This window comes from Sphingobium herbicidovorans, assembly GCF_002080435.1.
Lineage (GTDB): Bacteria > Pseudomonadota > Alphaproteobacteria > Sphingomonadales > Sphingomonadaceae > Sphingobium > Sphingobium herbicidovorans.
In genome coordinates, this window is the sequence record NZ_CP020538.1 from 688389 (window position 1) to 799529 (window position 111141).

Consider the following 111141-nt stretch of genomic DNA (forward strand, 5'->3'; position numbering starts at 1 on the left):
CGCCCTTGCGCTGTTCCAGATCCTTGATGCGGTTCGCGCGATTGCCTGCGCCAAGCACGACCAGTCGCCGTTTGAACGCCTCGCCCCCCAGCATCGATCCCAGGAGAAGCCGCACCGCCAGCAGCAGCGCGATGGCAAGGCCCATGGCATAGAGCGAATTGGACCGCCAAAGCGTCAGGTCGGGCAGGACGAAATGCATGACCGACAAAAATATGACGCCCAGCGAAATAGCGACCAGCAGTCGGGCGAAGGCGAAGCGAAGCGACTGGAGCGCCTCGGTGCCATAAACGCCAACCGCGATCATCCCTGTCTGGATCGACAAGGCAAAGCTCAGCAACGGCAGGGCGCGTGTCATGATCGGATCAACATTCATGCCGATCTGCTGTGCGCGCAATATCCACCCTGCTTCCGCCGCCCCGACCAGCAGGATAAAGTCGAGCAGTCCCAACAGCAGCACGGCGTGTGGCACATAATGTTTGAAAAGTCTGATCATCAGTCGCGCGCATTTCCGATGCTGCCTCGCCAAAGGGCAGCCTGGTGACATCGGATCAGCTTACAACCGGTGTAAGAAAATCCGACAGTGCGCACAGCGTGAACGAAAATCCCAAAGATTTTCTGAAGATGAGGGATTTTGGGAGAGCGCTTAAGCCGTTCAGCAGTGGGTCGGCAGGATCAGTTTTGCCGCCGGACATCCCGTACCGCTTCATGGGCGGCGTCTCCAACCAGCCGAGCCGCGCTGTCATCGGATTCGGCGGCTTCGGTGATCGCCCGGCTTTCCTTCACCTCACTTTCCCTGGTGAGATAAAAGAAGGCTATGGCAAGAATGAGGGCAATCGCTACCAGTGCGAAAATTACGCCGGTGCCGCGAGATTGCCCAGCCTGCGTCATGTCATCGGGCTGGCGCCACTCTGGAGGCAACACCCTGCCTCGTCCTCTCTTGACCATCGCGTACCTCCCAAACGCCTTCCCGCAGGGAAAGGATCGCTGGAGCCGCCGTTATACATCATCGGCGTCCTGTTCAGAACCCTGCTGTACCTCCCGCCCGCGGCTCAAGCGATCAACGTCGTCCATGATTTCGTCAAGGACGGCGGTATCCCTGGTCTCCTGGCTCCGCCGGGAAGGCAGGTCGCCGCTATCGAGTATCTGTTCCAGGGCAGCGCGGCCGCGCGCCACGCGGCTTTTGATGGTGCCTACAGCGACGCCGCAAATCTCCGCCGCCTCTTCATAGGCAAAGCCTCCCGCGCCGACCAGGATCAGCGCCTCGCGCTGCGGCTGGGGCAGCTGAAGCAAGGCACGCTGCATGTCGGAAAGCTCGACATGCTTGTCCTGCCCGGCGGGCGCGGCCAACAGCCGATCGGCCGTCAAATCGTCCCAGTCGCCGCGAAAGCGTGAACGCCGCATCTGCGAGAGATAATGGTTGCGCAGGATGATGAAGGTCCAGGCCCGCATGTTGGTGCCGGCCTGAAATCGCCCACGCGCCGCCCAGGCTTTCAGGAGAGTTTCCTGAACCAGATCGTCTGCGACGTCCCGATTGCCCGAAAGCGACCGCCCAAAGGCGCGCAGGTGCGGGATGACCGCGGCCAGCTCGCGCTTGAAATCATCGTCGGACAGCGATTCTCGCTTGTCCTCCTGGTGCTCCGCCGGTTGGCCAAGCCCTTCGCTCATGGGAACAACCCTCTCACTGGCTGTCGCCCTCGCCGCATGAACCGAAGCCGTCAAAGCCATATGTGCGTCCGCATCCTATATACCCGTTGTTGTACGGAACCAATGTGATTACCCGTAATAGCTCCACAGCACGATCAGCATGCCAATGACGACCAAAGGCAGTGATATGCCGAGAATGTAGCGGACTATGTGTGGCGTGGAACCTGACCGGGCGTCTTCGGTAGCAACGTGCTTTTCCTCTTCCGCCATATTTTACCTCCCGATCGTTACGGCTGAATAACGCGGCGGGATGGTCAGGGTTCCGATACCTGCCAGTCTTTTCTGAAAACCCGGGCGATCGACTCAGGCCGGCGCCGTCGCCTCGTCAAAGAACAGAGCCTGGGAAATCGCCGCCTTTACCGTCGATCGCTGGAAAGGCTTGGTGATCAGGAAAGTGGGTTCCGGGCGTTCGCCGGTCAGCAGCCGCTCAGGGAATGCGGTGATGAAAATGACGGGAACCGAAAACTCGGCCAATATGTCCTTCACCGCATCGATGCCGCTGGAATCGTCGGCCAACTGGATGTCGGCCAGCACCAGGCCGGGACGTTCGGCCATGGCTTCACGCACGGCGTCTTCGCGCGTTACGGCGATGGCGGTCACCTCATGCCCCAGATCGCGCACGATCGTTTCGATATCCATCGCGATGATCGGCTCATCCTCGATGATCAGCACCTTGGCGCGGGTCTGCGCCTCGATCTCGCTCAGCGCTTCTTCGACCAGCGCCTCGACGTCCGCCGCATCCAATCCGATCAGATAACCGACATCATCGATAGTGAAGCCTTCCAGAGCGGTCAGCAGCAACGCCTGTCGCGGCAATGGCGTCAATCGCGCCAGCCGGGCCTGCGCCACGGCTTCCTGTCCGTCACCGGCCGACAGCATGGGGCTGTCTTCCAGATGCGACGAGGACCAGATGGCATGGAACGTCTTGTAAAGGCCCAGCCGCGGATCGACGTCGGCGGGAAATTCTTCGGGCGCCGCCACGATCGCTTCCAGCGTCGCGCGGACATAGGCGTCCCCATGCGCCTGACTGCCCGTCAGGGCGCGGGCGTAGCGGCGCAGAAAAGGAAGATGAGGGTGCAATTGCTGTCCAAGCGACATCGGTAAATCTTCTCCCAGCCCATAGGGCGCGTTGTCATGAAACACTCGCCGAGCAGAAGGATGGATTGGCAATGCCGATGTGGCAAGCCCCCCGCCCCTTTACAGCTGCCGTCGGGTAAACGGCAAAAAATGCTTCGGCGAACGGAACCAACGACAAAGAGATTTGTTTCACAGCCGTTCGTTTTTTACTGATATCGAATTTGGTGCCGTAAGCCACGGGCGGTCGATTGACGCCGCGTGGGAAAGTCGCAAAAGAAAAGCTGGGTGCTATGCTAGCGTTGCAGAGGGGCGTATTTTGGTTGCTTCAACGACGGAACGGGCTGTGAAAGGAGGGGACAGGAAAGATGTCGGCGCCAACACCCCGGCCTCGGGCGTGAGTGGCAGTGCCCCGCGCAAACGCCGCGCTTCTGCCGCCAAGGATGAAGGGCAGGTCGCAAATGCCCTGCGCTCGGTCTACAAGAGCGCGGTGGATGAAGACATCCCGTCCGAAATGCTCGACCTTCTTCGAAAGCTGGATTAGCGTGAATCACGGTCAACGCCGTTGACCGGACCGGCGGAGGTCATGTTGGTGCTTTTCGATATTGGCAGATTGACGGAGCGGCTCGCCGCCGCCGCGATCGGGCTGGTGGGCGCTGCGCCTCTGATCCTGGCCATGAAATCTTGACCACCGCATGACCGGGGCACTCCCCGTCCCCTATAGTTGATTGCTCATGCGCAGCCTGAACAGCCTCATCCATTCCACCGGCATCAAGATGTTCCTCATCCTGACGCTCGCGTTGTTGCCGCTGGGCCTGATTGCGCTTGTCGCTTCCCTTCAGGCGATCCGGACCGCCGATCTGGAAAAGGAAGCGCTGCTCCGGGTGTCCGTGACGCAAAGCGCGCGTAAACTGACGGCTGATCTGGCGTCGGACAGGATGGCCTTGATGCTGACCGCCAATGCGCTGTCCACGGGCGGCGAAGGCACCGAAATGTGCCAGAGGCTCTCGACTTTCCTGAAATCGCACGATCGCGAAGGCGGTCGATATTATATCTACGATCGCAGCGGACGGCGCTTATGCGGGGCGTCGCGCCCCGAACCGGGGGGATCACCCCCGCCGCGCGGTTCGACAAGGCGCCCGCGCAGCTGCTTCCTGGTTCGGGCTATCTGGCCAGTCGCATCATCAGCGGCAACGGCCAGATCGTCGCGCTTGCCTATTATTCACGCGCCTATCTGGAAGCGATTACCAGCCCTACGACCGCGCTGCAAAATCGCCAGTTGAGCTTGCAGCAGGGCGATCGGCTGCTCATCGTCAGTAGTCCGATGGACGATCCTGAAGCGCACAGCACCAGCTTGTCCGCGCGGCTCGACCCGCCCGACATCCTGCTCACAATGACGCTGCGTGATCCGCCGGTCACGCTGGCGCGCATGCTTTCGCTGTTCCTGCCGCTGGTGATGTGGTTTGCGGCCGCAGCGATCGGATGGTTCGTCGTCAACCGCCTGCTCATCCGTCCGCTGGTGGTTCTTCGCCGTACGGTCGCCGCCTATCATCCGGGCGAAGTGCTCGAACCGATGCGCCGGATCCGCACCCCCGCGCAGGAGATCGTCGCTCTTGGCGATACCTTTCGCGCGATCAGCGAGGATGTGGCCACTCATGAGGCGGAAATGGCGGAAGGGCTGGAAACCCAGCGCAAACTGACGCGGGAGGTTCATCATCGCGTCAAGAACAACCTTCAGATCATCGCCAGCCTCATCAGCTTGCATGCCCGCGCGGCGCATGAACCCGAAGCGGTCGAAGCCTATGCCTCCATCCAGCGCCGCGTCGATGCGCTGTCGGTCGTCCATCGCAATCACTATGCGGAACTGGAGGAGCATCGCGGCGTCGGCGTCCGGTCGCTGGTCAGCGAATTGTCCGCCAGCCTGCGCAGCACCGCACCTGCGGAAGCGCGCCGTTTCGGTATCCAGATCGACAGCGACAATCTGCATATCAGCCAGGACGTCGCCGTGCCGGTCGCCTTCCTGCTGACCGAGCTGGTGGAATTGGCAATGTTGTCGGACCCGCAGACCGGGATGCGGATTTCAGTGCAACTGGAACCGGGGCGGCAGGACCGCGCGATCCTTCAGGTCAGCTCCCCCGCACTGCGCGGATCGGACGCCATCAGGGACCGCATTGCGGACCGCTACGGCAGGGTGCTCACCGGCCTTTCACGCCAATTGCGCGCGCCGCTGGAGCATGATGAGACAGCGGGCGATTATTCCATCGCCATCACCGTCGTTCCCTGACCGTCAGACCCGCTGATAATCGCGCCGGAAATCCGCCGCGAAGGCAGCGAAGCGCCCTTGCGCGATGCTGTCGCGGATCGCCTGCATCATCGACTGGTAGAAATGGATATTATGCTGCGTCATCAGCATCGCGCCCAGCATTTCGCCGGACTTCACCAGATGATGCAGATAGGCGCGGCTCCATGTTCCGCAGACAGGACAGGTGCAGCGGGGGTCCAGCGGCGACATATCCTCGGCAAAGCGCGCATTTCGGATATTCAACGGCCCTGCCCAGGTGAACGCCTGACCATTGCGCCCGCTGCGGGTCGGCAGGACGCAATCGAACATGTCGATCCCCCGCTCAACCGCGCCGACGATGTCATCCGGCTTACCAACGCCCATCAGGTAACGTGGCTTGTCCTGCGGCAGCATATCGGGCGCATAGTCGAGGCAACCGAACATCGCCTCCTGCCCCTCGCCCACCGCCAGGCCGCCCACCGCGTAGCCATCGAACCCGATTTCGATCAGCTTCTCCGCCGACACGCGTCGCAGATCTTCGTTCAACGACCCTTGCTGAATACCGAAAAGCGCCGCCCGCTCGGCATGCTCGCCGCCCCCGTCGAAGCCGTCGCGCGAACGCTTCGCCCAGCGCATCGACCGCTCCATGCTGTGCGCCGCCTCGTCATGGGTGCAGCCATTTTTCGTGCATTCGTCGAACGCCATGACGATGTCGCTGTCCAGCAGCCGCTGTATCTCCATCGACCGTTCGGGCGTCAGCATGTGGCGCGATCCGTCGATATGACTGGCGAAGGCCACGCCTTCCTCGCTCAATTTGGTAAGGGCGGACAGGCTCATCACCTGATAGCCGCCGCTGTCCGTCAATATGGGCCGATCCCAGCCCATGAAACTATGCAGGCCCCCCAACCGCGCAACACGCTCCGCGCCGGGGCGCAGCATCAGATGATAGGTGTTGCCAAGGATGATGTCCGCCCCCGTCGCGCGCACTTCGGCGGGACGCATGGCCTTGACCGTGGCGGCGGTGCCGACCGGCATGAAGGCGGGTGTTCGTATCTCGCCCCGGCGCATCTGGATCGTGCCGGTGCGAGCCTTGCCGTCGGTAGCGGCAATAGCGAAGGAAAAGCGGGATTGAGTCACGCTGCGCGCCTTAGAGCATCGCGCGGACAAGTGAGAACCGCTTTTTTGATAAAGCCGCGCGACGGCTTCCCCGCTCTACAGCAGATGCGATCGGATCAGCCGGCCTTGCGCACGCCATCGAAAGCGACGACGGCGTCAATGTCAAAACCCTCCACGCGGCGGTAATTGCCGATGAAGCAAAGGCAGTCGGCCGCCAGATGCAGGCGCCAGCTTTCCCCCTCTTCGTCATGAAGCAGCAGCGTCACAATCTGGGGATCGGTGCGATGTCTATCCATGCAGGGCAACGTAATTAATAAAGGTTAACAAAGCCCTGCGACCCCTCGCTCAGGTTTTTAGGTTAAGAGCGTTTGTTGCATTAATGCAACGTTAACCATAGATTTCGTGATTTTGCGGCGACTTAGCAGCAACACTATGGGATAAAAAGGGTTAATATGCCCGCTTTCGTCCAGCGCCGGTTGCATCCGCGAGCTAATCTTGTTTTGCTCGACACCGATCAAAATGCGGGGGCACAGATGACTGATTCCGGACGGTTTAATCCGGCGCATGACGAAGTGGAGGACGTTTCGTCAGTGCATTTGCCTGATGACGACATCCATGGCTTCACCGTTAGGGAAAGCCCGCCGCAGGGGCGCGACAACAACCAGTCGATGCTGTTCGATCTTGGACAGATCGACGTCAGCTGGGATGAATCCATCGATACGCTGTGGGCGTTCATGACCCCGGCGAATCGGCCCAACTATAATTTGCCCATGCTGCGAGACATCCGGCTATGGCAAACAGAGTCCAAGCGCCTGTTTGACGACGGCGCCTTGCCACTCAAATATATGGTGCTGGGGTCACGCTTTCCGGGCGTTTTCAACCTGGGCGGCGATCTTGAACTTTTCGCGGCCTGCATCGAAAGAGGCGACCTGCCCGGCCTCGTCAAATATGGCCACGCCTGCATCGATGTCGTGCATCGCGCCTGGCGCAACGCCGACATGCCGCTCATTTCCATCGCGCTGGCGCAGGGCGATGCTCTGGGCGGCGGGTTTGAGGCGCTGCTCTGCTTCGACGTGGTGGTGGCGGAGCGGAGCGCTCGCTTTGGCTTGCCCGAAATGCTCTTCGGCCTGTTTCCGGGCATGGGCGCCTATTCGATCCTCGCCCGCAAGCTGGGACGTCGCATGGCGGAGCGCATGATCCTTTCCGGCAAGGTTTATACCGCCGAGGAAATGTACGACATGGGCGTCGTCACCATTCTTGCCGAAGATGGCGAGGGTGAGCAGGCCGTTCGCGACTATATTCGCGGCAACCGCCCGCACCATGCGGGCCATGTCGGTGTGTTCGAAGCCGGCCGCCGGGTCGATCCGCTCGACTATGCCGAGTTGAAGGACATCGTGGAAAACTGGGCGGCGACCGCGCTCAAGCTGGATCCCAAGGATCTGCGCCTGATGCGAAGGCTGGCATCCGCTCAAACCCGCCTGACCAAATAGGCGTCCGTTCAGGCGCGGCGTCGGTCCTTCATCAAGGTCACGACGTCGCTTCTTTCCCGCTTCATCTTGCCCATCATTTCAAGCAGGTCGTCGGCGGTCATGGGCTTGCTCAGCACGAAACCCTGGACATTGCTGAAGCCCATTTCGCGGGCGTAGCGCAGCTGTTCTTCAGTTTCGATGCCTTCCGCCACCGTTTCGACGTCCAGCGAGTGCGCCAGATAGGCGACCGACTGCGCAATCGCCCGGTCCCGCCCGCTTTCCCCCACCCCGCGCATGAAGCTCTGATCGACCTTGAGCGTGTCGAAAGCATAGTCGCGCAGATAGCCGAGCGAGGAATAGCCGGTCCCGAAATCATCCAGCGCCAGCCGCAGTCCGATCCGCTGCAATTCCGACAGGATCAGGCTGGTCCGGCCGCTATCTTCCAGGAAGATGGATTCGGTGACTTCCAGTTCCAGTCGGCGCGCCTTCAAGCCCGATCCCAGCAACGCCGCGATGACGGCGCGGGGCAACCCGTCGCTCTTGATAAGCGCGGGTGAGATGTTGACGGCGACCCGGACATGATCTTCCCAATGCATGGCGTCGCGGCAGGCTTGCTCCAGCGCCCATGCCGTAATCGACTCGATCAGCGAACTGCTTTCGGCGATCGGTATGAACTCAGCGGGCGAAATGCGTCCCATCACCGGATGGTCCCACCGCATCAACGCTTCGCAAATCGCGATCTTCCCCGTCACTGTGTCGAAGATGGGCTGATAATGCAGCAGCAATTCGCCGTTGGCCATGGCCGTGCGCAGGCCCATTTCCAGTTCATACGTCCGGTTCTGCCGCTCCTTCATCGACCAACTGAACCTGGCATGGCGGTTCCGGCCATCATGCTTGGCCTTGTAAAGCGCCATGTCGGCATGTTGCAGCAACTCTTCGCTGCCACGCCCGTCATCAGGCGCAACGGCAATGCCCATCGAAGCGGTGACAGTCAGGTGATAGCCGCTGACGTCGAAATCATGGACGAATTCGGCCATGATGTCGGCCGCAATCTGCTCGGCAACGGCGCTGTCGGCCCCTGGGCAGATCAGGATGAATTCATCGCCGCCAAAGCGCGCGACATAGCCGCGGTCATCCACGGCATGCGAAAGCCGCGCGGCGACCGAGCAGAGTAGCTGGTCGCCGATGATATGGCCCAGGGAGTCATTGATCTCCTTGAACCTGTCCAGGTCCATCCAGAAAACCGCCATTGCGTCCTGGTCGGAACGCCGCCTGTCGAACAGGTCGCGCAGGCGCATCTGCATCGCCATGCGATTCTCGACCCCCGTCAGGCTGTCGAATCGCGCCAGCCGTTCGAACTTGGTCGCCAGCTGGGACTTCTCATATTTGCCCTGCAACGCTTCAACGACGATTCGGTGGGTCGTCCGCGTAATCTCCGCCATGGCGAAGATCATCAGGAACAGCATGGTCGCCAGCACCCAATAGCCAAGCCCGCCTGCAATGCAGAGGCCGAGAGTGGTAGGCAGCAGGGCAAAGCAGGTCTGGCCGATGGCGATATGAACCCGGCCCGCATTACGCCCTGCAATGCCGCCGGAATAGGCCGCGACAAGACACACGCTCAATATGTGCAGCGACGCATCCTCGGTCAGCGTCAGCGTCGCGAAGGCAAGCAGGCCAAGCAGCGCCGCATATCCCCAGGCGCCCAGTTCATAGGCTAGTCCCCAGATCGGCCGGGTTGGACCATCCTGGTGCGCCAACTCTCGCTGGAAATAGACCGCCGACACCGAACGGCTGAGCGCGACCAGGAAGATCAACGCCGCAATCGCGCTGATTTCGACGCGCTGCGCGTGATGGGCGACCACGTAGCTGAGCGCTCCGCCAGCCACCGCGCCGATCATCAAAGAGGCGGGCGACGCGTAAAGCGATCTGACAAGACTATCCTGCACCTCAGCGCTCTGCTGAGTATCCGGCGCGAGGCGCGCGCGCAATTTTGCGCTCCAATGGCGGAAGAGGGATGACACGTCCTCGCCATCCTTGGCGAAACATGATTTCCATTTGGTAAATTCGCGCCCACAAAGATATCCGAAATGGACTCTTATAATCGGCTCGCAGGGGGTCTGGCGCCTTCCCCTAACGCTTCAACGTACGGACAAGAAAAGGGCCGGTGGATCGCTCCACCGGCCCATATTCTTTCGACTGAGCGAAGGACTTAGAAGTCCATGCCGCCCATGCCGCCCATGCCGCCGCCGGGCATGCCCATCGGCGCCTTGTCGTCGGCGGGCAGTTCGGCAATGGTCGCCTCGGTCGTGATCAGCAGGCCGGCCACCGAAGCGGCGTCCTGCAGAGCAGCGCGCACGACCTTGGTCGGGTCGATGACGCCAGCAGCGACGAGGTTCTCATAGGTGTCGGTCGCGGCGTTGAAGCCCTGGGTCTCATCATTCTCGCGCAGCAGGTTGCCGGCGACAACGGCGCCATCGACGCCCGCATTCTGGGCGATCTGGCGCAGCGGCGCTTCGATTGCCTTGCGGATGATGTCGATGCCACGGGTCTGGTCGTCGTTCACGCCCTTCAGGCCTGCCAGGGCCTTGGTTGCGTAGAGGAGGGCCGTGCCGCCACCGGGGACAATGCCTTCTTCAACGGCTGCGCGGGTTGCGTGCAGCGCGTCATCGACGCGGTCCTTGCGCTCCTTGACTTCAACTTCAGAAGCACCGCCAACCTTGATGACGGCCACGCCGCCAGCCAGCTTGGCCAGACGCTCCTGCAGCTTTTCACGATCATAGTCGGACGTCGTCGTCTCGATCTGCGAGCGGATCTGCTCGGTGCGGCCCTTGATCGCGTCGGCGTCACCGGCGCCATCGACGATGGTGGTGTTGTCCTTGTCGATGGTGATGCGCTTGGCGGTGCCGAGCATGCCGAGCGTGACGTTCTCCAGCTTGATGCCGAGGTCTTCGGAAATCACCTCGCCCTTGGTCAGGACGGCGATGTCTTCCAGCATGGCCTTGCGGCGGTCGCCGAAGCCCGGAGCCTTGACCGCAGCGACCTTCAGGCCACCGCGCAGCTTGTTGACGACCAGGGTCGCCAGCGCTTCGCCTTCGATGTCCTCAGCGATGATCAGCAGGGGACGGCCCGACTGAACGACGGCTTCAAGGATCGGCAGGATCGACTGCAGGTTCGACAGCTTCTTTTCGTGGATCAGGATGTAGGGGTCAGCCAGTTCGACTGCCATCTTTTCCGGATTGGTCACGAAATAGGGCGACAGGTAGCCGCGGTCGAACTGCATGCCTTCAACGACGTCCAGCTCGAATTCAAGCCCCTTGGCTTCCTCGACGGTGATCACGCCTTCCTTGCCGACGCGCTCCATCGCTTCGGCGATCTTCTCGCCGACGACGGTGTCGCCATTGGCCGAAATGATGCCGACCTGGGCGATTTCCTTCGTGCCGGCAACCGGCTTGGAACGGGCCTTGAGGTCTTCGACAACCTTGGTCACGGCGAGGTCGATGCCGCGCTTCAGGTCCATCGGGTTCATGCCGGCAGCAACCGACTTCATGCCTTCGCGAACGATCGCCTGGGCAAGAACGGTGGCGGTGGTGGTGCCGTCACCGGCGATGTCGTTGGTCTTCGAAGCAACTTCGCGGACCATCTGGGCGCCCATATTCTCGAACTTGTCCTTCAGTTCGATTTCCTTGGCGACCGAAACACCGTCCTTGGTGATGCGGGGCGCGCCAAAGCTCTTGTCGATGACGACGTTGCGGCCCTTGGGGCCCAGGGTCACCTTGACCGCGTCGGCCAGGATATCGACGCCGCGCAGGATGCGCTCACGAGCGTCGCGGGAGAATTTTACTTCTTTTGCAGCCATGTCTTCTATTCCTTTTCCGTCATCCCGGCGAAAACCGGGATCTGGTGCGGCTTGACGCCGCGCTTAAAGGCCTGAAACCCCAGCATTCGCTGGGATGACATCAGTGATCGGCTTAGGCGACAACGCCCAGAATGTCCGATTCCTTCATGATCAGCAGGTCTTCACCATCGACCTTGACCTCGGTGCCCGACCATTTGCCGAACAGGATGCGGTCGCCAGCCTTGACGTCCAGCGGCGTCACCTTGCCGTCTTCGGCCTTTGAGCCGGTGCCGACAGCGACGATCTCGCCTTCCTGCGGCTTTTCCTTGGCGGTGTCGGGGATGATGATGCCACCCGCGGTCTTCTCTTCTGCCTCTACGCGGCGGACGAGAACGCGGTCATGCAACGGACGAAATGCCATGTTGATTGCCTTTCCCTCTGTTTGGGATGGGGCTGACGCGCGACCGCCGGGTTTCCCGAACGAATCCGCAACGCCTAGTCCTTCTCCCTAATGAACCATGCGCTGTTAGCACTCTCTTTCGAAGAGTGCCAGCGTGGCGAAATATGGAACTGCAAATTTATCGGTCAAGGGATGGAATGCAGAAATATTTCCCGCACCCGCCTTCCGCTGTGGAAGGGCCCGGCGGCTTGTGCGCGCCCCGACGGCATTTGTCACCATGGCAGCGCCAGCTTGCAGTTTTGTTGCGACCAGCGCTTTCGCCGGCGAGCACGCGGCTCTTCACGGCCAACGGTTGCGGCATCCTCCTGCGCGCCTTACTTGCAAGGCGATCTCAACATGGGAGCCTTTGCCGAATGACCGACAGCTACACTCCGCCCCGCGTCTGGGCATGGGACAAGGACAATGGCGGCGCCTTCGCCAATATCAACCGGCCGATCGCGGGACCGACACATGACAAGGAACTGCCTGTCGGCCAGCATCCCCTGCAACTCTATTCCCTTGGCACGCCCAATGGCCAGAAAGTCACCATCCTGCTGGAGGAATTGCTGGCCGCCGGACATCGGGGCGCGGAATATGACGCGTGGCTGATCAACATCGGATCGGGCGATCAGTTCGGCAGCGGTTTCGTATCCGTCAATCCGAACAGCAAGATCCCCGCCCTGATGGATCACAGCGTTTCGCCGCCCCAGCGCGTGTTCGAATCGGGCGCGATCCTGGTCTATCTTGCGGAGAAATTCGGCGCTTTCCTGCCCACCGATCCGGCCGAGCGCACCGCCACATTGTCATGGCTGTTCTGGCAAATGGGCAGCGCGCCGCTATTGGGCGGCGGCTTTGGTCATTTCTTCGCCTATGCGCCTGAAAAGTTCGAATATCCCATCAACCGCTATGCGATGGAGGTAAAGCGGCAACTGGACGTGCTGGACCGCCAGCTGGCCGATCATGAATATGTGGCGGGCGATGACTATAGCATCGCCGACATCGCGATCTGGCCCTGGTATGGCGGGGTTGCGCTGGACCGGACCTATGCCGGCGCCGCAGAATTTCTGGATGTCCAAAGCTATTCCAATGTGATGCGCTGGGCAAAGCAGATCGACGCCCGCCCTGCCGTCAGGCGCGGCCGGATCGTCAACCGCGCGAACGGTCCGCTCAATGAACAACTGCATGAGCGCCACGACGCCAGCGATTTCGATACGCGGACGCAGGACAAGCTGGAAAACGCCGAGTGACAGCAACATGCCATGCTCCCTCGGGGAGCATGGCGTCAACGCTGGTTCCCTACCCTGCCGCTTTCACGATCTCCGCCCATGCGGCCTCGTCGATCACCTCTATGCCCAGGGCAGCCGCCTGTTTCAGCTTTGACCCCGCGCCCGGCCCCGCCACCACCAGGTCGGTCTTGGCGCTGACCGATCCGGCCGCCTTCGCGCCCAACCGTTCCGCCTGCGCCTTGGCCTCGTCGCGGCTCATCGTCTCCAGCTTGCCGGTAAAGACCACCGTCTTGCCAGTCACCGCGCTGGCGGTTGTTTCCACCACATAATCGGGCGGCGCGACTTGGGACAGCAGGTCATCCCACGCATCGCAATTGTGCGGCTCATGGAAGAAATCGGCGAGCGCGTGCCCGACCGCCGACCCGACATTTTCTACCCCGATCATCTCGGCAATCGCCTTGTCCAGCCGGTTGCGGAAACGCGCCTCCTCCTCGCCTTCAGCCCGAACCGTCGCATCACGCAGGGCGATGATCTGCTCCGCCAGCGCCCTGATGCCGGGCAGGTTCGTATAGCGCTTCAACAGGTCGCGCGCCGTCACCGCGCCAACATGGCGGATGCCCACGCCAAAGAGCAGTCGGGCTGCGTCAGGCTCCCGCTTCGCCTCGATCGCGGCGAACAGGTTATCGACCGACTTCTCCTTCCACCCCTCACGCTCCAGCAACGCGGCGCGATGGGCCTTCAGCCGGAAGATGTCAGCCGGTTCGGTGATCCAGCCCAGATCCAGAAACTCCTGGATCGTCTTTTCGCCAAGCCCTTCGATATCCAGCGCGCCACGGCTGACAAAGTGCCGCAACCGCTCGAACCGCTGCGCCCCGCAGATGAGGCCGCCGGTGCAACGGATATCGACCTCGCCCTCCTCGCGCACGGCTTCCGACCCGCAAACAGGGCAATGATCGGGGAAATCGAACGCCGCCCGCGCCTCATCCCGCGTCAGGTTATCGACAACCTGCGGGATGACGTCGCCTGCGCGCTGCACCACGATGCGGTCGCCCGGCCGCACACCCAGCCGCGCAATCTCGTCGGCATTGTGAAGCGTCACATTGGACACCACCACGCCGCCGACCGTCACCGGCGTCAACCGCCCCACCGGCGTCAGCTTGCCGGTGCGCCCGACCTGAATGTCAATCGCCTCCAGCGTCGTCTGCGCCCGTTCGGCCGGAAATTTATGCGCGATGGCCCAGCGCGGAGCCTTGGCGACGAAGCCCAGCCGCTGCTGCCAATCGAGCCGATCGACCTTGTAAACCACCCCGTCAATGTCGAAGGGCAGATCGGCGCGCGCGGCTTCGATGGCGCGATAATGGGCGATCAGCGCGTCCAGCGTTTCAACCCGCGTCAGGCGGTCGGACACCGGCAGGCCCCATCCGCCTATCGCCTCCATGACGCCAAGCTGCGTCTCCGCGGGCAGGCCGCTCGCCTCCCCCCAACCATGCGCCAGGAAACGCAGCGGGCGGCTGGCGGTGACGGCGGCGTCCTTCTGCCGCAGCGATCCCGCCGCCGCATTGCGTGGATTGGCGAACTGGCGCGCCTTTTCCGGGTCGTCCGCCTCGCTCAGCAGCCGCGCATTCAGCGCCACGAAGTCGGCCTTCGCCATATAGACTTCGCCCCGTACTTCGAACAGGTCGGGGATATTGGAGCCGGTCAGGCGTTCAGGAATATCGGCGATGGTACGGACGTTAGCGGTCACATCCTCGCCGGTCGCCCCGTCGCCCCGCGTGGCTGCAAGGCGCAATTCGCCCTTTTCGTACCGCAGGGAGCAGGAAAGCCCGTCAATCTTCGGCTCCGCCGTCAACGCCACAGGCACATCCTCGGCCAACGCCAGAAACCGCCGCACCCGCGCGACGAACTCGGCGATGTCCTCGTCCGAAAAGCCGTTGTCGAGGCTCATCATGCGGACTGCATGCTGGACCTTCTTCAGTCCCGAAGTAGGGGCCGCGCCGACCTGCGCGTTGGGCGAATCCGGGCGCATCAGATGCGGAAAAGCCACCTCCAGCGCATTATTTTCGCGGATCAGCGCGTCATAGGCCGCGTCGGTGATCTCCGGCTGGTCCTGGTCATGATAAAGCCGGTTGTGCCGCGCGATCTCTTTGGCGAGACGCATCAGGCGATTGGCCGCTTCGGCTTCGGTCATGGGCTTGGGATCAGTCATCCGCCCTCCATAGCCTTGGCCCCCGCGCGGACGAAAGCGATTCGCGCGCCCGTCCTCATCCACACGCCTATGCGTCGAGCAACCGCTCCGCCTGCGCCCGCGCTTCCGCCGTGATTTCCGCGCCCGACAGCATGCGCGCAATCTCCTCGCGCCGTTCGCCGTCATTCAACGCATGGACGCCGGTGCGCGTCACCATGCCGTCGCTCGCCTTGGCGATCAGCATATGCCCTGCCCCGCGCGCCGCCACCTGCGGGCTGTGGGTGACGACCAATATCTGGTTGCTCTGCGATAGCCGGGCCAGCCGGTCGCCGATGGCAGACGCCACCGCGCCGCCGACGCCCCGGTCGATTTCGTCGAAGATCAGCGTATCCGCCCCGCCCCGTTCCGCCAGCGCGACTTTCAGCGCCAGGATGAAGCGCGACAATTCGCCGCCGCTGGCGATCTTCACCAGCGGCGCGAAAGGTGCGCCGGGATTGGTAGAAATCTCGAACTCCACCCGGTCCATGCCCTGCGCGCTCCATTGCCCTTCATCTAGCGGGGCGACCACGGTGCGGAAGCGCGCTGCGTCGAGCTTGAGCGGCGCCAGTTCGGCCGCGACGGCGGCATCCAGCCGCGCAGCCGCTTCCCTTCGTTGGTCCGACAGCAATTGCGCAGCCTGACGATAGGCCTGCGCACTCGCGGCAACTTCCGCATCCAGCGCCGCGAGATGCTCATCCCCGCCTTCAATCGCGGCCAGCTTCGCCGCCATATCGTCCCGCAGGCCAGCCAGTTCGTCAGCCGCCACCTGATGCTTGCGCGCCAGCCCGCGCAGGTCGAACAGCCGCGTTTCGATGGCGTCGAGCCGCGCGGGGTCAAAGCTCAACGCCTCGGCCGCGCCCGCCAGCCTTTCCTCTGCCTCATCCGCTTCGATGACTGCGCGATCCAGCGCCGCCAGCACCTCGGCAAGCGGGTCATATTCGCCGACGATCCGGTCGAGCCGCCGCGCCGCCTGCCGCAACTGGGCAACGCCCCCGTCCGACCCGGTCAGGCAATCCGTCACCGCAGAAAGGTCGTCCGCCAGGCGCGCGCCCTTCTGCATGGTCGCCCGTTCCTCGGCCAGCGCCGCCTCTTCGCCCGGCTCCGGCGCGAACCGGGAAAGCTCATCGACGGCATGGGACAGGTAATCGCGATCGCGCGCCGCGACTTCCACCGCCGCACGACTCTCCGCCAGCCGCTCGGCCGCCGCGCGCCACGCCAGATAGGCCCTGCCCACTGCGCCATTATCGCAACGGCCATAGGCGTCGAGCAGCGCCCGGTGGCCGCGCGGGTTCAGCAGGCCGCGATCGTCATGCTGCCCGTGAATCTCAACCAGCGTGCCGCCAAGATCGCGCAGCAGCGCCGCCGAGCAGGCCTGATCGTTGATGAAGGCGCGGCTGCCGCCATCGGCCTTGAGCGTGCGCCGGATAATCAGCGGTTCGCCCGTTTCCAGTTCGATGCCGTTATCGGCGAGCAGGTCCACTGCGCGATGATCCGCCCGCGCAATGTCGAAGGTTGCGGTGACGCTGGCCTGCGGCTCCCCGCTGCGCACCAGCCCGCTGTCCGCCCGCGCGCCCAGCGCCAGTCCCAGCGAATCCAGCAGGATCGACTTGCCCGCCCCCGTTTCCCCCGTCAGCACGCCCAATCCAGCGCCGAACTCAAGGTCCAGCGCTTCGATCAGCACGACATTGCGGATGGATAGGTTAGTCAGCAAGCTGTCGGACCCCAATGGACGTCGCCCCAGCGGACGCCGGGCCTCGTGCCGCTAGGTCGTGCCCGATGGCCTGCGACCCCAGCGTCCGCTGGCGCAACGAATTTGGGCGCTTACGCCTTTCCGCCATGTTCCCGCATGAGCTTGTAGGACCGCTCATACCATTTGGAGCCGGGATAATTCCGGCCCAGCACGGCGGCGGCCTTCTGCGCTTCCTCGGGAATGCCGAGCGAGAGATAGCTTTCGACCAGACGCTCCAGCGCTTCGGGCGTGTGGGTCGTCGTCTGATATTTATCGACCACCGTGCGGAAGCGCAGCGCCGCCGCCAGCCACTGCCCACGACGCTGGTAGAAACGACCGACTTCCATTTCCTTGCCAGCCAGATGGTCGTTGACCAGATCCAGCTTGAGCCGGGCGTCGGCGGCGTAGCGCGTTTCGGGATAGCGGCGGATCAGCTCGCCCAGCGCGTCAAGCGACTGTTGCGTGATCTTCTGGTCGCGCGTGACGTCCGCAATCTGTTCATAATAGCAGAGCGCGATCAGATAATAGGCGTAGGGCGCATCCTTGTTGCCCGTATGGATCGCCAGGAAACGCTGCGACGCCGCGATCGATTCATTATAATCGCGGTTCATATAATAGCTGAACGCCGACATCAGCTGCGCGCGGCGCGCCCAGGGCGAATAGGGATGCTGACGCTCCACCTCGTCAAACAGGGCCGCCGCCAGTTTATACTGGCCGCGATCCAGCCGATATTTACCCGCATTGTACAGCGTGGACACGTCCCGCGCGACATATTGCGTGTCGGTCTTGTTCTTCGATGTGGCGCACCCGGCAAGCAGGGCGGCGAGCAGAACCGGGGTGGCAGCCGCGCCGATGCGCGTCATGGTTTTCGTCAGCATGGCCGGGTCATAGCGGAGCGAATGGCACTCGCCAAGCGGCAGAATGGCGGTCGCGCGTTTGATCCTGTCAATGCGCCTGCGCGGGCAGGTCCAACCGGACGATCGCGCCCCCTTCCGGCCTGGGGTGCAGGGCGAATTGCCCGCTGAGCTGCGCGGCCAGCGCCTGCGCTATCCGAAGGCCCAGCGAACTGCCCTTGTCGATTTCAAAGTCCGGCGAAATCCCTTTCCCGTCGTCGGCGATCTCCAAAGAAAGCGTGCCGCTCATATCCTCCAGCGTAACGGTAATCGATCCGCCCCGGTTCGGCAGCCCATGCTCGATTGCGTTGCTGACCGCCTCGGCGACGATCAGGGCCAATGGCACTGCGACATGCGATTCCAGCGTCAGGCCGGGCGGCGCGACGACCGTGACGCTGATATCCTCGCGCCCGCTCGCTTCCACGACGTCCGCGGTCAGCCTGGTCAGGAAGGCGTTAAGATCCTGTCCTTCCTCCGATGGATCGTAAAGCGCGCGGCTGATCCGCCCGACCAGCGCCAGACGGCTGGCGGCATCGTCCAGCGCGCGGGCCGCCACTTCATGATCCACATGACGCCGTTGCAGTGACAACATCGCTGCCACGACCTGCAGGTTGTTGGACACGCGATGCTGCAATTCGCGAAACAGCAGCTCCCGATTTTCCGCCAGGGCGCGGCTGCGTTCGCGCTCCACCGCCAGGTTGAAATTGGCGCGCTGCATAAAGTGGATGAGCGCGATTTCGATCCCCACCACCAGCCCGTAGAAAATGAGGGCCAGGGCGACGCCGCCGTCAAATATGCCGTCGGGCGGCAATGGAATGAAGAATTGCCAGGACAGGAAACCGCAAAATATCGCTGCGAAAATCCCGGGGCCAAGGCCGAACAGGAAAGTTGACAGGATGACTGCGGGAAAAAATGAAACGAAGGGATAGCCGATGGGCAGGACATTCGACGCCATCAGCCGAAGCGCAAGGCTGGCGCCGCAAATAAGAGCCGTCAAAAAATAGGCATAGGCAGGCCGCGGAAGCACGAGCGGCAAGCGCTCCACGAACCTCTCATTGGTGCGTTGCATGGCATCCCCTGAACATCCTCGGCGGCGGACAGTAACAGATGTTTGCCCAACGCCAACTGATCGAGATCAGGAAAAGCCAACTTCACGGAAAAGGGGCGCCCGAACCACGGACGCCCCCTTTTCTTCAAGCCTGTCAGGCGGGACTATCAGTCCTGCGTCAGGAAGTCGGGCAGACCGGCGTTGGAGCCGTCATCGTCGCCGCCCTTGTCGCTGCGCGGACCACGGTCGCGGCGCGGGCCGCGATCGCCGCCACGGTCGCCACCGCGACCGCCACGATCACCGCCGTCACGACGCGGGCCACGGCCACGATCGCCACGATCGCCGCGATCACCACGGGGCTCGCGCGGTTCGCGGGCAGGACGGGTGTCCTCCAGCTCTTCGCCGGTTTCCTGGTCAACGACGCGCATCGACAGGCGAACCTTGCCGCGCGGGTCGATCTCCAGGACCTTGACCTTCACTTCCTGGCCTTCCGACACGACGTCGGTCGGCTTTTCGACGCGCTCATTCTTCATTTCGGACACATGGACGAGACCGTCCTTGCCACCCATGAAGTTCACGAACGCACCGAAATCGACGATGTTGACGACCTTGCCGTCGTAGATCTTGCCGACTTCCGCTTCCTGCGTGATGCCGAGGATCCACTTGCGGGCGGCTTCGATCTGCGCCGGGTCGGACGAGCTGATCTTGATCAGGCCTTCGTCGTCGATGTCGACCTTCGCGCCGGTTTCGGCGACGATTTCGCGGATCACCTTGCCGCCGGTGCCGATGACTTCGCGGATCTTCGACTTGTCGATCTGGATCGTCTCGATGCGGGGAGCGTGCGCCGACAGCTCGGTGCGGGTCGACGACAGCGCCTTGTTCATCTCACCCAGAATGTGGGCGCGGCCTTCCTTCGCCTGACGCAGCGCGACCTCGAAGATTTCCTGCGTGATGCCGGCGACCTTGATATCCATCTGCATGGTGGTGATGCCCGCTTCCGTGCCCGCCACCTTGAAGTCCATGTCGCCCAGATGATCTTCGTCGCCCAGGATGTCGCTCAGAACAGCGAAATCCTTGCCGTCGAGGATCAGGCCCATGGCGATGCCCGACACCGGACGCTTCAGCGGAACGCCCGCATCCATCATCGACAGCGAACCGCCGCAGACCGTCGCCATCGAGGACGAACCGTTGGACTCGGTGATGTCCGACAATACGCGGATGGTGTAGGGGAACTCGTCCTTGCTCGGCAGCACGGGGTGCAGCGCACGCCATGCCAGCTTCCCATGGCCGACTTCACGACGGCCCGGCGCGCCGAAGCGGCCGACTTCACCGACCGAATAGGGCGGGAAGTTATAGTGCAGCATGAAGTTTTCATAATAGACGCCGTTCAGGCCGTCGATCATCTGCTCGGCGTCCTTGGTGCCCAGCGTGGTGGTGCAGATCGCCTGCGTTTCACCGCGGGTGAACAGCGCCGAACCATGGGTGCGCGGCAGGAAGCCGACCATCGCTTCGATCGGACGGATCTGCGTGGTGGTGCGGCCGTCGATGCGCTTGCCATCCTTGATGATGGCGCCGCGCACGATTTCCGATTCCAGCTTCTTGGTGACCTTGATGCCGGCCATCACGGACTGCGCGTCCAGACCTTCTTCGGCGAACCAGGCCTTCGCCTTGTCCCGCGCGGCATTGATCGCGTTCGAACGCGCCGACTTGTCGGTCAGCTTGTAAGCGGCGGCGATGTCCTTGCCGATCAGCTTCTTCAGCTTCTTCTTCAGATCCTCGACGTCATCGCCCTTGGCGACTTCCCACGGATCCTTCGCGGCCTTTTCGGCCAGCTGGATGATCGCGTCGACCACCTTCTTGCTCGCTTCATGCGCGAACAGGACAGCGCCGAGCATCACGTCTTCCGACAGCTCCTTGGCTTCGGATTCGACCATCATCACCGCATTGCCGGTGGCGGCGACGACCAGGTCGAGTTCGCCTTCCTTCACCTCGTCCATCGACGGGTTCAGTTGATATTCGCCATCCTTGTAACCGACGCGAGCAGCGCCGATCGGACCCATGAAGGGCACGCCCGACAGGGTCAGCGCAGCCGAAGCGGCGATCATCGCGACGATATCGGGCTCGCTCTCGCCATCGAACGACAGCACCTGGGCGATGACGTTGATTTCGTTGTAGAAGCCCTCGGGGAAGAGCGGACGGATCGGGCGGTCGATCAGGCGGCTGGTCAGCGTTTCCTTCTCGGTCGCGCCACGCTCACGCTTGAAGAAGCCACCGGGGATGCGGCCGGCCGCAGAATATTTTTCCTGATAATGGACGGTCAGCGGGAAGAAGTCCTGCCCTTCCTTCACCGACTTGGCGGCCGTCACGGCGCACAGCACCACGGTCTCGCCATAGGTCGCCAGCACGGCTGCGTCGGCCTGACGCGCAATACGGCCGGTTTCGAGCGTGAGGGTCTTGCCGCCCAGCTCGATTGATACCTTCTTTACATCGAACATAGATTTTTCCTTCGCCCGCCTGGCCCTATTGCCGGGCGGGGCCTGTCATGCGGGCTAAACCGGCCCGCTACGGTTTTGGAGCATCGTCTGGCCCCTTGGTCGGAACATCCTGCCGAATTGCTGGAGTCCCGGAATCGGAAACGGCCCCGCTGGGGGGCCGTCCCTTCTATAGCAGGCTTACTTGCGCAGGCCCAGCTTGGCGATGAGGTCGGTGTAACGCGCCCCATCTTTTTTCTTCAGATAGTCCAGCAGCGAACGGCGCTTGTTGACCAGCATCAGCAGGCCGCGACGGCTGTGGTTATCCTTGTGGTGACCCTTGAAATGCTCGGTCAGGTTGGAAATACGTTCCGTAAGGATCGCAACCTGAACTTCCGGCGAACCGGTGTCGCCTTCGGCGCGGGCATGTTCCTTGATCAGCGCTTCCTTGCGCTCTGCAGTAATCGACATCGGCTTCCTTTCATTTTAGAGATTAAAGCCGCGCACCACCCGTATTTCCGGGCCACTGGCTTCGACCAGCGCGACGGGCGTTTGCCCATCCATCGCCAGCATCAGGCCGGTATGCGGTTTCCCCACGAGCACCTTCCCCTGTCGGAGAGCCAGCGCGTCGTCGGGAGAGACTGCAAGAGCCGGGATGTCGTCCAGCCCTGCGGTCAACGGCAGCATGCACTGCGCGATGCCGCCGCCCCTAGCAGCTTCATCCAATTTGTCCAGTGAAATCGCGGTTTCCAGGGTGAACGGGCCTGCCTTCACCCGGCGCAGCATGGTGACATGGCCGACCGTGCCGAGGGCCAGCGCAATGTCGCGGGCAAGCGAGCGGATATAGGTGCCCTTGGACACATGGGCGCGAAGCGTCACCTCTTCCAGCGCGCCGACCGGTTCACGCGGAGGCGCGGAGACGCGGAGAGAATATATCGTGACCGCCCGCAGCTTCATCTCCACCTCCTGCCCGGCGCGGGCGAGGTCATAGGCGCGCTGGCCGTCGATCAATATCGCGGAATAGGCTGGCGGCGCTTGCTCGATAGCGCCCGTGAAGATCGGCAGCACAGCTTCCAGCGCCGTCATCGTCGGCCGCACATCGCTCTGCGTGATCACCGCCCCTTCCAGGTCCAGCGTGTCCGTCTGCGCACCGAAGCGGATCGTGAAATCATAGATCTTGTCGCTGTCGAGCATACGCCCGGCCAGCTTCGTCGCTTCCCCCACCGCGATCGGCAGCACGCCGGTCGCCAGCGGGTCCAGCGTGCCGCCATGCCCCACCTTCCACTTGCCCGCCCCGCTGATCCGCAGCGCGCGCTTCACCGCGCTCACAGCCTGCGTCGAACCAAGGCCATGGGGTTTGTCGAGGATGATCCAGCCGTGCATGGCCGCGCCCCTACCCGGCGCCAGCCTTGCTGTCAGCCTTCTTCGTCTGGTTCGGCCAGATCCTGCGCCACCTTGGGATCGCGCAGCAGCTTGTCGATATGGCTGCCTTCGTCGAAACTCTCATCGCTCAGGAATTTCAGCTTCGCCGCATATTTCAGCCGGATGCGGGTCGCCACCTCGCGCTGGAGGTACGCGGTGTTGGTGCGCAGGGCCTTCAGCACCGCTTCCTCATCCTGCCCCAGCAGCGATTTCACGAACACCGTCGCGTGGCGCAGGTCAGGCGACATGCGCACTTCCGTCACGCTGACGACATGCTTGGTCAGCACATCGTCATGCACATCGCCGCGCTGGAGAATTTCGGACAGGACATGACGCACCTGCTCGCCCACGCGGAGCAATCGGACGGAAGGACCTTCGGGTTGTTGGGCCATGATCAATCCTCGTCATCCCGGCGATGGCCGGGATCTCAGGCGGCTATAGACGCCCCGGAAGCGCGCGGCCCCGGCCTTCGCCGGGGCGACGCACTTCCCGATTACAGCGTCCGGGCGCGCTCTTCGACCTCGAACAGTTCCAGCGTATCGCCGACCTTGATGTCGTTCGTGTCCTGCAGCACCGCGCCGCACTCCATGCCCGCACGGACTTCGGAAACGTCGTCCTTGAAGCGGCGGAGCGAGGCGATGTTGGTGCGCGACACGATGACATCGTCGCGGGTAAGACGCGCGGACAGACCCTTGCGAATGATGCCGTCGAGGACGAGCAGACCAGCCGCCTTGTCCTTCTTGCCCGCCGGGAACACCTGAAGCACCTCGGCCCGGCCGACGATGGTTTCGATGCGCTCGGGAGCCAGCTGGCCCGCCATTTCGCCGCGTACTTCCTCCAGCAGGTCGTAGATCACGTCATAATAGCGCAGCGAAATCTTCTCGCGCTCCGCCAGCTGACGCGCCTTGGCGTTGGGACGGACGTTGAAGCCGATCAGCGGAGCGCGGCTGGCAGCGGCCAGCGTAACGTCGCTCTCGGTGATCGCGCCGACGCCCGAATGCAGGATGCGGACCTTGATCTCGTCGGTCGAGATACGGTTGAGCGACGAAACAATCGCTTCGACCGAACCCTGCACATCGCCCTTCACGACCACCGGATATTCGATGACCGTGGTATTGAGCGCCGAGAACATATGCTCGAAGCTGGTCGGAGCCGAAGTGGTCCGCTTCTTCGTCACCTGTTCCTGACGATAGGCGGCGACTTCACGGGCGCGCGCCTCATTCTCCACGACGGTCATCTGATCGCCGGCCAGCGGAACGCCCGACAGGCCCAGCACCTCGACCGGGGTCGAAGGTCCTGCGACCTTCACATTCTGCCCCTTGTCGTTGATCAGCGCACGCACCTTGCCGCTTTCCGCGCCGATGACGAACGTGTCGCCGACCTTCAGCGTGCCCTTGCGGACCAGCACGGTCGCGACCGCGCCACGGCCCTTGTCCAGCTGCGCCTCGACCACATTGCCTTCGGCGGGGCGGTCGGGATTGGCGGTCAGTTCGAGCAGTTCGGACTGAAGCAGGATCTTTTCGATCAGCGTGTCCAGGCCAGTGCCCTTCAACGCAGACACTTCGACATCCTGCGTTTCGCCGCCCATATCCTCGACGACAACCTCATGCTCCAGCAGGCGCTCGCGCACGCGCTGGGGGTTGGCTTCGGGCTTGTCGATCTTGTTGATCGCCACGATCATCGGCACGCCGGCGGCCTTGGTATGGTTGATCGCCTCGATCGTCTGCGGCATCAAACCGTCGTCGGCCGCCACCACCAGGATGACGATGTCGGTGACGTTCGCGCCGCGTGCCCGCATTTCCGAAAAGGCTTCATGGCCCGGCGTATCAAGGAAGGTGATCGTGTCGCCGCCCTTGGTCTTGATCTGATAGGCGCCGATATGCTGCGTGATGCCCCCGCTTTCGCCCGACACCACACTGGTGCCGCGCAGCGCGTCGAGCAGCGACGTCTTGCCATGATCGACATGGCCCATGATCGTCACGACCGGCGGACGGGTTTTCAGCGTTTCAGGCGCATCATCATCGCCTTCAATGCCAATTTCGACGTCGGCGTCGGACACGCGCTGGATGCGATGGCCAAATTCTTCGACCAGCAGCTCCGCCGTATCCTGATCGATCGGCTGATTGAGCGTGACGGCGGTGCCCATCTTGAACAGGGACTTCACCAGGTCCGCGCCCTTTTCGGCCATGCGGTTGGCGAGTTCCTGCACGGTGATGCTTTCCGGCACCACGACGTCGCGGACCTGCTTTTCACGCTGCTGCGCGCCACCCGAATAATGGGCGCGGCGTTCCTTCTCACGAGCACGCTTGAGCGCTGCGAGCGAGCGGGCGCGGGCACTGTCATCATCGGCCAGAGCGCGGGTTACGGTCAGCTTGCCGGACTGGCGGCGATTGTCATCGCCACGCTTGGCGCGTTCTGGCTTGGCGGGCTCAGGCCGCTTGACGGGCGTTACCGGCGTAAAGCGGCGCGGCGGCGGCGCAGCAGATGCAGGCGCCGCGGACTGACGTTCCTCGGCCGCTTGCGGCGCGGGCTGTTCCTCTACCGCGGCGGGTGCCGGCTCGGTGGCCGGAGCGGCAGGAGCGGCAGGAGCCTTCGCCTCTTCCTCAACCTGGCTCGTAGCCGCGGCATCGGCGGTCTCGGCGGCGGCGCGATTTTCCTCTGCCCGGCGCTTTTCCTCTTCGACGGCGGCCAGACGCTGTGCATCCTCACGGCGGCGCGCATCTTCCAGCGCGGTCATGCGGGCTTCCTCGGCCTCACGCAGCAGCTTTGCCTGCAATTCCTGACGCGACATCAGGCTCTGCTGCGGCGCCGGGCGAGCCGGAGCGGCTGGCTGCGGGGCACGCGGCGGCTGCGGGGCTGGCGTGGCGGCGACAGGCGCCGGGGTCGGATCAGCCTGCGGCGCAGATGCGGGCGCGCCACCGGCTTCGCCGGGCTTGCCCAGGATGCGGCGCCGCTTCACCTCAACGACGACCGTATTCTTGCGGCCATGGCTGAACTGCTGCTGCACCTGGCCGGATTCCACGGTCCGCTTGATGCCCAGCGGCTTGCGGCCCAGAACCGGCTTGTCTTCCTTGCTGTCACTCATACGACTGAACTGTACCCTTCGCTTCGTTCCGACCGGCAAGGCCCGTCGGCGCCTTATTCAAACTGGCCATCCACAGGCTACTTCAAGCGCCCAATGCACCGGCGGAGTCCTGCTCCCCATGCACTGGCGCCCCGGTAGCGCAACCCAGATAGCTTTCCAAGCGGCCTATGGCCGCACGCAGACGCGACGCCGCACGCGAGTCGGTCACTGCGATATGGACGACATTGTCGCGCCCCATTGCCATAGATAGGGCATGTCGGTCCACAGGCAAGACGACACCTGCCAAATCACTGCCTTCCGCTTCTTGCCCGACGCGCAGCGCCTGGTCCAGCTTGCGGTTGCCATCGGCGGCCGCATCGCTGGCATGGAGCAGCAGGCGAACGTCGCCCTTGCGGCAGGCCACATCTATCTTTTCAGAGCCGGTCAGCAGCATCGACGCGCGCGATTCCAGCCCCAGCCGGTCAAGCAGCACCCTGCGAAGGCCCTCCTCGATCAGGTCGGGCAGATTGTCCGGGATCTGCAACTCGCCGGTCTTGAATGCTCGCGCCAGCGCGCCCTTCAGCTTGCCCTTGGCGAGCGCCTGCTCCAGTTCGGCGCGCGAAACCCCAATCCACGCGCCCCGGCCCGGAGCCTTGGCCCGGACGTCCGGCAACACTTGGCCCTCAGGCCCGACCGCCAGCCGGATCAGAGCATCGGGATCATCCCTTTCGCTCGACAAAATGCATTTGCGTTCGGTCATCGCCGCTTCTCCCTATGGGGAGAGTTGTTGGCGATTGCTGCCAAATCGCGCCCGTCCCCTGCCCCTTCCCGTGGCGGGAGGGGCGTTGACGGAGCAGCACTGAATGTAGGCGTCAGCCTCTCATCGGGAAGTGACCGCAGCATTGGCGTCCTCCCCGCTTTGCGGCGGCGCCGCGCGATCGGCGACCAGCAGGCCGCCAGACCCATAATTTTCCGTCGAAACTTCGGAAATCACCACCTGCACGGCAGCAGGCGACTTCCCCAGCCGCTCGACAAGCGACTGGGTGACGTCGGCGACAATGGCCGCCTTCTGCTCACGGGTGGCGTTTCCGGCCAGACGGATGTCGACAAAGGGCATGTTGCTTCAGGCTTCCTCGCCCTCGAACCAATGGGCGCGCGCGGCCATGATGATCTCATTGCCCTGCTCTTCGCTCAGGCCATATTCGGCCAGCACGCCACCCTTGTCTTCGGTGGTTTCGCTGCGGCGGCGGCGCTGATCGACGCGCTTTTTCGCGACCAGTTCGTCGGTCGCAAGGTCGGCCAGATCGTCCAGCGTCTTGATGCCCGCCTTGCCCAGCGTCACCAGCATGGCTTCGTTAAGGTGCGGCATGTCGGCCAGCGCATCCTCGACGCCCAGCGCGCGGCGTTCCTCGCGGGCGGCAGCCTCGCGACGGTCCAGCGCTTCCTGTGCGCGGCTTTGCAGCTCGGCGGCCAGATCCTCGTCGAACCCTTCGATGGCGGCCAGTTCCTCGACGCCGACATAGGCGACTTCTTCCAGCTCGCCAAAGCCTTCGGCGACCAGCAGCTGGGAGAGGGTTTCGTCCACGTCCAGCTCGTTCTGGAACAGTTCGGAACGGGCGACGAATTCCTTCTGCCGCTTTTCGGACGCGTCGGCCTCGGTCATGATGTCGATTGCCTTGCCGGTCAGCTGGCTGGCGAGGCGGACATTCTGGCCGCGACGGCCAATGGCAAGCGACAGCTGATCGTCGGGGACGACGACTTCGATGCGTTCTTCCTCCTCGTCGATGACGACGCGAGCGACCTGCGCGGGCTGCAGCGCGTTGACGACGAAGGTGGCCGTGTCTTCCGACCAGGGGATGATGTCGATCTTCTCGCCCTGCATTTCCTGCACGACGGCCTGCACGCGGCTGCCCTTCATGCCGACGCAGGCGCCGACCGGGTCGATGCTCGAATCGCGGCTGATGACGCCGATCTTGGCGCGGGAACCCGGATCGCGGGCGGCGGCCTTGATCTCGATCACGCCGTCATAGATTTCGGGCACTTCCTGCGCGAACAGCTTCTTCATGAATTCGGGGTGCGCGCGGGAAAGGAAAATCTGCGGCCCACGATTTTCGCGGCGTACGTTCAGGATCACCGAGCGGATGCGGTCGCCGACGCGGACGACTTCGCGCGGGATCTGCTGGTCGCGGCGGATGACGCCTTCGGCGCGGCCCAGGTTCACGACGACATGGCCGAACTCGACGGATTTCACGACGCCGGTGATGATCTCACCCACGCGGTCCTTGAATTCCTCATGCTGGCGCTCGCGCTCGGCGTCGCGGACCTTCTGGAAGATCACCTGCTTTGCCGACTGGGCGTCGATGCGCCCCAGGTCGATGGGAGGCAGCGGATCGACGATGAAGTCGCCGACAACGGCGTCCTTCTTCAGCTTCTGCGCCTGCTTGAGGTCCACCTGCTTGAAATAATCGTCAACCGCCTCGACCACTTCGACGACACGCCACAGGCGCAGGTCGCCGCTTTCGGGGTCCAGCTTCGCGCGGATGTCGTTTTCAGCGCCGTAGCGCGCACGGGCGGCGCGCTGGATCGCGTCTTCCATCGCCTCGATGACGATCGCCTTGTCGATCATCTTTTCGCTGGCGACGCTGTTCGCGATGGCGAGCAGCTCGGCCTTGTTGGCGGAAATGGCGTTGGCCATGGCAGTCGAACCCTTATTCTTCGGTGTCAAACTCGTCCGCACCCTCGGAAGAGAGCGGCATGGTAGCAGAAATGAGAGCGTCGGTCAGCACGAGCTTGGCCTCGCCCACCGCCGCGAAGGGGATCAAAACCTCCCCGGCCTTATTGTCCTTGAACTGGATATCGTCGCCCTCAACGCCCTTCAGCGTTCCGCGAAAACTCTTGCGACCCGCCACCGTTTCGGTCGTGGCGATCTTTGCTTCATGCCCGGCCCATTCCATGAAATCGTGCAGCCGGGTCAGCGGCCTGTCGATCCCCGGCGAGCTGACTTCCAGACGATAGGCTTCCTCGATCGGATCAGCCTCATCCAGCACATCGGACAGCCGGCGCGAGATCGCGGCGCAATCTTCGATGACCAGCTGCTTGGTCACCGGATTTTCCGCCATGATCTGAAGCGTATGTTCGTCACCCGACCCGAACAGCTTGATGCGCACAAGCTCGAATCCCAGGGCCTTCACCTCCGGTTCGATCAGCGCAGTCAGTTCGGCGATGTCCGCCATGCAATCTCCAGCAATCAATAAGCAGCTTCCGCGCCGCAGGCGTTCCCGCCCGCGACCCCGACATGTTTGACGATGTAAGGAAGCAAGCGCGCTATATGCGCGGTTGAGCAAAGCTGCAACATTATTCGTCAGTAGCTATTGTAGGACAGAGTCAAATGGATGGGGCCGCCCCTGTCCGCCCCGGATGGAGGATAGAATGCGTACTATGGTCGCCACCGTCTTCGGCCTCGCTCTGGCCGCCTGCTCCGTCGATGATGCGGAAAGCCAGAACGCCGCCGCCCCCGGCGACCGGCCCTTCAAAACATCCGTCATCGCGGATTTCGATTCGCCCTGGGCCATGACTTTCCTGCCCGATGGCCGCGCGCTCATCACGGAAAAAGCGGGCGAGATGATCCTTTTCGACCCAAAGAACGGGACAAAAATCCCGGTCGGCAACATGCCCAAGGTTGATAGCGCGGGCCAGGGCGCGCTCATGGACGTGGTTCTCGACCCACAATTCGCGCAGAATAAAACCGTCTATTTCAGCTTTTCGGAAAGCGGCCCCGGCGGCAAGGGGGTCGCCCTCGCCAAAGGCGTCTTCAACCAGACCAGCAATGGCGAAACGAAGCTGGACGGCGTGACCACCATCTTCCGCGCCACCCCCTATGTCGATGGCAACGGCCATTATTCCGGCCGCATCGCCTTCTCGCCCGACGGCCAATATCTGTTCTTCACCAATGGCGAACGGCAGAAATTCGATCCTGCTCAGGACCCGAAGGCGACCCTGGGCAAGGTGCTCCGCCTCAACCTCGACGGCACGCCCGCCGCAGGAAACCCGCTCGCGGCAAAGGGCTTCCATCCCGCCGTCTGGTCCTATGGCCACCGCAATCTGCTGGGCATCGCCTTCGACAAGGATGGGCGCCTCTGGGAGCAGGAGATGGGGCCAAAGGGCGGGGACGAAATCAACCTCATCAAGCCCGGCCTCAACTATGGCTATCCCAAGGCGTCGAACGGCGACCATTATGACGGCAAGCCCATCCCCGACCATAATGGCCATGACGGGTTTGAAGCGCCCAAGGTCTGGTGGAACCCGGCCATATCTCCGGCGGGCCTGCTCTATTATTCGGGCGACCTGTTTCCGCAGTGGAAGGATTCGCTGTTCCTCGGCGGACTATCGAGCCAGTCGCTGGTCCGCGTAAAGCTGAACGGCGATACGGCATCCAAGGCCGACCAATGGGATATGGACGCCCGCATTCGCGAAGTAGAGCAAGGCCCGGACGGCGCGCTGTGGCTGCTGGAAGATGGCGGGCGCGGGTCGCAAGGGCGGCTGCTGAAATTGACGCCTGCTGGATAGGCTCACCCTGCTGACAGGGACGCGCCGTATCAGCCGTTGACCAGCGCCCTGACAATCGACACGATAGTGTCCGATAATGAGGGGGAGGATGGCCATGTTAGACGCGGCATTGTTGCGGCGCGACTTGCTGAAGGGCGCAGTTTGCCTCGGGCTAATAGGCGCTGCGCCCGGATATGCGCGAGCAAGTGCAAGGCGCTTTCCCGCCATCCGCGCGATGGTGGATCGCGTCATAAGTGAAAGAGCCGCACCCGGCGCCATCGTCGCGGTCGGCGAAGGCGTAGGTCGGCCGGATTATATCAGCAGCGGCACGATCGCGCTCGAAAGCCCCCTCCCCGTAAATGAACAGACCTTGTTTCGTATCTATTCGATGACAAAGCCCGTCACCGGAATGGCGGCGATGCTGCTGATCGCCGAGGGCCGGATGAAGCTGGACCAGCCAGTTGCTGACTTTATCCCCGGCTTTGCCAATATGCGCGTTCTCACCAACCCTAGCCAAGGCGTGGAAACGCGTCCTGCAACATCGGTGATGACAATCCGACACCTTCTGACACACACCGCCGGCCTGGGTGGCGGACCTGCGGTCAAAGGTCCGCTCAAGGACATATATGAAAAGACGGGGCTAAGGCAGAATCTGGTCAGTGCGGGGGAACGGCTGGAGCACGCCCCACCTGCGAACCTGAAGGACTTTGCAGATCGGCTGGCGGCGGCTCCGCTTCTTTCAGACCCGGGCACTGCCTGGAGCTATTCGGTTGGACTGGATTTGCTGGGGCGGATCATCGAGATCGTGGCGGGCGTCCCATTCGAGCAGTTCCTGGAGCGGCGGTTTTTCGCGCCTCTTGGCATGCGCGACACCTTCTTCACTGTGCCCGAGAGCAAGAAAGCGCGTCTCGTCACGAACTATACGGGTCAGGGAGCCAAGTTGACGGAGGTCGATGCAGGCCCGGCTTCGATATTCCTGAACAAGCCCGCTTTCCCTTCGGGCGGAGGCGGCCTCATATCCACGGCGCACGATTATGATCGTTTCCTGGCCATGCTGGCGAACGAGGGCCGCATGGGTCGCGCAGAGATCATGCCCCCTGACGCCGTGAAGGCGGGAACGTCGAACCTCCTGCCGCAGCGCGTGAGCATGCGCGACTATATCGGCATCCCTGGGGTCGTGGGCTTTGGCGCGGGTGGCTGCATTGCCAATCATGGCGGGCTCAAAGGCCTGTTCGGCTGGCTCGGCGCTGCCGGGACCATCGGTGTCATCGCGCCCGATCAGCGGCTGCGGGTGACAGGTCTGATCAACAATATGTCGGTCTTCAGCTTCGCCATGAATCTGCCCAAGGCGGTGCATGACGATTTAGGCTCAGCCAAGGCAGCCTGAACCCTGACGGGAGTAGCAGTCCCATGCCGGCAGCAGAGCGTCACCCCGGACCAAAGCCCGGGACGACGCAGGCAAAGACAGCCTATGGAAACCCAGGGAATTAGGCGATCAGACCAGCCGGCTCTGCTTGACCGCCGCCTCGATAAAGCTCGCAAACAACGGATGGGGGTCGAACGGCTTGGACTTCAATTCCGGGTGGAACTGCACGCCTACGAACCATGGATGGTCCGGCCGCTCGACAATCTCCGGCAGCGTGCCGTCCGGCGACATGCCTGAAAAGATCAGGCCGCCTTTTTCCAACGGCTCGCGATAGCCCGCATTGACTTCATAGCGGTGGCGGTGGCGTTCGCTGATCTCGCCCGTGCCATAGATGCCAGCAACGACGCTGTTGCCGGTCAGCTTGGCCGGATAGGCGCCCAGCCGCATCGTGCCGCCCAGGTCCGTTTCAGCCGTGCGCTTCTGCAAGCCTTCCTTGCTCATCCATTCGGTGATCAGGCCAACGACAGGCTCCGACGTCTCGCCAAATTCGGTCGTTGACGCCTCGGCAATCCCCGCCGTGTTCCGCGCGCCCTCGATGCAGGCCATCTGCATGCCCAGGCAGATGCCAAAGAAAGGCACATTGCGTTCGCGCGCGAACTTGACGCTTGCGATCTTGCCTTCCGAACCGCGCACGCCGAACCCGCCGGGGACCAGAATGCCGTGCATCGGCTCCAGGCTGGCGGCGACGTCATCATCGCCTTTTTCAAACAGCTCGGCGTCGATCCACTTGACGTTCACCTTCACCCGGTTGGCGAAACCGCCATGGGCCAGCGCTTCGTACAGCGACTTGTAGGCGTCGGGCAGGCCGACATATTTGCCCACGACGCCGATCGTCACTTCGCCTTCCGGGTTCTGCTGGCGATCCATGATGTCGATCCAGCGGTCGAGCGAGGGCGTCGGCGCGTCATGAATGCCAAAGGCGCGCAACACCTCGTCGTCCAGCCCCTCGGCATGATATTGCGCGGGCACGGCATAGATGCTGCTGGCGTCCAGGGCCGGGATGACCGCTTCGGGGCGCACGTTGCAAAATAGCGCGATCTTCTTGCGCTCGCTTTCCGGCAGCGGATGTTCGCATCGGCACAGCAATATGTCCGGCTGAATGCCAAGCGACGTCAATTCCCGCACGCTATGCTGGGTCGGCTTGGTCTTCAGCTCGCCCGCCGCCGCGATGTAGGGGACCAGCGTCACATGGACGAAGATCGACTGGCCGCGGCCCAGATCATTATGCAGCTGCCGGATCGCTTCCATGAAGGGCAGCGATTCGATGTCGCCGACGGTCCCGCCAATTTCGCACAGCACGAAATCCAGATCATCCGATTCGGCCATGGCGAACGCCTTGATCTCATCGGTGACGTGCGGGATGACCTGCACCGTCGCGCCCAGATAATCGCCGCGCCGCTCGCGATGGATGATCGTCTGATAGACGCGGCCCTGCGTCACATTGTCCGACTGACGCGCCGAAACGCCCGTGAAACGCTCATAATGGCCAAGATCCAGGTCGGTTTCCGCCCCGTCGTCGGTCACATAGACTTCGCCATGCTGATACGGGCTCATCGTGCCCGGATCGACGTTGAGATAGGGATCGAACTTCCGAATGCGCACACGGAAACCTCGCGCCTGCAACAAAGCTGCAAGCGAAGCGGCCATCAGGCCCTTGCCAAGCGAGGAGACCACGCCGCCGGTGATGAAAATATACCGCGCCATGGGAGGAGAGGCTTAGCCTTTTACAAACGAGTTGGGCAAGCGCGCGAATCCACGCGCGAGCAAAAAAGATTCGGAAATTTTAAAAAGGACGATCAGTTGGCGAGCGGAACCGCGCCGTTCGCTGCCTGTCCGTTGCTCGCCGCGCCAGCCGCACCGGCCAGCGGGTCGGCGCTGCCAGCGGCCGGAGCCGGGGCAACGGGGGCGGCAGGCGCCTGATTCACCAGCGAAGTATCGATATCGCTAGGCGCATGCTGGACCGACGCGATCACCGCCAGCACGATCGACAGCGACACGAAGATGACCGCCAGAACGCTGGTCGAACGGGTCAGGAAATCCGCCGCGCCACGCGCCGACATCAGCCCCGCCGGGCTGCCACCCACGCCCAGACCGCCGCCTTCCGACTTCTGCATCAGGATGACGGTGACAAGCAGGGCCGCAACAATGGCCTGCACGACGAGGATGAAAGTGAACATGCGAGGAATCTGTCCGAATGGGGATCGTTGGGGTGCCCATAGCGGCGATAGGCGGCGGGGGCAACCGGCGAGCGGTCGAGTGGCGCAGTCCGTTCCGGCTGAGCCTATGGTCCCTTCGAGCTGAACCCACGGTCCGCTCAGGCTGAGCCTGTGGCCTGTTAGCGTTCAGCCCAAAGTCCGTTCGGGCTGAGCCTGTAGTCAGTTCGGACAAACCCAAGGCCCGTTCGGGCAAACCCACGATCCGTTCGGGCTGAGCCTGTCGAAGCCCCCTTCCCCTTTCGGCAGAAGCAAGCCCCAGCGCAGCCCGAACGGTGGAAAAAGCTAGCCCGCAGCCGCAATGACGGGCGCGAACTTTGCGGCAGTCAGGCTCGCGCCGCCCACCAGTCCGCCGTCCACATCCTCGATCGCCATCAATTCGGCCGCATTGTCGCCGTTCATCGACCCGCCATAGAGGATTCGCATGCCCCCCGCATCAGCCGCGCCGATCCGTCCGCCCAGCGCCGTCCGCAGCGCCCGGTGCATCGCCTCCACCGCTTCCATCGTCGGAATGCGGCCGGTCCCGATCGCCCAGATCGGTTCATAGGCGATCGCCAGCCAGTCCGCCGCCGCGCCGTCGGGCAACGAAGCCAGCAGTTGCGCAGACACGACCGCTTCCGCGTTACCCGCGTCCCGCACGTCCAGGCTTTCGCCGACGCACAATATCACCTTCAGGCCCGCAGCTTTCGCCGCCAGCGCCTTGGCCGCCACATCGGCGTCGCTTTCGCCCTGGTCCTGCCGCCGTTCGCTATGGCCGACGATGGTCCAGCTCGCGCCCGCCTCGGCCAGCATCGCCGCCGACAGACAGCCGGTATGCGCGCCGCTGTCCTTCATATGGCAGTCCTGCGCGCCGACGAAGGCCGCGCCGCTCACCGCCTGCGCCGATGCGATCAGGGTGGCGGGCAGGCAAAGCCCTACCTCGACGGATGGGTGCGCTGCTGCTGCGGCGCCGATCGCCTCGACCTCGCCCAGCTGGGCGCGAAGGCCGTTCATCTTCCAGTTGCCGACCACCAGCTTGCGCCTGCCCATCGATCCATACCTCTTCAGTTATCAATCCGTGCCGCCAGCCGCGCAGGCCAGCCTCGCCAAGGCGGATGGACAAGAGCCAGCCATTTGTCCAGCCATGCCACACTTGCCGCCGCGACGATCCGCCCCTAAAGCGGGCCACCGTAAAAAGTCTTTCAATTCTGGACTTCATTCATGCTTTCCAACTTCCGCCGCTTCATCCGTTCGAAATTCGGCGCGCTGTTCGCGCTCCTTTTCCTAGGCGTCATCGCGGCGGCGTTCATCCTGGGCGACCTTAGCAGCGGGCAGTTTGGATCCTCGCTCGGCGGCGGCGGCGAAACGGTAGCGAAGGCAGGCGGCACTCGCCTGACGCAGACGCAGCTCCAGGAACGGGTGCAACGCGTCTTTGAAAACGCCCGTCGCGCCAATCCCGGATTGCAGATCAACGAATTCCTGGCCCAGGGCGCCGCTGGTCAGATTTACGACCAGCTGGTCGCCGCGATGACGTTGAAGGAATATGCCGAAGACCAGGACGTTCATATCTCGAAACGCCTTGTCGATGCCCAGATCGCCCGGATCCCGGCGTTCCAGGATGCAGCGGGTGCGTTCAGCCAGGAAAATTTCCGCCAGCTGCTGCAGCGCGAACGCATCACCGAGCAGGCGCTGCGCGAGGATATCACCCGCGAGATATTGGAACGGCACATGCTCGCGCCGCTGGGCCTGGGGGTAAAGCTGCCCGACAGCGTCATCCTCCCCTATGCCTCGCTTCTGCTTGAAGCGCGCCAAGGTACGATCGCAGCCATCCCCGCCACCGCGTTCAAGGACATCAAGGATCCCACCGACGCCCAGTTGAGTGAGTATTACCGGAGCAATGCGGCGCGCTTCACCATCCCGGAACAGCGCCGCATCCGCTACGCGGTGATCGACAGCGAACGCTTTGCGCAGGCCGCCCAGCCGACCGATGCCGAAATCGCAGCGGCCTACAATCAGAACAAGGCGAGCTACGCAGCGAAGGAAAGCCGCAGCTTTGAACAGCTCATCCTGCCCACAGAGGCTGCCGCCAAGGCGGTCGCCGGTCAGGTGAAGGGTGGAAAGTCACTCGCCGCCGCCGCGCAGGACGCAGGCCTTGCCGTATCGACGCTGGCGGATCAGAGCCGAGAGAGCCTGACCACATCTTCCTCAGCCGCAGTTGCCAATGCCGGGTTCGCCGCCCAGCAGGGGGAAATCGTCGGCCCGGTGCGCGGGTCGCTCGGATGGGTCATCCTGCGTGTGTCCAATATCAAGACGACACCAGCGCGTGCCCTCCCGGCCGTTCGGGACGAAATCGCAGCGACGCTTCGCACCCAGAAGCAGAAGCGGCTGCTCAATGAATTCACCGGCAGGATCGAGGACCAGATCGCGGATGGCGGCAGCTTCGAGGAAGTGGTCAAGGACAATGGGCTGAAGCTGGAAACCACTCCGTTTCTGCTCTCCACCGGTCAACAGGCCGAAGATGAGGTCTATCAGGCTCCCGCTGACGTCCAGCCTTTGCTGGCGCCAGTGTTCCAGATGAGCCAGGACGACGACGCACAGCTTATCCCCATCAAGGAAGACCAGCGCTATGCTCTGGCCGCGCCCGCCGAAATACGCGCAGCTGCGCCGCCACCGCTGGCGAAGGTAAAGCCGGTGATCGTGGCCCAGTATAAGCTGACGCAGGGCAATGCGAAGGCGAAGGCCCTGGCCGAACAGATTCGCACGAAAGTCGCCAAGGGCATGAAGCTGGCCGATGCGGTCGCGCAGGCGGGCATCCCCCTGCCCGCGCCACAAACGGTTGGCGGCCGCCGGGCCGACATCATGCGCGAAGGCCAGCGTCCGCCAGCCGAAGTCGCCATCCTCTTTTCCATGGCCGCTAACAGCGTGAAGACGCTGCCTGTCGGTCAGGACCGCGGCTATTTCGTCGTGCAGCTGAACGGCATCAAACGTGGCGACGCAGGCGGCCAGACCGCCTTGCTCGATCAGGTTCGCGGCCAGTTGAGCGACGTCGTCGGCCAGGAATATGGACATCAGTTCGAGCGCGCCGTGGAAAAGCAGCTTGGCGTCAAGCGCACCCCCTCGGCTGTGGCGAACGTCGAACGCGCGCTCACCAGCACTAACAGCGGCGCTCAATAATATGGGCGCCGGCGTCGCCCGTGGGGGCAATGACGGAATCGCCGCTGCTCGCGATGCCCTTGATGCTGGCAGGTCGGCGCTGGTCTGGCGTCGCCAGATCGCGGACACCGACACGCCAATCTCCGCGGCGCTCAAGCTGTTCGAGCCCGACCGCGGTGATTTCCTGCTGGAATCGGTGGAAGGCGGCGCCGTTCGCGGCCGCTACAGCCTGATCGGCCTGGCGCCCGACCTGGTTTTTCGGGCGCAAGGGCAATCGGCCGAGATCAACCGCAACTGGGCGCACGACCGGGATAGCTTCGTTCCCGAAGCGGCTGGCGCACTGGATGCCTTGCGGGCGCTGGTCGCTGAATGCCGGACAGAGCTTGACCCCGCGCTGCCCCCCGCGCTTGCATGTCTCGTAGGCTATTTCGGATATGAGACTGTCGGTCTGGTGGAAAAGTTGCCCCGCCCCGCCGCCAATCCGCTCCAGCTGCCCGACATGCTGTTTGTGCGGCCAACGATCATCCTTGTTTTCGATCGGCTGGCCGACGCGCTCTATCTGGTTGCACCCGTGTGGAAGGGCAGTTTCAGCGATGTTGATGCAGCGATCACGCAGGCGCTTGAGCGCATCGACGCGACGGCCGCCCGCTTGGCTGCGCCTCTCCCCTCCCTGCCGCCGCCTGCCGACATCGCGGATATAGAGGTCACGCCCGTGCTGGAACCCGGCCGCTATAAGACGATGGTGGAGCGGGCGAAGGACTATATCGTCGCCGGTGACATATTTCAGGTGGTCCTCGCGCAGCGTTTCACCAGTCCCTTCACCCTGCCTCCGATCGCGCTATATCGCGCTCTCCGCCGCATCAATCCCTCGCCCTTCCTCTATTATCTGGACCTGCCTGGCTTCGCGCTGATCGGATCAAGCCCGGAGATATTGGTGCGCGCGCGTGATGGTGAGGTCACGATCCGGCCAATCGCGGGCACCCGGCCCCGGGGCAAGACCGCCGTCGAGGATGCGGCCAATCGCGAAAGCCTGTTGGCCGACCCGAAGGAGCGCGCCGAACATCTGATGCTGCTGGACCTTGGCCGCAATGATGTCGGCCGTGTCGCCAGCGCGGGATCCGTGACCGTGACTGACAGCTACACGGTCGAATTTTACAGCCACGTGATGCACATTGTATCGAATGTGGTCGGTCGGCTGGCTCCGGACAAGGATGCGCTCGACGCCCTCTTTGCCGGTTTTCCCGCAGGCACTGTTTCGGGTGCGCCCAAGGTGCGCGCCTGCGAGATTATCGCCGAACTGGAACCGGAAACCCGCGGCGCCTATGCAGGTGGCGTCGGCTATTTCGGCCCGGACGGCAATATGGACAGCTGCATCGTCCTGCGCACGGCGGTGCTCAAGGACGGCGTAATGCATGTTCAGGCCGGCGCTGGCATCGTCGCTGACTCCACGCCCGAATATGAACAGCGGGAGTGCGAAGCAAAAAGCGGCGCGCTTCTCGCAGCGGCGCGCGAAGCGGTAGAGCTCGCCCGGCAAGCCGGGTTCGGGCAGTAAACTGCTCCGCCCTCGTCCGGTCGATCCTCACACATGCCTCGCCAGCCGATTCCATAAGAACCGCTAACGGCATCCGCGCCAGCCGAAAGCTCCCCTTTCCGCCTGATCCAGATGGAAATGATCATGATGCGCCGCGTTATAGTCCGGCGACAGGACGGTCGCGAAAAACTCGCATGCCCCCTTGCGAACAATCCGAAGGAAATCCACGTCCTTTCCCTCACCGTTCCAGTCGCCCGCCACGCTAATCCTCCGCCCATCCTCGAGGGTGAAGCCGCTGATGTCTATCGCGTCAGCCGTCGCATGTTCGCTGAAATCGCCATCCGCGCGCCCGTATAGCCGCCTGCAACTGTAAGAGCCAAAATGGCTGATGGACTTTACCGCCTGTCCAAATGTCTCTTGCGCCGCAGGCTGCACCACATGCCATTCCCAAAGCTTGAGCGCAGCGACAACCGGACAGGAAGGCGCTACCGAGGCAGGAGACAGAAGGACGCTTCCCTCCTGAGGTTTCAGCCTCACCGCATCACTATAACGGCATTGGCCGCTTCCCCCGGGGGGCATGGCCGCATAAGGCACGCCCGCCCTGTCCAGCAAGGCACGGCAACGGTCCGGCTCATCGGTGAGGGCGGCTAGCTTGCGACCAGTGAACATGCCCACAGGCTGCGCGAGGTCGAGTTCGGTCCAGGGCAGGTCCTGAGGTCGTTGCCGAACAAAAGCATAGGCCATCAGCGCACAGGCGAGGAGGGCGGCGAGCAGGACAAGCCTGCGCAAAATGAAATGGACTCGGCGCATGGCCTAACCACGCCGCACGCTGCCCATCGGTTCCGAAGTTATGGGATAGCCAAGGTGATCGGGTATACAAAGGTGCCGCTCTCCGTCCCGCTCTTCCACCCAGGGACAAACCTTTTCGACGGGGAACGAGGCGGCGTGCGCCACGATCGCCTCATAGCTGTCGAACAGCGCAAGCCGTTCAAGATTGCGGCGCGTGGGGTAGATGATCTGGCCATGCCCCGCCTCGCACAGGTCGATCGTAGCCTGGGCGCCTTTCCAGAAAAGGCGGACATTTTCAGTGGAATCCACGCACGCCACCTGACCTTCCGGAGCGCGCACGACATAAAAACGCGTGTCGTAGACGCGGCGGATGGCTCGTTCCGCGCCAGACGGGTGCCAGCGGCTGAACGGCACCAATTGATCCAATGCGAGTTCCAGCCCGTGCGACTGGATGATGGTTGAGAAGGGATTGCCCTGCGTCAGCGCATCCCGCAGTTTACTCACCTGCGCCAGATTCGGTGGCGATGCGAAGCCTATGGCAAGACCGCTTTCCTCCAGCGTTTCGCGAATAGCAGCGATACGCGCAGCAGTTTCTTCAAGCGGTTCCGACCAGTCGATCGCCCTCGCCAGATCACGATCCGCCTGATCGACTGCGCCGCCTGGAAAGACCAGCGCTCCCGCGGCGAAGTCCATTCTTCCGGAACGCTCCATCATCAGGATATCCGGCGGGCCATCCGACATGTCGCGAACGATTACCGCTGTCGCAGCGGAACGGCCTTCAGTGGTAGGAGGTGCCATTCCACCGCCATAAGCAGGGATGACGGCAACGGTAAAGCCCTTACGGATCACCCCATGTTTGAAGGGGGTGGTGGAGCCGAGGGGGATCGAACCCCTGACCTCGTCATTGCGAACGACGCGCTCTCCCAGCTGAGCTACGGCCCCGAAGGAGCGCTGCCTATAAGCGAGGCCCGATCCCCTTGCAACGGTCTTTTTGCGCTGATCCGGCCACTTGCGGGAGCCGCTTGCCGTGGTCGGTAGACCGGCTCAAAGCAGGGACGTTTCCCTCGCGTAATAGCCGGAACGATGCGCCCCCACGCTCATTGGAGATGCAACGGCCTAAAGGCCGGAACAACCCTTGGTCAAGGAGAAGGACGATGGGCTATCAAGGCGGACGTCACTACGGTGGCTATGACAGGAATCGCGGCGATTGGGATCGTGGATCGGATCGCCATCGCGGGCAGCGTGACTGGCGGGACGACCGCAGTTATCGTTATGGAACCCGTGGCCAGTTCAGTGGACCGGATGCTCGGCGCACGCCTGAGGATTACGACCCCGATGAGCGCGGCTTCTTCGATCGCGCCGGAGATGAAATTCGCAGCTGGTTCGGAGACGAGGAGGCTGAACGCAGGCGCGAATATGACGATTATTATAATCGTCCATATGGCGACCCACGGGATGAAAGCAGCCGCATCGGATTTGCGTCGGCGTCGCGCACCAACCAATATCTGCCCAATCGGGGCTACGCGCCATTCACCGGGGAACGCAGCGGCTATGGCAGCGAGGACCATGGCAACCGCATCCGCTCCTTTGGGCCCGCCCATGATTATAGCGAACACCATGATGCAAATTACTACGCCTGGCGCCAGCAACGGATCGAAGAGCTGGATCGCGACTATGCCGAATATCAGCGGGAAAATCGCGACCGGTTCAACAATGAGTTTGGCAGCTGGCGCAGCCGTCGCACAGAGCAGCGCCAGGCAGTCCAGCAGGTGCGGGAGCATATGGAGGTCGTCGGCAGCGATGGCGAGCATGTCGGCACAGTGGACCATCTGAAGGGCGACCGCATCATCCTGACGAAGACCGATCAGGATGCGGGCGGCGTTCATCATTCGGTGCCGTCGTCATGGATCAAGTCGGTCGATGCGCAGCGGGTGACGCTGGAAAAGACCGCAGACCAAGCGCATGCGGCGTGGCGAACTGAAGGTGAGCAGAATGCCTTGTTCGGCGAGCGGCGCGAAGATGGAAGTGGTACTGGCGCGAGCGGAAGCGGAAGCCTGACTAACCCCGCTTCTGGAAATAATCGTTATCGGTGATACATGCCGTGATTAGCAGGGGCTCAGCACGAGCCCCTGCTCTTTTATCCGTTTTGTGACTCAAAAGCAGAGCGCCGACGGACGCCTGCGTGCCTGTATAACGGCGATTTTCAGTCACGACCCCATCGAAAGACGCTGACAGCCATGCGCCATTTTCATGGGCCGATGGCGCTGGCTTCGGCTTGTAGCATGGCGCCGTATTGACCCTCCCCCAGATAGCCGGGTGTCACCGGCACACCGGCATCGATCATCAGGCGCTTGGCCGCATCCTTCATCCCCATCGCCGCAATGCTCGCCGGGCTTCGTCCCACCCAGATCGGTCCAGCGTCAATTATGGTCGGCAAGAAGCCATAACCGGAGGTGAATGGCCTCTGCGGCGGCGGATCGGCCAAGCTTGGCGGCACTCATATGCTTGCGCTCCATGGCTCGCTAATGCGAGAGCGCTGGCCATACCGCTATTTGAGGCCTGTCATGCCCACCGTCCTGCTCCTCATCGTCTCGAACCTGTTCATGACAGTAGCCTGGTACTGGCACCTCAAAGGCGGGATGGAAAAACCGCTCCTGCTGGTGATCCTCATCAGCTGGGGCATCGCGCTCGTCGAATATTGTTTTGCGGTTCCCGCCAACCGTTTTGGTTTTGCAAGCGGCTGGAGCGCGGGGCAGCTCAAGATCACGCAAGAGGCCATCGCCCTGATCATCTTCGGTGGTTTCATGGTCACGGTGTTGGGCGAACCGCTGCACTGGCGCCATCTCGCCGCATTCCTGTGCATTATGGCGGCCGTCGGCTTTCTGTTTGTGGGCCGCACCTGATTCTCGCGCCGGCAGCCAGAGGGAATTACTGGGGCGGCTGGACAATGGCAGGATCGATTTGGCGCGGCCTCTGTTACGGGAAGGGCATGGCTCTGGCTTTCGGTCAGCAGAGGAGCATCGACTTTCTCCAAGGACCGGGCATCGAAGAAAAGGAGGAATGCGCCGCAAAGATCATGACAGCGATCAAGCACGCCTTGCGCCATGCCACCTTCGAAGATCAGGGCAAAAGGAGCGAGGAGTCGCCATAGGAATAGAAGCGGTAGCCTGTCGCAATGGCATGGGCATATGCGGCCTGCATGCGATCACGACCCATCAAGGCGCTTACCAGCATGAACAGGGTCGAGCGCGGCAGATGGAAGTTGGTCATCAATCCGTCGATCGCGCGGAAGCGATAGCCTGGCGTGATGAAGATACGCGTCTCGTCAGCGAACGGCCGTACCAAGCCGTCCGCGTCACACGCGCTTTCCAACAGACGCAGGCTGGTCGTGCCGACAGCTATCAGGCGACATCCCTTTTGCCGTGCAGCGTTCAGACGGTCGGCGGTGGCCTGATCGATCCGGCCCCACTCCGCATGCATGCGATGGTCGTCCGTGTCATCCGCCTTCACCGGCAGGAATGTTCCCGCCCCGACATGAAGGGTCAGCGTTTCTGAGGCGACGCCCGCATCAGCCAATGCCGCCATGAGTTCGGGCGTAAAGTGCAGCGCCGCAGTCGGGGCCGCAACCGCTCCGTCTTCCCGAGCGAACATGGTTTGATAGTCGCTGCGGTCACGAGCATCGGTAGGCCGTTTGCTGGCGATATAGGGTGGCAAGGGCATACGGCCAGCCCGCTCCAGCAGCAGCTCGACAGGTTCCTCCCCTTCGAAAGTGAGAGTGACGCCGCCTTCGTCGTCCCGCGGACCGGCAATCGCGGTGACGCCCCCGCCGAAGTCGATCCGGTCGCCCTCGCGCACGCGCTTGGCGTTGCGCAGAAAAGCTTGCCATTGCCGCAAGCCAAGCCGCTTGTGCAGCGTCGCGCCAACCTTCGCCTGGCCGCGCATGCCCTCAAGCTGGGCGGGAATGACTTTGGTGTCGTTGAATACCAGCACATCCCCGGCGCGGAGCAGCGAAGGGAGATCGCGAACGCAATGATCGCGCAATGACGCATCGCCCGAAACCAGCAGGAGCCGCGCAGAATCGCGCGGCGACGCCGGCCTCAGCGCAATATTCTCGGGGGGCAGATCAAAATCGAAAAGGTCTACGCGCATGCGGCCGCCGTTCACAAAAGCCGAGCATCATGTCGTTGGTGGCCCATTCCGCAGGACGCAGAAACAGGTTGCAAGCAATAAATAGAATCCAGCCTATCTCTTCTTCGGCGCGACCGACTTCCTTGCGGTGGCGGGGGCCACAATCGATGGCACAGCAGGCGCAGGCAGCGCCATCACCGGCGCCTTGCCGTCACTTTCGATCGAAGCCTGAAGAATCGTCGTCGGATTGGCCGGCGGCTCTCCCGGCGCGATCGTGTCGACATATTGCATACCTTCGATCACGCGGCCGAAAACCGTATATTTCTTGTCCAGCTGCATGCGTGGCAGGAAGAGGATGAAGAATTGGCTGTTGGCGCTATTGTCATCCTGGGCGCGCGCCATCGACACCGTGCCGCGCAGGTGGGGCATGGGATTGAACTCGGCCTGAAGGTCCGGCAGCGAAGACCCGCCCGTGCCGTCGCCTTTCGGATCACCGCCCTGCGCCATGAAGCCGGGGATAACCCGGTGAAATTTCAGGCCATCATAAAAGCCCTGACGCGTCAGTTGCTTGACGCGCTCAACATGCTGCGGCGCGATGTCGGGCCGCAACTGGATGCGCACGCGGCCGCCAGTCGATAGATCGAGATCCCAGACATTCTGCGGATCGACCGGCACGGTCGCGGGAGGCAACTGAGCTGCCGGATCCTGCCCCAGCGACTTGGCATTTTGTTCGGCGCGCGCTGCGGCCTCCGCCTTCTTCATCTCTTCGCCCTTGGCGCCGCCGCCCTGAGCCAGCGCCACGCCGCCGGTCGCGTAGAGGGCGACGGTTATCGCCACGGTTTTGAACGCCGAACTGAACCGCATGGATGAGCTTTCCCTGATATCTGAAGCCTGGTGGCGAAGCTGCCCTGATAGCGCGCTCTTGGCGATTGGCAACTGAACGAAGGCTGAGCGCTTTTATTCCCCGCCCTTCTGCCCCACTTCCTGAACGCGCTTAACGACTTCTTGGCATATCGTGGAGCTGACGAACTTGTGGATCGGGCCGCCATACAGCGCGATTTCCTTAACCAGGCGGGACGCGATTGGCTGAAGCGACACGTCCGCCATAAGGAATACGGTTTCCACGCGTGGATTGATCTGCTGGTTCATCCCCGCCATCTGATATTCATATTCGAAGTCAGCAACAGCACGCAGGCCCCGGATGATGACGCTGGCGCCCTGCGATTCGGCAAAATCCATCAACAGCGAGTTGAAACCGGTGACGACGATTTCCGTATCGATCCCGGCGCATTCGCGGCGCACCATCTCCAGTCGTTCGTCATCCGAGAACATGGGCGACTTGGCGATGTTGGTCGTGACCCCGATCACCAGCTTGTCCACCAGCTTCGCGCCGCGGCGGATGATGTCCATGTGCCCCAAAGTGATCGGGTCGAACGTACCGGGATAGACCCCCACCCTCTGATTGCTCATGCCCTACCGGTCCCTTTCCACGATATAGTCAGCGATCGCCCGCAGCAGGTCAGCCTCCCCGCCGAACGCATGGAGATGCGCCTTGGCCTGCTCGACCAGCAAGCACGCCTGTTCGCGCGCGCGCTCGACCCCCAGCAGCGAAACGAAGGTTTCCTTCCCCGCCGCCGCATCCTTACCCAATGCCTTGCCGGCGAGCGCTGCGTCGCCTTCCACATCCAGTAGATCGTCGGCAATCTGGAAAGCGAGGCCTATGTCGCGCGCATAGCCATGCAGACTGACGCGAGCTTCTGGCGGGATACGCGCCATGATGGCGGCAGCGTCCACGCAAAACCCGATGAGTGCGCCGGTCTTGAGCTGTTGAAGCCGGGTGACGGTGGCAAGGTCGAAGCTCGCCCCTTCCGCCTGCAGGTCCATCATCTGCCCGCCCGCCATTCCGGCAGGCCCGCTGGACAAGGCGAGCGCCTTCACCAATTCGATCCGAACGAAGGGATCGGCATGCGTTTGCTCATCGGCAAGCACTTCAAATGCCAGGTCATGCAGACAATCACCCGCAAGTATGGCGGTCGCTTCGTCAAAAGCCTTGTGAATCGTCGGCCTGCCCCGGCGCATATCGTCATCGTCCATCGCAGGCAGGTCGTCATGCACCAACGAATAAACATGGATACATTCGACGGCGAGCCCGACGCGCAACGCCGATTCGCGGGATATATTGAACAGATCACCCGCCGCCTGGACCAGCAGCGGCCGCAATCTTTTGCCGCCGCCGATCGCGGCGTGGCGCATCGCCTCATACAGGCGGGCGCGCGGATCGCCCGGAACGGATAGCAGCAGATCGAACGCGTGATCCACATCGGCCGCAACTGCAACCGCGCGGGTGGCGATTAGCGCCTTCCGGGAGGTTCCCCCCTCCATGACCGCCCCGCTCAATCGGCGCCGAACGGTTCGGCGCCCGTCACGGCGCCGGTCGGATCAATCGTCAACTTCTGAATGCGTGCCTCCGCCGCCTGCAGCCTTTCCAGGCAGCGTTTGCGCAATTCCTCGCCCTGCGCATAGAGAGAGATCGATTCATCTAGCGGAACATCGCCGCTTTCCAAACGGCGTACGATCGTCTCAAGCGCACGCAGCGCATCCTCAAATGACAATTGGGACAAATCGCCCTGCTCAGTCTTGCTGTCCTCGGCCATGATGTCTGCATTGGCGAGGCCTGCCAGCCGGGTCAAGTCCGCACCGTCCGAGGGTAGCGATTCCATTCCCTTCAGTCATGAAAACGTCATGAAAGACGCCAAGAGGCTGGCGGAATTTAGGCACTTTTGCGTTGACGCTTACGTCGCCAAGTGCACATAGAAGGATCGCTATGAAATATTATATCCCCCTAATTTCCGCCATGGCCCTCAGCCTGCTGTCCGCCTGCAACAACAATGACGAACCAGAAGTAGTCGGGGGGCCGGCCGATCCGATGGCCGAACGGCTTGCAAACGCTGCGCCCGTGGAGTTGCCGCCTTCGGTGAAGGAAAGCCATCAGTATCGCTGCAAGGATAACAGCCTGATCTTTGTCGATTTCATGAGTGACGACAAGACGGTCAACCTGCGCACCGAAAAGGACGGTTCACCCACCAAGCTGGTCGCTGCCGCGCCGGGCGAGCCCTTCACCGCTGAAGGCGGCTATTCAATCGAAGGCACCGGCAAACAGATCACCGCGACACTGCCAGGCAAGAGCGCGCTTAGCTGCAAGGCCTGAGCCTCTTACCTATTCGTTTCCGGTCGGGCCCCATCGGAGCCCGGCCATTTCATCTGCTTCAGAAACGAACGAATGCTATCCAGCGCCTGTAAGTAGAGCATGTTTTTCCGACTTGTGCTGGCCAAGGATTGTCTATCAGACGCGCCCCGGCTAAAGGCGCGCTCATGTCAACCGCAGCTCCTCAGATCACCCCGGAAATCATCGCCGAACACGGCCTGTCGCCGGAAGAATATGATCGCGTTCTGAACGCTCTCGGCCGCGAGCCGAATCTGACCGAACTCGGCATCTTTTCGGTCATGTGGTCCGAACATTGCAGCTACAAATCGAGCCGCATCCATCTTAAGAAATTGCCCACGGAAGGGCCCCAGGTCATTTGCGGACCAGGCGAGAATGCGGGCGTCGTCGAAATCGGCGACGGGCAAGCGGCGATCTTCAAGATGGAGAGCCACAACCACCCCAGCTACATCGAACCCTATCAGGGCGCGGCGACGGGCGTGGGCGGCATCCTGCGCGACGTCTTCACGATGGGGGCACGGCCGGTGGCGAACATGAACGCACTGCGTTTTGGCCGCCCCGACCATCCGAAAATGAAACATCTCATCAGCGGCGTGGTTCATGGCATCGGCGGCTACGGCAATTGCGTGGGCGTGCCGACCGTTGGCGGCGAGGTGAATTTTCATCCCGCCTACGACGGCAATATCCTGGTCAACGCGATGACCGTGGGCGTGGCGGACACCGACAAGATTTTCTATTCGGCGGCATCGGGCATTGGCAATCCGATTGTCTATGTGGGGTCGAAGACCGGGCGTGACGGCATCCATGGCGCGACCATGGCATCGGCCGATTTCGGCGACGACGCCGACGCCAAGCGTCCGACGGTTCAGGTGGGCGACCCCTTCACCGAAAAACTGCTGATCGAAGCCTGCCTGGAGTTGATGGAGTCAGACGCCATTGTCGCCATTCAGGACATGGGCGCAGCGGGTCTGACTTCCTCCTCCGTGGAAATGGCGTCCAAGGGCGGCGTCGGCATCCAGCTCAACATGGACGATGTACCGCAGCGCGAAACGGGCATGACGGCCTATGAGATGATGCTGTCGGAAAGCCAGGAGCGCATGCTCATGGTGCTTAAGCCCGGCAAGGAAGCCTTCGCCGAAGCGATCTTCAGCAAATGGGAACTGGATTTCGCCGTAATCGGCCATGTGACCGACACGGGCCGCATGGTGCTTGTCCATCATGGCGAAACCGTTTGCGACATCCCGCTGGCACCATTGGCCGATGATGCGCCGCTCTACGACCGCCCAGCCATGCCGAAGGAAGAATACAAGGTGTGGGCAGGCGTGAAGCCCTTGGGTGAGATCGCCGAGAGCACGGACATCGGAGCCGACCTCGTCAAGCTCATGGGATCGCCAGACATCGCTTCGCGTCGTTGGATCTGGGAGCAGTATGACCATATGGTTGGCGCCGATACGGTGCAGCGCCCCGGCGGCGACGCAGCCGTCGTGCGCGTACATGGCTCTCAGAAGGGCATCGCGATCAGCACCGATTGCACCCCGCGCTATTGCTATGCCGACCCTTATGAGGGCGGCAAGCAGGCTATCGCGGAATGCTATCGCAACATCAGCGCGGTCGGCGCACTGCCGCTGGCCGTCACCAACTGCCTGAATTTCGCAAATCCGCAGCGGCCCGAAATCATGGCTCAGTTCACCGGCTGCCTTGACGGCATGGGCGACGCTTGCCGGGCGCTCGACTTCCCGATCGTGTCGGGCAATGTCTCGCTTTACAATGAATCGAAGGCGACGGGCGGTGGCTCGGCCATCCTCCCTACCCCCGCGATTGGCGGCATCGGCCTCCTCAAGGATATCGACATCATGGCAACCATCGCCTTCAAAAGAGACGGTGAGGCCATCTGGCTGATTGGCGGTGAAGGCGCCCACCTTGGCCAGTCGATCTGGTTGCGTGAGATCGCCGGGCGCGAAGCGGGCGATGCGCCCAAGGTTGATCTGGCCGCCGAGCGCGCCAACGCCGAATCCGTTCGCGCGTTGATAGCTGCGGGCAAGGCAAGCGCAGTGCATGACATTTCGGATGGCGGTTTGCTGGTCGCCGTGGCGGAGATGGCCTTGGCCGGCGGAATCGGCGCTGAATTGGACATCGACCTCACCACGGCCACTGCGTTCGGCGAAGATCAGGGCCGCTATCTCGTGACCACGGCTTCCGACATAGTTGTATCCGGCGCGGTACGGATCGGCACGACCGGCGGCGACAAGGTGGCCGATGTCACGCTGGACGCCCTTCGCACCTCCCATGAAGGCTTTTTCCCGAACCTGATGGATGCCGAACTCTGATTGCGCGCTTGATCTGAACTCGCGCTCTCATAGTGAAAAATGTTGGGCATGAGGCCGGTCGCTAGAGCGGCGAGCGAGTAATTCGGCCGAACAGGACCTGATAGCTGTCTTCGCCGCCAGCTTCGTCAAATGCCGCCATCGTCCGACGCAATTCCTGGGGCGAGAGCGGCTTTCGGCCGTCATTGGGCACGACTGCGCCAATGCCCTTGAGGTGCGCGATCAGCCCGCGAGCGCCATCGCATCCCAACGGATAGATTTCATCGAAAGCGAAGGCATCCTCGTAACTGCTCAGAACAGAGCGCAGGTCAGCCAGGCTTGGATATGCAGGCACGCCCGCGATCAGCCCACAATCCACATGCGCCTCTCGCCAATTGCAGAAACTCCCCTCTCCCATGGTCGAAAAGATGAGGCTGCCGCCAGGCCGCAATAGGCTGGCGAGCCGACCCAGAGCATCTGGCAGGTCATCGAACCATTGAAAGGCCAGGCTGGAAAGAATGAGGTCGAACCACTCTCCCTCGAACGGCGGAGACTCCCCATCCATTGCGAGGAAGGTGCCAGCGACGAAGGCGTGCCTGGCTGTCCTGGCCAGCATCTCGGGCGAAAGATCGGTGACAATCAATTCTGCGACAGGCCAGCGGGCCTGAATGTCCCGAGTCAGAAATCCCGTGCCGCAGCCTATCTCCAGAATGCGTTGCACTCCGCCCGGCTTCTGCCGCTGCGCAAGTTCCGCGACCAATGCCGCGGCGGCCCGCTGGGGTCCGGCATGATCGTCATAATGATTCGCCGCCGCGCCGAAGGCATCGCTTATCCGTTGCTTGCGACCGCTTTCCATGGCTAGTCGCATGGCAGAGCGAGGCCCGCTTTGCCAGTGCCTTTAAGGGAACAACCACCACATGACCGCCTGTTCATCCCGCATCGCCGCCATGGATGTTTTGCGGGGATTCGCCGTGATGGGCATATTGTGGATGAACATCAGCGCCTTCGCGCTGCCCGAACCCGCATATATCAATCCCGCGGCGGTGGGACCGCTGTCATGGGGAGACCGGCTTTTCTGGCTGGTGAGCTTTCTCTTCTTCGATGGCAAGATGCGCGCCCTTTTTTCCATGCTGTTCGGCGCCTCCATGCTGCTTTTGATCGACAGGGAAGAGTTGGCGGGGCGCAATGGACGCCGCGCTCAACTTCTCCGGACGGGATGGCTGTTCGTATTTGGTCTCGCCCATTATCTGCTGCTCTGGTCGGGCGACATCCTGATGAACTATGCGCTCGTCGGACTGGGAGCGATGCTGTTTATCCGCAGGGAGCCGTTGTCTCTTCTGAAATGGGCCTTTCTCTGCTTTTTCACGCATTTTCTGATCTGTGCAACTTTCGTGCTCAGCCTCTACGGTTGGGCTCATGCCGCAATGGCTCCCGGCGCCCCCATCCACATCCGGGAGGGTTTTGATCAATTTGCCGGTCCTTTTATCAACCCGAATGATCCCGCCATCCGGCAGGAGATTGCGACCTATCGCAGCAGCTTCGGAACGATCCTCGCGCACCACTTCCACATGTATACCCGAAACTGGTGGTGGACATTTCTATTCACCGCTTTCGATACCCTTGGTTTCATGTTGATGGGCATGGCAATGCTGAAGGGCAGGTTTCTCACCGGCCGCTGGCAAGAAGGACAATATTGGCGCACCGCCCGCCACTGTTTTCTTATCGGCATGCCACCCATGACGGCTTTGGCCGCTTGGCTCGCGTTGCGCGACTTTCCCGCGCTACCGACACTAGGGACCGCGCTTGCCTGGTCCTTTCCGTTTCGAATCCCCCTGGCGGTCGGCTGGGCAGCGCTGATTCTATGGCTATTCTCGCGATACGAGAATCATCGGCTGATGACCGCTATCGCGCGGACGGGGAGGTTGGCGCTGAGCAACTATCTCGGCACCAGCCTCATCATGTGCGCCGTCTTCTATGGATGGGGGCTTGGCCTTTTCGCTCAGATCCGCCCCGCAGAGCTACCAATGCTGGTATTCTGCGCCTGGTTGGTGATGCTGGTCTGGTCGACTGCGTGGCTGTCGCGATTCGCGATCGGTCCGATGGAGTGGCTTTGGCGCAGTTTGGCACGAAGGCGACCACAAAGGATTCGCAACAGCAGCTAGAATACTATTGCGACCCATTATCACTTACGCTATCTCTCGATTCTAGGGAGAGCGCCATGGTTGTGTGTATTTGCAATGCCATTCGGGAAAAAGATCTGAAGGAAGCCGTACGTGGCGGCGCAGATACTCCCTGCAGTGCATATGCCCGACTGGGCCGTCGTCCAAAATGTGGGCAATGCGTCTCCTTTGCACGCACGCTGATCGCCGCTGAGCGCGCGACTGCATGACACTATTGAGGATCAGCCTCAATTTGATGGAGCCACCAGTCGCGAAGCCGACGCAATAGCGTGTTCTAAATGCATCGATTTTCCAAGGCTTTCCGGTTAACATAAGGCCAAAATCTGCCTATAGTTACGGCTTCATTCCAATAAGCCGGAGCAACCGCCATGAAGGGCGACGCCAAAGTCATCGATTATCTGAACGAGGTCCTCAAGAATGAGTTGACCGCGATCAACCAATATTTCTTGCACTACCGCATGCTGGACCATTGGGGCGTCGAAAAGCTCGCGAAGTTCGAATATGAAGAGTCGATCGACGAGATGAAGCACGCCGACAAGGTAGCGGAGCGGATCCTTTTCCTGGATGGCCTACCTAATTTTCAGCTGCTCGGTCGGTTGAAGATCGGCGAAACGGTGGAAGAGGTGCTAAAAGCCGATCTTGAGTTGGAATATGAAGCGCTTCCCGTCCTCAAGGATGCAATCGCTTATTGTGAAACGGTTCGCGATTATGTGAGTCGTGACCTATTCCAGTCGATCCTCGAAAGCGAGGAAGAGCATGTCGATAGCCTAGAAACCCAGTTCGAAATGATCGAACGCATGGGAATCCAGAACTACATACAGCTGCAGAGCAAGGCCGCCGAGGACTGAAACTGGTGGGCGGGCCACGCATCCGGCAGCCCCGCCCTCAACATTTCAAATCAGCGAATCAAGCAGTCCGATCAGCGGTAGATCGGCCGGCGGCATTTCAAGAGCGAACATCTGGCTGGGCTTGACCCATTTCAGTTCCGTGGCATGCCGCGCTTCGGGCAAGCCCTCCCACTTCCGGCACACATAGAGCAAAAGCAACAGATGCCGCTCGCCGAGCGCTTCGCTCGCAAAGCTCGCGGGCGCGAGACAGCTGGCATGGGTTCGGATACCGAGTTCTTCCTCCAGTTCACGAATCAGCGCGGTTTCGGGTGTTTCGCCGATCTCCACCTTCCCGCCAGGGAATTCCCAAAGGCCGGCCATCGCTTTTCCCGGCGGACGTTGTTGGAGCAGCACGCGGCCGTCGGCATCGACTAGTGCAGCAGCGACCACGAGCAGCGGGAAAATCATCGTCATATTCGCCCAGAAAAGGAGTTTGTTAACCCCGGCTCTTTTACAAGGCGAAGCGGGCCTGTCTGCAAGAAACGGTGGTGAAATGCGCGTTTTAATCGAAAGCATATCCCGATCGGGACTGTGGCAGTGTCAAAGAGGCGCCACGGCGGTTGAATATGGCCTTATCCTGGCACTGGTCTGCCTGGCCATGATTAGCGCTCTGTCCAACGTGGCCGATAAGACGATCGGCATGTGGAACAATGTCGCGACAGAAGTTCTCGCGCATTAACCATCAATATCTGACACTTCTTTCGATCCATTAAATCTTTGTCAACCTAACGCGCATAAACCGTCCATTGCTGACCTAATTCCAAGCGGGGCGGCCGGGAAGTTAACGGGAATTCAAGTCAAGGAGACTTAAAATGCAGTTCGTGCGTAAGATGCTGAAGAATGAAAAGGGCGCAACGGCCATCGAATATGGCCTGATCGCAGCCCTGATCGCCGTCGCCGCCATCGGCGCGATGACCAGCCTCGGCGGCAAGCTGGGCAACACCTTCAACAATGTTTCGGGCAATCTGAACTAAGCTCGACTCTATTGTGAAATAATGGGCGGCGGGAGCGATCCTGCCGCCCTTTCTCTATGTGCAACGGGCGTCCTCAACGGTCAGACGATGATCTTCACTCGCTGCCCCGGCCGCAGCACACTTTGCGCAGTCAGAGCGTTTAGCGTGAGAAAGCGTTCGAGCTGATAATCCGAATAAGCCATGCGTCGGCTGATCGACTGGACCGTTTCGCCTGTCTTAACGGTCACGATGCTGACGCGCCGGGACTTGATCGTCGCAGTTTCCTGAGCCGTGAGGCGCTGCACGGACTGAACCATTGATGTGAAGGGGCCTATGCCTTGCCCCGCGGCTGTCAGCAGGAGGAAATGATAGACTTTCCCGCTACCAAAATCATAAGCAAAAACGGTCGCGTCAACCTGGCTGGATTGGGTGCTGGCACGAATGGTTCGCCAAGCAGCAGGGACGCCGTTCACAGTCGTACGGCGCACTTCTCCTGCAGGAACCTGGGCGTTGCTTCCGGCTAGTTGCGCGAAGACCGAGTCGATATAGGCCGGAAGGTTCCCGGAATAGGCCCCTCCCGAGAATTGGGCCTGGCCACCCGAGCCCGTGACTGACACAGCGTCGGCAGCATTTTCCATGCCGAATCCAGAAGGGGCAGTGAATGCGAGGCGCAGGTCAGGGTGCCGAAAAATGCGTCCATCAATAACGCCTTGCCGCGGATCGTCGCCGTAGAGGAGGCCGTCCACCATATTAATGAACGCATCCTTGTTACGTGCATCGGGGTGGACCTTCGGTCCAGATGCGTTCCGGGCTGCACGCCCTACGCGCGAGGCTGGATCGGGATGAGTGCTGGCCCATTCTGGTAAGGACCGGACGTTACCAGATATGCGGGTATCCAGATTGCTCTGAGCCGCGAGGGAGGCCAGCATGGTCGACAGCGCGCGCGGATCATAACCGCCCGCCGCAAGGTAACGGATGCCCAGATCATCCGCCTCATATTCTTGCGAACGGGAAAATTTGAGAGTCAGCAACTGGCTACCTTTGCCGATCCCCTGTTGCAGCAAGCCCGCAAAACCTGAATCGCCAAGCAAGGCTCCGGTAAGCACCTGCAGCAGTGTGCCACCGATAGCATTCCGCTGCGCCGCCTGTTGCCGCCGCTGGCCATGACGGGCCGCGACATGGCCTACTTCATGGCCCAGCACCGCCGCCAGTTCAGCTTCGTCGTTCATCAGTGCGACGAGTTGGCGGGTGACGTAGACATAACCGCCCGGTATCGCAAAGGCATTATTTACCGGTGAGTTTACCAGCGTAACTGTAAAGTCGCTTTGCGCATTTGACAGACCGGACTGTACCGCTATGCGGCGGCCGACGGTTTCAACATATTTTGCCTGAGGTCCGGCATAGGCGCCGCCAAATTCATTGAGCAATTGCGGATGCTGTTTCGCTCCACTCGCCTTGTCTTGTGCGCTGATCGATGAAACCGTCTGGATCGCGCGTTGCTGGCCCAGCACCGATGGCGTGGCGAAAGCGGCAACCAATCCGGTCGCACCGCATATGTACGCTATTCCCCTTTTCACGACTCCTCCCACATGCTCACCCTGTTACTGCTACGCAACGAGATTGGCGACAGCATGTTCCGAAATCGAGAAAATCAGGCCCCGATCGCCAGGAATTTGTCGGCGCGATCGGTTCGCAAATCCTGCGGGCTGAGGCTCGAGAGCGAGTCCAGTTCTTCACCGATCGCCGCCCCCAAGCTGGCGATCGCCTGCACTGGTTCCCGGTGCGCGCCGCCGACAGGCTCGGGGACGATGCGATCGATGACGCCCAGTTCCTTCAGATGCTGCGCCGTCACCTGCATTGCCGTCGCCGCATCGCTGGCTCTATTGGCAGTACGCCAGAGGATCGATGCGCAGCCCTCTGGAGAGATGACCGAATAGACCGCATGTTCTAACATCAGTACGCGGTTGGCCGCTGCGAGCGCCACTGCTCCGCCCGAGCCACCTTCACCCACCACGGCGGCGACCATTGGCACTCCAAGAGCCAGGCACTGTTCGGTTGAACGGGCAATCGCTTCGGCTTGTCCACGCTCTTCCGCCTGAACGCCTGGGAAAGCGCCCGACGTATCGACTAGCGTCACCACCGGCAGTCTGAAACGATCAGCCAATTGCATCAGGCGGATAGCCTTCCGATAGCCTTCCGGCTTCGCCATGCCGAAATTGTGACGAACGCGGCTGGCCGTGTCATCCCCCTTCTCGTGACCGATCACCATGACGCGCCGTTCGCCCAACGTCGCCAAGCCTCCAATGATCGCCTGGTCATCAGAAAAAGCGCGGTCCCCGGCCAGCGGCATGAAATTGTCGAACATGCCCGCGACATAGTCCTTGAAATGCGGGCGGTCGGGATGACGCGCGACTTGCGTCTTTTGCCACGGCGTCAGCTTGGCATAGGTATCGACCAACATCTTCGAAGCGCGCTGTTCGAGCTTGTCGATCTCGCCGCTGATGTCGATATCTCCGGCGCTGGCGGTCGCGCGCAGTTCAATGACACGCGCCTCAAGCTCGGCGATAGGCTTTTCAAATTCCAGAAAACTAACCATGGCCGACGGCGTTAGGGCGCAGATGCTCCGTCGTCAACGGAACGATCGCGTATCGTCGCCAGTGGATGGCGGCTATTGACCAGTTCGACGAGACGGCGGCTATCGACATGTGTGTAGATTTGCGTCGTTCCGATGTCGGCATGGCCCAGCATAGACTGAAGCGCGCGCAGATCCGCCCCGCCCTCCAGCAAGTGCGTGGCGAAGGCGTGACGCAGGACATGAGGACTCACTCGCTCCGGCGCGATGCCCGCAGCAGCCGCGAGTTCCTTCACCAACTGATAAAGACGGATGCGACTGACATGGCTTATGCGCGATGGAAAGAGCCAAGGACTGTCGGCAGGCACATGGACAAGCCAGGCGGCTACGGCCCCGCGAGCCCGATCGGAAATCGGCACCAACCTCTCCCGCCCGCCTTTGCCCTTCAGGATCAGGAATGGCCGGTCAGCGGCAAGCGCCCGACGCGGGAGGGACACCAGCTCCGTTGCCCGCAGACCCGAACCATAGAGCAGTTCGATGAGGGCGGAAAGGCGCAGGTCTAGAGGCGCGGGATGCTCGACAGCCAGTTTCTGGGCGATCAGGGTAAAAAGAGATTCGACCTCTTGCCCGGACAATATCTTGGGCAAAGGTCGTCGCGTGACGGGACGCGGCAATGCAGAGGATGGATTGTCGGCACGCAGCCCCTCCTCTTCAAGAAATGCATAGAAGGCACGGAGCGCCGAAGCCTTTCGCGCGACGGAGGAAGCTGCGAGGCTCGCCCATGAACTGGCTAATCCGGCGATGCCTCCCTTTGCAGCGCCAGAAAGGCCGTTCAGCAGGACCGCGGCCCCCTCAAGATCGGCCCGATACGCAAGCAAGGTGTTGCGCGAAGCGCCACGCTCAGCCGCCATCATCTCCAGAAAGCGGTCGATGAGGGCGCTGTCCTCTCCCACAGCGTCAAGACCGGCTGATCGCCTCCGCCGCGATCATGCGTGCTTCAGGATCGAGCCCGACCTGATGCAGAGCCGCGACGATATGATATAAATGAGCCGGCGGCAAACGGCTCCAATCAGCCGTCTGCATACCCGTCGCCGCCAGCAGCGCGACGGTAGCTTTTTCTCCTCGCACCGCAGCCTGACCGATTGCCCTCGCCCACCGGCTGTTTGCTGTCAAATTCAGCCCGTTATCCTGAGCCAAGGACGCGCTCGCCTGCGAATTGACGCGCGCAAGTCCTGCGAGGCCCGCGATCAGCATCTGACCCTTGCGGCCGCCCGATCCCTCCACGAAGGATGCTATGCGGCTTTCGCTTATATCGACGACGCTGCTCGGCGCACCCACGGCCAGCAGCGCCCAAAGATCCCCAGCGCCATCCCCCTCGGCCTGGCGCGCCACTCCGCTCCAGCGGGCAGCGTTACGGTCGTAACCGGCCGTCAGCATAGCGGCCACCAAATTGGCCGCATCCCGCGTTTCGACCGAACCGATCGGTAAAGCGGCCGCGGCGCGGGCGGTAGCGATCAATCCGACATAATCGGGCTGAGCATTGTCGCGCCATAATGTCCGCATCGCCTGAAGCCGTTCATCGGCCGACGCGCCGCGATAGGCGGTCCGCAGGGCTTCAATGCGGTCCGCCACATCAGAAGCGGCGTCACCATCAGCACCCAGTTGACTGTAGAATCCTACCAACGCCTTGTTCGAAAACACGCCCAACCGAGCTGCGACCTCGACACCCGGCAAGCGGCGAACAGCGCTCAATGCAGGCGCGCGCGCCTCCCACGCCCGAACATGCTGCCCTGCGGTGGCGTACAGCTGATCGGGAATTTCGACATTGAGGGCTGTCGCGAGTCCGAACCGCCACGCTGTCAGCCGATCAACCTCGTCCCATTCGATCTTGACCGACCGCCGCGCATTGAAGCCCGTGCCCACGACCTTTTCCGCAAGGCGATAATCGATCCCGCGCACCACGCCTCGCCGCTGCGCCTGATTGAGCGTGGCGCTTGCCGTTCCCTGATCACCAGATAAAGCCGCGCAGATCGGACGAGTCATGTCCCATCCCGGCTCTTCGCTATAGCGGAGAGCGCCAGCCGAAAGCGGGCAAAGTCCGGCGGGATCGGCCGTCGCCAGATAGGTCTGCATCGCCACCGCATAAAGCCGTGGCGTGAACTGATCCGAATCGACGCTTTGCACCAGCAGCCGTGCACTGTCGGCCTCTCCCATCCGCAACAGCAACCAGGCACGCTCGGCTACCCAATCCGCGCCATTAATATCGCGCGGCGTGTCAGTGGCGGACAAAAGGGCGCGGCGCAGCAGGATGGAGGCCCAGCGTGACGTGATCGGCGCCCGCGTCTCTTTCATCAATGTTGCAAGAAAAAGGCCGGAGCGTCTGCCAAAAGCATCCGCCGCAAGCCCAAGCTGCGCTGAAGTCAGTGGTCCGACACGATCCAGCGACCGACGCGCGCCTTCGGGCAGGTCATATTTCTGCTTCTGCGCCGCCAGTTCTTCCTCGGTCAGCGCATCCTCGGAAGCATTGCTGAGGGCGTCATCGGCGGGCGCAACATCGGCGAAGGGCAAGGGCTGAACCATGGGCGCCGGAACAGCCGGCGTTGCGGGGCGAGCAGGCTGGGCCCCTGATGGCGCCGGAGCGGCCGGTGCTTCGCCAAAGCCGGGCGGCAGGAGCGATTCAGGAGCGTCCTGCGCGATCACCGGCAGCGCGAGAGCGAGCGCAAGCGTACCCAGCGCGCATTTCGCATTCACCCGGCTATGGCGCATGATCTTATTTGCCCAGCTTTTCGGCGGGAATGGCCTTTTCCACGCGCTGCTGCGGCTGCTCCCCGCCGCGCGACCAGAGCAGCGCGACCAAGCCGACCAGCAGGACGATCAGGACAATGGGAATGATAGGCAGGCGTGACCCCCGACGGCGTGAGCTGCTTTCGAAGGTACTGAAGGAACGGTTGCTTCTCATGGATCCTTGTGCGGCCTAGCCGTAAAGTTGAGGAAAGATGCGATTTGCCTCTGCGACGGGTGGATGTATAGCCCCCTCGGCCATGCAGCGAAACAGCAAATCCGTGTCCCCGCAGTCGAAGCGCGGTTCAATCGTCCTCATAGGTATGATGGGCGTTGGAAAATCGACGGTCGGCCGCAGGCTCGCCGCGCGCCTCGGCCTGGCGTTCGTGGACGCCGACGAGGAAATCGAAAAGGCGGCCGGCATGACGATCAGCGAGATGTTCTCGCGCTACGGCGAGTCCTATTTTCGTGATGGCGAACGGCGGGTAATCGCCCGGCTGCTGGATGACGAGCCCAAGGTCATCGCGACCGGCGGCGGCGCCTTCATGCAGGACGAGACGCGCGCGCTAATTCTCGATCAGGCAACAGCGGTGTGGTTGGATGCCGATATCGACACATTGGTTGATCGCGTCTCCCGCCGCGAGGGCCGCCCCCTGCTGGCGGGGAAGGATCCGCGCGTCGTGCTGACCGAACTCGCCACGGTGCGCAATCCTGTCTACGCACTCGCCCCCATTCATGTGAAGAGCATCGCCGCGCCCCATGAAGTGGCGGTCGAACGCATCCTGGAGAAATTGACCGAATGGCATTAGTCCGTGTCGCGCTGGGCGCGCGCAGCTATGATATCGTGATTGAGCAGGGCGCTTTGGATCGGTCTGGCGAACACCTCGCCAGATACACGCGTAACGGGCGTTTGGTGGTCATAACCGACATCAACGTGGCAGAAGCCCAGTTACAACGGCTTGAAACCGCCCTGAACGCCTCCGGAATCGCGGTCGAACCGATCGTCCTTCCCGCAGGCGAGCAGACAAAGAGCTGGCGGCATCTGGAACAACTGCTCGACCAGTTGCTGACGCTGGAAGTGGAGCGTGGCGATCATGTCATCGCGCTGGGCGGTGGCGTAATCGGAGACCTTGTGGGGTTTGCCGCCTCGGTGCTGAAACGCGGCTGCCATTTCATACAGGTGCCGACCACATTGCTTGCGCAGGTGGACAGTTCTGTGGGTGGCAAGACGGCAATCAATACCAGCGCGGGCAAGAATCTGATCGGCAGCTTCTATCAGCCCAGCCTGGTCCTGATCGACCCTTCCACGCTCGACAGTCTGCCGCTGCGCGAAACGCGGGCGGGCTATGCAGAGGTCGTCAAATATGGGCTGATTGACGATCCCGATTTCTTCGCGTGGTGCGAGACCGAGGGGCATCGCTTGCTGGAAGGCGATGCCAAGGCCCGCGAATTCGCGATTGAGCGCAGCGTTCAGGCAAAAGCCGCAATTGTCGCGGATGACGAGCGCGAAACCTCGGGGCGGCGCGCGCTGCTCAACCTTGGCCACACCTTCGGCCACGCGCTGGAGGCGGACACAGGCTTTTCCGACAAGCTGTTGCATGGAGAAGGCGTTGCTGCGGGGATGGCCCTCGCCTTCCGCTATTCGGCACGGCTTGGGCTATGCCCGCCCGCTGATGCGGAGCGCGTGACTGCGCATTTAAAAGCTGTTGGGCTACCCCACGATCTCTCCAGCGCTCATGTCAAAGGCGATGGCGCATCGCTGGTCGCGCACATGCTGCACGACAAGAAAATGGCCGCAGGCGCCCTGCCCTTCTTGTTGGCCCGTGGTATCGGGCAGACGTTCTTGTCGAAAGACGTGTCACTGCAGGATGTATCCGCGTTTCTCGATGAGGACCGGACCGGCTGACCAAGCTGTGCGCCTGAAGCAAACTTGGGAAGCCGAAGGCGCTCACATTGCCTTCGACTTTGCACAGGCTACCAGCCATCCCCCGGAAACAAAAAGGGCGCCTGACGGGCGCCCTTTTCATTCGTCTGTAAAACGAAGCGATTACTTCTTCAGTGTAAGACCGCCGAAACGCTTGTTGAAGCGCGCCACCTGGCCGCCCTGCTCCAGCTGGCGTTGGCCGCCGGTCCATGCCGGGTGCGACTTGGGATCAATGTCGAGTGCCAGCGTATCGCCTTCCTTGCCCCACGTCGAACGTGTGCGGAAAGTGGTGCCGTCGGTCATCTGGACGGTGATGAAGTGGTAATCGGGGTGCGTATCGGCCTTCATGGATTTGCTCCGTCGATGGGCCGGTTTCCGACCGGCCATGGATGCGTAAAATAGCGAAGGCGCGCGGTTACATGGGATTGCCGCTGAACGCAACCCTTCTCGTAAGCCGCACGGGCCGTGTTTGACGATACGAGCGCGACGGTAGAAACCGCGGACGCGGTAGGCCGATACGGACGTCAGATCCCAAGGTACGCCGGGATGAAACCTAATCCTCTGGTGGATCGGCGATCATCGCGACGAAATTCGCCTCGGCGCACAGCTTACCATCCACCGACGCCTTGCCGATAAATTTGCAAACGCGACCTCGAATCTGAAGCAGTTCGACATGCATGTCGAGCAGACAGCCGGGCTCCACAGGATTCCGGAACTTCGCTCCATCAATGCTCATGAAATAGACGAGTTTGCCCGAACCGCGAAGCTCGAGCGTTTCTACCGTCAGCACGCCCGCAGCCTGCGCCATTGCCTCGACGATCAATACGCCGGGCATGATGGGCCGACCAGGGAAATGCCCCTGGAAAAAAGACTCGTTTATCGACACGGCCTTAACCGCGTGGATTCTCTCATTGGGTACGAGAGCGGCCACGCGATCGACGAGCAGCATCGGATAGCGGTGCGGCAGCGCCGCCATGATCCCACGAATATCAATGGAACCAATGGCGGCGGAGGCCGCGTGAACTTCCCCCGTCATCGACCAGGGTCAGCGCGAACTGGGCTGCTGCGACGGATTGGCGGGGGCCGCTGCGGCAGGCGTCTGCGCCTGGCCACGCGCGCCGCCGGGCTGCCAGCCTGCGGGCGGTGTAATGCCGACGCTGGGCACCAGCGCGTTCAGCTCGGTCACAACCTGCTGCGTGATATCGACCGTTGGCTGATAGGACACGGTCGCGTCGGGAGCGAGGATCAGGTCAACTTTTGCCTTGGTCATCGCAGACTTGAGCGCATCAGACAACTTGGCCGAAATCTGTTCTTCGACATAGGCGTTCGCCAGCGCGATCGGCTGACCCATCCGCTGCAACTCGGCCTGACCGTTCTGACCGGCCTTCTGATAGGCTTCATACTGGGTCTGGATCGCCGGGGTCGGCTTGTTGCCTGCCGCCTTCATCGCGGTTTCCAGAGCGGCGCCCTTTGCCTTGAGATCAGCGTCGATCGCATTCTTGCGCGCGGTGAAGCTGTCGATCTGCGCCTTGTACGTGGTCTGGATCTGGGTACGCGCGGTCGTGTAGGCGGAGCTGGTCGCAACGGCCCGCTGCAGGTCGGCAACTGCAATGCCCGTCTTTGATTGAGCGGCAGCCGGCGCACTGGTCAGCACGATGGCAGTCATGGGCGCAAGAGCGAGCGCCGCAGCTTTGATGATCGTCTTCATTAGAATTGAGTCCCTACGTTGAAGCTGATGAGCTGAGTGTCGTCCCCTGGTTCCTTGAGCAGGGCCTTGGCGATGTCGATGCGGAATGGCCCAAAGGGCGAGTTCCAATTGATCCCGAAGCCCACTGCAACGCGCGGCTTGAGCGTGTCGCCAAGATATTGCTCTTCGAAACCGGTGCCGCTCAGGTGCGTTCCACCGGTGGGACAGGTCGGAGCCTGTGGCGATCCACCCGCGCGGACTGTCGTCGCGGTTGTACCGCTGCCAACAGAACAATAGCCGGCAAAAGGCGTCGTCAAAGGATCACGCAAGCCGGCAACGGCACCAGCATCGACAAAAACTGAAGGCCGCAATCCCATTTCGCGTGCGCCAGAACCCAACGGAATCTCGATTTCAGCACGAGTCAGGTAATAAATCTTGCCGCCAAGCGCATCGTCCCGACGATTATTGTTATCGGTGGACAAAGCCCCGGTAATCGCGCCGGTGGTCGTATCGGTCGTGGTCGAGTAGTACCGCCTTACGACGCGCGGACCAATACCGCGAATGTCGAAACCACGAATTTGCGGATTGCCCAGGAAAAAGCGGTCGGTGAGACGAATAGGATCAACCAAGGCGCCCGATGCGTCCCGACGGTCACCCTCAAGGCTATGAATGTAACCGCCTTCTCCTGAAAGCGAGAAAATGAAACCGCTACCCAACGGCCAGAATTTCGAGCCGTTAAGGCGGGTGCGCACATATTTGACGCTGCCACCTAGCCCGGCGAAATCTTGGCTGACGACGACATTATGCCCACGCGTCGGCCGAATACGATTATCGCGATTGTCATAGATCAGCGAGTAGCCGAGCGAAGAGGTCGTCCGCTTACCGATCGCGTCGCACAGATAGCGCCCGGCCAGAATCGGGTCACATTCCCTTACACCATCACCGTTAGTGTCGGAATAATAGGTGTCCTCGTCCAGGCTCACATCGTCCAAGTTGAGGCTGTAGCGCAGGGCAAGCGACATATATTCAGTGATCGGCACGCCCGCCCGGATCTGAAAACCGGTCGTGGTCTGCTGGTACGTCGTGTCGCGATCATTGTTGTTGGTAAAGCGGAAGCTGTTGAGATCACGCCGGTAGATATCGCCGCCAAGCGCGATATTCTTGTCCATGAAATAGGGTTCGGTAAAACCGACTTCGACCGATTTGGAATAGCTGGAGTAATTGACGCTCGTCCGCAGTTCCTGCCCCTTGCCCCGGAAATTGCGCTGGGTGATCGAGGCAGCGACGATGAAACGCTCAAGCGACGAGAAGCCTGCCGACAGCGACAGTTCGCCGGTCGATTTTTCCTGTACGTTGGTTTCCAGAATGATCCGGTCCGGCGCAGATCCCGGTTTCTGCTCGATTTCCAGCCTTTCCTGGAAGAAGCCAAGCGAGTTGATCCGGTCTTTGGAGCGCTTGACGAGGAAGCTGTTGAACGCATCGCCTTCCGCCAAGCGAAATTCGCGGCGTACGACCTTGTCCTGCGTTAGCGTATTGCCATTGATGTCAACCCGTTCGACATAGACGCGCGGCGCGTTAGCGATGCGGAAATTGATCCCCATCGTAAGGCTGTCCTTGTCGCGATTGAAGTCCGGCTGAACCTCGGCGAAGGCATAGCCAAACAGACCGGCAGTTTCACTTAGCGTATCGACCGTGTCTTCGACCTGCTTGGCGTTGTACCAGTCACCCTTCTTCATCGGCAACGTCTTGGTGAGTGACGTGCCGGACAAATCGCGAATGTCGGATTCGACCTTCACATCGCCAAACCTGTAGCGCTGCCCTTCCTCGACCACATAGGTGATGATGAAGTCCTGCTTGTCAGGCGTCAGTTCGGCAACAGCGGAAATCACGCGGAAATCGGCATAGCCTTCGGTCAGATAGAATTGGCGCAGCTTCTGCTGGTCATAGGCCAGACGATCGGGATCATAGCTGGTGCCCGATGAGAATATGCGGAACCAGCGCGACTGCTTCGTCACCATCTGGCTGCGCAGTTCGCCGTCGCTGAATTTGTCATTACCGATCACGTTGATCTGGCGAACCTTGGATTTTGGTCCTTCGGAAATTTCGAAAACGATATCGACTCGGTTCTGGTCGAGCTGCACCATCTTGGGCTCAACCGTCGCGGCGAAACGGCCTTGGCGCCGATACAGCTCTATGATGCGGGCAACGTCCGCGCGCACCTTCGACCGGGTATAGATTTGACGCGGCGCGAGCTTGATTTCCGGCCGGATCTTGTCTTCCTTCAGCCGCTTATTGCCTTCCAGCACAATGCGGTTGATGACCGGATTTTCCTTTATCTCGACCGTCAGCGCACCACTGTCGTTGCGGATCTGGACGTCAGCGAACAGTTCGGTTTCGTAAAGGTCGCGCAGGGCCTGATCGAGCGATTCCTGGTTGAAGGGCTGACCAATACGCAGCTTAGTGTATGATAAAACCGTGTCGGGTTCCAGGCGCTGCTGGCCAACGACATTAATGCTGCGGACGGTGCCCATGACCGGCTGGGCGGCTGGCACAACCGCAGTCGGCGCAGCAGCCTCCTGCGCCAGCGCGGGAACGGCATACAGGCCGCCGAACATCGTCGTTGCCAGAAGGGCCGCGACAACCGGGCGCTGTCTCTTGCTGCTCATCTTCGCTGTCACCCGCTCTACCCTTTTACAAAAAAGCAATGTTCGTTCACGCCGGGAAAGATGGCGCTAAATCGCGCCTCCCTGCCCGATACAGCTTATCCGATCAAGCCGGACAGGCGTTCCCAGAGCCCGAAAGAAGATAAATCGTTGAAAGTCACCAGCATCATCATCGCCAGGAGCATAGCCAAGCCCGACCGGTAAGCCCATTCCTGAACGCGCGGACTGACCGGCCTGCGCTGTATCGCCTCCACCCCGTAGAAAAGCAGATGCCCGCCATCCAGCATGGGAATTGGCAACAAGTTGATGAACCCCAAGTTAATCGAGATCAGCGCCATGAAGAAGACGAAGCTTTCCAGACCCAACGTAGCCGCCTGACCCGAAACTTCCGCAATCTTGAGAGGGCCACCCAACTCCTTCACAGATCGGCCGCCGCCCAATATCTGGCCCAGTGTTTCCAACATCGTGCGGATGATCTGGCCCGTCTGCTTGATAGCAACAATCGGTGCACGCCAAAGCGCGACGGGCTCGATTACCGGCTCGCCCGGCGCGATGCCCAATCGTCCGATCCGGAAACTGTTACCGAAGCCGTCACGTTCCTGCACGGCGCCAACCCGGCCTTGCCGTTCGATGTTCTGGCCCGCCCTCTCAATCAGGATCGTCACCGGTTCATCGGGACGGATCTGCGCGTAGAGGCGAATATCGTCGAAGGTCGCCATTTCCCGCCCATTGAGCGAGACGATACGGTCCCCCGGCTGGATTCCGGCGGCAGCAGCTGCGCTACCTGGTTGGACCTGACCGGCAACGGCTGGCGTCCGGCTCTCACCATGAACGACGGCAAAGGTAGCAAGGACAAGGATAGCGAAAAGGAAGTTGATCAGCGGTCCGGCCGCCACGATCGCAGCTCTTTGCCAAAGTGGTTTAGCGGGGAAGCTTTCCGCACGTTCAGCCGAGGGAAGTTGCAGCCAGGCGGGATCAGCCTGGCTGGCGGCGTTCATATCACCCTTGAAGCGGACATAACCGCCCAGCGGTAGCGCACCGATCCGCCAGCGGGTGCCACGCCGGTCCACCCAGGCGGCGATTTCCGGGCCGAAGCCGATCGAGAACGCCTCGGCTTTGACCCCGCACCAGCGGCCGACCAGATAATGACCCAGTTCATGCACGAAAACGAGCGGTCCGATGACCGCTACAAATGCAAGGACGGTCAGCAGAAAACCGGGATTCTGGATCAAGCAGTCAATCTTTCCATCACATGTCGAGCTTGGGTTCGCGCCTGCGCATCCGCTTCCAGCACATCGTCGATACCGCTTGGCACAGGCGCGCTATAGCGGTTCAGAACATCCTCCACAATCATGGCGATATCAAGGAAGCCGATGGCGCCTTTAAGGAAGGCCGCCACGGCCACCTCATTGGCCGCGTTCAAAATGGCGGGCGCCGCCCCGCCCTCCTGCGCTACTTGCCGAGCCAGGCGGAGCGCAGGAAAGCGCTCCTCATCAGGAGCCTCGAAATCGAGCCGCCCTACAGTTGCGAGGTCCAGGGGCTGGCATGGCGTTTCCATCCGGGTAGGCCAGGCAAGCGCGCTTGCGATCGGAATGCGCATATCCGGCGATCCAAGCTGCGCCAGCGTGGAGCGGTCCCGATATTCGACCATGCTGTGGACGATTGATTGGGGATGGACCAGTATCTCGATCCGGTCGAGGCCGACAGGAAATAGGTGGACCGCCTCGATCAGTTCCAGCCCCTTATTCATCATCGTCGCGCTATCGACGCTGATCTTCGCCCCCATCGACCAGTTGGGATGCGCGACCGCCTGCGACGGGGTGATGGCGCGCATCTCGTCCCGGCTGCGGGTGCGGAACGGACCGCCGCTCGCAGTCAGGATGATCCTTGCTACATCACTCAAGCTACTCCCGGCAAGGCATTGAAATATCGCATTATGCTCACTGTCCACCGGCAGCAGCGTCGCGCCCGAATGCTCCACCGCATCCATCATCAGAGCGCCTGCGGATACCAACGACTCCTTGTTGGCCAGCGCAACAGTTCCACCTGCCTTCACCGCCGCCATGGTAGGGCGCAGGCCTGCACAGCCCACAATCGCCGCCATGCTCCAGTCAGCCCCTGCCTCGGCTGCCTCTACCAGGGCTGTTTCGCCTGCGGCAGCCTCTACTTCCGATCCCTGTAGCGCCGTCCTTAGTGCATTATAGCGTGCAGCGTCTCCGATCACCGCCATCCGCGCGTTGCATCGGCGCGCTATCGCTGCAAGACCATCGACATCACTATGCGCGGTCAGAGCTACGATTTCAAAAGCATCTGGATCGCGCTCGATGAGGTCGAGCGTCGACATGCCGACCGAACCTGTCGCACCAAAAATGGAAATTTTTTTACGCATCAGGCAAATACCAGAAAGAGGTAAATCAACGCAGCCAGCGGAGCCGCAGTGGCAACGCCATCGAGCCTGTCCATCACACCCCCATGGCCGGGCAGCAGATTACCACTGTCTTTCACGCCTGCGTGCCGCTTCATCGCGCTTTCGAGCAGGTCGCCCAGCTGCGCGGCTACTGCCAGCAAACCGCTGGCGGCCGCAAGCTGGCTCGGCAGGCCGGCAAAGCGATGCAGCACGAAGCCCAGCGCCAACGCTGCAATCACGCCGCCGCCCAGCCCCGCCCACGTCTTGGATGGGCTGATCCGGGGCGCAAGCTTGGGGCCGCCGATTGCGCGTCCCGCAAAATAGGCGCCGATATCCGTCGCCCAGACGAGCGCGAGCGCCCAGAAAGCCAATAGAAGGCCGAAGCCTTCCGGCTGCTGCTGCCGTAGAAAGATAAGGGCCATCACCGGAACGCAGACGTAGAAGATGCCCAACGCCAAACGAACAGAGCGGGTAGTCAGCATCACGAAGAAAAAAGCAGCCACGATCAGCGTGAACGCCGTCCATGAAACGCCGGCCGCAAGGGGGCAAAGAAGCGCCAGCGGAACCGACACCGCAAACATCGACATCCGCCGATGTTCAGGCGCGGCGCCCGTCAGGTCTGCCCATTCGCCCTGCATAAGGACGCCGGCGATCACGAGAAGAAGCCAGAAGAAGAACCCGCCGAAATAGAGCGCTACCGAAGCCAGAAGCACAAGAAAGAGGCCAACGATGGTACGAATGCGAAGTTCGCTTGACATGGATTACAGGCCGCCGAAACGGCGGTCCCTCAGTCGAAAGGCATCGATGGCCTCGGCAAGCGCGGACCCGTCAAAATCAGGCCACAGCGTGTCGGTGAAATAGAGTTCGGCATATGCCGCCTGCCACAGCATGAAATTGCTGAGCCGCTGTTCACCGGACGTACGGATCAGCAGGTCGAGTGGCGGCAAGCCCGCGGTATCGAGGCCTGCCTCCACATCGTCGATGCCTATGGCCTCCGGGTCGAGCTGCCCGGATTGAACCCGCCGCACGATGCTTTGCGCCGCGCGTACCAATTCATCCTGTGCGCCATAGTTCAGCGCGATGGCGATGATCGGGCCGGTGTTGGCGGACGTCCGCTCCACTGCCTGCTCGATAAGGTCGACCAGCGCAGGATCAAGCGCCCGGTAATGGCCTATGACACGTAGTCGGACGCCATTTGCGTGAAATTCGTCCAGGTCCGATTCGATGAAATGCCGCAGCAGCCGCATGAGGTCGGCCACTTCGTTGGCGGGCCGCTTCCAGTTTTCGGAGGAGAATGCGTAGAGCGTGAGACACTCCAACCCCAATTCGCGCGCTGCCCGCGCGACCCGGCGCACGGCTTCCACACCGGCACGGTGTCCGGCAATCCGAGGAAGAAAGCGCTTCTTAGCCCAACGGCCATTGCCATCCATAATGATGGCGACGTGACGCGCACCATGACCGGACGCACCGCCATGAGCGAGGTCGGACTGGGCTTGGCTGGCCATCAGTATGTTGCGCGAGCGGTGGACACGGGCGGAGCGTCCCGGCTCAGTGGCCGAGAATTTCCTTTTCCTTGGCGGCAGAGGTGGCGTCGATATCAGCGATGGTGCTGTCGGTCAGCTTCTGCACCTCTGTTTCCAGCCGCTTGCGCTCATCCTCGCTGATCTCGCCCTTTTTCTCATCCGCCTTGAGGCTGTCCATGCCGTCACGGCGCACGTTACGGACGGCAATGCGCGCGCCCTCAGCATATTTGCTAGCGAGCTTGGCCAGTTCCTTGCGCCGCTCCTCGGTCAGGTCAGGGATCGGCAGTCGCAGCGTCTGGCCATCCACGATCGGGTTGAGGCCCAGACCCGCCGATCGAATAGCCTTATCCGCCGGCCCCACATTGCTCTTATCCCACACCTGCACGGACAGCATGCGCGGCTCGGGCGCGGAGACGGTCGCAATCTGGTTGAGCGGCATATGCGCGCCATAAACTTCGACCGTAACCGGATCGAGCAGTTGGATGTTAGCGCGGCCAGTGCGCAGGCCCGCCAGATCGCCCTTCAACGATTCGATGGCGCCGTGCATGCGGCGTTCGAGGTCGGGTTTGTCATATTGAGCCATGGTCTTTCAGCGCTCCTGATTTTGCACGATCGTCGCGACACCGTCACCGGCCAGCACCTTGGCCAGATTACCCGTTTCGCGGATGTTGAATACGACGATGGGAATATTGTTTTCGCGGCAGAGTGCAATGGCGCTCGCATCCATGACCTTAAGATTATCCGTCAACACGCGGTCAAAGCTGATTTCGTCATAGCGAACGGCATCCGGCGCCTTCTTTGGATCGGCGTTGTAGATACCGTCAACGCTGGTCCCCTTGAACAGCGCATCGCAATTCATTTCCGCAGCGCGCAGAGCCGCCGTGGTATCGGTGGTGAAGAAAGGACTGCCCGTACCGGCCGCAAAGATCACAATGCGGCCCTTTTCCATGTGCCGCACCGCCTTGCGCCGGATGTACGGCTCGCAAACCGTCGCCATCGGAATCGCGGACTGAACCCTTGTATCGTATCCCAACTGTTCCAGCGCATTCTGCACCGCAAGCGCGTTCATGACGGTCGCGAGCATGCCCATATAATCAGCGCTCGCGCGATCAAAGCCTTTGGCGGCGCCCGCCAGGCCACGGAAAATGTTTCCGCCGCCTACTACGACACAGAGTTCAAACCCGGCGTCTTTCGCCGCAGCAATCTCGCTCGCGACGCGATTCACAGTCTCTGGCTCGATACCGAACTGCCCCTGCCCCATCAGCACTTCGCCCGAGAGTTTCAGCAATATGCGCTTGAACGGCGGACGAGTCATGCGGGGCAAGATTCCATCAATGAAGCAGACAAGGAAATGGCGCGCACCTTAGGCAGCACGCGCCACTCTGTGAAGTCCTTAGCATCCTCGGCCGACTTGTCGAGAAGCCTTGCCTCCCGCACGCCGCCCGAACCGAACGCTCTGTCAGGTCAGACCGGGATCAGGCGCCCGCAGCCGCAGCCACTTCCGCGGCAAAATCACTGACTTCCTTCTCAATGCCTTCGCCCAGCTGGAAACGGACATAGGATTTGAGGGTGATCGACTTGCCGGATTCCTTGGCCGCCGCAGCGACAACGTCCTGCACCGGGGTCTTGCCGTCCATCACAAAAGCCTGCGTCAGAAGAGCATTGTCCTTGCGGAACTTTTCAACCGGACCATTGATGATCTTGGCAGCGATTTCTTCGGACTTGCCCGCGATTTTGTCGGCGTTCTTCTCCCGCGCAATGGCTGCTTCCCGCTCGATGATCGCAGGATCGATGTCATCCGCCGACAGCGCCAACGGGAAGGCGGCAGCGATGTGCATCGCAATCTGCTTGCCCAGCGGCTCCAGCACATCAGCAGGCGCATCACCTTCCAGAGCGACGAGCACGCCAATCTTGCCCAGGCCCGGCGCAGCGGCGTTATGGACATAAGCCACGACCGCGCCCTGGCTCACTTCGACCTGACCAACCCGACGCAGATTCTGGTTCTCGCCGATGGTCGCGATGTTGGCGACCAGCTTTTCGGCTACCGTACCACCCGCGGGATAGGCCGCGTTCGCGAGCATTTCGGCATCGCCCGTGCCCTGCTCCAGCGCAATCTGCGCAACGGTGCGGACGAAATCCTGAAACTGGTCGTTCTTGGCGACGAAGTCGGTCTCGCTGTTCACTTCAACGGCAACACCCTTCGTGCCGGCGACGGCAACGCCAACCAGGCCTTCAGCAGCAGTGCGGCTTGACTTCTTCTGCGCAGCGGCAAGACCCTTGGCGCGCAGCCAATCGACAGCGGCTTCCATGTCACCATTGGCTTCGGAGAGCGCTTTTTTGCAGTCCATCATGCCGGCGCCCGAACGGTCGCGCAGTTCCTTGACGGCGGCAGCGGTAATCTCAGCCATGTTTCGGCTCCTAAATGTTCGATGGGGTTCAAATATAGACTAGGGCGCGGTCCAGTGGAGCGCGCCCTAGCCTGTCAATCTTGCAGTTCGAAGACCGCGGGATCAGGCCTGCGCGACGACCTCTTCAACCTCGGGCTCATCCAGAGCGCCAAGGTCAACGCCAGAAGCCTGCTGCGCACCACGGTTGCCCTTGGTGGCGGCTGCGGCGACCGCGTCGCAGTAGAGGCGGATCGCGCGGCTGGCGTCGTCATTCGCCGGGACCGGGAAAGCGATGCCATCGGGCGAGACGTTCGAATCGAGAATCGCGACGACCGGGATACCCAGCGTGTTGGCTTCCTTGATCGCCAGCTCTTCCTTGTTGGCGTCGATCACGAACATGACATCGGGAATGCCGTTCATGTCGCGGATGCCGCCCAGCGACAGTTCGAGCTTCTCGCGCTCGCGGGTCATCTGGAGGACTTCCTTCTTGGTGAAGCCATGGGTGTCGCCCGACAGCTTTTCCTCAAGGGTCTTCAGGCGCTTGATCGAGCCCGAAATTGTCTTCCAGTTGGTGAGCATGCCGCCCAGCCAGCGATGGTTGACGAAATGCTGGCCCGACTTGCGAGCGGCTTCAGCGATCGGGTCCTGCGCCTGGCGCTTGGTGCCGACGAACAGAACCTTGCCACCGGCAGCGACGGTTGCCGACACGAAGTCGAGCGCGCGGCCGAACAGCGGCACGGTCTGCGACAGGTCGAGGATGTGGATGCCGTTGCGCTCGCCGAAGATGTACGGCTTCATGCGCGGGTTCCAGCGGTGGGTCTGGTGGCCGAAGTGGGCGCCAGCCTCAATCAATTGGTGCATGGTGACGACAGGAGCCGCCATGGTCTTTCTCCTTCCGGTTAATGCCTCTGGGAATCAGGAACTAAAGCGCGAGCGCAACAGCACCGGATATGTGCGATTCCCATGTGGAATGGCGTGGCCCTTAGCCCGGCCAACACAAGGATGCAAGGGGTTGACTCAACCTATGAATTAGAACATATAGAGAACATCGGGAACAAACAGGCAGTTCAGCCGGTTTGCTGCCTTAAAAATGGGACCTCGGTTCCTAGCACAGAAAAGCGAGCGGCCTCATGTTCACCCTTGTTGCAGCTATTGTTTTCCTCGTTGCGTTTTTACTCGCCGCTGGCACCATCCTGAGCATGTTCGCGCTCTATCGCGACAAAATGATTGCTGCGCTGGTATTTGAACCGATACCGCACGAGCCGCCGGTATATCGCCTTCGGGTCAGCCCCCGCCGGGCGGAGCCGTGTCGCGCTGCGGTAGTCGGCCCGATAGCTAGCGGCATTCTCGCCGCTTGAGCACTGATTATGCGCTATCCGTCGCCTGCTGACGGCGCACTTTCGCATAGGACATGATACCAAAGGGAATAGTCATTAGATAGATAACGCAGATGCACAGCAGCGTTAGCCAGGGATCTGTAATGAGCAGAGCGCCCAGTAGACCCGCCACTGCGATCGCTTCCAGCCGGATCCGCTTGCGTAACCGAAGGGCGGACCAGCTATAAGTCGCAATATTGGATATCATCAGGAACGCCGTAAAGGCGGTCCATGGCGCTACGACATACCAGGCCCGGAATATTTCCTGCCCCGTCACCAACCACAGGTATAGCGGCACAAAGGCCAGCCCTGCTCCCGCCGGAGCGGGCACGCCGGTCAGGAAACCGGCCGATTTGTGCGGCTGCTCATCCGCATCGATATTGGCGTTGAACCGCGCCAGCCGCAGCGCACATGACAAGGCATGAGCGAGTGCGAAGATCCAGCCAAACTTCGGCATCGCATGCAGCGACCAGAGATAGAGGGTAAGCGCAGGCGCCACGCCGAAAGCGATCGAATCGGAGAGCGAGTCCAACTCAGCGCCAAAGCGGCTTTCCCCGCGCAACAGGCGGGCGATTCGTCCGTCCAGTCCATCCAGCACACCCGCGATCAAGATGGACAGCACTGCACGCTCCCACTCGCCGGATATGCCGTAGCGTACGCCTGTCAGACCAAAGCAGAGCGCCATCGCCGTCACGGCATTGGGGGCGACCATCCGCAACGTGATGCCCCGACGAAGCCCTCGCGGGATGGCGCGCCGCTGCCTCATTGCTGGATGCCTGAAATGACGCGCATGTCGCCGATCTGGCCCAGAATGGTTTCTCCCGCGACGGTCCGCTGGCCCAGCACCACGCGCGGCGCAGTCCCGGCTGGCAGATAGACGTCCACGCGGCTGCCGAAGCGGATCAGGCCGATGCGTTGCCCTGCCGCGATCATATCGCCCGGTTTGACGAAGGGTACGATCCGCCGCGCGACCAGGCCCGCGATCTGGGTGAAGCCCACCCGCAAGCCATCATGCCGCTCAATCAGAATATGCTGCCGCTCGTTATCTTCGCTCGCCTTGTCCAGATCGGCGTTCAGGAACTTGCCGGAAATATAGACAACGGATTTCACCGTTCCGCCAATTGGCGTGCGGTTGATATGAACATCAAACACACTCATGAAAATGGACACGCGGATCATGGGTTGATCGCCCAGCCCGTCCACTCCCGCCATTTCCCGCGGCGGCGGCACCCGCTGGATCAGCGTGACGAGACCATCGGCGGGCGCCACTATCGCGCGTTCATCCTGCGGCACGGCGCGTACTGGATCGCGGAAGAAGGCGAAAACCCAAATCGTCACCATAACCATCAACCAGCCGGGAATTTCCCAGCCGACCAGGAACAGTACAGCCGTAATCGCAGCTGAAATCAGGCCAAACTTTATCCCTTCGGCATGCACCGATGGGAAGCGCCACTTTACATTGCCGCCCAGAGCGACGGTCAGTTCGTCATTTTCCATGGCATCCGTCTTTAGGCACAGTCCCATGCGGTGACAACGGCCGATACGGACGATGGTGCCGCGCGCCGCGCACGCTTTGAAAAAGCATTGCGCAGTTGAACATTGCCGCCGCTTTCCCTAGGGCGTGTCCCAAATTCAAACCGAACGAAAAAGGCGAAGAGGCGCATGGCGAAGATCAAGGTCAAAAACCCTGTCGTGGAAATCGACGGCGACGAAATGACGCGGATCATCTGGCAATGGATCCGCGAGCGCCTCATCCTCCCCTATCTCGACATCGATCTGAAATATTACGATCTGAGCGTCGAGAAGCGAGACGAGACTAACGATCAGATCACCGTCGATTGCGCCAACGCGATCAAGGAATATGGCGTTGGGGTGAAATGCGCCACCATCACGCCGGACGAACAGCGCGTCGAGGAATTCAACCTCAAGCAGATGTGGAAGTCGCCCAACGGCACCATCCGCAACATTCTGGGCGGCGTTGTCTTCCGTGAACCCATCGTCATCAAGAATGTGCCCCGCCTTGTTCCAGGCTGGACAGACCCGATCGTCATCGGCCGCCATGCCTTTGGCGATCAGTATCGGGCGACCGACTTCCTCGTCCCCGGCCCCGGCAAGCTGCGCATGGTGTGGGACGGTGAAAATGGCGAGAAGATCGAAAAGGACGTCTTCAACTTCCCCAGCGCCGGGGTCGCCATGGGCATGTACAATCTGGACGATTCGATCCGCGACTTCGCCCGCGCCAGCATGAACTATGCCCTCGACCGCGGTTGGCCGCTGTACCTTTCGACCAAGAACACCATCCTCAAGGCCTATGACGGCCGCTTCAAAGATCTGTTCCAGGAAGTGTTCGACGCCGAATTCGCCGATCAGTTCAAGGCGAAGAACATCGTCTATGAACACCGCTTGATCGACGACATGGTCGCGTCCGCGCTCAAGTGGAGCGGCAAGTTCGTCTGGGCATGCAAGAATTACGACGGCGACGTCCAGTCCGACACCGTGGCGCAGGGCTTCGGCTCGCTTGGCCTCATGACCTCGGTCCTGCTCTCGCCGGACGGCAAGACGGTCGAGGCGGAAGCCGCGCATGGCACCGTCACCCGCCACTATCGCCAGCATCAGCAGGGCAAGGCGACCTCCACCAACCCGATTGCGTCGATCTTCGCCTGGACCCAGGGCCTGTCCTTCCGCGGCAAGTTCGACGGCACGCCGGAAGTCACCAAGTTCGCCGAAACGCTGGAAAAGGTCTGCATCGACACCGTGGAAAGCGGCGCGATGACCAAGGATCTGGCGCTGCTGATTGGCCCGGATCAGGCGTGGATGACAACGGAACAGTTCTTCGAACAGATCCGCGTCAACCTGGAAGCTGAAATGGCCAAGTGGAACTGATACGCTTCCGAGGGCTTTCAATACGGTAACGGAATGAAGGCGGCGCCACGCAGAGGCGCCGCCTTTTCCATGGCGGGAGATCAGCGATGACCACCACGACTCGGAAACGCCTGGAGGTCCGCACTGCGGTTCCATCCGACGTGCGCGGCATTCAACGGCTGATCGCGCGCGTCTACCCCGGCATGGCCAATTATTCGCTCGCGACGCTGCGTGGCCAGATCAACAATTTCCCCGATGGCTGCTTCGTCGCGCTCTACGACAACAAGGTCGTCGGCTATTGCGCGACGATGCGCGTCAGCAAGACGATGGCCTTTTCCTTCCATGACTGGGAAGAAATCACCGCCAACGGCTTCGGCACACGGCATAGCGCAGCCGGTGAGTGGCTCTATGGCTATGAAATGGCCGTCGATCCCAAGCTGCGCGGCCTGCGCATCGGCCAGCGCCTTTATGACGAACGTAAGGAACTGGCCGAGCAACTCGACCTTCATGGCATCGTCATCGCCGGCCGCATGCCCGGCTACGCCCGTGCCCGACGCAGGGTTGAAGGACCCGCCGACTATCTGGACAAGGTCGTCCAAGGCAGGCTGCGTGACCAGGTCATCAGCTTCCAGCTCAAGAACCAATTTGAGCCGCTGGGCGTCCTGGAAAACTACCTGCCCGAGGACAAGCAGTCGGACGGCCACGCCGCCCATCTGGTCTGGCGCAACCCCTATGTCGATCCTGACGAAGCCCCCGAAATGCGCGTCCCGCGCGGGGTGGAAAGCGTTCGATTGGCGACCTGCCAGCTACAGGCTCGCGCCGTCGAGAATTTCGAAGCATTCATTCGTAACATCGAATATTTCGTTGATGTCGCAGCGGATTACCGGTCCGACTTCATCGTCTTCCCGGAGCTGTTCACCCTGCCCCTGCTATCCTTCGAAACGAAGAAGCTCTCCCCGATCGAAGCAATCGACAAGCTGACAGGATACACCCCGCGCCTGACGAAGGAACTGACGCGGATGGCGCTGGAATATAATATCAACATCATCGGCGGCTCGCATCCAACGCGAGCCGATGATGGCGACATCCAGAACATAGCCTATGTCGCCTTGCGCGATGGATCGGTGCATACGCAGGAAAAGATCCACCCGACGCCAAATGAAGCCTTTTGGTGGAACATAAAGGGCGGCGACGCGCTCGACGTGATCCAGACAGATTGTGGCCCGATCGGCGTACTGATCTGCTACGATAGCGAATTTCCGGAACTGGCGCGGCGGCTGGTCGATCAGGGTGCGCGCATCATCTTCGTGCCATTCTGCACCGATTCGCGTCTGGGCTATATGCGCGTGCGTTACTGCGCGCAGGCGCGAGCGATCGAAAACCAGTGCTATGTCGTCATGTCCGGCAATGTCGGCAACTTGCCCAATGTCGATAATATGGACATCCAATATGCCCAGAGCGCGATTCTGACGCCTTGCGACCTGCCCTTCGCCCGTGACGGCATAGCCGCGGAATCGACCGAGAATGTTGAAACCTTGACTATGGCGGACGTCAACCTAGCCGACCTTAGTTGGGCACGCGCCGAAGGCACAGTGCGCAACCTGCGCGACCGACGCTTTGACCTATATCATATCGACTGGGACAGCAGCCCCGACCATGCGCATGCGCCAAGCGGCGGCCCCGTGCCAGCGGGCGGCCATAATGCTCCGGGTGGGGGCTAAACCGACTCCCCATTCTTGTCAGGTACGGTCGAGATACCGGGAGATCGGCTTCTCGACTACACTCGAAGCGAACGGGAATAGCAGCCTAACGCCTTAAACCAGCATCCGGCGACCGGATATGCTCCCGCCGGAACCCAGCCCCAACAGCCGCGCGGGTATCCCGCGAGCATTGCGTATCGATCCAGCAGCTTCACCAGCCAAGGCTGCCCCGTCAGCCGCACACCGGGACCGAAGAGCGCTCCTATGATCCGGTCGTGCGCCAGATTCTGCATCCCTTGGGTCATCCGCGCCGGCAGCCACCGCCGCTGCTGGACCAAAGGGGCGATAGGGTCCCATCTCCCCCCTCCGCCATGGCCGCCGACGATCACCAGATGCACGGCCATCGCTCCTCCTGCCTTCAATCAGGAAACATCCATCCTGGCGAACGAGTTATAGCCTGCATGCCTTCCACCGTCATCCGCCGCTTCGACTATGATGCCGCAGATCACCGGCTGGACGTCGAGTTCGTCAGCGGCAGGCGCTACAGCTATCGCGACGTGCCGGAAAAGCTGGTGGCGGATATGCAGAAGGCGACATCCAAGGGCGGCTTCTTCAACCGCCGGATTCGCGATCATTTCAGCTTCACGCGGCTGGATTAGATCCAGCCGGTACTCACTCCACCGTGACCGACTTGGCCAAATTCCTCGGCTGATCGACATCCGTGCCCTTCGCCACCGCCACATGATAGGCGAGCAGCTGTACCGGCACCGCATAGATCATCGGTGCGATCAGCGGATGGACCTTGGGCATGGTGATGGTCGCGATGCAGCCCTCGCCTGCCGCCTGAACACCATCATAGTCGGAGATCAGCACCACCTTGCCGCCGCGCGCCTGCACTTCCTGCATGTTGCTCACGGTCTTTTCGAACAGCGGTCCGCTGGGGGCGAGCACGATGACCGGCACCTTGTCGTCGATGAGGGCGATCGGACCGTGCTTCATTTCGCCAGCGGCATAGCCCTCGGCATGGATATAGCTGATTTCCTTGAGCTTGAGCGCTCCTTCCAGCGCCAGCGGATAATCAGGCCCGCGCCCCAGATAGAGCACATCGCGTGCTCCGGCGATCAGGTGCGCCATCCCCTCAATCGATTCGTCGTAGGCAAGGGCGCCATTGAGCGCGGCAGGCGCTTCAGCGAGGTGGCGCACCAGCTCCTTTTCCGCCCGCTCATCCAGCCGTCCCTTGGCTCGCGCCAGATTAGCGGCCAGTGCGGCCAGCACGGCCAGCTGACAGGTGAAAGCCTTGGTTGACGCCACGCCGATCTCTGGCCCCGCATGCGTAGGCAGCAACAGGTCAGCCTCGCGCGCCATGGTACTGGTCGGCACATTAACTACGGCAGCGATCTTCTGCCCCTCGGCACGAGCATGGCGCAGAGCGGCCAGCGTGTCGGCGGTCTCGCCAGACTGGCTGATGACGATCATCAGCCCGCCCTCCTCCAGCACCGGCGCGCGGTAACGGAACTCGCTCGCCACATCGACATCCGCGGGCACGCGGGCAAACTGCTCGAACCAATATTTGGCAACCATCCCAGCATAATAGCTGGTTCCGCAGGCGACGATCGTCACGCGGCGGATCGCGCCCAGGTCGAAATCCGGGATCGGCAACGACACCCGATCCTCCATCCGCTGGAGATAGGATTTAAGGGTCTGCGCTACGACTACCGGCTGCTCATAGATCTCCTTAAGCATATAGTGGCGGTGATTGCCCTTGGAGATCAGCTCGCCAGTCACGCCGGATATAGTGACAGGGCGCTCGACAGAAACATTGTCCTTGTCGAATATTTCCGCGCCCTCTCTCGTAATGACGACCCAGTCGCCTTCCTCAAGATAGGCGATACGCTGCGTCAGCGGCGCCAGCGCCAGCGCGTCCGAACCAAGATAGGTCTCCCCTTCGCCATAGCCCACGACCAGCGGCGATCCCAGGCGCGCCCCGATCAGCATATCGGGGTGGCTGCGGAACAGGATAGCGAGCGCAAAGGCCCCGTGCAGACGCGGCAGTATCTGCGCCACCGCGTCGCGCGGTGAAGCACCGGCTTCGACCAGTTCGCTTACCAGATGGGCGACGACTTCGGTGTCCGTTTCGCTGTTGAACGTCCGTCCTCGCGCCTGTAATTCCTCACGCAGCGGCTTGAAATTCTCGATAATTCCATTGTGCACCAGCGCCACTTCCTTCGTGGCATGCGGATGCGCGTTATTGGTGGTTGGAGCGCCGTGGGTTGCCCAGCGGGTATGCGCGATGCCGATCATGCCGGGAAGCGGGCAATCCCCCAATTCCTTCACCAGGTTGACCAGCTTTCCCTCAGCCCGGCGGCGATCGATCGCGCCTTCATGGACGGTCGCGACCCCTGCGCTGTCATAACCGCGATATTCCAGCCGCCTCAGCCCATCGACCAGCCGCTCCGCCACATCGTCCTTGCCGACAATACCGATAATACCACACATGAATCCTGAGCCCCAGAGCCATGAGAAATGATCCTCGCCTGCCTATGGCACGATCGACAATCCAGCGACAGGGGCCAGTATCATTCTGGACGAATTGTCACGAGCCATACATCGGGCGGTGACAGCATACGGATCGGCAACCCGCTGGTGCCGATCCCTGCGGACACGATCATCGATTTCGCACCCTCACGAAACGTGCCGCAGGCATAGCGCGTACCGTAGCGGGACGGCACATAGACGATGCCTGCAAAGGGGAACGCAACCTGCCCGCAATGGGTATGCCCCACCAACGCCAGCAAAGGCCTGTCGGGCAGAGCCGGGAATACATCAGGCCCATGAGACAGAACTATCGGCGCTCCGCCCAACGCCTGCATAGCCTGCAAAGTGCCAGGAATATCCGGGCGTCCGGTGTAGATGTCGCGCAACCCGCCGATTACCAGCGGCCCTCGGCGGACAGCCTGGTCCATCAACAACTGAATACCGATGCGATCGAACAGCTGGCGCCATTGTTTACGGCCGATCCTAGCGTGACGCCGGGCATCATGATTGCCCAACACCGCCAGGACCCCCATCGGCGCCCGCAAAGCCGCGAAGGGCGCTATGCTTGCGGCCGGGCCATAGGTCGCGCCGCCTTTGCTATCACCGATATAATCACCGCCCAACAGGATGAGATCCGGCTTCAGGCCGTTCACCTGCTGCACGATGCGCCCCATTCTTTCAGGGTTGTTGTCCGGTCCGGACAAATGGCTGTCGGTTATCAACGCCACGGTCACTGACCGCCGCTCCGCATCGGCGGGATAAGGAAGCGTTATCTCCGCGCGCCGCACGACTGGTATCGCACGTGCATTGTTTAACAGCCACAGGGCAAAGCCCAACGGCAGCAGCACGGGAATGAGTAATGCCCAGAAGCAGCCTGGGCGCCGGAGCAGATGAGTCACTTGGCCGCTTTTCGTGCCTGCATACGGGCGCGGAAACGCGCCGCCCAGCCCGGCTTTGCCTCCTGCGCGGGGCGCACGAGGCAAAGGGCGTCAGCGTCCACCGCCTTCGTCACGACGCTCCCCGCGGCGACAATAGCGCCGTCACCGATTGTAACGGGTGCAACCAGCGCGCTGTTGGAGCCGATGAAGGCCCCTGCGCCGATCTCTGTCCGATATTTGAAGAACCCATCATAGTTGCAGGTGATCGTGCCCGCGCCGACATTTGCGCGCGCACCGATGTTGGCATCACCTATATAGGACAGGTGATTGACCTTCGCGCCTTCACCCAATTCCGCCTTCTTCACTTCGACGAAGTTGCCGACCTTCGCATTGGGTCCGATCTTTGCGCCAGGACGCAGCCGCGCATAGGGACCAATCTCCGCCCCCGTATCAATGGTCGCCCCTTCAAGGTGGGAAAAGGCATGGATCACCACATTGTCGGCGACCGTAACCCCCGGCCCAAACACGACATTCGGCTCGACCAGCACATCGCGCCCAAGCACCGTATCATAGGCGAAAAAGACCGTTTCCGGGGCTATCAGCGTGGCCCCTTCACGCATTGCCTCGCTGCGGCGCCGGTCCTGCCAGGCGGCCTCGACCACCGCCTGCTCCACGCGGCTGTTGACCCCCGCGACCTCCCATGCCTCAGCTTCTATCACCGCGCTCTGGGCACCAGGCAGCATGACGATGTCGGGCAGATAATATTCGCCAGCCGCATTATCGTTGCCAATCTGGTCGAGCAGCACGAACAAGTCGGTCGATCGCACAGCCATCAGGCCCGAATTGCACAGCGTAACGGCGCGCTCATTGGCGTCGGCATCCTTATATTCGACCATCTTGCTGATGACGCCCTGACCAGAGGTGATGATCCGTCCATAGGCAGCAGCATCCTCAGGACGAAACCCCAGGACTACGGCACGCATATCATCACCCTGATTAAGCCGGTCCAACATCGCCCGCATGGTTTCAGGCCGCACCAGAGGCACGTCTCCATAAAGGATTAATATGTCACCGGCGAAACCGGCGAGCGCGTCATGCGCCTGCGCCACGGCATGGCCCGTCCCCAATTGCTGCTCCTGTACCGCGATCACGGCGCCAGTGCCGTACACCGCCGCCTCGACCTGCTCTCGGCCGGCGCCGACCACCACGACCTGTCGCTCCGGCTTGAGTTCAGCGATGCTGCTCAGCAGGTGCAAAAGCATTGGCCGGCCAGCCACCGGATGCAGCACCTTGTGCTTGGCGGACTTCATGCGCGTGCCCTGTCCTGCGGCAAGGATGATAACGGCGAGTGGGCGGGTGGCGGTCACGGCGGAACGCGTCCTCTTCTTCCTGTGAAAGATCGACAAATCTCGCCGCTATCTGCCACGTTTGGCTTGCCTTTGCCACCGCCCAGACGGCATGAGCCGCCAATGACCAGCATCCCTTTTGATATCGTCGGCTTCGACCTTGACGGCACTTTGCTTGATACCAGCGGCGATCTGGCGGCTGCGGTAAATTATGCGATCGCCATTGATGGACGCCCCCCCTTTGGTGTTGATGCGATCCGGCCATTTGTTGGCAAGGGCGCGAAGGTCATGCTGGAACGCGCACTAGTTGCGTCGGGCGGCTATGACGACGCCTTGCTGGCAAAATTGCTGCCCGTTTTGCTGGATTATTACGAGCAAAATCTGGCTGTTCACTCCGTCCCCTATCCGGGCCTGCTAGCGGCGATGGACGCGCTGGAACGGGCAGGTGCCAAGCTTGCCATCTGCACAAACAAGGCGGAACGCTTCACGATCCCGCTGCTTCATCAGATCGGTCTGTCGGACCGCTTTGCCAGCGTCGTCGGAGGCGACACTCTGGGTGTATCGAAGCCTGACCCCGCCCCTATTCATGAAATGATCGCGCGCGCTGGTGGTGGCCGCGCCATTTTCCTGGGCGATACGATCAACGATATCGCGGGCGCGCGCAACGCCCGCATCCCCAGCATAGCGGTCAGCTTCGGATTCCTTGATGGGCCCGTCCAGGAACTGCAGGCAGATGCGGTCATCCATCATTTCGATGAGTTGACGCCGCTCCTGCAAAACTGGCCGCGCTGATCTCGACATGCGCCTTTTGTCCATAACGGATCAATATCTGGTCGATTCTGGAAGTATTTGTTAACGCAGGACTTATACCGCGCTCTCGACGGCGGGCCTGCGCCTGCTCCACTCGCAACAGCAGATGAAAGTCAGCCAGCATGGGCGAGAATTTCGCTTTCTTCCTGCCGGTCATGATGGCGAGCTTCGGCGTCATGTTCCTGATCGTCGGGGGATGGAGTGCGCGCGCAGCAGGCTGGTGGAGCGCCGCTTTTTTTTGCGTGGCGGGTGGCTTTTCGGCACCGATGGGATTTGCGGCGATGCCCATGCCTCTCTGGGGTATTATCGCGGATATTCTCTTTGCCACTGGTTTTCTGCTGTTCAGCCAGGCGCTGCTCCAACGCTGGCGGCCTTCCTGGCTTTTGACGGCGCGGTTGGCGATCTGGGGCGGCTCGATACTGCTTTGCCTTCTAGCCAATATTTTTGGCAATTTGCCCCTGGAGCTTGTTGCATCCGACTTCGGCTGCTTCCTTCTGATCGCCATACCCCTCATCGCGGCAAAGGGTCATTTGCACAGCGGTGCTGATCGCACTCTGTTCGCGGCGGCGGCGCTTACCGCCTTGGACAATTTCCTACGCGGCAGCACGATACCGCTCACAATCGCCGCTAATGGAGATTTTTTTACGAGCTCCTACGCCTATCTGATGCAGGCGCTTGCATGCATATTCGGTCTATTTCTCGCGCTATCCGCGTTGGCGACGCAAATGATCGATCTGCTTCGCCGCTATCAACGCGAAGCGATGGTCGATCCCCTGTCTGGCTTGTTGAACCGCCGGGGCTTCGATGATGCGACATCCAAAATCCAGGCCGCAGGACAGCCTGGGGGTAGCCTGGTCGTCTGCGACATTGATCACTTCAAGCGAGTCAACGATAAATATGGACACGCGATCGGGGACACCGTGATCAGCGCACTCGCACGTTTGCTGACTCTAAACGCTTCTGCAGGAGCGATCTCAGCCCGCTTTGGCGGCGAGGAGTTTGTCCTGTTCCTCCCTGGCGTCGATGCCGCTCACGCTGCGGAGATCGCCAACGATATACGCATCGGCTTTACGCGGACAGTTGCGGCAAAGCTGCAAATCGATCAGGCGCTGACCGCCAGCTTTGGGCTTTCCACGGTGCAGCGCAGTGATAGTTCGATCCACGACGCCATCGCCCGCGCGGACGAAGCGCTTTATGAAGCGAAGTCGCGCGGTCGCAACCGTGTCTGCGTTCGGCGCTCCCTTTCAAGGCCCTCGCCCGCTCGCTCAGCCCCCGTCCAAACAGCCTGCGCGTGAAACAGAAAGGGCCGCCCTGAAGCGACCCTTTCATCTCGACCAAGCAGCCGATCAACGATCACATATGGATCGGCTTACCCATCACCGCCATGGCGGCTTCCTTGATCGCTTCGCTATGCGTGGGATGGGCGTGGCAGGTATAGGCGATGTCCTCGCTGGATGCACCGAACTCCATCGCCTGCGCCGCCTGCGCGATCATGGTGCCCGCAACCTTCGCGATCACCCAGACGCCCAGCACCTTGTCCGTCTCGGCATCGGCAATCACCTTCACGAAACCATCAGGTTCATGGTTGGTCTTGGCGCGGCTATTCGCCAACATGGGGAACTTGCCTACCTTGACCGGTCCGCGCTCCTTGGCGGCTTCTTCCGTCAGGCCAACACCCGCGATTTCGGGGCTGGTGTAAACTACCGACGGAATCACGTCGTGGTTCACGATCCCAGTCAGGCCTGCGATATTCTCCGCAACGGCGATGCCTTCATCTTCAGCCTTGTGCGCCAGCATGGGGCCGGGGATTACGTCACCGACGGCCCAGACGCCGGGAACCTTCGTGGCGAAGTCATGATCAGTTTCGATCTGGCCCCGTCCATTCAACTCCAGGCCGATCTTTTCAAGGCCCAGACCGTCCGTATTGGGACGGCGGCCGATCGACACCAGCACCACGTCTGCTTCGATCGTTTCAGAAGCGCCCCCGGCGGCGGGTTCGACGGTCAGCGTGACGCCCTTCTTATGCGCTTCCGCCCCCGTGACCTTGGTGCCGAGCCTATATTCGAAGCCCTGCTTCTTGAAGATCTTGTTCGCTTCCTTGCGGACTTCGCCATCCATACCAGGCAAAATCTGGTCAAGGAACTCTACGACCGTTACCTTCGCGCCCAACCGGCGCCAGACCGACCCCAGCTCCAGCCCAATGACGCCGCCGCCTATAACGACGAGGTGGCCTGGCACCTTGTCCAGTTCAAGAGCGCCGGTAGAATCGACGATCACGCCCTTCTTGTTGTCCACCTCAACGCCGGGAAGTGGCGTCACCGAGGATCCAGTGGCGATGACGATGTTCTTGGCAGTGACGGACTTGCCCGCGACTTCGACCGTGTTAGGACCAGTAAAGTTGGCAAGGCCTTTCAGCCAATCGACCTTGTTCTTCTTTAACAAAAATTCGATGCCACCGGTCAACCCCTTCACCGCATCCTTGCGCTGCCCTTGCATCGTGTCGAGATCGAGACTCATCTTGTCGATCTTGACGCCCAGCTTCGCGAGAGCGCCTCCAGCGGCTTCCTCATAAAGTTCTGAGGCATGCAGAAGCGCCTTGGACGGAATGCAGCCGACATTGAGGCAGGTGCCGCCCAACGTCTCACGGCTTTCGGCGCAGGCGGTCTTGAGCCCCAGCTGCGCGGCACGGATCGCCGCGACATAGCCGCCCGGCCCAGCGCCGATCACCAGGACGTCATAATCGAAGTCTGCCATAACAATCTCCGTCCGCCCTGAGCCTGTCAAAGGGCTTGCTTCTTGTTTGTCCCTCACACGGAAAGGACGGGGCTACGACAGACTCAGCCCGAACGGGAAGACAGGGCGGCCTTACAGGTCGATCAGCAGGCGGGTCGGATCTTCGATCGCATTCTTCACTGCGACAAGGAATGTCACCGCTTCACGACCGTCAATCAGGCGATGGTCATAGCTGAGCGCCAGATACATCATCGGACGGATGACGATCTCACCATTGCGGACGACTGGGCGGTCCTCGATCCGGTGGAGGCCCAGAACAGCCGACTGCGGCGGATTGATGATCGGGCTCGACAGCAGCGAGCCAAACACACCGCCGTTGGAGATGGTGAAGGTTCCGCCCTTCATATCTTCCATCGTCAACGTGCCTTCCTTGGCCTTCTTGCCAAAGCCGCCGATCGTCTTTTCGATATCGGCAACGCTCAGGCTCTCCGCATTGCGGATTACCGGCACGACGAGCCCGTTGGGCGCCGACACCGCGACCGAGATGTCGGCGAAGTCGTTATAGACTATCTCATCGCCCTCGATCTGCGCGTTGACACCGGGGATATCCCGAAGCGCCATACAGACCGCCTTGGTAAAGAAGCCCATGAAGCCGAGCCGAACGCCATGCTTCTTTTCAAACAAGTCCTTGTATTTGGCGCGCGCCTCAATGACGTTGGTCATATCGACGTCATTATAGGTGGTGAGCAGCGCTGCGTTGTTCTGCGCCTCCTTGAGGCGTTTGGCGACGGTCTGGCGCAAGCGGGTCATCTTGACGCGCTCCTGCTTGCGGCTGGGTCCCGCTGCCGGTGCTTCGGCGGCAGGTGCAGCCGCAGCAGCCGACGCGCTCGCCTTTGCCGTACCCGCAGCGACGGCAGCCATGACATCGTCCTTGGTCAGGCGGCCGTCCTTGCCGGTGCCCCTGATCTTGCTCGGATCAAGCCCATGCTCCAGCACCAGACGCCGCACAGCGGGCGAAAGGGTCAGATTGCCACCTTCTTCCTCATCGACAGGGGCCGATGCGACCGGTGCTGGCGCCGCTACCTCTGCCTTTGCGGCCGGAGCCGGGGCCGCCGCCGGCGTTGCTGCGGTGGCCGCGCCTTCGTTGATCATTGCCAGCAGCGCGCCGACGTTTACCGTGTCGCCTTCCTTGGCAATGATGTCGCCCAGCGTGCCCGCGACCGGCGCTGGCACATCGACAGCGACCTTGTCGGTTTCAAGGCTTACGATCGGCTCGTCTGCCTTCACCGCCTCGCCAGGCTTCTTGAGCCACTGGCCAACAGTTGCTTCGGTGACGGATTCGCCCAGGGTGGGGACTTTGACTTCGGTTGCCATGAGCTGTCTCAGCCTTTCTTCTGGCGGCGGATTTCTTCACGAACGCTGTGCCCCAGCGCATCGGCGACGAGGGCGCCCTGCTCGGCGACATGGCGCTTCGCCAGACCCGTAGCAGGCGACGCAGCAGCCTTTCGACCGGCATAGCGGGCGCGCATGGGCGCTTTGCCAGCTTGCGCCAGCGCTTCCTCGATATAGGGTTCGACGAAGAACCAGGCGCCGTTGTTGCGCGGCTCTTCCTGACACCAAACTATGTCCTCAAGATTGGTCATCCGCTTGATACGGGTGGCCAGCGCATCAGTGGCGAAGGGATAGATCTGCTCGATACGAACGATCTGAACATCCTTGTCACCCGCCGCGTCGCGCGCTTCGAGTAGATCGTAGAATACCTTGCCCGAACAGAGGACCAGACGCCGGGTTTCGCGATCGTCCGCCGCGTTGGGATCCGACAAGATACGCTTGAAGTGGGTATCTCCCTGGAAATCCTCCGCCTTGCTGACCGCCAGCTTGTGGCGCAGAAGCGACTTGGGCGTCATGATGATCAGCGGCTTACGGAAAGACCGCAGCATCTGACGGCGCAGAACATGGAAATAATTGGCGGGCGTCGTGATGTTCGCGACCTGGATATTTCCCTCCGCACAAAGCTGGAGAAAGCGTTCCAGGCGGGCCGAGCTATGTTCCGGCCCTTGCCCTTCATAGCCATGCGGCAACAGGCAGACGAGGCCGTTGGACCGCAACCACTTCGTTTCGGAGGATGCAATATACTGATCGAACACAATCTGAGCCCCGTTGGCGAAATCGCCAAACTGGGCTTCCCAGAGCACGAGGCTCTTGGGATCCGCGAGCGCGAAGCCATATTCGAAACCAAGCACGCCATATTCGGAGAGCGGCGAGTCCAGCACCTCAAAACGGCCGTGCGGAACGGTGGAGAGCGGGATATATTTATTCTCGCTGTCCTGATCGACCCAAACGGCATGACGCTGGCTGAACGTGCCGCGGCCTGAGTCCTGACCCGAAAGGCGGACGCCGTAGCCTTCCGACAGGAGCGAGCCGAATGCCAGCGCCTCGCCGGTCGCCCAGTCGAAGTTCACACCGTTCTTGAACATCTCGGCCTTGGCTTCGATCACGCGCTTCAACGTCTTGTGGACGTTCAGTCCCTCAGGAACCGTGGTCAGCGTCTTGCCGAGGCTGTCGAACAGCTTCGGACTGATCGCGGACTCAACATTCTGGCGTGCCGTTTCGGCATCAGCGGGCTTATGCAGGCCCGACCAGCGGCCAGCGAACCAGTCGGCCTTGTTGGCCTTGTAGCTCTTCGCCGCTTCGAACTCTTCTTCCAGATGATTGACGAAGTCGCCGGTCACCTTGTTCACGAAATCATCGTCAACCACGCCTTCCGCCTTGAGCCGCGCTGAATAGACGTCGCTGACAGGGGGATGCTGGCGGATCTTCGCGTACATCTGCGGTTGGGTGAAGCTGGGTTCGTCACCCTCATTGTGGCCGAAGCGGCGATAACACCACATGTCGATCACGATATCGCGATGGAAGGTCTGGCGATATTCGATCGCCAGTTTGCATGCGAAGGTGACAGCCTCGGGATCGTCACCATTGACGTGCAGGATCGGCGCCTGAACGCCCTTCGCCACATCGCTGGGGTAAGGCGACCCGCGCGAAAACTGCGGCGAGGTCGTGAAGCCGATCTGGTTGTTGACGATGAAATGAATACAACCACCGGTATTGTAGCCGGACACACCCGAAAAGCCGAGGCATTCCCACACGATGCCTTGGCCTGCAAAGGCGGCGTCGCCGTGGATCAGCACAGGCAGGACCTGCTCATGCTTGTTCAGATCGTCACGGAAGGTCTGCTGCGCACGCACTTTACCCAGGACAACCGGATCGACTGTTTCCAGGTGCGACGGGTTGGGCACCAGCGACATGTGGACCTTGATGCCGTCGAACTCGCGATCGGTGGAGGTGCCAAGATGATATTTGACGTCACCTGAACCGCCGACATCCTCAGGGTTTGCAGTGCCGCCAGAGAATTCATGGAAGATAACGCGGAAGCCCTTGGCCATTACATTAGCCAGGACATTGAGACGGCCGCGATGGGCCATGCCATATACGATCTCGCGGACACCCAGTGCGCCGCCATGCTTGATGATCGCTTCGAGCGCGGGAATCATGGACTCGCCGCCATCCAGGCCGAAACGCTTGGTGCCGACATATTTGCGGCCCAGGAATTTTTCGTACTGCTCGCCCTGGATCACCTTGGACAGGATCGCCTTCTTGCCCTCTGGCGTGAAGTGAATCTCCTTGTCCTTGCCCTCCAGCCGGTCCTGCAGGAAACGGCGTTCCTCGACATCGGCAATGTGCATATATTCGAGGCCGACATTGCCGCAATAATTGGCACGCAGGATCGCCACAATCTCGCGCACGGTCGCATATTGCAGGCCAAGGGCGCCGCCGAGATAGATTTTTTTCTCAAGGTCATGCAGACCATGATATTCTGCCGTCAGGTCGGCGGGCAGATCACGATGCGTGAGGCTTAAGGGATCAAGATTCGCCGCCAGATGCCCGCGCACGCGATAGGTGCGAATAAGCAGTTGCGCGCGGATCGCATCATCAGCGGCGCTGACGGCGTCCGCATCTGAAACCGCTTTGCCCGACGCCTTGGCAGCCGCCTTCACAGCCACCTGCATCTGCGTAGGATCAAGGGCGCCGGTCAGGTCATCCGTGTCCGTCAGCGGCCAGTTGGAGCGTGCCCAGCTAGGTCCGCGCTCAGCCTCAAAATCCTGGTTTTCGTAACCCATTTAATGCGTCCCATGCCAACCGCGTGCAGTCGCGGAGCGGGGTAACAAGCGACCGGGGTGCAGCCCGGTCGCCTTGTCTGCTCTGGCTTAGCCCTTCAGCACTTCCACCAGGGTCGAGCCAAGCTCAGATGGGCTGGCGGCAACCTTGATGCCGGCAGCTTCCATCGCCGCGATCTTGCTTTCCGCGTCGCCCTTGCCGCCCGACACGATCGCGCCGGCATGACCCATGCGGCGGCCCGGAGGCGCCGTGCGGCCAGCGATGAAGCCAGCCATCGGCTTCTTGCGGCCACGCTTGGCTTCGTCGATCAGGAACTGGGCGGCCTGCTCTTCCGCGTCGCCACCGATTTCACCGATCATGATGATCGATTCGGTCGCGTCATCGGCCAGGAACAGCTCCAGCACGTCGATGAAGTTGGTGCCGTTGACCGGATCGCCGCCAATGCCGACCGCGGTGGTCTGGCCCAGGCCCGCATTGGTGGTCTGGAACACCGCTTCGTAGGTCAGGGTGCCGGAGCGCGAGACGACGCCCACAGAGCCCTTGGAGAAGATCGAACCGGGCATGATGCCGATCTTGCATTCGTTCGGCGTCAGGACGCCGGGGCAGTTCGGGCCGATCAGGCGCGACTTGCTGCCGGACAGAGCGCGCTTTACGCGTACCATGTCGAGCACCGGAATACCTTCGGTGATGCAGACGATCAGCGGGATTTCGGCATCGATCGCTTCAAGGATCGAGTCGGCCGCGAACGGCGGCGGAACATAGATGACCGACGCGTCGGCACCCGTCTTCGACTTGGCTTCGGCAACAGTATCGTACATCGGCAGGCCAATGTGGCTGGTGCCACCCTTACCCGGCGTCACGCCCGCAACCATCTGCGTGCCATAGGCCAGCGCCTGTTCGGTGTGGAAGGTACCGGTGGCGCCGGTCAGACCCTGGGTAATGACCTTGGTGTTCTTGTTCACCAGAATGGACATGTCAGTCCCTTTACATTCTGTGGACGTGGCACTTCAGGTTAAAGGCAGCATGCCCCAGGCTGCTCACTCACCTGGGACGCACTGGTGCAGCTCTTGGGCTCAGGCGAGCGAGGGATCGATGCCCTTGCAGGCTTCCAGCAATTCCTTGACGGCATCGACAGAAACCTGAAGGTTTGCCTTGGCTTCGTCATTGAGGTCGATCTCAACGACCTGCTCAACGCCATCCTTGCCGATGATCACGGGCACGCCGACATAGAGGTTGTCGATGCCATACTGGCCGGTCAGGTTCGCGGCGCAGGGCAGCAGGCGCTTCTGGTCGAACAGATAAGCTTCGGCCATGGCGATGCCGCTGGTGGCGGGCGCATAGAAGGCCGAGCCAGTTTTGAGCAGGGCAACGATTTCGCCGCCGCCCGAACGGGTGCGCTGGACGATCGCGTCGATGCGCTCCTTGGTGGAGCGGCCCTGCTTGATGAGGTCGGGGATCGGGATACCGGCGACGGTCGAATATTCGACGACCGGCACCATGGTGTCGCCATGACCGCCCAGCACGAAGCTGTTCACTTCCTTCACCGATACCTGGAACTCTTCGGCCAGGAAGTGGCTGAAGCGTGCGGAGTCGAGGACGCCCGCCATGCCGACGACCTTGTTGTGCGGCAGGCCGGAAAATTCGCGCAGCGCCCACACCATCGCGTCGAGCGGATTGGTGATGCAGATGACGAAAGCATTGGGAGCGTTGTTCTTGATGCCCTCGCCCACGGCCTTCATGACCTTGAGGTTGATGCCCAGAAGATCGTCGCGGCTCATGCCCGGCTTGCGAGCGACACCGGCAGTGACGATGATAACGTCGGCATCCTTGATGTCGGCATAGTCATTGGTGCCGGTGATCTTTGCGTCAAAGCCTTCCACTGGGCCGCACTGCGACAGATCCAGCGCCTTGCCCTGCGGCACGCCTTCGACCACGTCGAAGAGGACGACATCGCCCAGGCCCTTGAGAGCAGCGAGATGCGCGAGCGTACCGCCGATGTTACCAGCGCCGATAAGCGCGATCTTCTTACGGGCCATATGCAATCATCCTCCAAGCACGGATATATGGAATTGCCGCCCGCTTAAGCCCTTATCCCTGCCGTTTCAACCTACGAAACACGCTTCGGCCAATTTATCTTTGCAATTCATTCGCAGTTGCATTAGTGGTTGTTTCGCCCCTGTTCGCATGCGCTCCTACCCTGGCGCATTGCCCTTCCCGCAGCGGCCACCTGCCGGACGCTTCCCATCGGGGGGAGCGTCCGGGCTATTTCCAAGCAGACTGGCAACGCATGGACATGCGACCAGATGATGAAAGAATGGCTATTTCGGGCCGTGGCCGAGGGCCAGATAATCATCCGACTGCATTTCCATCAGCCGGGACACTGTGCGCTCGAATTCAAATGCGCCATCACCTTCCGGATAGAGCCGTGCCGGCTCAGCATCAGCCGCCGCAAGCAGCTTCACCTTATACTCGTAAAGCGCGTCGATCAGCGTCACGAAACGCGCGGCTTCATTGCGGTTTTCCGGTCCCAGGACGGGTATGCCAACGATAATGACGGTATGAAAGCGCCGCGCGATCGCGAGATAGTCAGGCGCGCCGCGCGCTTCGGCGCATAAACGCTTGAAGGAAAAAACCGCCACGCCCTTGAGGCTCTTTGGCACATGCAAGCGGCGCCCGCCCTGGACGTCTATGTCCTCCGCAGGCACCTTCGCCCGATCTTCCACCGGATAGTCGGTGAGGCGGAAAAAGGCGTCGGAGAGCGCCCTGGTTGCTTCCGGGCCATTGGGTGAATGCCAAAGCTGCGCATCCCCCAGACGATCCAGCCGGTAGTCGGTGGGCCCGTCAAGGGTCATGACATCCAGCCGATCCTTTATGAGGTCGATGAACGGCAGGAAAAGCTGTCGGTTGAGGCCGTCCTTATAAAGTTCGTCCGGAGCGCGGTTGGATGTCGTGACGACCGTCACCCGCTTGTTCAGCAGCCCGGCAAACAGCCGCGACATGATCGCAGCGTCGGCCATGTTGTTCACGACCATCTCGTCAAAGCAGAGCAGCCGCGCTTCTTCGGCCAGTGCGTCCACCACCGGAGGAATGGGATCGCCCTCCTCCGCCTTGCGGACCTCCGCAAGTCGCGAATGCACGTCGAGCATGAATTCGTGGAAATGGGCGCGCTTCTTGCGTGGAATCCGCACGCTGTCGAAGAACAGGTCCATCAGCATCGACTTGCCCCGGCCGACACCGCCCCACATGTAGAGCCCGCGTGGCGGCTCGGGCGCCTTCCGAAGCAATTTCCACAAGGTCGAACCGCGCGGAGGAGCCGCTTCCAATTCCTGCTGAAGCACGTTCAGCCGCGCTGCGGCCGCTTGCTGATCCGGATCGGGGCGCAATTCCCCGGCCGCGACGAGCGCGCGATATCGCTCGATCACGCCGCTCATTTGGGAACCGGCACCTTTCGCACGGTGGCTGTGGAGGACGCGACCAGCGCATCATCCTGATGGAGCGTCAGGCGCATGAAGAATAGCCGCCCGGTTTCCTGCAAGACCTCGACATCGGCGCGCAGCGGCTGGCCCACCTGGCCCGAGCCGCAATATTGCATGGAAAGATCAACCGTGACGGCAGCCGCCTGCTCGGGGCGGCCCATCGCGGCCAGCGCCGCGAAATAGGCATGGTCGGCAAAGGCGGCGAGGAAACCGCCATGCAATGCGCCGTTGCGATTGGCGTGCGACTGGCGGGTTTCCAGCATCACGGTGGCGCGGCGATCGCCGGCACCCCGCGAATAGCTGGGACCCACGGACGTGCCGAGGAAGGTATCCGGTACTGGATCACTCCAGCGCAGCCAGTCAGCCCAAGGACCTTCCAGCACCAGGCTTACAGGACCAGCACCTTCACTCACTGCATCAAAGCTGCCGTTCGACCATCATCTTCTTGGTTTCCGCGATCGCCTTTGCAGGGCTCAGCCCCTTGGGGCAGACGTTCGCGCAGTTCATGATGGTGTGACAACGGTAGAGGCGGAAGGGATCTTCCAGCTCATCCAAGCGCTCGCCAGTATATTCGTCGCGGCTGTCAGCCAGCCAGCGATAGGCCTGGAGCAGAATGGCCGGACCGAGGAACTTGTCCGAATTCCACCAATAGCTGGGGCAGCTGGTCGAGCAGCAGGCGCACAGGATGCACTCGTACAGGCCGTCAAGCTTCTCGCGGTCTGCGGGCGACTGCAGCCGCTCCTTGCCGCTCGGCGGGGGGCTGACGGTTTGCAGCCACGGCTTGATCGAATTATACTGCGCATAGAAATGCGTAAAGTCGGGGACGAGGTCCTTGATGACATCCATATGCGGCAGCGGCGTGATGCGCACTTCCTTGCCCGCGCATTCCTCGATCGAGGTGGTGCATGCCAGGCCATTCTTGCCGTTCATGTTCATCGAACAGGAACCGCATATGCCTTCGCGGCAGGAACGGCGGAAGGTCAGCGTCGGATCATATTCATTCTTGATCTTCAGCAGCGCGTCCAGAACCATGGGACCGCAGTTGTCGAGATCAATCTCGAACGTGTCATAGCGCGGATTCTGACCCGAGTCGGGGTCGTAGCGATAGACCTTGAAGCTCTTGACGTTGCTTGCCCCGTCAGGCGCCTTATGGGCCACGCCCTTACCGGAAATCTTGCTGTTCTTGGGCAGTGCGAATTCGGCCATGGGTTAAGATGTCCTCCGTCCGCGCCGATAATCGTTCGGGGCGCGCGACGGAAGCCCTTAGCGCCTCGTCCAGCCATTTGCTACCCCATCAAGACGCAAAAGCAAAAGGCTGGCACCGCGCGCTTTCCGATTCTATGAGCAACCGTCCTGAAGCTCGAGCCGCATTTGCAGTATAACAATCGCATCATTGCCATCGGCAATTACGACTTTCGTCCCAGCGGAACAGTCGTGAAATCCATTGAGATCGCCACGGCCTGTGCGCAGGCGGGTTTACCGGTCGAACTGTGGGTTGTCCGGGACGAAGGCGCCCTGCGCGCACGCGTGCCCGCGGACGTGCCCATTTTTGCCGTGGGGTCAGCGGCCCGCCTGCGGAACCGGGGGGGTGATCTGGCCCTGAACATTCCCGCCTTGGCCGCGGCGCTACGCCGTCGCCAGCCGGCGCTGTTCCTCAGCGGCGGCAATCATCTCCATCTCGCCGGCCGGATAGCCCTTCGCTTGAGTGGCCAGAGACATTCGATTCAATTTGGCGCACGCGCCAGCAACTCAGCGCATCATGGCAAGGTTACCCACTGGCGGTCTGTGATCGGCAGATGGAACAACCGACTGAAATTCGGCGGCGCCGATTTCACCGTGGCTGTTTCCCACGCTCTCGCCCAAGAAATCCAAGAGGCGCTGCCCAGGAGCAAATTGGCGGTCATCGCCAATGGCGTTGATCTCGCGAAGGTCGATCGGCTTGCTTCCGCGCCCTTCGATCATCCGTTTCTGGATAAGCGTCGAAACGGTGGGCCGGTGCTGGTCACCATGGGCAGGATCACGCGTCAGAAGGGCTTCGACCTGCTCATTTCAGCTCTGGGTCGCCTTCACGATACCGGCGCTCGACTGATGATCATAGGCGATGGCGCGCACGATCAGGTCGTCGCGCTTAGGGACTTGGCTGAGAAGGAAGGCGTGAGCGATCGAGTTGCGCTGCTCGGCTATCAGGATAATCCCTTCGCTATCCTTTCCCACGCAGATCTGTTCGTCAGCGCTTCACGCTGGGAAGGCGCCAGCAACGCATTGATCGAAGCGCTCGCTTGTGGGATGCCTATCGTTGCTACGGACTGCCCCACTGGCAACCGGGAAGTGATCGAAGCCGGAGACTGCGGCACGCTGGCCCCGGTAGAGGATGCAATAGGCTTGGCCGTCGCCATCCGGAAGGAACTTCAAACAAAACGAACTGAAATCAGTCAGTTCGCCGAGGCCCGTAAATGGTCGCTCGATCACTGCTTGGACAACTGGGTGAATTTGCTTAGCGACTGCCTTGAACGGGGCTCAGGCCAGACTGTTAGGCAGGTCGCCGACGTGCGCAAGCATCTTTCGGGTAGATGAGCTTGCTAGCCACCCCCCCTCCCCGTAAGGCGCATATATTATCCGCGCCTCCCAGACGCCCGAACCGTCCGAGTGATATTATGGCATGAAGATCGCGTTTGTAACCTATGGCTTTGGACTTGGCGGCACCGATCGGGTGTGCTGCCATCTTGCCCGGGGCTTTCACGACCTAGGCGATGAAGTATCGATCCTGGCTTGCGCTGGGAGGGAGGAGGGCGAGTCAGCTCTGAAGGATATCATTGCGGGCGGCCCGCACACCGTATTCCTCACTCGTAGCCGGTGGGGACATCGCCAAGTGCAAAAATTGATGTCGATGCTACCCTACATTCACTGGCTCAAGCAAGAACGCCCGGACTTCGTGGTTGCCACCGGGAACAATATCTGCCGGTTTACAGCACTTGGTTTTAGGCTCGCAGGCGTAAGGAATACCAGCCGACTGATCATCAAAACCACTAATCCGGTAATCCGGCCAAAAAAAGGTCTGGGGGAACGGCTAAGACGCAGAGCATTCGAACGAGCCTTTCGCGATGCGTCAGCCGTACTTACGCTAAGCGACGAGGAGTCGTCCCAGCTCGCGCAATCTTTCCCGAGAGCCGCCAGCCGATTCCGAGCGGTATACAACCCTTATCTTACAGCTACCTTTGAACAAGCTTCCGCTGAAAGCCATGCGGAGAGAGAAGCATGTGCCCGGGATGATAACAAGGTCATAATGCTCGCAGTGGGCCGCCTTCATCACCAGAAAAATTATCCCCGCATGCTCCGTGCTTTCGCAGCACTTGTCCGAGCAGGTAGAACCAACCTGTTACTTCGCATAGCAGGAGATGGACCTGATCGAGCAGCCATAGTTGAGCTTATCAATGAGCTGAATATCGCCGACTATGTCGAATTATTAGGTTACACGGGGGAGGTTCCTAAACTCCTGACAACAGCTGACGTTCTATTGTTATCATCCGACTATGAAGGTCTGCCAGCCGTTGTCATTGAGGCGCTCGCTTGCAATTGCCCGGTGATTTCCACCGACTGCTTCCCGATGGCCAAGGCTCTTTTGGGGCCCTTGCCCGAATGCCTTGTCGTCGAACAGAACAACAGTGATGCCTTCGCAACCGCATTAAATCAGTGGCTGGAAGATTCTTGGGAGCGGCCGCCACTGCGACCTCACGCTCTACGCTATTCCACCGCCAGTGCGATACAGAGCCATCGCGCGGCCATATTAGAGAGTTCGTCTTTGTGAAAGTCGCACATACAGACATCAATCGTCTTACTCTGCTTGGCGCCAACCAGACTTTGATATGGGGCATGACAAACGCCGAGCGTGTGCAGCGCATGGCGAACGAAGCTGCTGGCAAAGGGCGGCATATCGCCCCGGGCAATAGTTTGGCCGTAAATCTCCAGTATGTGTTTGATCCTATATTGTTACGTGAAGTTTTGCGAAAGCCAAACTGCGCTTTTGTTCTAAATGGCGAGCTGCTGATAGGGCAAATAGATCCTGACATCGTCGATATTCACCCTCGTCAACAAGACGGACTTGAAATAATCGAACTCGGTGGCGGGTATCGCATTTACAACGAGCAGCTTCGCAAGCTCGAAACACCCTATGCAGAACGCCTGACTCCACAGACCCGTCGATCCATTGAGCGACGCAGTTATTATGGCGCCTACAAGGGCGTAACGGACCTTTTGACCAAATATCTTTGGCCTGAATTGGCGCTCTGGCTTACCCGTGGCGCCGCGCAGGTTGGAATGACTCCCAACATGATCACCGCAATTGGAGCCATCTTGTGCATAACTGCGACGTTCCTGTTCTCTCAAGGGCATTACTGGACAGGAATGCTGGCCGGCTTTGGCTTCATGGTGCTTGACACCGTTGATGGCAAGCTAGCGCGTTGCACGATCACCTCATCAAAATGGGGCAATATATTTGATCACGGCATTGACCTGATCCACCCGCCCTTCTGGTGGTATGCTTGGGGCCTAGGCTTGAGAACATGGGATCGAGAACTATCCCCTTCTGTTTTCTGGGTGATAATGGGCGTGATCTTTGCAGGATATGTGCTTCAGCGCCTCATAGAAGGCGTTTTCATGCGAGCCTTCGATGGCATGCACATACATGTATGGCAGCGGTTCGATACCTGGTTCCGGCTGATAACGGCACGGCGCAATCCCAATATGGTGATCCTCTTCGTGGCGCTGATTGCGGGGCGTCCCGACATTGGGCTGATCGCACTCGCATGGTGGACGGCGATCTCGCTGATCGTGCATGCGGTGCGGTTGTTGCAGGCCTATGGTGAAAGGCGTGCGGGGCGGGCGATCGTCAGCTGGATGGAGGCGAATGCGTGAATGAAACCATTGAAAGATTCGGTTTTCCCGGGACGCTGGTGGCTGAGTATGATCATTGGGTCGTGCTGCTGCGTCCGGCGCAGGTGACGCTGGGGTCGCTGGTGCTGGCGGCGAAGTCTGACGCTACGGCTTTCGGGGATCTGGAGGCCGAAGCCCATGCCGAGCTGGCCCAGGTGACCAAGGCGATCGAGGGCGCGCTTTCAGAACTGGTTGGTTATGAAAAGATCAATTATCTGATGCTGATGATGGTCGACCCCCATGTCCATTTCCACGTCCTGCCCCGTTATGAGGGCAGCAGGGAGCATGCGGGGCTTAGAATCACCGACGCGGGCTGGCCGGGCCAGCCGGACCTTGGCAGCGCGGTCAAGCTGGACAGCGCGCAGATCGCCACGCTGACCGGCTGGCTGAAACCCTATTTCGCGTAGCGTCCTTCGGCCAGCCAGCGGGCGGTAAGCGCGTTGGCGGCGTCGACATCCTGCGGGAAATCGACCTCCTGCCAGTCCAGCCCCTGGATGGACACGGTGCCCACCCGGTTGCCCTTTGCGATCAGGTCGATGGCGCGCAGATACCAGCGTTCAACGCCTTCGGGCGTGCGCATCATCTGGTCGATCTGGCTGCGGAAGATCGCAGGCCCCTCCCCCCGGAACGCCAGCATGCCGATCGATTCGGCGTTAGTGTCAGGCGGCAGCAGCCGCTTGCCGATGGCGTGCAGACGGCCTTCCGCATCGCGGTTCACCTTCATGTCGTCATCGTCATAATCGGCCTTCACATCGACCGTGACGGTGATGGCGTCCTGCGCCCCCGCAATCAGCTTCGCCACGATTTCGTCCGATACGATGGTGTCGCCGTTCAGGATGATGAAGTCGCGGTCCATCTCCTCCCGCGCGATCCAGCAGGTGCCCAGATTGTCGGCGACCTGGAAGAAGGGGTTGAACAGCGTGCGGATGCGCGCGCCCGTTTCCCGATAGAGCTGGAGCGCATGATCCTCCACCCGTTCCGTCCGAAAGCCCGTGACGACGACGATGTCCGTCACGCCATTGGCGACCAGCGCCGCGACCTGCCAGCTGATGAGGCTGCGTCCGTTGAAATCGATCATGCACTTGGGCACGTCGCGGGTCAGCGGCAACAGGCGCGAACCCTGGCCCGCGGAAAGGATGATGGCTTTGCTGATGCTCATGGCAAGGGGCCATAATGGCTTTGCCCCGGCGAGGGAAGCCGAGGAGATATTTGCCCTTCGCGCCGCATATCCCTAGATAGCCGGGCAAGAGGCGACGAGCGAAAGGCCCGAAAAAGGTGGACAGCATGGACGGGTCGAGCGAGGCCAAGGCAGGCTTTGCCCGCATCCTGGCAAATACCGGCTGGCTGCTGGGCGGCAAGGGCGTGGGCGCGGTACTGAGCCTTGCCTATCTGGCGATCATCACGCGGACGCTGGGCGTTGCAGATTTCGGCCGCTTTGCGCTGATCCTGAGCGCGGCGACTATCGTCAAGACGCTGGTGAGCTTCGAAAGCTGGCAGATCGTGGTGCGCTATGGCCAGCCGCACCTGATGACCGCCAGTCATGATGCGCTGAACCGGGTGCTGCGTTTCTGCATCCTGATCGACCTGGCGTCGGCTGCGGCCGGCGGCATTATCGCAGCGATCATACTGGTCGCGTTCGGGCCGATGATGGAACTGTCGCCTGCGATGGCGTGGCAGACATGGCTGTTCTGCATGGTCATGATGATCACCATCCGATCGTCCCCGACGGGCGTGCTGCGCCTGTTCGACCGATTCGATCTGGCGGCTGGCGCGGAAACCATGGTGCCGATAGGCCGCATGATCGGCGCGCTTGTCGCATGGGCGTTGATGCCCGACATCACCGGCTATCTGATCGCCTGGAGCGTGGCGGAGCTGCTGTGCGCGGCGGCATACTGGCGGCTGGCGCTGCGCGTGGGCGGCGACCGGCTGGGCAGCTGGCGCGCGGGTCGGGCGATGGACGCGCGGGTGGAAAATCCCGGCATCGTCGGATTTCTGACGGCGACCAACCTGCAAACCACGCTAGTCTCGACGGGGCAGCAGCTGGCGGTGCTGGTCGTGGGGCTGTTCGTTGGACCTGCGGGCGCGGGATTTTATCGGCTGGCCAATCAGCTTGCCCAGTCGTTGACGAAGATTTCCGGCCTGCTGTCCCGCAGCATCTTCGTGGAATTGAGCCGGACAAATTCCACCCACGGGCAGGACGAGTTGCGGACGCTGTTTCGGCGCAGCAACCGGCTGGCCTATGTTTCCGGGGCGGTGATCATCGCGCTGATCCTGACGCTGGGGCGCCCGCTGCTGGACCTGATTGCGGGCGATGCTTTCCTGCCCGCCTATCCGTTGCTGGTGCTGCTGGGCATTGCGGCCTGCATTGAACTGCTGGGCGTCAGCTATCGCCCGCTACTGATGGCGACCGACCGGGCGTCGCTGTCGCTGCGCATCACGCTGGTGACGACGGTGTTGCTGCTTGGCTTGCAGGCAGTGCTGCTATCGACGCATGGGACCATCGGCGCGGCGAGCGCGAATGTGATCGCTTCGTTGGCGGGGTTTGTGATGATGGGGCTGGCTAGCCGGAAGGCGGTAAAGCGGGGAGCCCAGAGCGAAGCTTAGCGCGGCCCATTGACTATGCTACGATATCGACGACCTTCCCAGTGGGGAGAAGGGATATGGACGATTCGAACGTCTGGAGCATGGACAGGCTGGCGGCGGCGAACCTGCTGGCAGACCTGCGGCTGGAGCCGAACGACGCCAATCTGGAGCGCGTCGAGCAGCATTTCGCGCAACACAGGCTGACCGCGATGGAATGGGCGGCGAAGCGGGTACAGGCGAACATCATCGCACGCGTTGAGGCAGCATCCACGGAATATTTCCCGCGTCATGGCGAGGAATGGGCGGCGGGCTTCTGCTGCGCCGAACAGCAGATCGCCACGGTGAGCAGCGCCGAGATGCTCCAGATCGAGACCGGAAAGGCGGCGAGCAAAGGGCAGATATTGCGACGGATGGTGCGTCAGGCGCGCGAGGGTTAAAGTGACGGGATGAGCGGGCCAAGCCAGGGGACGGGCCTGCACAAGGTTGCGACAGCCCGCCCCGCCGCGGCTAAATTCGCGCCGCTCATCAAGTCTCGCTACCCCTCCCGCAAGCGGGCGGGAGTGGGTAAGCTGCCGGTCCGCAATTCACCCGGCATGCTTGCTACTTGCCGAGCTTTCTTTCCGGATGCTCGCGACGGGGCTCGGCTGTCTTGATGCCGGTATCAAGTTTCGGTTTCAGCCCGGTGTCCCCGCCGGTTTTCACACCTGAATCGCGTGGCCTGCCACCGCCGCCGCCGCCAGCCGACGCGGCGATGGCTTGCGACGTGAGCGAGGTGGAAAGCATGATCGTCATGGCTGGCGGGACCGTCGCGGCGAATTTGCCGCAGGTCTTCAGAAAGTTGCGCCGGTCTTCTCCCGCCGATATTTGATTGTCATCCATGTCGATACCCTCTCTATTTAACAAGTAGAGTAACGCATGACCCGCACTGTCCGCTTCTGCCAAAAAGTAGTATACACTTAAGCATAGGCCGTCAGATCGAGCCTGTCGCCGACCCATCGGCACCCGGCCTCCCGCGCAATATCTCTTCGATCAGCGTCACATCCTCGACCTTGTCGGCGTCGATGCAGGCTTCGGCCTTGTGCATGGCGACGAGCCTTGCGTTGAGGCCGAAACGGCGGCCGATGCGGGCTATGCCGCTGCGCAGGCCCAGCAGGCGGAGAAGCGCGCCCAGCAGCACCAGCGGGCCGAAGGAGGCGATGATCTTCCATCCCTTCTTCCGGTCCTGCTCGACTTCCTGCCAGAGCGCGATCACGGCGCGGGCCTTTGCGCTGCCGAACCAGAAGAGGTTGGCGCCCGACCACCAGCCGTCGCGGAATTTGAGCCAGGTGCGGCGGGACGAGGGGTAACGGGCAAGCAGCGTGGCGCGTTCGACCATGGCGACGGCGATGTCCGCCCCCTGCCCTTCGGCGACGAACTGGTCGAGCATGGCTGTATCGAGCAGGACATGGTCAGCCGTGGTGACGAGCAGCGGGAATGGCAGGTCGGGGCGGTCAAGCAGGCCGAGCAGCGTGGAGGCGATGCCGCTGTCGCTGGTTTCGAAGCGCACCTGCGGATGGCTGGCGAGCCATGCGGTGGCGGGGTTGGCGGCGTACAGGTCCGGCGTCTGCGTCAGGATGATGAGTTGGCCGATGGTCGGGTGGGCGAGCAGAGCGCGCGCGGGATAGTTGATCATCGGATCGCCCGCGACCGGCGCGAGCGGCTTGACAGGGACGCCCGCCGCCTGCGCCAGGGGATCGGAACCGGGGCGCGATCCGGCGAGCAGCAGGGCGGTGATCTTCGTCATGGGCGGGGGTTAGCGAAGCCGCTGCGTGACGGAAAGCGGCTAATTGAGGGCCTGCGCCGGGGTGGATGGCGACGCGCTGTTCTGCGCGACCTCAACAGGGAGGCCCGCACGCAGGCTTTTCAGCTGGCGCAGACGGTCACGGAAGGCGGCGAGTTCGCGACCGGCGAGCTGCGCGGTGGTGGTGAATTTGACAGACAGCGGATTGATCGTCCGCCCGCTGCGATACAGTTCATAATGGAGGTGCGGGCCGGTCGACAGGCCGCTGGAGCCGACATAGCCGATCACCTGCCCCTGCCGGACGCGCTGGCCGTAGCGGGCGGCGGTGCGGCTCATATGCGCATAGCCGGTGGCAAGGCCGTTGCCATGTTCCAGGCGGACATAATTGCCGTGGCCGCCATGCCGCCCCGAATAGGACACGACGCCATCGGTCGCCGCATAGATGGGCGATCCATAAGCGGCGGCGAAGTCTATGCCCGCGTGCATCCGCCTGTAACCCAGGATCGGATGGCGGCGCATGCCAAAGCCCGACGACATCCGGCCGCGGACCGGCGCGGCGAGGACGCCACGCCGCTCGCCCACGCCCGATGCTTCGAACCACTGGCTGCGGCCTTCGCTCGTCCATTTGAGCATATCGACGCCGCGTCCATTGGGTCGGCGCAGTCCGGCGTAGAGCAGGTCGCCCACCTCCACATCGCCGGTTTCGGCGCGGCGATATTCGGTGATGATGTCGTAGCGGTCCCCGGCGTGGATGGAGCCAAGATCGACCTGTTGCGCGATGACGCGCAGGAATGCCTGGATCGCCTTGGGCGGGGCTCCGGCGGCGCGCGCGGACTGGTAGATGCTGTCGCCAATGACGCCCTGGATACGCAGCGGCGTGTCATCCACATGGATCGGCGTGCGCTTTACCTGCAGGACGCCGCCGACGCGGTTGACCTCCAGCGCCAGGTCGAGCCGGGGGCGGAAGGAGAGATGATCGAGCGGCCGGGGCATGTCGCGGCTGGCGCGGCGGCCAAGGATGATGTCGAGCGGGGTGCCGGGCTTCATGCCCTTGCCGATGTCGCCGCCTGCAAGCGACATGACCTGCCCGATGTCGCCGCTGCTGACGCCAGCGCGGGACAGGGCGCGGGCGAGCGAATCGCCGCCGCCGATCTGGGCGCGCAGTTCGATCTGAGGACGTTCGGGCGTTTCGCGCAGGGGCTGCACGGCGTCGGTCGGCCCCATGCGCCGCCCGCTGTCGGCGCCCATGGCGAGCGGGGTGATCATCTGGCTGCGCACTTCGTCGAACTGCGCCTGTTCGAGCAGGGGCTGCGGCGCGCCGGGCAGCGGGTGGAAGCCGGGGGAGAGGTAGAGGGCGGAGGCGCAAAGGCCAAGACAGGTGGCGAGGCCGCGGAACCATGTGCGGCTGCCGACACGCTGGCCCAAGTCGGGGACCAGTTCCACATCTTCCGCCCAGTCCCGCAGGCGGGTGCGCCAGTCGCGCGCATCGGCGGGCGTCATGGCGCCCTTCGCGATGGCGTCCGTCAGCCAGAAGGACGCGGAGGCGCCCCCCTGTTGAGGATTGAACTGGCTGCCATGAAACACGCTGAAACGGCCCCCCGCGGGCAAAATACGCCCGACCCCCGCCGTGCGTTCGCGTGCATTGTTGTGAATGCATAGGGTTAAAGTCAAATAAAGACGGAATTTTTAACCCTTTTTGCGCGACGAAACGTGCCCTTCCGCCGTTGAGCAACCGCCACTTTCCTGGCTTGAGGAGATTCCGGCCCACTTCCCCTTGCCCTCGCCGCATCCATCCCCGACATAGAGAGGATCATGGCCCAGTTCGCACGTTCGCCCGTCACCGCCGTGCTGGGTCCCACCAACACCGGCAAGACGCACCTGGCCGTCGAGCGCATGTGCGGCCATTCCAGCGGCATGATGGGCTTCCCGCTGCGCCTGCTGGCGCGCGAGGTGTATGAGCGCGTGGTCGCGATCAAGGGACCGGGGCAGGTCGCGCTGATCACCGGGGAAGAGAAGATCGTGCCGCCGGGCGCGCTCTATTATCTGTGCACCGCCGAATCGATGCCGGTCGACGGAGATTATGCCTTTGTGGCGCTGGACGAGGCGCAACTTGGGTCCGACCCGGAGCGCGGGCATGTGTTCACCGATCGTCTGCTGCGCGCGCGGGGCCGGGAAGAAACGATGATCCTCGGCTCCGCCAGCATCAGCCGGGTCGTCAAGGCGCTGGTGCCGGAGGCGGAGATCATCAGCCGCCCGCGCTTTTCCACATTATCCTATGCGGGCGCGAAGAAGCTGTCGCGCCTGCCCAAACGGTCGGCCGTCGTCGCCTTCTCAGCCGAGGAAGTCTATGCCGTGGCGGAAATGCTGCGGCGTTTCCGGGGCGGCGCGGCCGTGGTGATGGGCGCGCTGTCGCCACGCACCCGCAACGCACAGGTGCAGATGTTCCTGAACGGCGAGGTGGATTATCTGGTGGCGACCGACGCGATCGGCATGGGCCTCAACCTGGACGTCGCACATGTCGCCTTCGCTTCGCTGCGGAAATTCGACGGCAGGCGGACGCGACGGCTGACGGTGGCGGAAATGGCGCAGATCGCGGGGCGCGCCGGACGGCATCACAAGGATGGCACGTTCGGGAGCCTGGGCCATGAGGATGGCGACGCGGCCTTCACCCCCGAAGAGATCGAGGCGATAGAGGCGCATCGCTTCCCGCCGGTCGATCAGCTTTTCTGGCGCGAAGGGAAACCGCGCATGGACAGCGTCAACCGGCTGATCCTGGAGCTGGAAACCCGGCCAGACCTGGACCAATTGCGCGCCGCGCCCGAAGCGGTGGACCTGGCGGTGCTGAGAAGGCTGGCCGATGATCCGCTGGTGATCGACCGGGCAAAGGGCAAAAAGCAGGTCGAACGGCTATGGGCGGCATGCGGCCTTCCCGATTTCCAGAAAGTGGGCGCGGAACATCATGCCCGCACCGTGAGCCGCATCTGGCGCTTCCTGTCCGAGGGCCAGGGCCATATTCCGCGAGACTGGTTCGCCCAGCAACTGGCGCGACTCGATTCGGTGCAGGGCGACATCGACACATTGTCGGCGCGGATCGCGGCGGCGCGCACATGGTCCTACATCGCGCATCGCGCCGATTGGCTGGCGCATCCGGCGGAAATGGCGGAGCGCACCCGCGCGCTGGAAGAACGGCTGTCCGACGCGCTCCATACGGCGCTGACTCAACGCTTTGTGGATCGCAGGACCACCGTCCTGTTGCGCGACATGGGGCAGGATGCGGGCAATCTGCCGGTCGATCTGGAACAGGACGGGACGGTCTGCGTCGATGGTGAGACGATCGGGCGACTTGACGGATTTCGTTTCTCGGTCGATCCGGCTACGCGGCATCAGGACAGAAAGATGCTGCTGGCGGCGGCGGAACGTCGCCTTGGAAGGATATTGCGAGTGAAGGCTGACGAATTGCTGGGTGCGCCCGACACCGATTTCGTGCTCATGGACGAAGCCGGGCAGGCGCCGGGGATTAGCTGGAAGGGCGACGCCGTGGCGGCGCTGCTGACCGGCCCGTCCCTGCTGACGCCGGAGATCCGGCTGGATCGCGGCCTGCTGGCGCTGGGCCAGGATGTGCAGAAGCAGGTGGCCGGTCGCCTGACCGCATGGTTCGAGGCGCAGAAGGAAAAGCATCTGCTGCCGCTGACCAAGATGGTCGCCAGCGCGTCCGACCCGGAAGTGCCCGCCGTGGTCCGCGCCGTATTCGCGCAACTGGCCGATGCTGGCGGCGTGATCGCACGAACGGAGCTTGATTCGGCGCTGGGCCATCTGGACAAGGACCAGCGGCACCTGCTGCGGCGTGCAGGGATAGATATCGGCGTGCTGGACATCTATCACCCCGGCCTGCTGAAACCGGGCGCTGCCCGTTGGCGGGCTGCGCTGCTGGCGGCGCGCATCGCCAAGCCGTGCCTGCCCCTGCCCCAACCGGGCCTGACGTTGATCCCGGCGGGGGAAAAGCCGGAACAGATGGGCGCGCGCATTGCCGGTTTCCGGGGCTTTGGCGAGCAGATGCTGCGCATCGACATGGCCGAACGCATGGCCCGCACCGCGCATGAAGCAATCGCAAAGGGCGAGGCGTTCACGGCGCTCAGCCCACAGATCGTGTCGCTGGGCCTTAGCGAGGCGGCGTTCCTGCAATTAATGCGGCTTGCCGGGTTCCGGCCGGTCGAAACGGCTGAAGAAGGTGGCGTGAACTGGGCATTCCGCGGACGGCAGAAAGCGCGGCCCGACCAGCAGCAGGCGCGTGGCCCGGCCCGGCGTCCCGCCGCCGCAAGAGGCGCGCCGTCCCGCCCTGCTTCCGGGGGAGCAGGAGCGCCCGCTGGCAATCATGCCTTTGCTGGCCTTGCCGAGCTGCTCGGTCGCAATGGGTGACGGCGCTACCCTCGGCAATCACGGGCCGAGCCTGCGCATAGACAAGTTCCTGTGGTTCGCCCGGCTGGCCGCGAGCCGGTCGGTCGCGCAGAAAATGGCCGAAGACGGGCACATACGCCTGAACGGCCGCCGCATCGAGCGCGCCCATTCGCCCGTGCGCGCGGGCGACCTCATCACCTTCCCCCATGCCAGCGGGGTGCGGGTGGTGCGCGTCATCGCCCTTCCCGGACGACGCGGACCGGCCCCGGAAGCGCAGACATGTTATGAAGAACTGAAGCTGGGCAATTGACCCTGCAAAAATATCCTCATTGACCTTCTGGCTCGCCGGGCATAGCAGGGCCGCCGCTGTCGAAACCTATTGAGTGCTGACCCATGACCTATGTCGTGACCGACAACTGCATCCGCTGCAAATATATGGATTGCGTCGAGGTCTGTCCCGTGGACTGTTTCTACGAGGGCGAGAATATGCTGGTCATCAATCCCAATGAGTGCATCGACTGCGGCGTGTGCGAACCTGAATGCCCCGCCGAAGCCATTCTGCCCGATACGGAGAATGGCCTGGAAAAGTGGCTGGAACTCAACACGAAATTCTCCGCCGAATGGCCCAACATCACCGTCAAGGGCGACGCGCCCGCCGATGCGGACGATATGAAGGGCATCGAGAACAAGCTGGAGAAATTCTTTTCGCCCGAGCCCGGATCGGGAAGCTGACCCAGCCGTTATAAGCGCGTAGGGAAGGCATGATTTCGATGCCTCCTGCTGACGCGCTGGACTACCCCTAGCGTCTCATTCTCCCGCACACTCCCGGATTTTGCGTCGGGGGTGGCAATTTTGTTACGAATCTGCTAAATAAGGGTCAAGAGGCGGAAACGGTCGCATCCGTCCTGGAGTATTTGCTCATGTCCTGACGATAGCGCCGCGGAATCCTCGGCTTATGCCTATCTGCGGAAGCCCCACGCGGCGGTTATTCGTCCCCGGTAGAATTAGAAAGGTTTCAAATGGCTGCCAAGGCGCTGTCCTTTGACGTAGGTGATTATGTTGTTTACCCCAAGCACGGCGTAGGTCGCGTCGTCGAACTGCAAAAGGAGCAGATCGCGGGCATGGAATTGGAGCTGTATGTGCTCCGGTTCGAAAAGGAGCGCATGACGCTTCGCGTGCCGACCAACAAGGCCGAAGGGGTCGGCATGCGCAAGCTGTCGTCGAACAAGACCCTGGAAGAAGCTATCGAGACGCTCAAGGGCAAGCCGAAGGTGAAGCGCACCATGTGGTCGCGCCGCGCGCAGGAATATGAAGCGAAGATCAATTCGGGCGACCTGGTGTCGATCGCCGAAGTGACGCGCGACCTGTTCCGTGCGGACGATCAGCCCGAGCAGAGCTATTCGGAGCGGCAGATTTTCGAAGCCGCGTCGAGCCGACTCGCTCGCGAACTGGCCGCGATGGAAGAAACCGACGAGCCGAGCGCGCTGCAGAAGATCCTGCGCATCCTGAACGAAGCCGCACCCAAATATGTGAAGGTGGAAGGCTGAACCGATATCCACCGGGCTGGTAACGGCAGGTTGAAATGAAAAAGGGCGTCCCATGCGGGGCGCCCTCTTTTATTTCATCCCTGGCCCGGTCATCCCGGCCCGGCTGGCTGACGCTGATTAGTCGCTCGTGGTGGAGCCGGCCGCATCCTTGGCCGCGTCACCCACGTCGCTGGCGGCCTGACCGACCTGAGTGGCCGCGCCCTCTATCGCGCTGTCCTTGCTCGTCTCGCTGCTGATCAGGAAAAAGGCAGCTATCGCCACCACGACCACCAGCAACAATATTGCGATCGCCGTGCCGCCACCGCCGCGCTTTTCAATCACCGTGGTCGTCGTCGCCGGACGCTCCTGATAATCGGCCATGAATGTCCTCCTCCATCGTTACGCCACCCGCACGAATAATGCTCTGCGGCGATGGGGGTTCCTGACCGGCGAGGACGGGCATTTCAGTTTTGTGCGCGAGAGGCGCAGAGTCGATCGAGCGTTAGGTCTGAGATTTCATGCAGCCGTTCGCCCTGAACCTGTCGAAGGGCGGGGGCTTAAACCTTCGCTCGCCCTTTTCGCTCAACTCCGCGCCACAAATGCGCCTTTCGTCCGGTCCTTAACCACCTGGTCAGCGCGAAACACCGAGCCGCTCATGGTGATATAGACGCCTGGCCCTGCCGTCTGAACTGTGGCGAAAGCCATGCCGAGGTTAAAGCTGGCGTCGCTTTCGCCGAAGCGCGCGGGGGCCAGGGCGCCGACCAGCACGATGGTCTTGCCGCGAAGGTCGCCCAGCATCGCCGCCGTGTCCGTCATCGTATCGGTGCCATGGGTGATGACGATGTGGCTTTCAGGCGCGGCGGCGGCGCGCTCGCGGATCAGGGCGCGGTCTGCGTCGTCCAGTTCAAGACTATCCTTGCGCGTGACTTCTTCTATGCGGAAGGGCCGCTTGACCCGTGCGATGTCGAGCAGCTTCGCCATCACCGTTTCGCCGACCTGATAGTCGGACAGCGCGTCGAAGTAGATCTTGTCGATCGTGCCGCCGGTGGTGAGGATGAGGATGGGCGTGTCGGCGGGCAGCATGGCAGGCTCCGGGGATGGAGAGGTTCAAGCTGGCAATCTAGCCCGACAGGAATGGCCCGTCAGCCCCCGCGCGCCATTTCCTCACCCCGGTCGCGGGCCGCCCGCAGCGTATCGGTGAGCAGCTTGCACAGCCGGTCATCGGCATCCAGCACGTTAAGCCCCTCACGGGTCATGCCGCCCGGACTCGCCACACGGTCGGCCAGGATGGCGGGGCTGTCGCTTGCCTGCGCGACCATGTTGGCAGAGCCTTGCACCGTGGCCAGCGCCATGCGGGCGGCCTGATCGGCAGGAAGGCCAATCGCTTCCCCCGCACGCGCGAGTGCATCGACGAAGCGGAACAGGAAGGCAGGGCCGCATCCTGACAGGGCCGTCACTTCATTGAACAGCGCTTCGTCGGCGATCCATTCGGCCAGGCCAAGCGGGGCGATCAGCGCGGCGATGGCGGCGCGGTCTGCCGGGGAACTGTCGGACTCCGCATGAAGGGCGGTGACCCCCTGCCCCAGCCCGACGGGCAGATTGGGCATGGCGCGGACGATCTGTCCGGCGTTGGGGAATTGTCGGCGCAATTCGGCCAGCGGCGTGCCCGCAAGGATCGAGATGAGCGTCGTTTCACCGCCGCACAGAGGAGCCAGCGCCTGCGCGACCTCGCCCAATTGATAGGGCTTCATGCCGAGCAGCACGGTCGCCCCGCGGGGGAGGGCGGCGGGATAGCTGGTGACCACCTGAACCCCCTCCGCGACCGGGCGGCCGCTGGGACGCAGGACGGTGACGCGCGCGGGGGCCAAGCCGCAGGCCAGCCAGCGGGTAAGCATCTGCCCGGCCATATTGCCGCAGCCGACAAGGAACAGGTGGTCGGGCCAGGGTTCGGTCATGGAAAAGTGCCTCAGGCTTCGCCGCGCGTTTCGATGAGGCTGGCGGAAATCGCTTCGGTCGGGCTTTTTCCGCCCCACAGGACGAACTGGAACACGGGATAGAAGCGTTCGCATTCGTCGATGGCGGTTTCGACCAGCACCTGCGCCTGATCGAGCGTCAGAACCCCGCCCGCGCCCAGCAGCGCGCCGTGGCGGAACAGGATGATGCCGCTGGACGACCAAAGCTCAAAATGGCCGAGCCAGAGCTGTTCGTTGATGAGGCCCAGCGTTTCGTAGATGGCGGGACGCTTTTCATCCGTCACGCGGATGTCGGGGAGGGCCAGCAATTGCAGCACCTGATCCTCGTCCCGCCAGATGCCGCGCAGTTCATATTGCGCCCAGCTACCCTGGGTGCTGGCGACGATCTCATCCTCACCAACCTGATCGAAACTCCAGCCATTCGCCTCAAAATAGGCGGCCAGCATATCGATCGGCGCGGCTTCCTGGCCGCCATTTTCATATTCGTCGCTGTCCATCATCTGCTGGCCATAGAGCATTTCCCGGCGGCAGGGAAACCGTGCGAATCGGGAAAACGCGTCAACCCGGCGCTTCGTTGCAGAAATTAAACGGTCAGCGTCGGCGACCCTTAGTCGGTCGGGGCCGCCCCGCCTTTGGGCGAGCGCACCGTCTTGGTGACAGGTTCAGACGACCTGCCCTCCAGCGCGTCGATCCGGGCTTTCAGCAGTTCGACCTCTTCGCGGGCCGCCGCCGCCAGCGCCTTTACCGCGTCAAATTCATCGCGGCTGACGAAGTCCATGCCGCCGATCCATTCCTTCGCCTTTTCACGGGCATT

Annotated in this window: 112 protein-coding genes, 1 tRNA gene and 2 pseudogenes (2 of these 115 running past the window's edge); 36 read left to right on the forward strand and 79 right to left on the reverse strand. The window is 61.8% G+C overall.

Features of this window, described 5'->3' with window-relative positions; genetic code table 11:
- The 6 genes from B6S01_RS03325 to B6S01_RS20955 form a co-directional block, all read right to left on the reverse strand.
- Positions 1 to 493: the 5' end (the start) of a TIGR03013 family XrtA/PEP-CTERM system glycosyltransferase gene (locus B6S01_RS03325; protein ID WP_037462057.1), read on the reverse strand. The gene continues 896 nt to the left of window position 1, outside the view; the window shows 493 of its 1389 coding nt (coding positions 1-493); it begins with the start codon at positions 491 to 493; the stop codon falls past the left edge of the window.
- A gap of 179 nt (positions 494 to 672) precedes the next feature.
- A complete protein-coding gene (locus B6S01_RS03330; protein WP_322787630.1) occupies positions 673 to 945 on the reverse strand; it encodes a hypothetical protein in 273 nt (90 codons plus the stop codon).
- A 51-nt stretch (positions 946 to 996) separates the two neighbouring features.
- Entirely contained in the window at positions 997 to 1665 is a 669-nt protein-coding gene (locus B6S01_RS03335; RefSeq protein WP_037462056.1) for a sigma-70 family RNA polymerase sigma factor, read from the reverse strand.
- 108 nt (positions 1666 to 1773) lie between these two features.
- Positions 1774 to 1914, reverse strand: a complete 141-nt coding sequence (locus tag B6S01_RS21260; protein WP_037462054.1) for a hypothetical protein — start codon at positions 1912 to 1914, stop codon at positions 1774 to 1776.
- A 93-nt stretch (positions 1915 to 2007) separates the two neighbouring features.
- The gene (locus B6S01_RS03340; RefSeq protein ID WP_037462341.1) at positions 2008 to 2802 is read right to left on the reverse strand and encodes a response regulator; all 795 of its coding nucleotides are present in this window, start codon (positions 2800 to 2802) and stop codon (positions 2008 to 2010) included.
- A 34-nt stretch (positions 2803 to 2836) separates the two neighbouring features.
- On the reverse strand, positions 2837 to 3019 hold the full coding sequence (locus tag B6S01_RS20955) for a hypothetical protein (protein ID WP_156103305.1): 183 nt from the start codon (positions 3017 to 3019) through the stop codon (positions 2837 to 2839).
- A 156-nt stretch (positions 3020 to 3175) separates the two neighbouring features.
- Between B6S01_RS20955 and B6S01_RS21265 the strand changes: the two genes are divergently transcribed.
- The 3 genes and pseudogenes from B6S01_RS21265 (at position 3176) to B6S01_RS03345 (ending at position 5062) form a co-directional block, all read left to right on the forward strand.
- Positions 3176 to 3322 carry a NepR family anti-sigma factor gene (locus B6S01_RS21265; RefSeq protein WP_169802829.1) on the forward strand — a complete coding sequence of 49 codons (147 nt, stop codon included), beginning with the start codon at positions 3176 to 3178 and terminating at the stop codon, positions 3320 to 3322.
- Between the two features lie 21 nt (positions 3323 to 3343).
- Entirely contained in the window at positions 3344 to 3466 is a 123-nt protein-coding gene (locus B6S01_RS21890; RefSeq protein ID WP_272937801.1) for a hypothetical protein, read from the forward strand.
- Positions 3467 to 3554: 88 nt separating this feature from the next.
- Positions 3555 to 5062 (forward strand): annotated as a pseudogene (locus B6S01_RS03345) (sensor histidine kinase).
- Between the two features lie 3 nt (positions 5063 to 5065).
- Here B6S01_RS03345 and tgt read toward each other — a convergent pair.
- The gene (gene tgt, locus B6S01_RS03350; protein ID WP_037462050.1) at positions 5066 to 6196 is read right to left on the reverse strand and encodes a tRNA guanosine(34) transglycosylase Tgt; all 1131 of its coding nucleotides are present in this window, start codon (positions 6194 to 6196) and stop codon (positions 5066 to 5068) included.
- Between the two features lie 95 nt (positions 6197 to 6291).
- Positions 6292 to 6471 (reverse strand): hypothetical protein, encoded by a 180-nt coding sequence (locus tag B6S01_RS03355; protein WP_037462047.1) that lies wholly within the window; start codon positions 6469 to 6471, stop codon positions 6292 to 6294.
- 237 nt (positions 6472 to 6708) lie between these two features.
- Here B6S01_RS03355 and B6S01_RS03360 point away from each other — a divergent pair, with 237 nt between their 5' ends.
- Complete coding sequence (locus B6S01_RS03360) at positions 6709 to 7665, forward strand: crotonase/enoyl-CoA hydratase family protein (RefSeq protein WP_037462337.1); 957 nt, start codon at positions 6709 to 6711, stop codon at positions 7663 to 7665.
- 8 nt (positions 7666 to 7673) lie between these two features.
- On the opposite strand, the gene B6S01_RS03365 is transcribed toward B6S01_RS03360, so the two are convergent.
- From B6S01_RS03365 to groES, 3 genes are all read right to left on the reverse strand, one after another.
- Entirely contained in the window at positions 7674 to 9665 is a 1992-nt protein-coding gene (locus tag B6S01_RS03365) for a putative bifunctional diguanylate cyclase/phosphodiesterase (protein ID WP_037462045.1), read from the reverse strand.
- A gap of 188 nt (positions 9666 to 9853) precedes the next feature.
- Positions 9854 to 11500 (reverse strand): chaperonin GroEL, encoded by a 1647-nt coding sequence (groL, locus tag B6S01_RS03370; protein ID WP_037462042.1) that lies wholly within the window; start codon positions 11498 to 11500, stop codon positions 9854 to 9856.
- Between the two features lie 112 nt (positions 11501 to 11612).
- Positions 11613 to 11900 (reverse strand): co-chaperone GroES, encoded by a 288-nt coding sequence (gene groES / locus B6S01_RS03375; RefSeq protein ID WP_022681207.1) that lies wholly within the window; start codon positions 11898 to 11900, stop codon positions 11613 to 11615.
- A 392-nt stretch (positions 11901 to 12292) separates the two neighbouring features.
- On the opposite strand from groES, the gene yghU reads away from it, so the two are divergent.
- Positions 12293 to 13165 carry a glutathione-dependent disulfide-bond oxidoreductase gene (yghU, locus tag B6S01_RS03380; protein WP_037462036.1) on the forward strand — a complete coding sequence of 291 codons (873 nt, stop codon included), beginning with the start codon at positions 12293 to 12295 and terminating at the stop codon, positions 13163 to 13165.
- Between the two features lie 49 nt (positions 13166 to 13214).
- Here the strand turns inward: yghU and ligA are convergent, their stop codons facing one another.
- The 13 genes from ligA to rimP form a co-directional block, all read right to left on the reverse strand.
- Positions 13215 to 15350: an NAD-dependent DNA ligase LigA gene (ligA, locus tag B6S01_RS03385; protein WP_037462034.1), complete on the reverse strand. Its 2136-nt coding sequence runs from the start codon at positions 15348 to 15350 to the stop codon at positions 13215 to 13217.
- 67 nt (positions 15351 to 15417) lie between these two features.
- Positions 15418 to 17079, reverse strand: a complete 1662-nt coding sequence (gene recN, locus B6S01_RS03390) for a DNA repair protein RecN (protein WP_037462032.1) — start codon at positions 17077 to 17079, stop codon at positions 15418 to 15420.
- Positions 17080 to 17189: 110 nt separating this feature from the next.
- On the reverse strand, positions 17190 to 17975 hold the full coding sequence (locus B6S01_RS03395) for an outer membrane protein assembly factor BamD (protein WP_037462029.1): 786 nt from the start codon (positions 17973 to 17975) through the stop codon (positions 17190 to 17192).
- A 67-nt stretch (positions 17976 to 18042) separates the two neighbouring features.
- The gene (locus B6S01_RS03400) at positions 18043 to 19059 is read right to left on the reverse strand and encodes a sensor histidine kinase (protein ID WP_037462026.1); all 1017 of its coding nucleotides are present in this window, start codon (positions 19057 to 19059) and stop codon (positions 18043 to 18045) included.
- A gap of 146 nt (positions 19060 to 19205) precedes the next feature.
- Entirely contained in the window at positions 19206 to 21533 is a 2328-nt protein-coding gene (gene pnp / locus B6S01_RS03405) for a polyribonucleotide nucleotidyltransferase (RefSeq protein WP_037462025.1), read from the reverse strand.
- A 177-nt stretch (positions 21534 to 21710) separates the two neighbouring features.
- On the reverse strand, positions 21711 to 21980 hold the full coding sequence (rpsO, locus tag B6S01_RS03410) for a 30S ribosomal protein S15 (protein ID WP_037462022.1): 270 nt from the start codon (positions 21978 to 21980) through the stop codon (positions 21711 to 21713).
- Positions 21981 to 21995: 15 nt separating this feature from the next.
- Positions 21996 to 22892: a tRNA pseudouridine(55) synthase TruB gene (truB, locus tag B6S01_RS03415; RefSeq protein WP_037462019.1), complete on the reverse strand. Its 897-nt coding sequence runs from the start codon at positions 22890 to 22892 to the stop codon at positions 21996 to 21998.
- A gap of 32 nt (positions 22893 to 22924) precedes the next feature.
- Entirely contained in the window at positions 22925 to 23323 is a 399-nt protein-coding gene (gene rbfA, locus B6S01_RS03420) for a 30S ribosome-binding factor RbfA (RefSeq protein WP_037462016.1), read from the reverse strand.
- Positions 23324 to 23424: 101 nt separating this feature from the next.
- Positions 23425 to 26016, reverse strand: a complete 2592-nt coding sequence (infB, locus tag B6S01_RS03425) for a translation initiation factor IF-2 (protein ID WP_037462013.1) — start codon at positions 26014 to 26016, stop codon at positions 23425 to 23427.
- An 82-nt stretch (positions 26017 to 26098) separates the two neighbouring features.
- The gene (locus tag B6S01_RS03430) at positions 26099 to 26755 is read right to left on the reverse strand and encodes a DUF448 domain-containing protein (protein WP_037462011.1); all 657 of its coding nucleotides are present in this window, start codon (positions 26753 to 26755) and stop codon (positions 26099 to 26101) included.
- Positions 26756 to 26875: 120 nt separating this feature from the next.
- Positions 26876 to 27112: a tautomerase family protein gene (locus B6S01_RS03435; protein ID WP_037462007.1), complete on the reverse strand. Its 237-nt coding sequence runs from the start codon at positions 27110 to 27112 to the stop codon at positions 26876 to 26878.
- A gap of 6 nt (positions 27113 to 27118) precedes the next feature.
- The gene (gene nusA / locus B6S01_RS03440) at positions 27119 to 28690 is read right to left on the reverse strand and encodes a transcription termination factor NusA (RefSeq protein ID WP_037462005.1); all 1572 of its coding nucleotides are present in this window, start codon (positions 28688 to 28690) and stop codon (positions 27119 to 27121) included.
- A 13-nt stretch (positions 28691 to 28703) separates the two neighbouring features.
- Entirely contained in the window at positions 28704 to 29228 is a 525-nt protein-coding gene (rimP, locus tag B6S01_RS03445; RefSeq protein ID WP_037462003.1) for a ribosome maturation protein RimP, read from the reverse strand.
- A 196-nt stretch (positions 29229 to 29424) separates the two neighbouring features.
- Here rimP and B6S01_RS03450 point away from each other — a divergent pair, with 196 nt between their 5' ends.
- Positions 29425 to 30561: a PQQ-dependent sugar dehydrogenase gene (locus B6S01_RS03450; RefSeq protein ID WP_037461999.1), complete on the forward strand. Its 1137-nt coding sequence runs from the start codon at positions 29425 to 29427 to the stop codon at positions 30559 to 30561.
- Between the two features lie 88 nt (positions 30562 to 30649).
- The gene (locus B6S01_RS03455) at positions 30650 to 31927 is read left to right on the forward strand and encodes a serine hydrolase domain-containing protein (protein ID WP_157704805.1); all 1278 of its coding nucleotides are present in this window, start codon (positions 30650 to 30652) and stop codon (positions 31925 to 31927) included.
- Positions 31928 to 32035: 108 nt separating this feature from the next.
- Here the strand turns inward: B6S01_RS03455 and B6S01_RS03460 are convergent, their stop codons facing one another.
- The 3 genes from B6S01_RS03460 to tpiA all read right to left on the reverse strand — a co-directional run bounded on the left by B6S01_RS03460 (position 32036) and on the right by tpiA (position 35208).
- A complete protein-coding gene (locus B6S01_RS03460; protein ID WP_037461996.1) occupies positions 32036 to 33670 on the reverse strand; it encodes a CTP synthase in 1635 nt (544 codons plus the stop codon).
- A gap of 92 nt (positions 33671 to 33762) precedes the next feature.
- A complete protein-coding gene (gene secG, locus B6S01_RS03465) occupies positions 33763 to 34143 on the reverse strand; it encodes a preprotein translocase subunit SecG (RefSeq protein ID WP_037461993.1) in 381 nt (126 codons plus the stop codon).
- A gap of 321 nt (positions 34144 to 34464) precedes the next feature.
- Positions 34465 to 35208: a triose-phosphate isomerase gene (tpiA, locus tag B6S01_RS03470; RefSeq protein ID WP_037461990.1), complete on the reverse strand. Its 744-nt coding sequence runs from the start codon at positions 35206 to 35208 to the stop codon at positions 34465 to 34467.
- A 171-nt stretch (positions 35209 to 35379) separates the two neighbouring features.
- On the opposite strand from tpiA, the gene B6S01_RS03475 reads away from it, so the two are divergent.
- Together B6S01_RS03475 and trpE are read left to right on the forward strand one after the other, a co-directional pair.
- Positions 35380 to 37332 (forward strand): peptidylprolyl isomerase, encoded by a 1953-nt coding sequence (locus tag B6S01_RS03475; RefSeq protein ID WP_037461987.1) that lies wholly within the window; start codon positions 35380 to 35382, stop codon positions 37330 to 37332.
- Between the two features lies 1 nt (position 37333).
- Positions 37334 to 38863, forward strand: a complete 1530-nt coding sequence (gene trpE / locus B6S01_RS03480; RefSeq protein ID WP_037461984.1) for an anthranilate synthase component I — start codon at positions 37334 to 37336, stop codon at positions 38861 to 38863.
- A 63-nt stretch (positions 38864 to 38926) separates the two neighbouring features.
- On the opposite strand, the gene B6S01_RS03485 is transcribed toward trpE, so the two are convergent.
- The 3 genes from B6S01_RS03485 to B6S01_RS03495 all read right to left on the reverse strand — a co-directional run bounded on the left by B6S01_RS03485 (position 38927) and on the right by B6S01_RS03495 (position 40573).
- On the reverse strand, positions 38927 to 39652 hold the full coding sequence (locus tag B6S01_RS03485) for an extensin-like domain-containing protein (protein WP_037461981.1): 726 nt from the start codon (positions 39650 to 39652) through the stop codon (positions 38927 to 38929).
- Between the two features lie 3 nt (positions 39653 to 39655).
- Complete coding sequence (locus B6S01_RS03490; RefSeq protein ID WP_037461978.1) at positions 39656 to 40429, reverse strand: NUDIX hydrolase; 774 nt, start codon at positions 40427 to 40429, stop codon at positions 39656 to 39658.
- A gap of 68 nt (positions 40430 to 40497) precedes the next feature.
- Positions 40498 to 40573, reverse strand: a tRNA-Ala gene (locus B6S01_RS03495).
- 212 nt (positions 40574 to 40785) lie between these two features.
- Here B6S01_RS03495 and B6S01_RS03500 point away from each other — a divergent pair.
- Positions 40786 to 41724, forward strand: a complete 939-nt coding sequence (locus B6S01_RS03500; RefSeq protein ID WP_037461976.1) for a DUF2171 domain-containing protein — start codon at positions 40786 to 40788, stop codon at positions 41722 to 41724.
- A gap of 161 nt (positions 41725 to 41885) precedes the next feature.
- On the opposite strand, the pseudogene B6S01_RS03505 reads toward B6S01_RS03500, so the two are convergent.
- Positions 41886 to 42111 (reverse strand): annotated as a pseudogene (locus tag B6S01_RS03505) (methylcrotonoyl-CoA carboxylase); the annotation flags it as partial.
- Between the two features lie 84 nt (positions 42112 to 42195).
- On the opposite strand from B6S01_RS03505, the gene B6S01_RS03510 reads away from it, so the two are divergent.
- Positions 42196 to 42534: a DMT family protein gene (locus tag B6S01_RS03510; protein WP_037462333.1), complete on the forward strand. Its 339-nt coding sequence runs from the start codon at positions 42196 to 42198 to the stop codon at positions 42532 to 42534.
- A gap of 217 nt (positions 42535 to 42751) precedes the next feature.
- Here B6S01_RS03510 and queA read toward each other — a convergent pair whose 3' ends face one another.
- The 5 genes from queA to B6S01_RS03535 all read right to left on the reverse strand — a co-directional run bounded on the left by queA (position 42752) and on the right by B6S01_RS03535 (position 46413).
- The gene (queA, locus tag B6S01_RS03515; RefSeq protein WP_037461970.1) at positions 42752 to 43780 is read right to left on the reverse strand and encodes a tRNA preQ1(34) S-adenosylmethionine ribosyltransferase-isomerase QueA; all 1029 of its coding nucleotides are present in this window, start codon (positions 43778 to 43780) and stop codon (positions 42752 to 42754) included.
- A 93-nt stretch (positions 43781 to 43873) separates the two neighbouring features.
- A complete protein-coding gene (locus B6S01_RS03520; protein ID WP_037461967.1) occupies positions 43874 to 44623 on the reverse strand; it encodes a peptidylprolyl isomerase in 750 nt (249 codons plus the stop codon).
- A gap of 93 nt (positions 44624 to 44716) precedes the next feature.
- Positions 44717 to 45229, reverse strand: coding sequence for a pantetheine-phosphate adenylyltransferase (gene coaD, locus B6S01_RS03525; RefSeq protein WP_037461964.1), 513 nt, complete (start codon positions 45227 to 45229; stop codon positions 44717 to 44719).
- Positions 45230 to 45232: 3 nt separating this feature from the next.
- Positions 45233 to 46141, reverse strand: a complete 909-nt coding sequence (locus B6S01_RS03530) for a polyprenyl synthetase family protein (protein ID WP_037461961.1) — start codon at positions 46139 to 46141, stop codon at positions 45233 to 45235.
- Between the two features lie 11 nt (positions 46142 to 46152).
- Positions 46153 to 46413 carry an exodeoxyribonuclease VII small subunit gene (locus B6S01_RS03535; protein WP_037462331.1) on the reverse strand — a complete coding sequence of 87 codons (261 nt, stop codon included), beginning with the start codon at positions 46411 to 46413 and terminating at the stop codon, positions 46153 to 46155.
- Positions 46414 to 46583: 170 nt separating this feature from the next.
- Between B6S01_RS03535 and B6S01_RS03540 the strand changes: the two genes are divergently transcribed.
- Positions 46584 to 46967: a hypothetical protein gene (locus B6S01_RS03540; RefSeq protein ID WP_037461959.1), complete on the forward strand. Its 384-nt coding sequence runs from the start codon at positions 46584 to 46586 to the stop codon at positions 46965 to 46967.
- Positions 46968 to 47131: 164 nt separating this feature from the next.
- Positions 47132 to 49309, forward strand: coding sequence for a phosphoribosylformylglycinamidine synthase subunit PurL (gene purL, locus B6S01_RS03545; protein ID WP_037461956.1), 2178 nt, complete (start codon positions 47132 to 47134; stop codon positions 49307 to 49309).
- A 61-nt stretch (positions 49310 to 49370) separates the two neighbouring features.
- On the opposite strand, the gene B6S01_RS03550 is transcribed toward purL, so the two are convergent.
- Together B6S01_RS03550 and B6S01_RS21545 are read right to left on the reverse strand one after the other, a co-directional pair.
- A complete protein-coding gene (locus tag B6S01_RS03550) occupies positions 49371 to 50141 on the reverse strand; it encodes a methyltransferase domain-containing protein (RefSeq protein WP_037461954.1) in 771 nt (256 codons plus the stop codon).
- Positions 50142 to 50183: 42 nt separating this feature from the next.
- Positions 50184 to 50414, reverse strand: a complete 231-nt coding sequence (locus B6S01_RS21545) for a hypothetical protein (RefSeq protein ID WP_231567907.1) — start codon at positions 50412 to 50414, stop codon at positions 50184 to 50186.
- Here B6S01_RS21545 and B6S01_RS03555 point away from each other — a divergent pair.
- From B6S01_RS03555 to bfr, 3 genes are all read left to right on the forward strand, one after another.
- Positions 50413 to 51447, forward strand: coding sequence for a DUF418 domain-containing protein (locus B6S01_RS03555; RefSeq protein ID WP_231567906.1), 1035 nt, complete (start codon positions 50413 to 50415; stop codon positions 51445 to 51447). The two genes, B6S01_RS21545 and B6S01_RS03555, sit on opposite strands and share 2 nt — an antisense overlap.
- A 56-nt stretch (positions 51448 to 51503) precedes the next feature.
- The gene (locus B6S01_RS21550; RefSeq protein WP_081570270.1) at positions 51504 to 51674 is read left to right on the forward strand and encodes a (2Fe-2S)-binding protein; all 171 of its coding nucleotides are present in this window, start codon (positions 51504 to 51506) and stop codon (positions 51672 to 51674) included.
- A 159-nt stretch (positions 51675 to 51833) separates the two neighbouring features.
- Entirely contained in the window at positions 51834 to 52313 is a 480-nt protein-coding gene (gene bfr, locus B6S01_RS03565; protein WP_037461949.1) for a bacterioferritin, read from the forward strand.
- A gap of 45 nt (positions 52314 to 52358) precedes the next feature.
- Here the strand turns inward: bfr and B6S01_RS03570 are convergent, their stop codons facing one another.
- On the reverse strand, positions 52359 to 52766 hold the full coding sequence (locus B6S01_RS03570) for a (deoxy)nucleoside triphosphate pyrophosphohydrolase (RefSeq protein WP_037461947.1): 408 nt from the start codon (positions 52764 to 52766) through the stop codon (positions 52359 to 52361).
- 79 nt (positions 52767 to 52845) lie between these two features.
- Here B6S01_RS03570 and B6S01_RS03575 point away from each other — a divergent pair, with 79 nt between their 5' ends.
- Both B6S01_RS03575 and B6S01_RS03580 read left to right on the forward strand, forming a co-directional pair.
- Positions 52846 to 53031 carry a Flp family type IVb pilin gene (locus B6S01_RS03575; protein WP_037461946.1) on the forward strand — a complete coding sequence of 62 codons (186 nt, stop codon included), beginning with the start codon at positions 52846 to 52848 and terminating at the stop codon, positions 53029 to 53031.
- 133 nt (positions 53032 to 53164) lie between these two features.
- Positions 53165 to 53326: a Flp family type IVb pilin gene (locus B6S01_RS03580; RefSeq protein ID WP_037461945.1), complete on the forward strand. Its 162-nt coding sequence runs from the start codon at positions 53165 to 53167 to the stop codon at positions 53324 to 53326.
- Positions 53327 to 53406: 80 nt separating this feature from the next.
- On the opposite strand, the gene B6S01_RS03585 is transcribed toward B6S01_RS03580, so the two are convergent.
- The 5 genes from B6S01_RS03585 to B6S01_RS03605 form a co-directional block, all read right to left on the reverse strand.
- Positions 53407 to 54882 (reverse strand): M48 family metalloprotease, encoded by a 1476-nt coding sequence (locus tag B6S01_RS03585; RefSeq protein ID WP_094182600.1) that lies wholly within the window; start codon positions 54880 to 54882, stop codon positions 53407 to 53409.
- A gap of 74 nt (positions 54883 to 54956) precedes the next feature.
- Positions 54957 to 55901 carry an acetyl-CoA carboxylase carboxyltransferase subunit alpha gene (locus B6S01_RS03590; protein WP_037461942.1) on the reverse strand — a complete coding sequence of 315 codons (945 nt, stop codon included), beginning with the start codon at positions 55899 to 55901 and terminating at the stop codon, positions 54957 to 54959.
- Positions 55902 to 55912: 11 nt separating this feature from the next.
- A complete protein-coding gene (locus B6S01_RS03595) occupies positions 55913 to 56830 on the reverse strand; it encodes a tyrosine recombinase (RefSeq protein WP_037461938.1) in 918 nt (305 codons plus the stop codon).
- Positions 56831 to 56834: 4 nt separating this feature from the next.
- Positions 56835 to 58643: a hypothetical protein gene (locus B6S01_RS03600; RefSeq protein WP_037461935.1), complete on the reverse strand. Its 1809-nt coding sequence runs from the start codon at positions 58641 to 58643 to the stop codon at positions 56835 to 56837.
- 4 nt (positions 58644 to 58647) lie between these two features.
- The gene (locus B6S01_RS03605) at positions 58648 to 58836 is read right to left on the reverse strand and encodes a hypothetical protein (protein WP_037461932.1); all 189 of its coding nucleotides are present in this window, start codon (positions 58834 to 58836) and stop codon (positions 58648 to 58650) included.
- 82 nt (positions 58837 to 58918) lie between these two features.
- On the opposite strand from B6S01_RS03605, the gene B6S01_RS03610 reads away from it, so the two are divergent.
- Together B6S01_RS03610 and aroB are read left to right on the forward strand one after the other, a co-directional pair.
- On the forward strand, positions 58919 to 59467 hold the full coding sequence (locus B6S01_RS03610; protein ID WP_037461929.1) for a shikimate kinase: 549 nt from the start codon (positions 58919 to 58921) through the stop codon (positions 59465 to 59467).
- The gene (gene aroB / locus B6S01_RS03615; RefSeq protein ID WP_037461926.1) at positions 59458 to 60564 is read left to right on the forward strand and encodes a 3-dehydroquinate synthase; all 1107 of its coding nucleotides are present in this window, start codon (positions 59458 to 59460) and stop codon (positions 60562 to 60564) included. The genes B6S01_RS03610 and aroB overlap by 10 nt, the downstream gene beginning before the upstream one ends.
- Positions 60565 to 60705: 141 nt before the next feature.
- On the opposite strand, the gene rpmE is transcribed toward aroB, so the two are convergent.
- The 12 genes from rpmE to rpsB form a co-directional block, all read right to left on the reverse strand.
- Positions 60706 to 60930, reverse strand: a complete 225-nt coding sequence (gene rpmE / locus B6S01_RS03620; RefSeq protein ID WP_037461922.1) for a 50S ribosomal protein L31 — start codon at positions 60928 to 60930, stop codon at positions 60706 to 60708.
- A gap of 205 nt (positions 60931 to 61135) precedes the next feature.
- On the reverse strand, positions 61136 to 61618 hold the full coding sequence (gene fabZ, locus B6S01_RS03625; RefSeq protein WP_037461918.1) for a 3-hydroxyacyl-ACP dehydratase FabZ: 483 nt from the start codon (positions 61616 to 61618) through the stop codon (positions 61136 to 61138).
- Positions 61619 to 61627: 9 nt separating this feature from the next.
- Positions 61628 to 62290: an OmpH/Skp family outer membrane protein gene (locus B6S01_RS03630; RefSeq protein WP_037461916.1), complete on the reverse strand. Its 663-nt coding sequence runs from the start codon at positions 62288 to 62290 to the stop codon at positions 61628 to 61630.
- Positions 62290 to 64935: an outer membrane protein assembly factor BamA gene (gene bamA / locus B6S01_RS03635; protein ID WP_037461913.1), complete on the reverse strand. Its 2646-nt coding sequence runs from the start codon at positions 64933 to 64935 to the stop codon at positions 62290 to 62292. Before bamA ends, B6S01_RS03630 begins: the two co-directional genes overlap by 1 nt.
- 95 nt (positions 64936 to 65030) lie before the next feature.
- On the reverse strand, positions 65031 to 66164 hold the full coding sequence (rseP, locus tag B6S01_RS03640) for an RIP metalloprotease RseP (protein WP_037461910.1): 1134 nt from the start codon (positions 66162 to 66164) through the stop codon (positions 65031 to 65033).
- Positions 66161 to 67321 carry a 1-deoxy-D-xylulose-5-phosphate reductoisomerase gene (locus tag B6S01_RS03645; protein WP_037461907.1) on the reverse strand — a complete coding sequence of 387 codons (1161 nt, stop codon included), beginning with the start codon at positions 67319 to 67321 and terminating at the stop codon, positions 66161 to 66163. Before B6S01_RS03645 ends, rseP begins: the two co-directional genes overlap by 4 nt.
- Positions 67321 to 68097: a phosphatidate cytidylyltransferase gene (locus B6S01_RS03650; RefSeq protein ID WP_037461905.1), complete on the reverse strand. Its 777-nt coding sequence runs from the start codon at positions 68095 to 68097 to the stop codon at positions 67321 to 67323. The genes B6S01_RS03645 and B6S01_RS03650 overlap by 1 nt, the downstream gene beginning before the upstream one ends.
- A 3-nt stretch (positions 68098 to 68100) precedes the next feature.
- A complete protein-coding gene (locus tag B6S01_RS03655; RefSeq protein WP_037461903.1) occupies positions 68101 to 68844 on the reverse strand; it encodes an isoprenyl transferase in 744 nt (247 codons plus the stop codon).
- Positions 68845 to 68887: 43 nt separating this feature from the next.
- Entirely contained in the window at positions 68888 to 69445 is a 558-nt protein-coding gene (gene frr / locus B6S01_RS03660) for a ribosome recycling factor (RefSeq protein ID WP_037461900.1), read from the reverse strand.
- Between the two features lie 6 nt (positions 69446 to 69451).
- Positions 69452 to 70177 carry a UMP kinase gene (pyrH, locus tag B6S01_RS03665; RefSeq protein ID WP_037461897.1) on the reverse strand — a complete coding sequence of 242 codons (726 nt, stop codon included), beginning with the start codon at positions 70175 to 70177 and terminating at the stop codon, positions 69452 to 69454.
- A 160-nt stretch (positions 70178 to 70337) separates the two neighbouring features.
- Positions 70338 to 71270 (reverse strand): translation elongation factor Ts, encoded by a 933-nt coding sequence (gene tsf / locus B6S01_RS03670; protein WP_037461894.1) that lies wholly within the window; start codon positions 71268 to 71270, stop codon positions 70338 to 70340.
- 102 nt (positions 71271 to 71372) lie between these two features.
- Positions 71373 to 72131: a 30S ribosomal protein S2 gene (gene rpsB, locus B6S01_RS03675; RefSeq protein WP_037461891.1), complete on the reverse strand. Its 759-nt coding sequence runs from the start codon at positions 72129 to 72131 to the stop codon at positions 71373 to 71375.
- A 248-nt stretch (positions 72132 to 72379) separates the two neighbouring features.
- Here rpsB and B6S01_RS03680 point away from each other — a divergent pair, with 248 nt between their 5' ends.
- On the forward strand, positions 72380 to 72607 hold the full coding sequence (locus B6S01_RS03680; protein ID WP_037461888.1) for a hypothetical protein: 228 nt from the start codon (positions 72380 to 72382) through the stop codon (positions 72605 to 72607).
- 7 nt (positions 72608 to 72614) lie between these two features.
- On the opposite strand, the gene B6S01_RS03685 is transcribed toward B6S01_RS03680, so the two are convergent.
- Both B6S01_RS03685 and B6S01_RS03690 read right to left on the reverse strand, forming a co-directional pair.
- Entirely contained in the window at positions 72615 to 73391 is a 777-nt protein-coding gene (locus B6S01_RS03685; protein WP_037461885.1) for a CDP-alcohol phosphatidyltransferase family protein, read from the reverse strand.
- Positions 73388 to 74122 carry a phosphatidylserine decarboxylase gene (locus tag B6S01_RS03690; RefSeq protein WP_037462329.1) on the reverse strand — a complete coding sequence of 245 codons (735 nt, stop codon included), beginning with the start codon at positions 74120 to 74122 and terminating at the stop codon, positions 73388 to 73390. The genes B6S01_RS03685 and B6S01_RS03690 overlap by 4 nt, the downstream gene beginning before the upstream one ends.
- A gap of 165 nt (positions 74123 to 74287) precedes the next feature.
- Between B6S01_RS03690 and B6S01_RS03695 the strand changes: the two genes are divergently transcribed.
- Complete coding sequence (locus tag B6S01_RS03695; RefSeq protein ID WP_037461883.1) at positions 74288 to 75508, forward strand: NADP-dependent isocitrate dehydrogenase; 1221 nt, start codon at positions 74288 to 74290, stop codon at positions 75506 to 75508.
- 86 nt (positions 75509 to 75594) lie between these two features.
- Positions 75595 to 77208, forward strand: a complete 1614-nt coding sequence (locus B6S01_RS03700) for a carbon-nitrogen hydrolase family protein (RefSeq protein WP_037461880.1) — start codon at positions 75595 to 75597, stop codon at positions 77206 to 77208.
- Between the two features lie 56 nt (positions 77209 to 77264).
- Here the strand turns inward: B6S01_RS03700 and B6S01_RS03705 are convergent, their stop codons facing one another.
- Entirely contained in the window at positions 77265 to 77591 is a 327-nt protein-coding gene (locus B6S01_RS03705; protein ID WP_037461879.1) for a hypothetical protein, read from the reverse strand.
- Positions 77592 to 77648: 57 nt separating this feature from the next.
- On the opposite strand from B6S01_RS03705, the gene B6S01_RS03710 reads away from it, so the two are divergent.
- Positions 77649 to 77846, forward strand: coding sequence for a KTSC domain-containing protein (locus B6S01_RS03710; protein WP_037461876.1), 198 nt, complete (start codon positions 77649 to 77651; stop codon positions 77844 to 77846).
- Between the two features lie 13 nt (positions 77847 to 77859).
- Here B6S01_RS03710 and glmS read toward each other — a convergent pair whose 3' ends face one another.
- The 3 genes from glmS to glmU form a co-directional block, all read right to left on the reverse strand.
- A complete protein-coding gene (gene glmS, locus B6S01_RS03715) occupies positions 77860 to 79683 on the reverse strand; it encodes a glutamine--fructose-6-phosphate transaminase (isomerizing) (protein WP_037461873.1) in 1824 nt (607 codons plus the stop codon).
- Positions 79684 to 79763: 80 nt separating this feature from the next.
- Positions 79764 to 80612, reverse strand: a complete 849-nt coding sequence (locus B6S01_RS03720; protein ID WP_407695193.1) for a metallophosphoesterase — start codon at positions 80610 to 80612, stop codon at positions 79764 to 79766.
- A 5-nt stretch (positions 80613 to 80617) separates the two neighbouring features.
- The gene (gene glmU, locus B6S01_RS03725; protein ID WP_231567913.1) at positions 80618 to 81910 is read right to left on the reverse strand and encodes a bifunctional UDP-N-acetylglucosamine diphosphorylase/glucosamine-1-phosphate N-acetyltransferase GlmU; all 1293 of its coding nucleotides are present in this window, start codon (positions 81908 to 81910) and stop codon (positions 80618 to 80620) included.
- Positions 81911 to 82069: 159 nt separating this feature from the next.
- On the opposite strand from glmU, the gene B6S01_RS03730 reads away from it, so the two are divergent.
- Both B6S01_RS03730 and B6S01_RS03735 read left to right on the forward strand, forming a co-directional pair.
- A complete protein-coding gene (locus tag B6S01_RS03730; RefSeq protein ID WP_037461864.1) occupies positions 82070 to 82738 on the forward strand; it encodes an HAD family hydrolase in 669 nt (222 codons plus the stop codon).
- A gap of 140 nt (positions 82739 to 82878) precedes the next feature.
- Positions 82879 to 84051: a GGDEF domain-containing protein gene (locus tag B6S01_RS03735; RefSeq protein WP_037461861.1), complete on the forward strand. Its 1173-nt coding sequence runs from the start codon at positions 82879 to 82881 to the stop codon at positions 84049 to 84051.
- Between the two features lie 58 nt (positions 84052 to 84109).
- On the opposite strand, the gene lpdA is transcribed toward B6S01_RS03735, so the two are convergent.
- From lpdA to B6S01_RS03775, 8 genes are all read right to left on the reverse strand, one after another.
- Positions 84110 to 85510, reverse strand: coding sequence for a dihydrolipoyl dehydrogenase (lpdA, locus tag B6S01_RS03740; protein WP_037461860.1), 1401 nt, complete (start codon positions 85508 to 85510; stop codon positions 84110 to 84112).
- 111 nt (positions 85511 to 85621) lie between these two features.
- Positions 85622 to 86863, reverse strand: coding sequence for a 2-oxoglutarate dehydrogenase complex dihydrolipoyllysine-residue succinyltransferase (gene odhB, locus B6S01_RS03745; RefSeq protein ID WP_037461856.1), 1242 nt, complete (start codon positions 86861 to 86863; stop codon positions 85622 to 85624).
- Between the two features lie 8 nt (positions 86864 to 86871).
- On the reverse strand, positions 86872 to 89667 hold the full coding sequence (locus tag B6S01_RS03750) for a 2-oxoglutarate dehydrogenase E1 component (protein WP_037461855.1): 2796 nt from the start codon (positions 89665 to 89667) through the stop codon (positions 86872 to 86874).
- An 87-nt stretch (positions 89668 to 89754) separates the two neighbouring features.
- Positions 89755 to 90639, reverse strand: a complete 885-nt coding sequence (sucD, locus tag B6S01_RS03755) for a succinate--CoA ligase subunit alpha (RefSeq protein WP_037461853.1) — start codon at positions 90637 to 90639, stop codon at positions 89755 to 89757.
- A gap of 99 nt (positions 90640 to 90738) precedes the next feature.
- Positions 90739 to 91701, reverse strand: coding sequence for a malate dehydrogenase (gene mdh, locus B6S01_RS03760; protein ID WP_037461852.1), 963 nt, complete (start codon positions 91699 to 91701; stop codon positions 90739 to 90741).
- Between the two features lie 282 nt (positions 91702 to 91983).
- On the reverse strand, positions 91984 to 93096 hold the full coding sequence (gene zapE, locus B6S01_RS03765) for a cell division protein ZapE (protein WP_037461849.1): 1113 nt from the start codon (positions 93094 to 93096) through the stop codon (positions 91984 to 91986).
- Positions 93093 to 93554 carry a PaaI family thioesterase gene (locus B6S01_RS03770; RefSeq protein ID WP_231567905.1) on the reverse strand — a complete coding sequence of 154 codons (462 nt, stop codon included), beginning with the start codon at positions 93552 to 93554 and terminating at the stop codon, positions 93093 to 93095. The genes zapE and B6S01_RS03770 overlap by 4 nt, the downstream gene beginning before the upstream one ends.
- Positions 93555 to 93558: 4 nt before the next feature.
- A complete protein-coding gene (locus B6S01_RS03775; protein WP_037461843.1) occupies positions 93559 to 94347 on the reverse strand; it encodes a succinate dehydrogenase iron-sulfur subunit in 789 nt (262 codons plus the stop codon).
- Positions 94348 to 94512: 165 nt separating this feature from the next.
- Here B6S01_RS03775 and B6S01_RS03780 point away from each other — a divergent pair, with 165 nt between their 5' ends.
- The 4 genes from B6S01_RS03780 (at position 94513) to B6S01_RS03795 (ending at position 98477) form a co-directional block, all read left to right on the forward strand.
- Complete coding sequence (locus B6S01_RS03780) at positions 94513 to 95715, forward strand: glycosyltransferase (RefSeq protein WP_037461840.1); 1203 nt, start codon at positions 94513 to 94515, stop codon at positions 95713 to 95715.
- Between the two features lie 85 nt (positions 95716 to 95800).
- The gene (locus B6S01_RS03785; RefSeq protein WP_037461837.1) at positions 95801 to 96946 is read left to right on the forward strand and encodes a glycosyltransferase; all 1146 of its coding nucleotides are present in this window, start codon (positions 95801 to 95803) and stop codon (positions 96944 to 96946) included.
- A gap of 65 nt (positions 96947 to 97011) precedes the next feature.
- Positions 97012 to 98052, forward strand: coding sequence for a CDP-alcohol phosphatidyltransferase family protein (locus B6S01_RS03790; protein WP_081570271.1), 1041 nt, complete (start codon positions 97012 to 97014; stop codon positions 98050 to 98052).
- Positions 98049 to 98477: an HIT family protein gene (locus tag B6S01_RS03795; protein WP_037461832.1), complete on the forward strand. Its 429-nt coding sequence runs from the start codon at positions 98049 to 98051 to the stop codon at positions 98475 to 98477. Before B6S01_RS03790 ends, B6S01_RS03795 begins: the two co-directional genes overlap by 4 nt.
- Here the strand turns inward: B6S01_RS03795 and B6S01_RS03800 are convergent.
- Positions 98465 to 99229, reverse strand: a complete 765-nt coding sequence (locus B6S01_RS03800; protein WP_037461831.1) for a phosphocholine cytidylyltransferase family protein — start codon at positions 99227 to 99229, stop codon at positions 98465 to 98467. The two genes, B6S01_RS03795 and B6S01_RS03800, sit on opposite strands and share 13 nt — an antisense overlap.
- Before the next feature lie 125 nt (positions 99230 to 99354).
- On the opposite strand from B6S01_RS03800, the gene B6S01_RS03805 reads away from it, so the two are divergent.
- Both B6S01_RS03805 and B6S01_RS03810 read left to right on the forward strand, forming a co-directional pair.
- Positions 99355 to 100674 carry a lipopolysaccharide biosynthesis protein gene (locus B6S01_RS03805; RefSeq protein ID WP_037461828.1) on the forward strand — a complete coding sequence of 440 codons (1320 nt, stop codon included), beginning with the start codon at positions 99355 to 99357 and terminating at the stop codon, positions 100672 to 100674.
- Positions 100675 to 100730: 56 nt separating this feature from the next.
- Positions 100731 to 101090, forward strand: a complete 360-nt coding sequence (locus B6S01_RS03810) for a hypothetical protein (protein ID WP_037461825.1) — start codon at positions 100731 to 100733, stop codon at positions 101088 to 101090.
- Between the two features lie 163 nt (positions 101091 to 101253).
- Here the strand turns inward: B6S01_RS03810 and B6S01_RS20960 are convergent, their stop codons facing one another.
- The 3 genes from B6S01_RS20960 to B6S01_RS03825 are packed head-to-tail and all read right to left on the reverse strand — an operon-like array spanning position 101254 to position 104017.
- Positions 101254 to 101595, reverse strand: coding sequence for a hypothetical protein (locus B6S01_RS20960; protein WP_156103304.1), 342 nt, complete (start codon positions 101593 to 101595; stop codon positions 101254 to 101256).
- A gap of 28 nt (positions 101596 to 101623) precedes the next feature.
- Complete coding sequence (locus B6S01_RS03820) at positions 101624 to 102436, reverse strand: nucleotidyltransferase family protein (RefSeq protein ID WP_051907945.1); 813 nt, start codon at positions 102434 to 102436, stop codon at positions 101624 to 101626.
- Between the two features lie 39 nt (positions 102437 to 102475).
- On the reverse strand, positions 102476 to 104017 hold the full coding sequence (locus tag B6S01_RS03825) for a M23 family metallopeptidase (protein WP_037462323.1): 1542 nt from the start codon (positions 104015 to 104017) through the stop codon (positions 102476 to 102478).
- Between the two features lie 228 nt (positions 104018 to 104245).
- Here B6S01_RS03825 and B6S01_RS03830 point away from each other — a divergent pair, with 228 nt between their 5' ends.
- The 4 genes from B6S01_RS03830 (at position 104246) to B6S01_RS03845 (ending at position 108375) form a co-directional block, all read left to right on the forward strand.
- On the forward strand, positions 104246 to 106849 hold the full coding sequence (locus B6S01_RS03830; RefSeq protein WP_174525883.1) for a helicase-related protein: 2604 nt from the start codon (positions 104246 to 104248) through the stop codon (positions 106847 to 106849).
- Positions 106842 to 107138: an RNA-binding S4 domain-containing protein gene (locus B6S01_RS03835; RefSeq protein ID WP_037461817.1), complete on the forward strand. Its 297-nt coding sequence runs from the start codon at positions 106842 to 106844 to the stop codon at positions 107136 to 107138. Before B6S01_RS03830 ends, B6S01_RS03835 begins: the two co-directional genes overlap by 8 nt.
- Before the next feature lie 83 nt (positions 107139 to 107221).
- A complete protein-coding gene (gene fdxA, locus B6S01_RS03840) occupies positions 107222 to 107560 on the forward strand; it encodes a ferredoxin FdxA (protein WP_037461814.1) in 339 nt (112 codons plus the stop codon).
- 287 nt (positions 107561 to 107847) lie between these two features.
- The gene (locus B6S01_RS03845; protein WP_037461812.1) at positions 107848 to 108375 is read left to right on the forward strand and encodes a CarD family transcriptional regulator; all 528 of its coding nucleotides are present in this window, start codon (positions 107848 to 107850) and stop codon (positions 108373 to 108375) included.
- Positions 108376 to 108492: 117 nt separating this feature from the next.
- Here the strand turns inward: B6S01_RS03845 and B6S01_RS03850 are convergent, their stop codons facing one another.
- The 5 genes from B6S01_RS03850 to B6S01_RS03870 form a co-directional block, all read right to left on the reverse strand.
- Positions 108493 to 108735, reverse strand: a complete 243-nt coding sequence (locus B6S01_RS03850) for a hypothetical protein (protein WP_037461810.1) — start codon at positions 108733 to 108735, stop codon at positions 108493 to 108495.
- A gap of 201 nt (positions 108736 to 108936) precedes the next feature.
- A complete protein-coding gene (locus B6S01_RS03855; RefSeq protein ID WP_037461807.1) occupies positions 108937 to 109437 on the reverse strand; it encodes an asparaginase domain-containing protein in 501 nt (166 codons plus the stop codon).
- A 59-nt stretch (positions 109438 to 109496) separates the two neighbouring features.
- Positions 109497 to 110309, reverse strand: a complete 813-nt coding sequence (gene proC, locus B6S01_RS03860) for a pyrroline-5-carboxylate reductase (RefSeq protein ID WP_037461804.1) — start codon at positions 110307 to 110309, stop codon at positions 109497 to 109499.
- A gap of 11 nt (positions 110310 to 110320) precedes the next feature.
- Entirely contained in the window at positions 110321 to 110827 is a 507-nt protein-coding gene (locus tag B6S01_RS03865) for a type III secretion system chaperone family protein (RefSeq protein WP_037462322.1), read from the reverse strand.
- A gap of 107 nt (positions 110828 to 110934) precedes the next feature.
- Positions 110935 to 111141, reverse strand: the 3' portion of a protein-coding gene (locus tag B6S01_RS03870; protein ID WP_037461801.1) for an accessory factor UbiK family protein. It continues 93 nt past the right edge of the window; 207 of the gene's 300 nt are visible here — the last part of the coding sequence; the start codon falls outside the window, past its right edge; the stop codon is at positions 110935 to 110937.

Excerpts from the sequence above, each read along its gene's own strand:
- B6S01_RS03330 (WP_322787630.1), bottom strand. The coding sequence starts at position 945 with ATGGTCAAGAGAGGACGAGGCAGGGTGTTGCCTCCAGAGTGGCGCCAG.
- B6S01_RS03335 (WP_037462056.1), bottom strand. The coding sequence starts at position 1,665 with ATGAGCGAAGGGCTTGGCCAACCGGCGGAGCACCAGGAGGACAAGCGA.
- B6S01_RS21260 (WP_037462054.1), bottom strand. The coding sequence starts at position 1,914 with ATGGCGGAAGAGGAAAAGCACGTTGCTACCGAAGACGCCCGGTCAGGT.
- B6S01_RS03340 (WP_037462341.1), bottom strand. The coding sequence starts at position 2,802 with ATGTCGCTTGGACAGCAATTGCACCCTCATCTTCCTTTTCTGCGCCGC.
- B6S01_RS03355 (WP_037462047.1), bottom strand. The coding sequence starts at position 6,471 with ATGGATAGACATCGCACCGATCCCCAGATTGTGACGCTGCTGCTTCAT.
- B6S01_RS03360 (WP_037462337.1), top strand. The coding sequence starts at position 6,709 with ATGACTGATTCCGGACGGTTTAATCCGGCGCATGACGAAGTGGAGGAC.
- groL (WP_037462042.1), bottom strand. The coding sequence starts at position 11,500 with ATGGCTGCAAAAGAAGTAAAATTCTCCCGCGACGCTCGTGAGCGCATC.
- groES (WP_022681207.1), bottom strand. The coding sequence starts at position 11,900 with ATGGCATTTCGTCCGTTGCATGACCGCGTTCTCGTCCGCCGCGTAGAG.
- yghU (WP_037462036.1), top strand. The coding sequence starts at position 12,293 with ATGACCGACAGCTACACTCCGCCCCGCGTCTGGGCATGGGACAAGGAC.
- ligA (WP_037462034.1), bottom strand. The coding sequence starts at position 15,350 with ATGACTGATCCCAAGCCCATGACCGAAGCCGAAGCGGCCAATCGCCTG.
- B6S01_RS03395 (WP_037462029.1), bottom strand. The coding sequence starts at position 17,975 with ATGCTGACGAAAACCATGACGCGCATCGGCGCGGCTGCCACCCCGGTT.
- B6S01_RS03400 (WP_037462026.1), bottom strand. The coding sequence starts at position 19,059 with ATGCAACGCACCAATGAGAGGTTCGTGGAGCGCTTGCCGCTCGTGCTT.
- pnp (WP_037462025.1), bottom strand. The coding sequence starts at position 21,533 with ATGTTCGATGTAAAGAAGGTATCAATCGAGCTGGGCGGCAAGACCCTC.
- rpsO (WP_037462022.1), bottom strand. The coding sequence starts at position 21,980 with ATGTCGATTACTGCAGAGCGCAAGGAAGCGCTGATCAAGGAACATGCC.
- truB (WP_037462019.1), bottom strand. The coding sequence starts at position 22,892 with ATGCACGGCTGGATCATCCTCGACAAACCCCATGGCCTTGGTTCGACG.
- rbfA (WP_037462016.1), bottom strand. The coding sequence starts at position 23,323 with ATGGCCCAACAACCCGAAGGTCCTTCCGTCCGATTGCTCCGCGTGGGC.
- infB (WP_037462013.1), bottom strand. The coding sequence starts at position 26,016 with ATGAGTGACAGCAAGGAAGACAAGCCGGTTCTGGGCCGCAAGCCGCTG.
- B6S01_RS03430 (WP_037462011.1), bottom strand. The coding sequence starts at position 26,755 with ATGACCGAACGCAAATGCATTTTGTCGAGCGAAAGGGATGATCCCGAT.
- B6S01_RS03435 (WP_037462007.1), bottom strand. The coding sequence starts at position 27,112 with ATGCCCTTTGTCGACATCCGTCTGGCCGGAAACGCCACCCGTGAGCAG.
- nusA (WP_037462005.1), bottom strand. The coding sequence starts at position 28,690 with ATGGCCAACGCCATTTCCGCCAACAAGGCCGAGCTGCTCGCCATCGCG.
- rimP (WP_037462003.1), bottom strand. The coding sequence starts at position 29,228 with ATGGCGGACATCGCCGAACTGACTGCGCTGATCGAACCGGAGGTGAAG.
- B6S01_RS03450 (WP_037461999.1), top strand. The coding sequence starts at position 29,425 with ATGCGTACTATGGTCGCCACCGTCTTCGGCCTCGCTCTGGCCGCCTGC.
- B6S01_RS03455 (WP_157704805.1), top strand. The coding sequence starts at position 30,650 with ATGGCCATGTTAGACGCGGCATTGTTGCGGCGCGACTTGCTGAAGGGC.
- B6S01_RS03460 (WP_037461996.1), bottom strand. The coding sequence starts at position 33,670 with ATGGCGCGGTATATTTTCATCACCGGCGGCGTGGTCTCCTCGCTTGGC.
- secG (WP_037461993.1), bottom strand. The coding sequence starts at position 34,143 with ATGTTCACTTTCATCCTCGTCGTGCAGGCCATTGTTGCGGCCCTGCTT.
- tpiA (WP_037461990.1), bottom strand. The coding sequence starts at position 35,208 with ATGGGCAGGCGCAAGCTGGTGGTCGGCAACTGGAAGATGAACGGCCTT.
- B6S01_RS03475 (WP_037461987.1), top strand. The coding sequence starts at position 35,380 with ATGCTTTCCAACTTCCGCCGCTTCATCCGTTCGAAATTCGGCGCGCTG.
- trpE (WP_037461984.1), top strand. The coding sequence starts at position 37,334 with ATGGGCGCCGGCGTCGCCCGTGGGGGCAATGACGGAATCGCCGCTGCT.
- B6S01_RS03485 (WP_037461981.1), bottom strand. The coding sequence starts at position 39,652 with ATGCGCCGAGTCCATTTCATTTTGCGCAGGCTTGTCCTGCTCGCCGCC.
- B6S01_RS03490 (WP_037461978.1), bottom strand. The coding sequence starts at position 40,429 with ATGGCACCTCCTACCACTGAAGGCCGTTCCGCTGCGACAGCGGTAATC.
- B6S01_RS03500 (WP_037461976.1), top strand. The coding sequence starts at position 40,786 with ATGGGCTATCAAGGCGGACGTCACTACGGTGGCTATGACAGGAATCGC.
- B6S01_RS03510 (WP_037462333.1), top strand. The coding sequence starts at position 42,196 with ATGCCCACCGTCCTGCTCCTCATCGTCTCGAACCTGTTCATGACAGTA.
- queA (WP_037461970.1), bottom strand. The coding sequence starts at position 43,780 with ATGCGCGTAGACCTTTTCGATTTTGATCTGCCCCCCGAGAATATTGCG.
- B6S01_RS03520 (WP_037461967.1), bottom strand. The coding sequence starts at position 44,623 with ATGCGGTTCAGTTCGGCGTTCAAAACCGTGGCGATAACCGTCGCCCTC.
- coaD (WP_037461964.1), bottom strand. The coding sequence starts at position 45,229 with ATGAGCAATCAGAGGGTGGGGGTCTATCCCGGTACGTTCGACCCGATC.
- B6S01_RS03530 (WP_037461961.1), bottom strand. The coding sequence starts at position 46,141 with ATGGAGGGGGGAACCTCCCGGAAGGCGCTAATCGCCACCCGCGCGGTT.
- B6S01_RS03535 (WP_037462331.1), bottom strand. The coding sequence starts at position 46,413 with ATGGCCGAGGACAGCAAGACTGAGCAGGGCGATTTGTCCCAATTGTCA.
- B6S01_RS03540 (WP_037461959.1), top strand. The coding sequence starts at position 46,584 with ATGAAATATTATATCCCCCTAATTTCCGCCATGGCCCTCAGCCTGCTG.
- purL (WP_037461956.1), top strand. The coding sequence starts at position 47,132 with ATGTCAACCGCAGCTCCTCAGATCACCCCGGAAATCATCGCCGAACAC.
- B6S01_RS03550 (WP_037461954.1), bottom strand. The coding sequence starts at position 50,141 with ATGGAAAGCGGTCGCAAGCAACGGATAAGCGATGCCTTCGGCGCGGCG.
- B6S01_RS03555 (WP_231567906.1), top strand. The coding sequence starts at position 50,413 with ATGCTGTTCGGCGCCTCCATGCTGCTTTTGATCGACAGGGAAGAGTTG.
- B6S01_RS21545 (WP_231567907.1), bottom strand. The coding sequence starts at position 50,414 with ATGGAAAAAAGGGCGCGCATCTTGCCATCGAAGAAGAGAAAGCTCACC.
- B6S01_RS21550 (WP_081570270.1), top strand. The coding sequence starts at position 51,504 with ATGGTTGTGTGTATTTGCAATGCCATTCGGGAAAAAGATCTGAAGGAA.
- bfr (WP_037461949.1), top strand. The coding sequence starts at position 51,834 with ATGAAGGGCGACGCCAAAGTCATCGATTATCTGAACGAGGTCCTCAAG.
- B6S01_RS03570 (WP_037461947.1), bottom strand. The coding sequence starts at position 52,766 with ATGACGATGATTTTCCCGCTGCTCGTGGTCGCTGCTGCACTAGTCGAT.
- B6S01_RS03575 (WP_037461946.1), top strand. The coding sequence starts at position 52,846 with ATGCGCGTTTTAATCGAAAGCATATCCCGATCGGGACTGTGGCAGTGT.
- B6S01_RS03580 (WP_037461945.1), top strand. The coding sequence starts at position 53,165 with ATGCAGTTCGTGCGTAAGATGCTGAAGAATGAAAAGGGCGCAACGGCC.
- B6S01_RS03590 (WP_037461942.1), bottom strand. The coding sequence starts at position 55,901 with ATGGTTAGTTTTCTGGAATTTGAAAAGCCTATCGCCGAGCTTGAGGCG.
- B6S01_RS03600 (WP_037461935.1), bottom strand. The coding sequence starts at position 58,643 with ATGCGCCATAGCCGGGTGAATGCGAAATGCGCGCTGGGTACGCTTGCG.
- B6S01_RS03605 (WP_037461932.1), bottom strand. The coding sequence starts at position 58,836 with ATGAGAAGCAACCGTTCCTTCAGTACCTTCGAAAGCAGCTCACGCCGT.
- B6S01_RS03610 (WP_037461929.1), top strand. The coding sequence starts at position 58,919 with ATGCAGCGAAACAGCAAATCCGTGTCCCCGCAGTCGAAGCGCGGTTCA.
- aroB (WP_037461926.1), top strand. The coding sequence starts at position 59,458 with ATGGCATTAGTCCGTGTCGCGCTGGGCGCGCGCAGCTATGATATCGTG.
- rpmE (WP_037461922.1), bottom strand. The coding sequence starts at position 60,930 with ATGAAGGCCGATACGCACCCCGATTACCACTTCATCACCGTCCAGATG.
- fabZ (WP_037461918.1), bottom strand. The coding sequence starts at position 61,618 with ATGACGGGGGAAGTTCACGCGGCCTCCGCCGCCATTGGTTCCATTGAT.
- B6S01_RS03630 (WP_037461916.1), bottom strand. The coding sequence starts at position 62,290 with ATGAAGACGATCATCAAAGCTGCGGCGCTCGCTCTTGCGCCCATGACT.
- bamA (WP_037461913.1), bottom strand. The coding sequence starts at position 64,935 with ATGAGCAGCAAGAGACAGCGCCCGGTTGTCGCGGCCCTTCTGGCAACG.
- B6S01_RS03645 (WP_037461907.1), bottom strand. The coding sequence starts at position 67,321 with ATGCGTAAAAAAATTTCCATTTTTGGTGCGACAGGTTCGGTCGGCATG.
- B6S01_RS03650 (WP_037461905.1), bottom strand. The coding sequence starts at position 68,097 with ATGTCAAGCGAACTTCGCATTCGTACCATCGTTGGCCTCTTTCTTGTG.
- B6S01_RS03655 (WP_037461903.1), bottom strand. The coding sequence starts at position 68,844 with ATGGCCAGCCAAGCCCAGTCCGACCTCGCTCATGGCGGTGCGTCCGGT.
- frr (WP_037461900.1), bottom strand. The coding sequence starts at position 69,445 with ATGGCTCAATATGACAAACCCGACCTCGAACGCCGCATGCACGGCGCC.
- pyrH (WP_037461897.1), bottom strand. The coding sequence starts at position 70,177 with ATGACTCGTCCGCCGTTCAAGCGCATATTGCTGAAACTCTCGGGCGAA.
- tsf (WP_037461894.1), bottom strand. The coding sequence starts at position 71,270 with ATGGCTGAGATTACCGCTGCCGCCGTCAAGGAACTGCGCGACCGTTCG.
- rpsB (WP_037461891.1), bottom strand. The coding sequence starts at position 72,131 with ATGGCGGCTCCTGTCGTCACCATGCACCAATTGATTGAGGCTGGCGCC.
- B6S01_RS03680 (WP_037461888.1), top strand. The coding sequence starts at position 72,380 with ATGTTCACCCTTGTTGCAGCTATTGTTTTCCTCGTTGCGTTTTTACTC.
- B6S01_RS03685 (WP_037461885.1), bottom strand. The coding sequence starts at position 73,391 with ATGAGGCAGCGGCGCGCCATCCCGCGAGGGCTTCGTCGGGGCATCACG.
- B6S01_RS03690 (WP_037462329.1), bottom strand. The coding sequence starts at position 74,122 with ATGGAAAATGACGAACTGACCGTCGCTCTGGGCGGCAATGTAAAGTGG.
- B6S01_RS03695 (WP_037461883.1), top strand. The coding sequence starts at position 74,288 with ATGGCGAAGATCAAGGTCAAAAACCCTGTCGTGGAAATCGACGGCGAC.
- B6S01_RS03700 (WP_037461880.1), top strand. The coding sequence starts at position 75,595 with ATGACCACCACGACTCGGAAACGCCTGGAGGTCCGCACTGCGGTTCCA.
- B6S01_RS03705 (WP_037461879.1), bottom strand. The coding sequence starts at position 77,591 with ATGGCCGTGCATCTGGTGATCGTCGGCGGCCATGGCGGAGGGGGGAGA.
- B6S01_RS03710 (WP_037461876.1), top strand. The coding sequence starts at position 77,649 with ATGCCTTCCACCGTCATCCGCCGCTTCGACTATGATGCCGCAGATCAC.
- glmS (WP_037461873.1), bottom strand. The coding sequence starts at position 79,683 with ATGTGTGGTATTATCGGTATTGTCGGCAAGGACGATGTGGCGGAGCGG.
- glmU (WP_231567913.1), bottom strand. The coding sequence starts at position 81,910 with ATGAAGTCCGCCAAGCACAAGGTGCTGCATCCGGTGGCTGGCCGGCCA.
- B6S01_RS03730 (WP_037461864.1), top strand. The coding sequence starts at position 82,070 with ATGACCAGCATCCCTTTTGATATCGTCGGCTTCGACCTTGACGGCACT.
- B6S01_RS03735 (WP_037461861.1), top strand. The coding sequence starts at position 82,879 with ATGGGCGAGAATTTCGCTTTCTTCCTGCCGGTCATGATGGCGAGCTTC.
- lpdA (WP_037461860.1), bottom strand. The coding sequence starts at position 85,510 with ATGGCAGACTTCGATTATGACGTCCTGGTGATCGGCGCTGGGCCGGGC.
- odhB (WP_037461856.1), bottom strand. The coding sequence starts at position 86,863 with ATGGCAACCGAAGTCAAAGTCCCCACCCTGGGCGAATCCGTCACCGAA.
- B6S01_RS03750 (WP_037461855.1), bottom strand. The coding sequence starts at position 89,667 with ATGGGTTACGAAAACCAGGATTTTGAGGCTGAGCGCGGACCTAGCTGG.
- sucD (WP_037461853.1), bottom strand. The coding sequence starts at position 90,639 with ATGTCCATTCTGGTGAACAAGAACACCAAGGTCATTACCCAGGGTCTG.
- mdh (WP_037461852.1), bottom strand. The coding sequence starts at position 91,701 with ATGGCCCGTAAGAAGATCGCGCTTATCGGCGCTGGTAACATCGGCGGT.
- zapE (WP_037461849.1), bottom strand. The coding sequence starts at position 93,096 with ATGAGCGGCGTGATCGAGCGATATCGCGCGCTCGTCGCGGCCGGGGAA.
- B6S01_RS03775 (WP_037461843.1), bottom strand. The coding sequence starts at position 94,347 with ATGGCCGAATTCGCACTGCCCAAGAACAGCAAGATTTCCGGTAAGGGC.
- B6S01_RS03785 (WP_037461837.1), top strand. The coding sequence starts at position 95,801 with ATGAAGATCGCGTTTGTAACCTATGGCTTTGGACTTGGCGGCACCGAT.
- B6S01_RS03790 (WP_081570271.1), top strand. The coding sequence starts at position 97,012 with ATGACAAACGCCGAGCGTGTGCAGCGCATGGCGAACGAAGCTGCTGGC.
- B6S01_RS03800 (WP_037461831.1), bottom strand. The coding sequence starts at position 99,229 with ATGAGCATCAGCAAAGCCATCATCCTTTCCGCGGGCCAGGGTTCGCGC.
- B6S01_RS03805 (WP_037461828.1), top strand. The coding sequence starts at position 99,355 with ATGGACGGGTCGAGCGAGGCCAAGGCAGGCTTTGCCCGCATCCTGGCA.
- B6S01_RS03810 (WP_037461825.1), top strand. The coding sequence starts at position 100,731 with ATGGACGATTCGAACGTCTGGAGCATGGACAGGCTGGCGGCGGCGAAC.
- B6S01_RS03820 (WP_051907945.1), bottom strand. The coding sequence starts at position 102,436 with ATGACGAAGATCACCGCCCTGCTGCTCGCCGGATCGCGCCCCGGTTCC.
- B6S01_RS03830 (WP_174525883.1), top strand. The coding sequence starts at position 104,246 with ATGGCCCAGTTCGCACGTTCGCCCGTCACCGCCGTGCTGGGTCCCACC.
- B6S01_RS03835 (WP_037461817.1), top strand. The coding sequence starts at position 106,842 with ATGGGTGACGGCGCTACCCTCGGCAATCACGGGCCGAGCCTGCGCATA.
- fdxA (WP_037461814.1), top strand. The coding sequence starts at position 107,222 with ATGACCTATGTCGTGACCGACAACTGCATCCGCTGCAAATATATGGAT.
- B6S01_RS03845 (WP_037461812.1), top strand. The coding sequence starts at position 107,848 with ATGGCTGCCAAGGCGCTGTCCTTTGACGTAGGTGATTATGTTGTTTAC.
- B6S01_RS03850 (WP_037461810.1), bottom strand. The coding sequence starts at position 108,735 with ATGGCCGATTATCAGGAGCGTCCGGCGACGACGACCACGGTGATTGAA.
- B6S01_RS03855 (WP_037461807.1), bottom strand. The coding sequence starts at position 109,437 with ATGCTGCCCGCCGACACGCCCATCCTCATCCTCACCACCGGCGGCACG.
- proC (WP_037461804.1), bottom strand. The coding sequence starts at position 110,309 with ATGACCGAACCCTGGCCCGACCACCTGTTCCTTGTCGGCTGCGGCAAT.
- B6S01_RS03865 (WP_037462322.1), bottom strand. The coding sequence starts at position 110,827 with ATGATGGACAGCGACGAATATGAAAATGGCGGCCAGGAAGCCGCGCCG.